The 91,184-nt window shown below is 52.5% G+C and carries 108 protein-coding genes, 5 tRNA genes and 3 rRNA genes; 37 read left to right on the top strand and 79 right to left on the bottom strand.

Going from position 1 to position 91,184, the window contains the following annotated elements; all coding sequences use genetic code 11:
- Positions 1-294 precede the first annotated feature (294 nt).
- The 6 genes from JDW22_RS06560 to JDW22_RS06585 all read right to left on the bottom strand — a co-directional run bounded on the left by JDW22_RS06560 (position 295) and on the right by JDW22_RS06585 (position 5,743).
- Positions 295-1,221 (bottom strand): ABC transporter ATP-binding protein, encoded by a 927-nt coding sequence (locus JDW22_RS06560; protein WP_200522392.1) that lies wholly within the window; start codon positions 1,219-1,221, stop codon positions 295-297.
- A 103-nt stretch (positions 1,222-1,324) separates the two neighbouring features.
- The gene (locus JDW22_RS06565; RefSeq protein ID WP_200522393.1) at positions 1,325-1,768 is read right to left on the bottom strand and encodes a DUF6636 domain-containing protein; all 444 of its coding nucleotides are present in this window, start codon (positions 1,766-1,768) and stop codon (positions 1,325-1,327) included.
- 81 nt (positions 1,769-1,849) lie between these two features.
- On the bottom strand, positions 1,850-2,908 hold the full coding sequence (locus JDW22_RS06570; RefSeq protein WP_200522394.1) for an aldo/keto reductase: 1,059 nt from the start codon (positions 2,906-2,908) through the stop codon (positions 1,850-1,852).
- Positions 2,909-3,042: 134 nt separating this feature from the next.
- Positions 3,043-3,837 (bottom strand): phosphatidate cytidylyltransferase, encoded by a 795-nt coding sequence (locus tag JDW22_RS06575; RefSeq protein WP_200522395.1) that lies wholly within the window; start codon positions 3,835-3,837, stop codon positions 3,043-3,045.
- A 387-nt stretch (positions 3,838-4,224) separates the two neighbouring features.
- The gene (uppS, locus tag JDW22_RS06580; RefSeq protein ID WP_407929581.1) at positions 4,225-4,995 is read right to left on the bottom strand and encodes a polyprenyl diphosphate synthase; all 771 of its coding nucleotides are present in this window, start codon (positions 4,993-4,995) and stop codon (positions 4,225-4,227) included.
- Positions 4,996-5,149: 154 nt separating this feature from the next.
- The gene (locus tag JDW22_RS06585; RefSeq protein ID WP_200522396.1) at positions 5,150-5,743 is read right to left on the bottom strand and encodes a Spy/CpxP family protein refolding chaperone; all 594 of its coding nucleotides are present in this window, start codon (positions 5,741-5,743) and stop codon (positions 5,150-5,152) included.
- On the opposite strand from JDW22_RS06585, the gene JDW22_RS06590 reads away from it, so the two are divergent.
- From JDW22_RS06590 to JDW22_RS06600, 3 genes are all read left to right on the top strand, one after another.
- Entirely contained in the window at positions 5,742-5,939 is a 198-nt protein-coding gene (locus tag JDW22_RS06590; RefSeq protein WP_200522397.1) for a hypothetical protein, read from the top strand. The genes JDW22_RS06585 and JDW22_RS06590 overlap by 2 nt on opposite strands.
- 153 nt (positions 5,940-6,092) lie before the next feature.
- Positions 6,093-6,530, top strand: a complete 438-nt coding sequence (gene aroQ / locus JDW22_RS06595; protein ID WP_200522398.1) for a type II 3-dehydroquinate dehydratase — start codon at positions 6,093-6,095, stop codon at positions 6,528-6,530.
- 52 nt (positions 6,531-6,582) lie between these two features.
- Positions 6,583-7,410 carry a shikimate dehydrogenase family protein gene (locus tag JDW22_RS06600; protein ID WP_200522399.1) on the top strand — a complete coding sequence of 276 codons (828 nt, stop codon included), beginning with the start codon at positions 6,583-6,585 and terminating at the stop codon, positions 7,408-7,410.
- 9 nt (positions 7,411-7,419) lie between these two features.
- On the opposite strand, the gene JDW22_RS06605 is transcribed toward JDW22_RS06600, so the two are convergent.
- Entirely contained in the window at positions 7,420-7,827 is a 408-nt protein-coding gene (locus tag JDW22_RS06605) for a polyketide cyclase (RefSeq protein WP_235964961.1), read from the bottom strand.
- A 75-nt stretch (positions 7,828-7,902) separates the two neighbouring features.
- Between JDW22_RS06605 and JDW22_RS13520 the strand changes: the two genes are divergently transcribed.
- From JDW22_RS13520 to JDW22_RS06640, 7 genes are all read left to right on the top strand, one after another.
- A complete protein-coding gene (locus JDW22_RS13520; RefSeq protein WP_003796019.1) occupies positions 7,903-8,175 on the top strand; it encodes a hypothetical protein in 273 nt (90 codons plus the stop codon).
- Positions 8,176-8,658: 483 nt separating this feature from the next.
- Positions 8,659-10,011, top strand: a complete 1,353-nt coding sequence (locus tag JDW22_RS06615; protein ID WP_200522401.1) for an MFS transporter — start codon at positions 8,659-8,661, stop codon at positions 10,009-10,011.
- Positions 10,012-10,155: 144 nt separating this feature from the next.
- Positions 10,156-10,566, top strand: a complete 411-nt coding sequence (locus JDW22_RS06620) for a CopD family protein (RefSeq protein WP_200522402.1) — start codon at positions 10,156-10,158, stop codon at positions 10,564-10,566.
- Positions 10,567-10,627: 61 nt separating this feature from the next.
- Complete coding sequence (locus tag JDW22_RS06625; RefSeq protein WP_200522403.1) at positions 10,628-11,134, top strand: CYTH domain-containing protein; 507 nt, start codon at positions 10,628-10,630, stop codon at positions 11,132-11,134.
- A gap of 273 nt (positions 11,135-11,407) precedes the next feature.
- On the top strand, positions 11,408-11,644 hold the full coding sequence (gene rpmB / locus JDW22_RS06630; protein ID WP_040558560.1) for a 50S ribosomal protein L28: 237 nt from the start codon (positions 11,408-11,410) through the stop codon (positions 11,642-11,644).
- 14 nt (positions 11,645-11,658) lie between these two features.
- Positions 11,659-11,814 (top strand): 50S ribosomal protein L33, encoded by a 156-nt coding sequence (gene rpmG, locus JDW22_RS06635; RefSeq protein WP_003684373.1) that lies wholly within the window; start codon positions 11,659-11,661, stop codon positions 11,812-11,814.
- A 106-nt stretch (positions 11,815-11,920) separates the two neighbouring features.
- Positions 11,921-12,208, top strand: coding sequence for a GNAT family N-acetyltransferase (locus tag JDW22_RS06640; protein WP_200522404.1), 288 nt, complete (start codon positions 11,921-11,923; stop codon positions 12,206-12,208).
- 97 nt (positions 12,209-12,305) lie between these two features.
- On the opposite strand, the gene JDW22_RS06645 is transcribed toward JDW22_RS06640, so the two are convergent.
- Both JDW22_RS06645 and JDW22_RS06650 read right to left on the bottom strand, forming a co-directional pair.
- A complete protein-coding gene (locus tag JDW22_RS06645; RefSeq protein ID WP_200522405.1) occupies positions 12,306-12,605 on the bottom strand; it encodes a DUF2818 family protein in 300 nt (99 codons plus the stop codon).
- Between the two features lie 88 nt (positions 12,606-12,693).
- The gene (locus JDW22_RS06650) at positions 12,694-14,274 is read right to left on the bottom strand and encodes an ABC transporter permease (RefSeq protein ID WP_407929582.1); all 1,581 of its coding nucleotides are present in this window, start codon (positions 14,272-14,274) and stop codon (positions 12,694-12,696) included.
- A 39-nt stretch (positions 14,275-14,313) separates the two neighbouring features.
- On the opposite strand from JDW22_RS06650, the gene JDW22_RS06655 reads away from it, so the two are divergent.
- Positions 14,314-14,384 (top strand) — tRNA-Gly (locus JDW22_RS06655).
- 72 nt (positions 14,385-14,456) lie between these two features.
- On the opposite strand, the gene JDW22_RS06660 is transcribed toward JDW22_RS06655, so the two are convergent.
- From JDW22_RS06660 to dnaA, 9 genes are all read right to left on the bottom strand, one after another.
- Complete coding sequence (locus JDW22_RS06660; RefSeq protein WP_040558548.1) at positions 14,457-15,125, bottom strand: hypothetical protein; 669 nt, start codon at positions 15,123-15,125, stop codon at positions 14,457-14,459.
- 73 nt (positions 15,126-15,198) lie between these two features.
- On the bottom strand, positions 15,199-17,058 hold the full coding sequence (ilvD, locus tag JDW22_RS06665; RefSeq protein WP_200522406.1) for a dihydroxy-acid dehydratase: 1,860 nt from the start codon (positions 17,056-17,058) through the stop codon (positions 15,199-15,201).
- Between the two features lie 182 nt (positions 17,059-17,240).
- A complete protein-coding gene (locus JDW22_RS06670; RefSeq protein ID WP_200522407.1) occupies positions 17,241-17,468 on the bottom strand; it encodes a hypothetical protein in 228 nt (75 codons plus the stop codon).
- A gap of 154 nt (positions 17,469-17,622) precedes the next feature.
- A complete protein-coding gene (gene argG, locus JDW22_RS06675; RefSeq protein WP_200522408.1) occupies positions 17,623-18,963 on the bottom strand; it encodes an argininosuccinate synthase in 1,341 nt (446 codons plus the stop codon).
- A 127-nt stretch (positions 18,964-19,090) separates the two neighbouring features.
- Positions 19,091-19,678 (bottom strand): Holliday junction branch migration protein RuvA, encoded by a 588-nt coding sequence (gene ruvA / locus JDW22_RS06680; RefSeq protein ID WP_200522409.1) that lies wholly within the window; start codon positions 19,676-19,678, stop codon positions 19,091-19,093.
- Positions 19,679-19,773: 95 nt separating this feature from the next.
- Complete coding sequence (gene dnaN, locus JDW22_RS06685; protein WP_200522410.1) at positions 19,774-20,877, bottom strand: DNA polymerase III subunit beta; 1,104 nt, start codon at positions 20,875-20,877, stop codon at positions 19,774-19,776.
- A gap of 61 nt (positions 20,878-20,938) precedes the next feature.
- Entirely contained in the window at positions 20,939-21,280 is a 342-nt protein-coding gene (locus JDW22_RS06690) for a hypothetical protein (RefSeq protein ID WP_200522411.1), read from the bottom strand.
- A gap of 80 nt (positions 21,281-21,360) precedes the next feature.
- A complete protein-coding gene (locus JDW22_RS06695; RefSeq protein WP_200522412.1) occupies positions 21,361-21,714 on the bottom strand; it encodes a hypothetical protein in 354 nt (117 codons plus the stop codon).
- Between the two features lie 75 nt (positions 21,715-21,789).
- On the bottom strand, positions 21,790-23,355 hold the full coding sequence (gene dnaA, locus JDW22_RS06700; protein WP_200522413.1) for a chromosomal replication initiator protein DnaA: 1,566 nt from the start codon (positions 23,353-23,355) through the stop codon (positions 21,790-21,792).
- Positions 23,356-23,566: 211 nt separating this feature from the next.
- On the opposite strand from dnaA, the gene JDW22_RS06705 reads away from it, so the two are divergent.
- The 7 genes from JDW22_RS06705 (at position 23,567) to yidC (ending at position 28,373) form a co-directional block, all read left to right on the top strand.
- Positions 23,567-24,427, top strand: a complete 861-nt coding sequence (locus tag JDW22_RS06705) for an SPFH domain-containing protein (protein ID WP_200522414.1) — start codon at positions 23,567-23,569, stop codon at positions 24,425-24,427.
- Positions 24,428-24,481: 54 nt separating this feature from the next.
- A complete protein-coding gene (locus tag JDW22_RS06710; RefSeq protein ID WP_200522415.1) occupies positions 24,482-25,045 on the top strand; it encodes a hypothetical protein in 564 nt (187 codons plus the stop codon).
- A 52-nt stretch (positions 25,046-25,097) separates the two neighbouring features.
- Entirely contained in the window at positions 25,098-25,634 is a 537-nt protein-coding gene (locus JDW22_RS06715) for a hypothetical protein (protein ID WP_200522416.1), read from the top strand.
- Positions 25,635-25,778: 144 nt separating this feature from the next.
- Entirely contained in the window at positions 25,779-25,913 is a 135-nt protein-coding gene (gene rpmH, locus JDW22_RS06720) for a 50S ribosomal protein L34 (protein WP_002214728.1), read from the top strand.
- Positions 25,914-26,261 (top strand): ribonuclease P protein component, encoded by a 348-nt coding sequence (gene rnpA / locus JDW22_RS06725; RefSeq protein WP_200522417.1) that lies wholly within the window; start codon positions 25,914-25,916, stop codon positions 26,259-26,261. It abuts the gene before it with no gap.
- 178 nt (positions 26,262-26,439) lie between these two features.
- On the top strand, positions 26,440-26,652 hold the full coding sequence (gene yidD / locus JDW22_RS06730; RefSeq protein WP_200522418.1) for a membrane protein insertion efficiency factor YidD: 213 nt from the start codon (positions 26,440-26,442) through the stop codon (positions 26,650-26,652).
- 17 nt (positions 26,653-26,669) lie between these two features.
- Positions 26,670-28,373 (top strand): membrane protein insertase YidC, encoded by a 1,704-nt coding sequence (gene yidC / locus JDW22_RS06735; RefSeq protein WP_200522419.1) that lies wholly within the window; start codon positions 26,670-26,672, stop codon positions 28,371-28,373.
- Positions 28,374-28,518: 145 nt separating this feature from the next.
- Here the strand turns inward: yidC and JDW22_RS06740 are convergent, their stop codons facing one another.
- Entirely contained in the window at positions 28,519-29,166 is a 648-nt protein-coding gene (locus JDW22_RS06740) for an isochorismatase family protein (protein WP_200522420.1), read from the bottom strand.
- 72 nt (positions 29,167-29,238) lie between these two features.
- Positions 29,239-29,370 (bottom strand): hypothetical protein, encoded by a 132-nt coding sequence (locus JDW22_RS13900; protein ID WP_268884217.1) that lies wholly within the window; start codon positions 29,368-29,370, stop codon positions 29,239-29,241.
- A 157-nt stretch (positions 29,371-29,527) separates the two neighbouring features.
- On the opposite strand from JDW22_RS13900, the gene JDW22_RS06745 reads away from it, so the two are divergent.
- Positions 29,528-30,373, top strand: a complete 846-nt coding sequence (locus JDW22_RS06745; RefSeq protein WP_200522421.1) for a C40 family peptidase — start codon at positions 29,528-29,530, stop codon at positions 30,371-30,373.
- 37 nt (positions 30,374-30,410) lie between these two features.
- Complete coding sequence (locus tag JDW22_RS06750) at positions 30,411-31,052, top strand: YdcF family protein (RefSeq protein ID WP_200522422.1); 642 nt, start codon at positions 30,411-30,413, stop codon at positions 31,050-31,052.
- 505 nt (positions 31,053-31,557) lie between these two features.
- On the opposite strand, the gene JDW22_RS06755 is transcribed toward JDW22_RS06750, so the two are convergent.
- The 3 genes from JDW22_RS06755 to JDW22_RS06765 form a co-directional block, all read right to left on the bottom strand.
- Positions 31,558-31,632: transfer RNA gene (locus JDW22_RS06755), tRNA-Glu, on the bottom strand.
- An 18-nt stretch (positions 31,633-31,650) separates the two neighbouring features.
- Positions 31,651-31,727 (bottom strand) — tRNA-Arg (locus JDW22_RS06760).
- A gap of 126 nt (positions 31,728-31,853) precedes the next feature.
- Positions 31,854-33,182: a deoxyguanosinetriphosphate triphosphohydrolase gene (locus JDW22_RS06765; protein ID WP_200522423.1), complete on the bottom strand. Its 1,329-nt coding sequence runs from the start codon at positions 33,180-33,182 to the stop codon at positions 31,854-31,856.
- Positions 33,183-33,351: 169 nt separating this feature from the next.
- On the opposite strand from JDW22_RS06765, the gene JDW22_RS06770 reads away from it, so the two are divergent.
- The gene (locus JDW22_RS06770; protein ID WP_200522424.1) at positions 33,352-33,678 is read left to right on the top strand and encodes an FKBP-type peptidyl-prolyl cis-trans isomerase; all 327 of its coding nucleotides are present in this window, start codon (positions 33,352-33,354) and stop codon (positions 33,676-33,678) included.
- A gap of 52 nt (positions 33,679-33,730) precedes the next feature.
- On the opposite strand, the gene JDW22_RS06775 is transcribed toward JDW22_RS06770, so the two are convergent.
- The 29 genes from JDW22_RS06775 to rplC all read right to left on the bottom strand — a co-directional run bounded on the left by JDW22_RS06775 (position 33,731) and on the right by rplC (position 48,009).
- Entirely contained in the window at positions 33,731-34,444 is a 714-nt protein-coding gene (locus JDW22_RS06775) for a hypothetical protein (RefSeq protein ID WP_200522425.1), read from the bottom strand.
- Between the two features lie 81 nt (positions 34,445-34,525).
- Positions 34,526-34,891 carry a 50S ribosomal protein L17 gene (gene rplQ, locus JDW22_RS06780; RefSeq protein WP_200522426.1) on the bottom strand — a complete coding sequence of 122 codons (366 nt, stop codon included), beginning with the start codon at positions 34,889-34,891 and terminating at the stop codon, positions 34,526-34,528.
- 26 nt (positions 34,892-34,917) lie between these two features.
- Positions 34,918-35,904 carry a DNA-directed RNA polymerase subunit alpha gene (locus JDW22_RS06785; RefSeq protein ID WP_200522427.1) on the bottom strand — a complete coding sequence of 329 codons (987 nt, stop codon included), beginning with the start codon at positions 35,902-35,904 and terminating at the stop codon, positions 34,918-34,920.
- Positions 35,905-35,929: 25 nt separating this feature from the next.
- On the bottom strand, positions 35,930-36,550 hold the full coding sequence (gene rpsD, locus JDW22_RS06790; RefSeq protein ID WP_200522428.1) for a 30S ribosomal protein S4: 621 nt from the start codon (positions 36,548-36,550) through the stop codon (positions 35,930-35,932).
- A gap of 15 nt (positions 36,551-36,565) precedes the next feature.
- Positions 36,566-36,961: a 30S ribosomal protein S11 gene (gene rpsK / locus JDW22_RS06795; RefSeq protein ID WP_003795931.1), complete on the bottom strand. Its 396-nt coding sequence runs from the start codon at positions 36,959-36,961 to the stop codon at positions 36,566-36,568.
- 12 nt (positions 36,962-36,973) lie between these two features.
- Positions 36,974-37,336: a 30S ribosomal protein S13 gene (gene rpsM / locus JDW22_RS06800; RefSeq protein ID WP_040558536.1), complete on the bottom strand. Its 363-nt coding sequence runs from the start codon at positions 37,334-37,336 to the stop codon at positions 36,974-36,976.
- A 43-nt stretch (positions 37,337-37,379) separates the two neighbouring features.
- The gene (rpmJ, locus tag JDW22_RS06805; RefSeq protein ID WP_002642304.1) at positions 37,380-37,493 is read right to left on the bottom strand and encodes a 50S ribosomal protein L36; all 114 of its coding nucleotides are present in this window, start codon (positions 37,491-37,493) and stop codon (positions 37,380-37,382) included.
- A gap of 21 nt (positions 37,494-37,514) precedes the next feature.
- Positions 37,515-37,733, bottom strand: a complete 219-nt coding sequence (gene infA, locus JDW22_RS06810; protein ID WP_003795927.1) for a translation initiation factor IF-1 — start codon at positions 37,731-37,733, stop codon at positions 37,515-37,517.
- 1 nt (position 37,734) lies between these two features.
- Positions 37,735-39,000 (bottom strand): preprotein translocase subunit SecY, encoded by a 1,266-nt coding sequence (secY, locus tag JDW22_RS06815; RefSeq protein WP_207748821.1) that lies wholly within the window; start codon positions 38,998-39,000, stop codon positions 37,735-37,737.
- 47 nt (positions 39,001-39,047) lie between these two features.
- Positions 39,048-39,476, bottom strand: a complete 429-nt coding sequence (gene rplO, locus JDW22_RS06820) for a 50S ribosomal protein L15 (protein ID WP_040558533.1) — start codon at positions 39,474-39,476, stop codon at positions 39,048-39,050.
- A 1-nt stretch (position 39,477) separates the two neighbouring features.
- The gene (gene rpmD / locus JDW22_RS06825) at positions 39,478-39,663 is read right to left on the bottom strand and encodes a 50S ribosomal protein L30 (RefSeq protein ID WP_081446099.1); all 186 of its coding nucleotides are present in this window, start codon (positions 39,661-39,663) and stop codon (positions 39,478-39,480) included.
- Entirely contained in the window at positions 39,663-40,175 is a 513-nt protein-coding gene (gene rpsE, locus JDW22_RS06830; protein WP_003795921.1) for a 30S ribosomal protein S5, read from the bottom strand. The genes rpmD and rpsE overlap by 1 nt, the downstream gene beginning before the upstream one ends.
- A gap of 22 nt (positions 40,176-40,197) precedes the next feature.
- Positions 40,198-40,551 carry a 50S ribosomal protein L18 gene (gene rplR, locus JDW22_RS06835; RefSeq protein ID WP_200522430.1) on the bottom strand — a complete coding sequence of 118 codons (354 nt, stop codon included), beginning with the start codon at positions 40,549-40,551 and terminating at the stop codon, positions 40,198-40,200.
- Positions 40,552-40,569: 18 nt separating this feature from the next.
- Complete coding sequence (gene rplF, locus JDW22_RS06840; RefSeq protein WP_040558528.1) at positions 40,570-41,103, bottom strand: 50S ribosomal protein L6; 534 nt, start codon at positions 41,101-41,103, stop codon at positions 40,570-40,572.
- Between the two features lie 20 nt (positions 41,104-41,123).
- On the bottom strand, positions 41,124-41,516 hold the full coding sequence (gene rpsH / locus JDW22_RS06845; protein WP_040558526.1) for a 30S ribosomal protein S8: 393 nt from the start codon (positions 41,514-41,516) through the stop codon (positions 41,124-41,126).
- Positions 41,517-41,530: 14 nt separating this feature from the next.
- The gene (gene rpsN / locus JDW22_RS06850) at positions 41,531-41,836 is read right to left on the bottom strand and encodes a 30S ribosomal protein S14 (RefSeq protein WP_200522431.1); all 306 of its coding nucleotides are present in this window, start codon (positions 41,834-41,836) and stop codon (positions 41,531-41,533) included.
- A gap of 2 nt (positions 41,837-41,838) precedes the next feature.
- A complete protein-coding gene (gene rplE, locus JDW22_RS06855) occupies positions 41,839-42,378 on the bottom strand; it encodes a 50S ribosomal protein L5 (protein ID WP_003795912.1) in 540 nt (179 codons plus the stop codon).
- A gap of 5 nt (positions 42,379-42,383) precedes the next feature.
- Entirely contained in the window at positions 42,384-42,722 is a 339-nt protein-coding gene (gene rplX / locus JDW22_RS06860) for a 50S ribosomal protein L24 (RefSeq protein WP_200522432.1), read from the bottom strand.
- Positions 42,723-42,738: 16 nt separating this feature from the next.
- Positions 42,739-43,107 carry a 50S ribosomal protein L14 gene (rplN, locus tag JDW22_RS06865; protein ID WP_200522433.1) on the bottom strand — a complete coding sequence of 123 codons (369 nt, stop codon included), beginning with the start codon at positions 43,105-43,107 and terminating at the stop codon, positions 42,739-42,741.
- A gap of 300 nt (positions 43,108-43,407) precedes the next feature.
- Positions 43,408-43,671, bottom strand: coding sequence for a 30S ribosomal protein S17 (gene rpsQ / locus JDW22_RS06870; RefSeq protein WP_003795905.1), 264 nt, complete (start codon positions 43,669-43,671; stop codon positions 43,408-43,410).
- On the bottom strand, positions 43,671-43,862 hold the full coding sequence (gene rpmC / locus JDW22_RS06875) for a 50S ribosomal protein L29 (RefSeq protein ID WP_003795904.1): 192 nt from the start codon (positions 43,860-43,862) through the stop codon (positions 43,671-43,673). The genes rpsQ and rpmC overlap by 1 nt, the downstream gene beginning before the upstream one ends.
- 2 nt (positions 43,863-43,864) lie before the next feature.
- Positions 43,865-44,281, bottom strand: a complete 417-nt coding sequence (rplP, locus tag JDW22_RS06880; protein ID WP_040558519.1) for a 50S ribosomal protein L16 — start codon at positions 44,279-44,281, stop codon at positions 43,865-43,867.
- On the bottom strand, positions 44,265-44,963 hold the full coding sequence (gene rpsC, locus JDW22_RS06885; protein WP_003795900.1) for a 30S ribosomal protein S3: 699 nt from the start codon (positions 44,961-44,963) through the stop codon (positions 44,265-44,267). The genes rplP and rpsC overlap by 17 nt, the downstream gene beginning before the upstream one ends.
- 9 nt (positions 44,964-44,972) lie before the next feature.
- Positions 44,973-45,302, bottom strand: a complete 330-nt coding sequence (gene rplV / locus JDW22_RS06890) for a 50S ribosomal protein L22 (protein ID WP_003795898.1) — start codon at positions 45,300-45,302, stop codon at positions 44,973-44,975.
- Positions 45,303-45,313: 11 nt separating this feature from the next.
- Positions 45,314-45,589, bottom strand: coding sequence for a 30S ribosomal protein S19 (rpsS, locus tag JDW22_RS06895; protein WP_040558517.1), 276 nt, complete (start codon positions 45,587-45,589; stop codon positions 45,314-45,316).
- Between the two features lie 5 nt (positions 45,590-45,594).
- Positions 45,595-46,428 (bottom strand): 50S ribosomal protein L2, encoded by an 834-nt coding sequence (gene rplB, locus JDW22_RS06900; RefSeq protein ID WP_040558515.1) that lies wholly within the window; start codon positions 46,426-46,428, stop codon positions 45,595-45,597.
- A gap of 2 nt (positions 46,429-46,430) precedes the next feature.
- On the bottom strand, positions 46,431-46,745 hold the full coding sequence (rplW, locus tag JDW22_RS06905) for a 50S ribosomal protein L23 (protein WP_182077689.1): 315 nt from the start codon (positions 46,743-46,745) through the stop codon (positions 46,431-46,433).
- Positions 46,742-47,362, bottom strand: coding sequence for a 50S ribosomal protein L4 (rplD, locus tag JDW22_RS06910; protein WP_003795892.1), 621 nt, complete (start codon positions 47,360-47,362; stop codon positions 46,742-46,744). Before rplD ends, rplW begins: the two co-directional genes overlap by 4 nt.
- On the bottom strand, positions 47,362-48,009 hold the full coding sequence (gene rplC / locus JDW22_RS06915; RefSeq protein WP_003795890.1) for a 50S ribosomal protein L3: 648 nt from the start codon (positions 48,007-48,009) through the stop codon (positions 47,362-47,364). Before rplC ends, rplD begins: the two co-directional genes overlap by 1 nt.
- Positions 48,010-48,415: 406 nt before the next feature.
- Between rplC and ubiM the strand changes: the two genes are divergently transcribed.
- On the top strand, positions 48,416-49,594 hold the full coding sequence (gene ubiM, locus JDW22_RS06920) for a 5-demethoxyubiquinol-8 5-hydroxylase UbiM (RefSeq protein ID WP_200522434.1): 1,179 nt from the start codon (positions 48,416-48,418) through the stop codon (positions 49,592-49,594).
- Positions 49,595-49,912: 318 nt separating this feature from the next.
- On the opposite strand, the gene pgi is transcribed toward ubiM, so the two are convergent.
- The 4 genes from pgi to JDW22_RS06940 form a co-directional block, all read right to left on the bottom strand.
- Positions 49,913-51,583 carry a glucose-6-phosphate isomerase gene (pgi, locus tag JDW22_RS06925; RefSeq protein WP_200522435.1) on the bottom strand — a complete coding sequence of 557 codons (1,671 nt, stop codon included), beginning with the start codon at positions 51,581-51,583 and terminating at the stop codon, positions 49,913-49,915.
- Between the two features lie 198 nt (positions 51,584-51,781).
- Positions 51,782-52,621 carry a MurR/RpiR family transcriptional regulator gene (locus JDW22_RS06930; RefSeq protein ID WP_200522436.1) on the bottom strand — a complete coding sequence of 280 codons (840 nt, stop codon included), beginning with the start codon at positions 52,619-52,621 and terminating at the stop codon, positions 51,782-51,784.
- Between the two features lie 29 nt (positions 52,622-52,650).
- Complete coding sequence (gene nudE, locus JDW22_RS06935) at positions 52,651-53,235, bottom strand: ADP compounds hydrolase NudE (protein WP_200522437.1); 585 nt, start codon at positions 53,233-53,235, stop codon at positions 52,651-52,653.
- 51 nt (positions 53,236-53,286) lie between these two features.
- Positions 53,287-53,529 carry a hypothetical protein gene (locus JDW22_RS06940; RefSeq protein WP_003795876.1) on the bottom strand — a complete coding sequence of 81 codons (243 nt, stop codon included), beginning with the start codon at positions 53,527-53,529 and terminating at the stop codon, positions 53,287-53,289.
- A 337-nt stretch (positions 53,530-53,866) separates the two neighbouring features.
- Between JDW22_RS06940 and rho the strand changes: the two genes are divergently transcribed.
- Together rho and JDW22_RS06950 are read left to right on the top strand one after the other, a co-directional pair.
- Complete coding sequence (gene rho / locus JDW22_RS06945) at positions 53,867-55,303, top strand: transcription termination factor Rho (RefSeq protein WP_200522438.1); 1,437 nt, start codon at positions 53,867-53,869, stop codon at positions 55,301-55,303.
- Between the two features lie 11 nt (positions 55,304-55,314).
- The gene (locus JDW22_RS06950) at positions 55,315-55,959 is read left to right on the top strand and encodes an MBL fold metallo-hydrolase (protein ID WP_200522439.1); all 645 of its coding nucleotides are present in this window, start codon (positions 55,315-55,317) and stop codon (positions 55,957-55,959) included.
- Positions 55,960-56,118: 159 nt separating this feature from the next.
- Here JDW22_RS06950 and JDW22_RS06955 read toward each other — a convergent pair whose 3' ends face one another.
- From JDW22_RS06955 to JDW22_RS06965, 3 genes are all read right to left on the bottom strand, one after another.
- Positions 56,119-57,102 carry a cation diffusion facilitator family transporter gene (locus JDW22_RS06955; RefSeq protein ID WP_200522440.1) on the bottom strand — a complete coding sequence of 328 codons (984 nt, stop codon included), beginning with the start codon at positions 57,100-57,102 and terminating at the stop codon, positions 56,119-56,121.
- Complete coding sequence (locus JDW22_RS06960) at positions 57,099-57,275, bottom strand: hypothetical protein (protein WP_200522441.1); 177 nt, start codon at positions 57,273-57,275, stop codon at positions 57,099-57,101. The genes JDW22_RS06955 and JDW22_RS06960 overlap by 4 nt, the downstream gene beginning before the upstream one ends.
- A 181-nt stretch (positions 57,276-57,456) precedes the next feature.
- Positions 57,457-58,356, bottom strand: a complete 900-nt coding sequence (locus JDW22_RS06965) for a LysR family transcriptional regulator (RefSeq protein ID WP_200522442.1) — start codon at positions 58,354-58,356, stop codon at positions 57,457-57,459.
- Positions 58,357-58,577: 221 nt separating this feature from the next.
- On the opposite strand from JDW22_RS06965, the gene JDW22_RS06970 reads away from it, so the two are divergent.
- The 3 genes from JDW22_RS06970 to JDW22_RS06980 all read left to right on the top strand — a co-directional run bounded on the left by JDW22_RS06970 (position 58,578) and on the right by JDW22_RS06980 (position 62,496).
- Complete coding sequence (locus JDW22_RS06970) at positions 58,578-59,543, top strand: TIGR03571 family LLM class oxidoreductase (RefSeq protein WP_153711847.1); 966 nt, start codon at positions 58,578-58,580, stop codon at positions 59,541-59,543.
- A gap of 130 nt (positions 59,544-59,673) precedes the next feature.
- Positions 59,674-61,437, top strand: coding sequence for a monovalent cation:proton antiporter-2 (CPA2) family protein (locus JDW22_RS06975; protein ID WP_200522443.1), 1,764 nt, complete (start codon positions 59,674-59,676; stop codon positions 61,435-61,437).
- A gap of 6 nt (positions 61,438-61,443) precedes the next feature.
- Positions 61,444-62,496 (top strand): NADH-dependent flavin oxidoreductase, encoded by a 1,053-nt coding sequence (locus JDW22_RS06980; RefSeq protein WP_200522444.1) that lies wholly within the window; start codon positions 61,444-61,446, stop codon positions 62,494-62,496.
- 183 nt (positions 62,497-62,679) lie between these two features.
- On the opposite strand, the gene ftsY is transcribed toward JDW22_RS06980, so the two are convergent.
- The gene (gene ftsY / locus JDW22_RS06985; protein ID WP_200522445.1) at positions 62,680-64,320 is read right to left on the bottom strand and encodes a signal recognition particle-docking protein FtsY; all 1,641 of its coding nucleotides are present in this window, start codon (positions 64,318-64,320) and stop codon (positions 62,680-62,682) included.
- Between the two features lie 223 nt (positions 64,321-64,543).
- On the opposite strand from ftsY, the gene JDW22_RS14095 reads away from it, so the two are divergent.
- The 6 genes from JDW22_RS14095 to JDW22_RS07015 all read left to right on the top strand — a co-directional run bounded on the left by JDW22_RS14095 (position 64,544) and on the right by JDW22_RS07015 (position 69,817).
- Positions 64,544-64,759: a DUF2750 domain-containing protein gene (locus JDW22_RS14095; protein ID WP_200522446.1), complete on the top strand. Its 216-nt coding sequence runs from the start codon at positions 64,544-64,546 to the stop codon at positions 64,757-64,759.
- Between the two features lie 39 nt (positions 64,760-64,798).
- Positions 64,799-65,014, top strand: coding sequence for a hypothetical protein (locus JDW22_RS14100; protein WP_200522447.1), 216 nt, complete (start codon positions 64,799-64,801; stop codon positions 65,012-65,014).
- Between the two features lie 130 nt (positions 65,015-65,144).
- Positions 65,145-66,518: a DUF945 family protein gene (locus JDW22_RS07000; protein WP_200522448.1), complete on the top strand. Its 1,374-nt coding sequence runs from the start codon at positions 65,145-65,147 to the stop codon at positions 66,516-66,518.
- Positions 66,519-67,075: 557 nt separating this feature from the next.
- Positions 67,076-67,660, top strand: a complete 585-nt coding sequence (gene petA / locus JDW22_RS07005; RefSeq protein WP_200522449.1) for a ubiquinol-cytochrome c reductase iron-sulfur subunit — start codon at positions 67,076-67,078, stop codon at positions 67,658-67,660.
- Positions 67,661-67,672: 12 nt separating this feature from the next.
- Positions 67,673-69,022 carry a cytochrome b gene (locus tag JDW22_RS07010; protein WP_003795844.1) on the top strand — a complete coding sequence of 450 codons (1,350 nt, stop codon included), beginning with the start codon at positions 67,673-67,675 and terminating at the stop codon, positions 69,020-69,022.
- A 12-nt stretch (positions 69,023-69,034) separates the two neighbouring features.
- Positions 69,035-69,817 (top strand): cytochrome c1, encoded by a 783-nt coding sequence (locus JDW22_RS07015; protein ID WP_200522450.1) that lies wholly within the window; start codon positions 69,035-69,037, stop codon positions 69,815-69,817.
- A 401-nt stretch (positions 69,818-70,218) separates the two neighbouring features.
- Here the strand turns inward: JDW22_RS07015 and JDW22_RS07020 are convergent, their stop codons facing one another.
- A complete protein-coding gene (locus tag JDW22_RS07020; RefSeq protein ID WP_200522451.1) occupies positions 70,219-71,175 on the bottom strand; it encodes an ATP-binding protein in 957 nt (318 codons plus the stop codon).
- A complete protein-coding gene (locus JDW22_RS07025; protein ID WP_200522452.1) occupies positions 71,172-71,879 on the bottom strand; it encodes a response regulator in 708 nt (235 codons plus the stop codon). The genes JDW22_RS07020 and JDW22_RS07025 overlap by 4 nt, the downstream gene beginning before the upstream one ends.
- A gap of 365 nt (positions 71,880-72,244) precedes the next feature.
- On the opposite strand from JDW22_RS07025, the gene JDW22_RS07030 reads away from it, so the two are divergent.
- A complete protein-coding gene (locus JDW22_RS07030; protein ID WP_200522453.1) occupies positions 72,245-72,865 on the top strand; it encodes an inner membrane CreD family protein in 621 nt (206 codons plus the stop codon).
- A gap of 72 nt (positions 72,866-72,937) precedes the next feature.
- On the opposite strand, the gene JDW22_RS07035 is transcribed toward JDW22_RS07030, so the two are convergent.
- The 4 genes from JDW22_RS07035 to JDW22_RS07050 form a co-directional block, all read right to left on the bottom strand.
- A complete protein-coding gene (locus JDW22_RS07035) occupies positions 72,938-73,144 on the bottom strand; it encodes a hypothetical protein (RefSeq protein WP_200522454.1) in 207 nt (68 codons plus the stop codon).
- A gap of 2 nt (positions 73,145-73,146) precedes the next feature.
- The gene (locus tag JDW22_RS07040) at positions 73,147-73,749 is read right to left on the bottom strand and encodes a hypothetical protein (protein ID WP_200522455.1); all 603 of its coding nucleotides are present in this window, start codon (positions 73,747-73,749) and stop codon (positions 73,147-73,149) included.
- 150 nt (positions 73,750-73,899) lie between these two features.
- Positions 73,900-75,264, bottom strand: a complete 1,365-nt coding sequence (gene ffh / locus JDW22_RS07045) for a signal recognition particle protein (protein WP_200522738.1) — start codon at positions 75,262-75,264, stop codon at positions 73,900-73,902.
- Between the two features lie 130 nt (positions 75,265-75,394).
- Positions 75,395-75,580, bottom strand: coding sequence for a hypothetical protein (locus tag JDW22_RS07050; RefSeq protein ID WP_200522456.1), 186 nt, complete (start codon positions 75,578-75,580; stop codon positions 75,395-75,397).
- An 89-nt stretch (positions 75,581-75,669) separates the two neighbouring features.
- Here JDW22_RS07050 and JDW22_RS07055 point away from each other — a divergent pair, with 89 nt between their 5' ends.
- Positions 75,670-76,323: a cell division ATP-binding protein FtsE gene (locus JDW22_RS07055; RefSeq protein WP_003795824.1), complete on the top strand. Its 654-nt coding sequence runs from the start codon at positions 75,670-75,672 to the stop codon at positions 76,321-76,323.
- A complete protein-coding gene (ftsX, locus tag JDW22_RS07060) occupies positions 76,320-77,237 on the top strand; it encodes a permease-like cell division protein FtsX (protein WP_200522457.1) in 918 nt (305 codons plus the stop codon). The genes JDW22_RS07055 and ftsX overlap by 4 nt, the downstream gene beginning before the upstream one ends.
- Before the next feature lie 353 nt (positions 77,238-77,590).
- Here the strand turns inward: ftsX and JDW22_RS07065 are convergent, their stop codons facing one another.
- The 5 genes from JDW22_RS07065 to JDW22_RS07085 form a co-directional block, all read right to left on the bottom strand.
- Positions 77,591-78,211, bottom strand: a complete 621-nt coding sequence (locus tag JDW22_RS07065) for a hypothetical protein (RefSeq protein ID WP_200522458.1) — start codon at positions 78,209-78,211, stop codon at positions 77,591-77,593.
- Between the two features lie 157 nt (positions 78,212-78,368).
- Entirely contained in the window at positions 78,369-78,914 is a 546-nt protein-coding gene (locus JDW22_RS07070) for a methylated-DNA--[protein]-cysteine S-methyltransferase (RefSeq protein ID WP_200522459.1), read from the bottom strand.
- A 75-nt stretch (positions 78,915-78,989) separates the two neighbouring features.
- Complete coding sequence (gene glmU / locus JDW22_RS07075; protein WP_200522460.1) at positions 78,990-80,357, bottom strand: bifunctional UDP-N-acetylglucosamine diphosphorylase/glucosamine-1-phosphate N-acetyltransferase GlmU; 1,368 nt, start codon at positions 80,355-80,357, stop codon at positions 78,990-78,992.
- Positions 80,358-80,456: 99 nt separating this feature from the next.
- On the bottom strand, positions 80,457-80,675 hold the full coding sequence (locus JDW22_RS07080) for a hypothetical protein (protein ID WP_003795808.1): 219 nt from the start codon (positions 80,673-80,675) through the stop codon (positions 80,457-80,459).
- A gap of 391 nt (positions 80,676-81,066) precedes the next feature.
- Positions 81,067-81,639, bottom strand: coding sequence for a hypothetical protein (locus JDW22_RS07085; protein WP_200522461.1), 573 nt, complete (start codon positions 81,637-81,639; stop codon positions 81,067-81,069).
- A 180-nt stretch (positions 81,640-81,819) separates the two neighbouring features.
- Between JDW22_RS07085 and dprA the strand changes: the two genes are divergently transcribed.
- On the top strand, positions 81,820-82,989 hold the full coding sequence (gene dprA / locus JDW22_RS07090; protein WP_200522462.1) for a DNA-processing protein DprA: 1,170 nt from the start codon (positions 81,820-81,822) through the stop codon (positions 82,987-82,989).
- A 178-nt stretch (positions 82,990-83,167) separates the two neighbouring features.
- Here the strand turns inward: dprA and tsf are convergent, their stop codons facing one another.
- The 8 genes from tsf to JDW22_RS07130 form a co-directional block, all read right to left on the bottom strand.
- On the bottom strand, positions 83,168-84,022 hold the full coding sequence (tsf, locus tag JDW22_RS07095) for a translation elongation factor Ts (RefSeq protein ID WP_003795802.1): 855 nt from the start codon (positions 84,020-84,022) through the stop codon (positions 83,168-83,170).
- Positions 84,023-84,096: 74 nt separating this feature from the next.
- On the bottom strand, positions 84,097-84,825 hold the full coding sequence (rpsB, locus tag JDW22_RS07100) for a 30S ribosomal protein S2 (protein ID WP_040558501.1): 729 nt from the start codon (positions 84,823-84,825) through the stop codon (positions 84,097-84,099).
- A 199-nt stretch (positions 84,826-85,024) separates the two neighbouring features.
- The gene (locus JDW22_RS07105) at positions 85,025-85,363 is read right to left on the bottom strand and encodes a ComEA family DNA-binding protein (protein WP_200522463.1); all 339 of its coding nucleotides are present in this window, start codon (positions 85,361-85,363) and stop codon (positions 85,025-85,027) included.
- 186 nt (positions 85,364-85,549) lie between these two features.
- Positions 85,550-85,662: ribosomal RNA gene (gene rrf / locus JDW22_RS07110) — 5S ribosomal RNA — on the bottom strand.
- A gap of 138 nt (positions 85,663-85,800) precedes the next feature.
- Positions 85,801-88,689 (bottom strand): 23S ribosomal RNA (locus JDW22_RS07115).
- A 369-nt stretch (positions 88,690-89,058) separates the two neighbouring features.
- Positions 89,059-89,134 (bottom strand) — tRNA-Ala (locus JDW22_RS07120).
- Positions 89,135-89,184: 50 nt separating this feature from the next.
- Positions 89,185-89,261: transfer RNA gene (locus JDW22_RS07125), tRNA-Ile, on the bottom strand.
- A 67-nt stretch (positions 89,262-89,328) separates the two neighbouring features.
- Positions 89,329-90,869: ribosomal RNA gene (locus JDW22_RS07130) — 16S ribosomal RNA — on the bottom strand.
- Together the 16S, 23S and 5S rRNA genes with 2 tRNA genes alongside form the textbook arrangement of a ribosomal RNA operon.
- Between the last annotated feature and the right edge of the window lie 315 nt (positions 90,870-91,184).

Below are 91,184 nucleotides of genomic sequence, written 5' to 3' on the forward strand. Positions count from 1 at the left end.
TTTTTGTGGATTACGTTAGTTAAATTTGCGTTATTTTGTTATTTTTGGCATTTTGTTGCTTGTAAGGAGCTTCGGGCTACCTAAATGGGTGGGGCAGCCTGAAATCTGTCTATTCAATAAAAATCGTTTGGCGCAACACCAAACGGTTTGGATTTTGCAAAATTTTCTGAGCCCGCGTGCGTGCCTGCGGCACACACCCTACACGCCGATTGATTGGGCAATTGTTGTGTTTCAGGCTGCCTCAACCATGCCGCATCAGGCAGCCTGAAAACGCGCGTAGCCCTGTAAACCGCTTCAATCAAACGCCACCACGCGGCTGGCATCCACGGCGACGCGGCAATCATCGGTGTGAACAGCTTGGTCGTGAAAAAAGGTAATCGCGCCAAATTGCGGATGCGTGGCTTCTATGCGGTAGCCAATAGGCAGCCTGAAACTGTGTTGCAGCGTGCATGGTGTGCCGCTGTGGGGCGATAGGTGGATGGCTTCGGGCGGGATGTAATGGGCATCGGATACGTTGAGGCAGCCGAGCAGCCGCGCGGCTTGGGCGTTGGCGGGGCAGCGTAAAACGGCTTCGGGCGTGTCGTGTTGCAGCAGTTCGCCGCCCGCCAGCAGGGCGATGTTGTCTGCCATAAAGCAGGCTTCGGCAGGGTCGTGCGTTACCAGCACGGCGGGGATTTGGCGGCGGCGCACCAGCTCGCGCGTTTGGCTTTGCAACTGGCTGCGCAGCGTGGTGTCTAGGCTGGAAAAGGGTTCATCCAGCAGCAGCACTTTGGGCGTGCCTGCCAAGGCGCGGGCGAGGGCAACGCGCTGTTTTTCGCCGCCCGACAGCGCGCTGATGTGGCGCTCCGCCATGTTGCCCATGCCCACTTCGCCCAGCAGCGCTTGCGCTTGCTCGCGGGCATCGGCTTTGCCCACGCCGCGCATCCGCAGCCCAAACGCAGCGTTTTGCCACACGTTGAGATGCGGCAGCAGGGCGAAATCTTGGAACATCATGGCGACGTGGCGGCGTTCGGGCGCGATGGCGTTTTGCGCTTCGCCGTTGATATACACTTCGCCGCTGTCGGGCTGCACCAGCCCCGCGATGATGTTGAGCAGCGTGGATTTGCCGCTGCCGCTTGCGCCGAGGATGGCGGTGATGCTGCCCGCGCCGACGCTGAAACTGATGTTGCGGGCGGTGGTTTTTTGCTGGAAGGATTTGTGGATTTGGCTGAGGGTGAGCATATTCAGGCTGCTTTGAGTGATGTGGGCAAATATTGTTTTCAGGCTGCCTTTGCGCTTTGGCGTTGGGTTGGGGCAGCCTGAAAATCGGTTGACACGTTAATGCTTAAAACAAGGTTTGGCGCGATCGGTTGAGCCAGAAGCCGTGCTTGCTGCGGTTTTGGCAGCGCATGCCGTCGGTTTGGCTGGTGCATTGCCAGCCCTTGCCGCGAATGGTTTTGCCATACGCCAACACAGGCGGATTGCCGATGCGGTTGGTGTCGCCGCGGCAATCAATGATGGCACGCCCCGTTTGCCCTAGCGAAAAACTGTCGCCCCAATCCAGCGGGCATTCATCATCGCTCGGGCGTTTTTGCGGCGGCTGGATGTTGCTGCGGTGCCCGCTTAGCTCGCAGGTAACGCCCCATTCGCCGCTGTTGCCGAATTCAAGGCGCGAATCGCCTAGGCAAAAAATATTGCCGCTAGGGCTGGTGAAATACAGGCTTTTGCCTGCCGATGCGAAGGTGGGCAAGGCGAGCAGCGCGGCGAGTACAAACAGTTTTGGGGTCATATTCATCCCTTTTTGCAGAAATGGGGTTCGTTTATTTGTTTTCAGGCTGCCTTGTAGCGCAATAGGCAGCCTGAAAACGGTTTACGGGCAAGGATTGCTGATTTCAGCGTGCACCGCGTCAATCGCGTCCAACACGTCGGGCGACAGGGTTACGGCTGCGCTGGCGATGTTTTCGGCAAGCTGTTCCAGCGTGGTGGCGCCGATGATGTTGCTGGCAACGAATGGACGGTCGTTCACAAACGCTAGCGACAGCGCGGTCAGGCTTAGCCCTGCTTCATCGGCGATTTGCGCGTAGCGTTCCACCGCCGCGAAGCCTTGCGGTTTGCTGTACCGCTTAAAGCGTTCAAACAACGCCAAGCGGCTGCCTGCGGGCATCGCGCCGTGACGATATTTGCCCGATAGCACGCCAAACGCCAGCGGCGAATACGCCAACAGCGGCAGGTTTTCGCGCAACGAGACTTCGCTTAACCCGACTTCGTAGCTGCGGTTGAGCAGGCTGTATGGGTTTTGGATGGTGGCGGCGCGGGCGTTTTCAGGCTGCCTTTCGTGTTCGGCAAGATAGCGCATCGCGCCCCACGGCGTTTCGTTGGATAAACCATAAGCGCGGATTTTGCCTTGTTTCACCAGCTCGCTGAGCGCATCAATGATTTCTTCAAACGGCGTGAACGATTCGTTTTCGGGCAATTTGTCTATGCCGAGTTTGCCAAAATAATTGGCTTGGCGTTCGGGCCAATGCAGTTGGTACAAATCCAAATAGTCGGTGTTGAGCCGCTTTAAGCTCGCTTCGCAGGCTTCAAAAATTTGCGCGCGCGAAAAATCGTTGCCGTTGCGGATATAGGGTTCCAGCCCGTTGGCGTTGTTGCCCGTTGGGCCGGCGATTTTGCTGGCGAGCACAAAATCATCGCGCTTGCCCCGCGCCGCTATCCACGCGCCGATGATTTGCTCGGTGCGGGTGTAGGTTTCTTTGCACGGCGGCACGGGATACATTTCGGCAGTGTCAATAAAGTTCACGTCGTGGGCAAGGGCGTAATCTAGCTGGGCGTGGGCTTCATCGGCGGTGTTTTGCTCGCCCCAAGTCATCGTGCCAAGGCAGATTTTGCTTACTTGGATGCCACTTGCGCCTAATGTGTTGTGTTGCATGGGAGTGTCCTTTCTTGTGGGGGAAATAGGGTTTCAGGCTGCCTTGGGATGGTAACGATTAGGCAGCCTGAAACGTCTGTTGCTTCGTTTTCAGGCTGCCTTTGGGGGATAACAAGGCAGCCTGAAAATAGGTTTTACAGCATCGCTTGCACCGCTGCATACACACTTAACACGGCAATCATGCTGTCCACGCGGTCAAACACGCCGCCATGCCCAGGCAATAAATTGCTACTGTCTTTGATACCCGCCGCGCGTTTGAGCCAGCTTTCCAGCAAATCGCCGCCGATGCTTACCAAGGTGAGGATAACGGCAACCAGCATGGTGGCAAACCAAGACGCTTCAAAGCCCAGCCAGCCTGCGCTGCGAGCAAACGTCATATAAATGCACACGGCAATCACGCCGCCTGCCGCGCCTTCCCAGCTTTTTTTCGGGCTTAACACGGGGGCGAGTTTGTGTTTGCCAAAGGCGCGCCCAACAAAATAAGCCGCCGAATCCGCCAGCCACACCAGCACCATAATCGCCAGCAATTGCCCTGCGCTTTGCGGGCTGGGGCGCAATTGCAGCAGGGCAAACCAAAAAGGCAGCATCAGCAGCCAACCGATTGCCATGCCGCGCGCATCGGCTTGGATTTTCCATTTGCGGTTGAGCCACGCGGGCATCGCCAGCAGCCAAAAGGCGAACACAATCGCCCACACAAACGGCGGCAGCTGCCAGCCGCCTGCGTGCGCGGTGAGCATGAAAAACGCCGTGCCCGCCAAATAAGGCGTTTGCTGCGCGGGGCCGAACCCCGCCATTCGGCTGTATTCCCACAGCGCGAGCAGCGCAATCAGCGCGGCAAACGCCGCCCAAAGGGTGTTGCCGGCGAAAAACAGCATGGCGAGCATCAGCGGAAGCAGGACAAGAGCGGTGAGAATGCGTTGTTTGAGCATAATGTTCTTTCTTGTTGGTGAGTGGTTTGCGGCAGCCTGAAAACGAGCGAAGCGAGTTTCTGCGAAGCTAAAACGGCTGGGATAAGGTGGCGATTATTTTACCTGTTTCGGGTTAGCATCGCAGCAAGCAAAGGCAGCCTGAAACGGACTAAATGCTTTTCAGGCTGCCTAATGATGCGGTTTTCAACTTTAAAACGCGAGCGCAACAATGGCGAGCGGTAAATCGGACATTTGCGCCCAAACTTTGCGAATAGGATTTGGTGGGCATAAAGATTCCAATCTACAAACTTGATGAACGTTTTTGGCAGACGAATACCCAAGGCAACGCAATCAACACAAAGGCAGCCTGAAAACCGTGTTTTGGCTTTTCAGGCTGCCTTTGCCGCGCTATTCGGGGCGTTGCTGCTCGCTGGGCAGCTGCTCGGAGGTACGCCCGAAGCGGCGTTCGCGTTGGGTGAACGAGGCGAAGGCTTTTTGCATTTCGGCTTGGTTGAAGTCGGGCCACAGTACGGGTGTGAAATAAAATTCGGCGTATGCCATTTGCCAGAGCATAAAGTTGCTGATGCGGGTTTCGCCGCCTGTGCGGATAAAGAGGTCGGGCTCGGGGGCTTCGGCGAGCATCAGGCGGCTGGCTAAATCGGCTTCACTGATGTGGGTTTTGCCTTCGGCAATCAGGGTGTTGGCGGCTTGTAGGATGTCCCAGCGTCCGCCGTAGTCGGCGGCGATGGTGAGCGTTAAGCCTGTGTTGTGGGCGGTTAGGGCTTCGGCGGCGATGATGCTTTGTTGGATTTCGGTGGAGAAGCGGCTGCGGTCGCCGATGACTTTGAGCCGCACGCCTTTTTCGTTCATTTGGATGACTTTCTTTTGCAGGGCAACGAGAAACAGCCCCATCAGAAACGAGACTTCGTCGGCGGGCCGCCGCCAGTTTTCGGTGGAAAAGGCGAAGACAGTGAGATAGCGCACGCCTGCGTCGTTGCAGATGTGGCAGATGTTTTCCAGCACGTCTAGCCCTTTTTTATGCCCCATGGCGCGGGGCAGGAAGCGTTTTTTTGCCCAGCGCCCGTTGCCGTCCATGATGATGGCGATGTGGCGGGGGGTTTGGCTGTGCTCGGGGATGGTTTGGGTGCTGCTAATGTGGCTCATGCTGATGTGGCTCATGGGGCTGCCTTGTGGGTGGGATGGGAATGGGGGAGATTATAGGGGATGGTTGTTAAGATTGTATGAAGATTGTGTGAAGGATTTGTGGGCGGGGGGCTATATAAATGCAGCCTGAAACGCGGTTGGATGCGTTTTCAGGCTGCCTATATATGGTTTACTTGTTAGCGGTTGGGGCTTCTGGCGGCTGGCGGCGCGCCATGCGCTCGGCGAAGCGTTGGTGTTGCTGTTTTTGCAGCTCCGTGTATTTTTGCCGTTGCGCGGGGGTAAGCACTTGGAAGGCGGCGTGGCGGGCTTGGAGCATTTGCAATTCGCGTTCGGCGTGCTGGCGTTCCAGCTCGGCGCGTTCTTGCTGGCGCTCGGCGATGAGCTTGCGCGCGGCTTGTTCGTCAAAATTTTTGCTGTTCAGCAGTTGCTGCTCTTGGCTTTGGCGTTGCGCCATTTTTTGTTGGAACTCGGCGTGGCGTGCGGGGGTGTTTTCAGGCTGCCGCGGGCGGTGCTGCGCCATGATGTCGCGGATTTTGTTTTTTTGCGCTTCGCTCAAACCCAGCTCGTCAAAGCCGCGCGGCAAGCCGTCTCGTTTGAATTTGTTGCGCATTTTGTCTGAATGGTGGGGTTTTTGGCGGTCGCCATGCGGAGGCGGCGGCATATCGTTGGCGGGCTGTTGTTTGGCGGCTTCGTCTGCGGCAACGGCTACGCCTGCGCTTAACAACAAGGCGGCGGTGGAGGCAAGTAGTGTGGAGCGTTTCATGATTTTTCCTTGTAATCAATGTTTGAACGGACACGGCAACTGCGAGCGGCGGATGATACGCGGCTGCGGTGTTAAGTTGGGTGGGCGGCGGGTTAAATTTGGCATAGGCAGCCTGAAAGCGGGTTTGGTGCGTTTCAGGCTGCCTGATGGTTTTTTATTGCTTGCGCTGTTTTGTTTGCCGTATTGCGCCCTATAAAATCGCGCATTTCCCCTACAAACCGTTTTATTCTGCCAATTTTGCCGACATCGTTAGCGTTATCGTTTTGCTTGCGCGTTTTCAGGCTGCCTTGTGGGAAAGCGGGCGTGCAAACGGCTATAATCCACAACCATTTGAACGAAAGGAAAAAGCATGAATGTTTTGGTAATCAACGGCGTGAACCTAAACCTGCTGGGCACGCGCGAGCCGGATATTTACGGCGCGGAAACGCTGGCGGATGTATCGGCTGATTTGGACAAAACCGCTGCCGAGCTGGGCGTGAGCGTGCGCCATTTTCAAAGCAACCACGAGGGCGCGATTGTGGATGCCATCCAAGCGGCGCGCGGCAACACCGACTGGATTATCATCAACGCGGGCGCGTTTACCCACACCAGCGTGGCGATTCGCGATGCGCTCGCAGGCGTGGGCATTCCGTTTGTGGAAGTGCATATTTCCAATGTGCACGCACGCGAGGCGTTCCGCCATCATTCGTATTTGTCGGACAAGGCGGTGGGCGTGATTGTGGGGCTGGGCACGTTTGGCTATCAGGCGGCGTTGCAGTTTGTGGTGCGCAAGGGGAAGGCAGCCTGAAAACGATTTTCAGGCTGCCTCTGATAAATCTCTCATCTCAAAAGGACTTCCCATGATAAACGGCTTAACCCAAATCATCGCCCACATCGGCTACCCCACGCACACCTTCAAATCGCCGATGATTTACAACCCCTATTTCCAATCGCGCAGCATCAACGCCGTGGTGGTGCCGTTTGCTTGCCAAGCGGATAACTACCCCGATTTTCTGCGCGCCGTGTTCCGTAACGAAAACACGCTGGGCGCATTGATTACCATGCCGCATAAAGTAACCACCATCGCCTTGCTAGACGAAATCTCGCCCACCGCGCAGATTGCGGGCGCATGCAATGCCGTGCGCCGCAGCGCCGATGGCAGGCTGCAAGGCGATATGTTTGACGGCGAGGGCTTTGTGCGCGGCATGGTGCGCAAAGGCTTTGCGCCGCAGGGCAAATCGGCTTTGCTGGCAGGCGCGGGCGGCGTGGGCAGCGCGATAGCCGCGAGCTTGGCAGCGGCGGGCGTGGCGCGGTTGGCATTGTTTGACCCGAACACCGCGCAGGCGGAAGCGTTGGCAGCGCGGTTGCGCCATCATTACCCCGATTTGGCGGTGGAAACAGGCAGCAACGACCCGCAAGGCTTTGATTTGGTGGCGAATGCCTCGCCGTTGGGGATGTATGACGGCGATGCGCTGCCGTTGGATGTGGCGCGGATTGCCCCCGATGCGTTTGTGGGCGAGGTGGTGTTGAGCCGCCCGATTACGCCGTTTTTGGCGGCGGCGCAGGCGCGCGGCTGCACCATTCAAGTGGCAACCGATATGCTGTTTGAGCAAATTCCCGCCTATTTGGAATATTTCGGCTTGGAGACGACCACGCCCGACGTATTGCGGCAAGTGGCGCAGTTGTAAGCCACACAGTTATCTTGCTTCTTTACAATTTAATGCTTTCTTTAAATCTTTAAGATACAATCTCTGTTGCTTCCTCAAATATAACCCTACAAAAAGGTTAAATATGAATTTTTTAGATACAATATTTTCGGTAAAATCTAAAGTTGTTTTATCTCCATGCGGATAAAATTTTCCTATCCAAGTTCCTTTGATGTTTTCATTTTCTATTTCGAATGCCCAGCTTTGATATTTAATACATTCTGTAACCTTAAAATAAGTTTCAATTCCATATTTAGAAACTTCTACAAACGTATTATCATTTATAATTCTTATATTTGCTAAGTCACTTCTCCAAACAAAATCATTTAAATTAGTTACCTTATTCCACACTTTTTCTATTGGGCACAAAAGAGTAACCTTTATATTAGCAATTGCCATACTAGTAGCCTCCCTATAAAATTCCATTTTATTTATTATACCAAATATACTCATACCACATAAGGAACGCAGACAATGGAACATTCCACGCCAGACTACATCGCCGCATGGCGCAGTTGCATTCAGGGCGAGAATAAATCGTGGGTGCTGTTTGAACAGGGCACTTGCGTGATACTGATGCAGCCTGAAACCGATTTGGCAGCGCAAGCGGTGGCGTTGCTGCGCGAATTTGGCGCGGTGCAAGTGGGCACACCATCGGCAGATTTTAATGTGGATTACGCTGTCGGACGGCTCGGGCTGGGTGGTTACGGGGCATCATCCCGATATTTTGAATTTTGTGTTTGCTGACGAGGGCGATGATGACAATCATGTGCCGATTGGTTTGCTGGGGCGTTCGCTGCGGGCAATGGATGCAGAATATTTGCGCGTGGCGCATATTAAAGATAAGCGCAGGCGGTAGTTATTGCGGTGATTGTTTTCAGGCTGCCTTTATCGTTGCCACAGAGGCAGCCTGAAAACGGGTTTACAAACATCCACGAAGCGAAAACAAGAGCAAGCGGTTGTTTTCGCTTCGCTCGTTTTTTGCCTTTTCCAAGCAAAGACCTCTGCAAAATCTACAACCGATGGAGCATCAGCGGCTCGCCCGACATCTTTCCAACCAACAAAACCGTGTTGAATATCCATTTGGCGACGAGCCGTCGCCGCTCCATTTTAAATTTCAGGCTGCCAAATAACCTCAAATCCTATCGCATAGACCAAAACAGTCTTACCTGCTTGCCAAAATTTGATACATTTCCACACTTTACAAACACTAACAAAAACAGGTTTCCCATGCCCCAACCGCAAGAAATCAACATCCGCCAGCTGCTAGACCGCAGCCCCATCAGCTTCTACCAAAAACTCATCATCGCCCTCTGCTTTTTTATCGTGGTGGCCGATGGCTTTGACGTTGCCATCATGGGCTTTGTCGCCCCTTATATCAAAGCCGATTGGCAGCTTTCCAACAACGCTCTCGCCCCCGTGCTCAGCGCAGCGTTGGCAGGCTTGGCGGTGGGCGCGATGATTACCGGCCCGCTCGCCGACAAATTCGGGCGGCGCAAAGTGTTGCTGGGCAACGTGTTGTGCTTCGGCTGCGCCACGCTGCTGGTCGCCCACGCCGGCGACATCTGGCAACTGGTGGTGTTCCGCTTTATCGCAGGCTGCGCCATGGGCGGCATCATGCCCAACGCCGCCACGCTGGTAACCGAGTTTTCCCCCGCCCGCAAACGCGCGTTTTTGATTACCATCGTGTTCGCAGGGTTCACCGTGGGCGCGGCAGGCGGCGGCTTTTTAGCGGCATGGCTCATCCCGCATTACGGCTGGCACAGCGTGTTTTATGTAGGCGGCATCACCCCGTTGGTTTTAAGCGTGATTATGTTTTTCAGGCTGCCTGAAAGCATCGGCTTTCTGATTCACAAGCGCGGCGACCAAGCGCAAATCCGCGCCTTGGTGGAACGTTGCGTGCCCCACAGCACCACCGAACACAGCGTGTTTGTGCTGCCCCACCACACTCTCCCCAGCGAAGCCGAAGCCGCCGCGAGCAACGAATCGCCCGTGCAAACCGTGCTCAATGCGCACTACCGCGCCGGCAGCCTTTTGCTGTGGCTCGCCTATTTTTCGCACCTGTTTTTGGTGTACCTGCTCGGCAGCTGGATGCCCACCATGATTAAAGAAAGCGGCATGAGCGCCGAACAGGCCAGCATCGTTTCCGCCATGTTCCAGCTGGGCGGGCCGCTCGGCTCGGTTGCCGTGGGCTGGCTGATGGACCGGTTCAACGCGGGCAAAACCGTGGCGCTGTGGTATGCATCGGGCGCGCTGGTGCTGGTGGGGTTGAGCGGCGTGCTGGGCAGCTACGCGCTGATGTGCCTGCTCGCCTTCCTGCTGGGCGTGTCGCTCAACGGCGGCGGCACCGGCATGAACGCGCTGTCCAGCATGTTCTTCCCGCTCAAAGCCCGCGCCACGGGCAACGGCTGGATGCACGGCATCGGACGCATCGGCGCGTTTGCCTCCGCCTTTGCGGGCGCATGGTTTTTAAACTGGGGCTGGGATTTCAAAACCGTCGCCACCGTGCTTACCATCCCCGCCCTGCTGGTGGGCATCGCGTTGTGGAGCAAAGAATGGATTTATCGCAAGCCCACCAAATAAGCCCCGTTTAGCCACACCAAAGGCAGTCTGAAACGCGCATTACCCGGTTTCAGGCTGCCTGATTGTATTGCCCCGCAAAGCCGATATTCGCCCCCGCCCAATCTGCTATACTCAGCCGTTTTTCCAATCCAAGGCAGCCTGAAAATGTATCTTTGGCTCAAATTCTTCCACATCTTCTTCATCATCGCATGGTTCGCAGGGCTGTTTTACCTGCCCCGCATCTACGTCAATCTCGCCCTCGCCCAAACCCCCGAAGAATACAGCCGCCTGCTGATTATGGCGCAAAAACTGTATAAATTCATGACCCCGTGGGGCATCGGCGCACTCATCTTCGGCACGCTCATGCTCGCCCAACTCTCCGCCGCAGGCTGGACGCACGGCAAGCTCACCATCGGCATCCTACTCGCCGCCTACCACATCGCCTGCCGCCAACTGCTTATCGCCTTTGAACAGCAGCGCAACCGCCACAGCCACAAATGGTACCGCGTCTTCAACGAAATCCCCGTGTTCGCCCTGCTCGCCGCGCTCTACCTCGTCCTGTTCAAACCCTTCTGACCCCAAAGGCAGCCTGAAACCCGTTTTCAGGCTGCCGAACCCTATTCCAAGGCAAACCCAAATGACCACCCCCAACCTAGAAATCGAACGCCGCTTCCTGCTCGCCAACAACACATGGCGACAACACGCCTCCGCCCCCCAACGCCTCCACCAAGGCTATCTCACCGTTGCCAAAGAATGCAGCATCCGCGTGCGCATCATCGGCGATAACGCATGGCTCACCATCAAAGGCTACATCAGCGACACCACCCGCAGCGAATACGAATACCCCATTCCCCTTGCCGAAGCCCAACAAATGTTCGCCACCCTCTGCCCCTTCAAAGTAGAAAAAAACCGCTACATCATTGAACACCAAGGACATCGCTTTGAAATAGACGAATTTCTTGGCGACAACGCCCCACTCATCCTCGCCGAACTGGAACTTCCCAACGAAACCGCCGCCTACCCCCGCCCCGATTGGCTCGGCAAAGAAATCACCAGCGATGGGCGCTACACCAATGCCTACCTCAGCACCCACCCCTATCCCACATGGCAAAACACGCCATATAGTTGTTCCACACAGCCTTAGACAAGGCGGCGAGCCGCAGATAGTACAAGTAGTACAGCAAGGCGAGCCAACGCGGTATAAGGCTGTGTGGGACGACTATAAATCCTTTGCAATACAACAACAAACCCAGTATAATCGCCCGTTTTTCAGGCAAATCTTATTTGCTACGCGCAATAATTAAACGGGCAATCCACACACAAAATGTAGATAACCCACTGTAAAGATTGCCCAAATTAGCGGTTTACCCCATAAACCAATTTCACCATTTTTAAAATCACAGTTTGGAGACCCATCATGGCAAAAGTTTGCAAAGTAACGGGCAAACGTCCAATGTCTGGCAACAACGTATCACACGCCAACAACAAAACCAAACGTCGTTTTTTGCCTAACTTGCAATCACGTCGTTTTTGGGTAGAGAGCGAAAACCGTTGGATTCGCATCCGAGTAACCAACGCAGCATTGCGCACCATCGACAAAAACGGCATCGACGCTGTTTTGGCTGATTTGCGCGCACGCGGCGAAGCCATCTAAAAAAGGAATGAATCATGCGCGATAAAATCAAACTAGAATCTTCTGCTGGTACAGGTCATTTCTACACCACTACCAAAAACAAACGTACCATGCCTGGCAAATTGGAAATCAAAAAATTTGACCCCGTTGCCCGCAAACACGTTATCTACAAAGAAACCAAATTGAAATAAGGGTTTCGCAAAATCTCTACAATATCGGTTGTAGAGATTTTTTTATTGCCATCATCCACATAAGGCAGCCTGAAAACGAACGCAGCGCGTTTTGGAGAACAGAACCATGTCCCGCACCATTATCCACAACCCCACCACCCACCGTTTTGAATACAACGAAAACGGCGAAACATCTTACGTTGCCTATCGCCCGCTGGATAACGGCGTTTGGCTGTTGGAACACACCGAAGCCCAGCCCACGCCGCACGGTCGCGCCATTGCTGCCGATTTGGTACATGCCGCTTTAAGCGAAGCGCAACGGCAAGGCGTGAAAGTGCGCACCGAATGCTCGTTTACCATTCACTATTTGGCGCGGCATCCCGAGTTTGCCGATTTGGAAGAGATTACCTTGTAAACAGCACTAAGGCAGCCTGAAAACATTTTTAGATGCTGTTTTAGCTCCGCTGAAACTCGCTTCGCTCGTTTTCAGGCTGCCTTTGCGTAAAACCGCCCTATTCCCGATTGCGCCCCTGCCAAAAATACCGCCACACAAACGCAGGAAACGCCGCCACCAAATACAAACACACCACGGTGGCGTAAAACTCCCAATCTTGGCGATGCACGCTGCCCGAGCGGCTCTCCAGCACATACGAAATAGCGGCGATGATGATAAACCCCAGCGCAAGCTCGGCGAGGTGATGCAGAATGGTTTTGCGTTTAAGCGGGATAATGCCCAAGCCGCGTTGGGTGAGAAAGGGAAAATTGGCGATGATAAGAGTGAGCAGCAGCAGGGTGTACATGGGAGCGGTCATGGGAGGGCTTTCCTTATAAAATGATTTTCAAGCTGCCGTTATAAACATTCAGCCGTTGTGGGTTGATAAGATGGCGGCAAAACCGCCGCTATGATTTTTCAGGCTGCCTATCGCTCGCGTCCAGCAGCATAAATACCAGCAAGCTCAACCCCAGCAGCACCGCCGTCAGCACCAACGCTTTATCGTGGTTTGCTGCACCCACTTTGCTTAAATAGCGATAAATCAGCGTGGTGAGCGTGGTCCACTCGGGGCGCGACAGGAACAGCGTAGCGGCAAATTCGCCGATGCAAGTAGCGGCGGCAAGCGTGAGCCCACGGCGCAGCGCGGGCAGCAGCAGCGGCAGCGTAACCGCATAGGCAGCCTGAAAACGGCTTGCGCCAGATACCCGCGCGGCAGCGATGTAGTTGGCGGGCAGCGCGTCCCAAGCGGATAAAATATCTTTGGTAACAAAGGGATAAGCCAGCAAGGCATACAGCGCAATCAGCATCGGCAAGCTCGCCGACCAAGCGGGATACAGCAGCAACACGCCAAACGACAAGCACACGGGCGACACCATAAACGGCAAAAATGTCAGCGCACGAATCGCCGCCCATTGCCGCGCCGCCGCCGCGTGCAACGCGCCCAACACCGCCGCGCCCAACACCGCGCCGCCTGAAAACCGCGCCGTGTTCCACAACGCCGCCAGCGTGTCGCCATCCCACAACACGCGCCACGCCGCGCCCGCTTGGGCAGCCTGAAACGCAATCGCCAGCAGGGGCAGCGCGCAGCACGCGGCCAGCGTAAACAAGGCAAGCGCCAGCAGGGCGCGCTCCGCCCGCGTTTTCGGTTTTTCAGGCTGCCGGGCGCGCACCTCGGCGGCATCGGCGCGGCGGCTTATCCATGCATACAACAGCCCCGCCAGCGCGGTTACGCCCAACACCAACCACACCAGCACCGCCGCGTGCGCCATGTCCAATTCATACGCAATCAGTTGATACACTTCCACTTCCACCGTGGCAAACCGCTGCCCGCCCAGCAGCAACGCCAAGCCAAATCCCGAAAAGCAATACAAAAACACCAAACACGCGCCGCCCGCCAGCCATGCTTTAAGCACAGGCAATTCCACGCGCCAAAAGCGTTGCCAAGCGTTCGCGCCCAGCGTTTGCGCCGCCGCCAAACGGTTAGCAGGCACAGTCGCCAAGCCTTGATACGCCGCGCGAATCATCACAGGCAAATTGAAAAATACGTTGCCATACAACAGCAACGCCGCCGTGCCCGCCCAGCCGCGCCACAACGCGCCATGCTCTCCAAACAACGCCAACACGCCCATGCCCGCCACCAGCGTGGGCAAAATAAACGGCAGCATCAGCAGCCGCAACACCAACGCGCGCCCCGCAAACTGCAAGCGCGCCAACGCCCACGCAATCGGCACACCCAGCACGGTCGTCAGCACCACCGTTGCGGCAGCCTGAAACACCGTCCAAACAATGCGCCGTTGGTAGTACGCATCGCCCAGCATCTCGCCCCACAACGGTGCAGCGTCTTGATAGCCCAACATCGCCGCCAACGGCGCAACCACCAGCACGCCGAGAAAGGCAAGAATGGGCAGGGCAAGCAAAAAAGAGAAGGCAAAGCGGCGCATGATGGGGCGGGCGGAAAAAGAAATGACGAATTGTAGCCTAATTCCCATTTTCAGGCTGCCTAAAACACCGTATAATGCGCAGCTTTCGCGGGTGTCGTCTAATGGTAAGACATTAGCTTCCCAAGCTACTGACGTGGGTTCGATTCCCATCACCCGCTTTGTTTGCATATAAAGGCAGCCTGAAAATGGAAAAATCCGTTTTCAGGCTGCCTTTTTTCATCGCACTCAATCTACTGCCAACACAAATCCTCAGCCCATTCATGCACATCGCGCTGGTGCCAATATTGCCCGTTGTCGCGAAACGTGGTGCAAGCGGTGTGCAATTCACCGAAGAAATCGTGCAGATGCAGGCGCTGATGTTTGGCAACGCGTGTATCAATCTGCGCCTGCCGCTCTTTGTTAAACGGCTTGCCCATCAATGCTTGCAGCTCGGCAGGATACGGCTTGCCCAAGCCGCTGTGCCACACCGCGCCCTGCACCATGCCCAGCCAATCGCGTTGATACGGCACATTGACCGCACGCGGCACATCGGGCAGCGCGTCCAGTTTTTCCAGCCAAAATTCATCACGCGCGATGATGTCGGGCAGATTCAGCTTCTGCGCCCATTGCAAATGCGCCAGCGTTGCGCTGCGTGCTTCATGCCGCCATTGCTGATACGCCGCCAAAATGCGCTGCTGCAAACTGCGATAATCGCGCTCCATTTGCTGCCATGCCGACTCGCGGTTGCGCGGTGGCGCGGGACGGCGGTCGCCGATGTTGTCGCAGGGGCGGCGGCATTGCGGGCAGAGCACGGCGGGTTGGTTGATGCCGCCGTATTTGCTGCGCGTGGTTTTGACACGGCAGGCAAAGCAAACAAAGGCAACGTTGACGGGCGGGAAGCGGTAGCGGTGAATGGCCATGGGTTCTCCATTGCAATAGGCAGCCTGAAAACTCGCTTCGCTTGTTTTCAGGCTGCCTTTTTGTTCACGCCAATCAGCGTTCCACTTGGCTCACATCGCGCACCGCGCCTTTATCGGCAGAGGTCGCCATTGCGGCATAGGCGCGCAGCGCGGCGGACACATACCGCTCGCGGCTTTCGGGCTTCCATGCGCGGCTGCCGCGTGCTTCCATTTCGGCGCGGCGGCGGGCGAGTTCCTCGTCTGACACGGCAAGGTGGATGCGGCGGTTGGGGATGTCGATTTCAATGGTGTCGCCCTCGTGCACCAAGCCGATGGCTCCGCCCTCGGCGGCTTCGGGCGAGGCGTGCCCGATACTCAAACCCGATGTGCCGCCCGAGAAACGCCCGTCGGTGAGCAAGGCGCAGGCTTTGCCCAAGCCTTTGGATTTGAGGTAGCTGGTGGGGTACAGCATTTCTTGCATCCCCGGCCCGCCTTTGGGGCCTTCGTAGCGGATGATAACGATGTCGCCTGCCACGATTTGGTTGCCCAAAATGCCTGCCACGGCATCTTCTTGGCTTTCAAACACGCGGGCACGCCCAGTGAACTGCCAGATGCTTTCGTCCACGCCGGCGGTTTTCACCACGCAGCCGCGCTCGGCGATGTTGCCAAACAATACCGCCAAGCCGCCGTCTTGCGAATAGGCGTGCGCAACATCGCGGATGCAGCCGTTTGCGCGGTCTAAATCCAGCGTTTTCCATTGGCGGTTTTGCGAGAAAGCTTGGGTGCTGCGCACGCCGCCCGGCGCGGCTTTGAAGCGTTCAATCGCTTCGGTGTTGGCGGAGTTGGCGATGTCCCATTTGGCGATGGCTTCTTTCAGGCTGCCTGAATGGATGGTGAGCGCGTTGGTGTGCAATTTGCCTGCTTTGTCTAGCTCTTTCAGGATGCCGATGATGCCGCCTGCGCGGTGCACATCTTCCATGTAGTAATCGTGGTTGTTGGGCGCGGTTTTGCACAGGCAGGGCACGATGCGGCTCAGGCGGTCAATATCCGCCATTTTGAAATCTACGCCTGCTTCTTGGGCAACGGCGAGCAGGTGCAAAATGGTGTTGGTGCTGCCGCCCATGGCGATGTCCATGGTCATGGCGTTTTCAAACGCGGCTTTGGTGGCGATGCTGCGTGGCAGCACGGAATAGTCGTTTTGCTCGTAATGGCGTTTGGTGATTTCTACGATGAGCCGCCCCGCTTCTAGGAACAGCTCCTTGCGCCCCGCGTGGGTGGCGACCAGCGAGCCGTTACCCGGTAGCGACAAGCCGAGGGCTTCGGTTAAGCAGTTCATGGAGTTGGCGGTGAACATCCCCGAACACGAGCCGCAAGTGGGGCAGGCGTTTTGTTCAATTTCGGCGATGGCGGCATCGGAAACGTTGTCGTCCGCCGCGTCAATCATCGCGTCCACCAAGTCTAGGCGGCGGCTGTCGGCAATGTTAATCGCGCCGACCACTTTGCCCGCTTCCATCGGCCCGCCCGATACAAAGATGGTGGGGATGTTCAGGCGCATCGCCGCCATCAGCATCCCTGGGGTGATTTTGTCGCAGTTGGAAATGCACACGAGGGCATCAGCGCAATGGGCGTTCACCATGTATTCCACGCTATCGGCGATTAAATCGCGGCTGGGCAGCGAATACAGCATCCCGCTGTGCCCCATGGCGATGCCGTCGTCCACGGCGATGGTGTTGAACTCTTTGGCAATCGCGCCTGCTTTTTCAATTTCGCGGGCAACGAGCTGCCCCATGTTGTGCAAGTGCACATGGCCGGGCACAAATTGGGTGAACGAGTTGGCGATGGCGATGATGGGCTTGCCAAAGTCGCTGTCGGCAACGCCTGTGGCGCGCCAAAGGGCGCGCGCGCCTGCCATGTTGCGTCCGTGGGTGGAGGTTTTGGAGCGGTAGTCGGGCATGGTTGTGTTCCTTTGTTTGTGTGGTTTGGTTGAGGTGTGTTTTTCAGGCTGCCTGAAAAAGGAAAGGGCGGATTTTACGCTGAAATGGGTTTTCAGGCTGCCTTATTGTGGTGAGGCAGCCTGAAAATAAAGGTTTTCCCATTTTCAGGCTGCCTCGGTATCAGCATTCCGTTAACGGCAATCTACGCCATCGCGCGCACGCCGTTGGGGCTGACTTCAAACAGGGTAAACGTGAGCGGTTTTTCGCCGTCGCTTTCGTGTTCCGCAACCATGTCGCGGTAGGCTTGCAGCTTGCCGCCCGCGCATTGGGGAAACACCAGCATGGCATCGCGGTGGGGGATGGAGGCGTAAACGGTATCCGTGCCGAAATGGCGCGGCAACGGCTCGTTGCCCAATGGTGTGTTTAACACGGCTGGATTGGTTGGAAAATGTCGGCGAGCCGCCGACGCCCCATCGGATGCGGGTTCTACACAGGTTTCAGGCTGCCTTGGGGCGGCTGCGGATGTTTTTCAGGCTGCCACAACGATGGGGGAAAGGCAGCCTGAAACCGGAAGCCGAACCGCTTTATTTGCTGTCCAGCTTGGGCACGTTTGTCCCGTCGCCCAGCTGCACCAAGCCTGTTTGCGCGTAAACCCGCAGTTTGGCGCGGGTGTCGGAAATATCCAGATTGCGCATGGTCAGCTGCCCGATGCGGTCGGCGGGGGTGAAGGCGGCGTTTTCCACTTTTTCCATGCTCAGCCGCTCGGGGTGGTAGGTCAGGTTCGGGCTTTCGGTGTTCAAAATGGAATAGTCGTTGCCGCGGCGCAGTTGCAGCGTTACTTCGCCGGTAACGGCTTTGGCCACCCAGTGTTGGGCGGCTTCGCGCAGCATCAGGGCTTGGCTGTCAAACCAGCGCCCTTGATACAGCAATCTGCCCAAGCGCAAGCCGTTGATGCGGTATTGCTCGATGGTGTCTTCGTTGTGGATGCCGGTTACCAAGCGCTCGTAGGCGATGTGGAGCAACGCCATGGCGGGGGCTTCGTAGATGCCGCGCGATTTGGCTTCGATGATGCGGTTTTCAATTTGGTCGCTCATGCCCAAGCCGTGCCGCCCGCCGATGCGGTTGGCTTCCAAAATAAGCTCTACGGGGTTGTCAAAGGTTTTGCCGTTCAGCGCAACGGGCACGCCCTCTTCAAAGCGCACGGACACGGTTTCGGCTTGGATTTCAACGTTTTCGTCCCAAAACGCCACGCCCATAATCGGTTGCACGATGTTGATGCCGCAATTTAAAAATTCCAAATCTTTGGCTTCGTGCGTGGCGCCGAGCATATTGGAATCGGTGGAATAAGCTTTTTCCACCGACATTTTGTAGTCAAACCCGTTGGCAATCAGGTATTTGGACATTTCTTCGCGCCCGCCCAATTCGTTGATGAACTGTTGGTCCAGCCACGGTTTGTAGATTTTGAGCGCGGGGTTGGTCAACAAGCCATAGCGGTAGAAGCGTTCGATGTCGTTGCCTTTGTAGGTGCTGCCATCGCCCCAGATGTTTACGTCGTCTTGTTTCATGGCGGCGACCAGCGCGGTGCCCGTTACGGCGCGCCCGAGCGGGGTGGTGTTGAAATAAGGCATGCCGCCGGTGGAAACATGGAACGCGCCGCATTGGATGGCAGCGATGCCCTCGCAGGCAAGCTGTCTGCGGCAGTCAATCAGGCGGGCGTTTTCCGCGCCGTATTCCATGGCTTTTTGCGGGATGGCGGAATAGTCGTCTTCGTCGGGTTGCCCGAGGTTGGCGGTGTAGGCATAGGGGTTGCCGCCTTTCAGTTTTATCCACAACAGCGCGGCGGAGGTGTCCAGCCCGCCCGAAAAGGCGATGCCGATTTTTTGCCCGATGGGAAGGGATTGGAGAATAGCAGGGGTTTGGCTCATTTTGATTCCTTTGAAGTGATAGGGTGTGGGATTATGCGTTAAAGGGCAGCCTGAAATTAATTGGCCGCTTGGTTTTCAGGCTGCCTATGGGTTTGCCCGCCAGCCAGCCTGAGTTGGAAGCCTAACATCATTTCATCAGGTTTTTCAACGCCAATCGCACGCCTTCGCCCACATCCGTATCGGCGGGGATGCCTTTGGTGGCGGCGCGGGCTTCGCGTTCGTTGTAGCCCAGCGCCAGCAGCGTGCTGATGATGTCTTCGCTGGCATCGGGCGTGGCGGCGGGGGCGAATAAGCCTGTTGCCTCGCCGCTGGTGGGGGCGAGTTTGCCGCGCAGTTCCAAAATCATGCGCTCGGCGGTTTTCTTGCCGATGCCGGGGGCGGCAGACAGGCGTTTGATGTCTTCTTGCGCGATGGCGGCGGCCAGTTCATCGGCACTAAGCGCGGAGAGTATGCCCAGCGCGGTTTTCGCGCCAATGCCGCTCACTTTCACCAGCTGGCGGAAGGTGGCGCGCTCGGCTTTGCCGGCGAAGCCGAACAGCAAATGGGCATCTTCGCGCACGATGAGCTGGGTGTGGATGTGGATGCTGTCGCCGATGTTGGGCAGTTGGTAAAAGGTTTGCATGGAGACTTCCAGCTCGTAGCCGATGCCGTTTACGTCGATGGTGATTTGCGGCGGGTGTTTTTCGGCGAGTTTGCCGGTTAGATGGGTAATCATGGGAATCTTTCGGGAAGGGGTTGGCAGGCGGTGCAATATTTTCAGGCTGCCTTATCTGTGCACGATAAAGGCAGCCTGAAAACGGGTTAACGTAATTAAATCCGCATCGGCATCACGATGTATTTGAACTCGGCGTTGTTGGGCAGCGTAATCAGCGTGGAGCGGTTGGCATCGCCAAATGCGATTTGGATGTCGTCGCTGTTTGCGCTGCGCAGCACATCCATCAGGAATTGGATGTTGAAGCCGACTTCCAGGCTTTCGCCCGCGTAGGCGATTTCCAGCTCTTCGCTGGCTTCTTCCTGCTCGCTGTTGCTGCATGTGATTTTCAGGCTGCCCGGGGCCAGTTGCAGGCGCACGCCGCGGAATTTTTCGTTGGCGAGAATGGCGGAGCGTTCCAGCGCGCCCAGCAGCGTGGCGCGGTTGATGACGAAGATTTTGTCGTTGTCCAGCGGGATGACGCGGTTGTAGTCGGGGAATTTGCCGTCGATGACTTTGCTCACGATGGTGGTGTCGCCGCATTGGAAGCGCACTTGGTTGTCCAGCAGCTCAATGTGGATGGCTTCTTTGGGCTGGTTGAGCAGCTTCACCAGTTCCAACACGGTTTTGCGCGGCAGGATGATGTCTTGCTTGGCCAGCTCGGCTTCGATGGTGGTGCTGGCGTAGGCAAGGCGGTGTCCGTCGGTGGCGACCAGGCGCAGTTGGTTGCCTTCCACTTGCAGCAGCAAGCCGTTGAGATAATAGCGAATATCTTGCACCGCCATGCTGTATTGCACTTGGCTAATCATGTGTTTCAGCGTTTCTTGCGGCAGGGAAAATTGGGTGTGGGTGGTTTCGCCGATGTTCATGGTGGGGAAATCGGCGGGCGGCAGGGTTTGCAGGTTGAAGCGCGATTTGCCGGCTTTAAGCGTGAGCTTGTGTTCGTCCAAATCCAGTTGCACGGTGGCGTTTTCGGGCAAGGCGCGCAGGATGTCTTGCAGTTTTTTGGCGTTGGTGGTGAGCTGGAAATCGCCTTGTTCGCTGTCTGCGCCTTGGGTGTGGATTTGGATTTCCAAGTCGGTGGCGAGGATGTGCACTTTGCCGCCTTTGCTTTCCAGCAGCACGTTCGCCAAAATGGGCAGGGTGTGCTTGCGCTCCACGATGCCGGTGGCGGTTTGCAGGGGTTTGAGCAGCGCGTCGCGCTCGGTTTGTAGGATTAACATGGTGGGGTTTCCTTTGTGTTGGTGGTGTTTAGAGAGATTGGGGATGCGGTTTTCAGGCTGCCTATTCGGGCGGCTGATGCTTATCGGCTAGGCTTTGCAGCCATGTGAACACGGCGCTATACAGCAGCGGACTAATCAATAAGCTGTCTATATTGTGTTCGCGCAGCATATAGTTTGCGCCGAAGATGCCGATGAATGTGCCCAGCGCATAAAGCGGCAGCCTGAATTTGCCTGCGTTGCGGGTGTTGATGTCCCACATGGTCCAAAAGGGGATCACCAGCAGGCAAATCACGCCGAAGCTGTACCATTCTTCGCGGGTGATTTTGCCGTCTAGCGCGGAGAAAATCAGCATGATGATGGCGATAAGGATGAGCGGTTTGAATTTTTGGCGATAGTTTTGCATGGGGGTAATTCGCGTTGGCTTGGCTGAAATTTGCTTTGTTCGTTTCAGGCTGCCTTTTGGTTGTTGCTGGCTTGTTTCACTTACTCTTGTTCGGCTGCTGCGCGCATCAAATGATTAGCATTGAAAATCGCCGCCATGCTCAATGCGATGGCGCACGGCACGAAAACATAGCCTATCCATGCAAACGGTTCGCCGAAATAAAACGATATGGCAAGCATGGAAAGCGACACATAGCCAAAGTTAAAAGCAAAGCGTTGGCGCGCAGACCATTTCAACGGCAAGCTGTTGATGCCGAAAAAGCCAGCCATCCCAGCAGCGGCAATATAGTGGCGCAGGGTAATCGGATCGCCGCGCAGCATATCGCCCAACATAAACGCGCCAAACAGCGCCAGCGTGCCTGCCAGCCATTTGATGCTATTCCAGAGTTTGTTCATATTGCTTCCTTTTGCTGGATGGCGTTTTCAGGCTGCCTTTGCTGAACCATATAGGCAGCCTGAAAACACTGCTCACTAATGCTGTATCACAATCAACAACTTCTCATAATCCTGCTTCAATTCAGGCTCGTCTTGCCGCAGCTTGGCGATGGTTTTCACCGCGTGCATCACGGTGGTGTGGTCGCGCCCGCCAAATGCGTCGCCAATGGCAGGCAGGCTTAGGTTGGTGAGTTCTTTGGTAATCGCCATGGCGATTTGGCGCGGGCGGGCAAGGTTGCGGCTGCGTTTTTTGCCCAAAATATCGCGGATGCTGATGTGGTAATGGTCGGCAACGGCTTTCATAATCAGCTCAACGGTAATCGGCTTGTAGTTGCTGGCAACGATATCTTGCAGCGCGTCGGTGGCGAGGTCTATGTCTATGGTGCTGGCTTTGCTAAATCGGCAGCGCGCAATCACGCGGTTTAACGCGCCTTCCAGCTCGCGCACATTTTGTTTTACGTTTTGCGCGATAAAGGTGGCGGCATCTTCTTCCAGCATAATGCCCGCGGCTTGGGCTTTGCGCTCCAAAATGTCCACGCGCATTTCCAATTCGGGCGGTTCTAGGCGGATGGTCATGCCCCATGAAAAGCGCGACACAAGGCGTTTGTCCATGTCTTCCAAGCTGCTGGGCAGCTGGTCGCAGGTGAGGATAATTTGCTGGTCGCGCGAGTGAAAATGCTCAAACAGGAAGAAAAACTCTTCCATGGTGCGGTCTTTGCCTGAAATAAATTGAATATCGTCGATAATCAGCAGGTTGTAATGCAAATATTGTTGCTTGAAGGTGTCCCATGTTTTGTTGCGCACCGTTGCCATAAAGGTTTTTAAGTATTCATCGGAGTGCATATAGCGCACTTTGGCTTTGGAATTGAGCCGCAGCAATTCGTTGCCGATGGCTTGCACCAAGTGGGTTTTGCCCAAGCCTGTGCTGCCGTACACGAAAAACGGGTTATACATGCTGTCGCCCGGTTTTTCGGCGATGCTTTTGGCAACGTTTGCCGCCAGTTGGTTGCCCTTGCCTTCCACCAGCGTGTCAAAGGTGTAATCGGGGGAAAGATTGGTTTGGTTTAGGCGTTGTTCAGCGGCTTCGCGTGCTTGCTCGGCGGCGATGGCGGAGAGCTTGGCGGCGGCGTTTTCAGGCTGCGTTTCGTCTGTTTTTTTGCTGGGACGCAGGTTGCTCATGCGCTCGGCTAAGATGTCTTGCGCGCTTTTGTTGCGCGCGGGGCTTGGCGTTGGTTCGGATGCGGGCGCGGTTTCAGTTTTAGTTTGCACTTGGCTGCCGTTTGCGGTTTTCAGGCTGCCTCTATCGTTGTTTACAGGGCTAACCACATCCGCAGGCACTTGCGCCATTGCCACGCGCTCGCCCACGCCTGCTTGAAACAGCAATTCGGGCGCATCGGGCGCAATCAGCGCGGCGGCTTCGTGGATTTTGCGGGCGTATTGGGTGCGCAACAGGTTTGCCGCAAATTGGTTTTTGGCAAACAACACCCACGCGCCATCTTGTTCGCCCACCGTAATCGGCGCGATGTCGCGGGAAAATTGCTGTTCGGAAAGCTCGGATTGCAACAGAGCCAGACATTGAGACCAAAATTCAGAAAGACGCATGGGACTACTTTATTACGTTGTGGATATATTTGTTATTATACCGCAAATTTTTGTTAAGCCCGCGCCGTTGTGGATAACATTATCCACAGTTTTTTTGGGGCATGATGGGACTGTTGTCAGCAGCCAACAAATCATAAAAAATCACGAAAAATCAATCGTTTTTACACTATAATCCAACCCATTCCCAATCCTCAACCAATAAGGAGTTCCCATGAGCCAGTCATACAGCAAAAAATACACCATGCCGCATCTTAACGGCTTTGCCGCAGCCGCCGTGTTGGTAGCAATCACGCTATTTGTGGTGTGGCGAATGTTTAGCGCATTGGAAAACGGAGCGGGCGGCTTGGGTTTCCTGCTGCTGCCGCTGGGATATGGCTTTACGCGCTTTCGCGTGGTGCAGCCTAACACCGCTTTAGTGGGCACGCTGTTTGGCAAATACGCAGGCGTGTTGCCCAAATCGGGCTTTTTTTGGCTGTTTCCGTTTTACAGCACGGTGAGCGTGTCGCTCAAAACCAGTAACTACGTTACCGCCACGCTGAAAGTAAACGATGCCTCGGGCACGCCGATTGAAATCGCCGCCGCGATTGTGTACCACATTGACAACCCCGCCGCCGCGGTGCTGGATGTGGAAAACACGCACGATTTCCTGCAAGTGCAAAGCGAGGGCGCGCTGCGCGTATTGGCAACCCACCATCCCTACACCAACGATGGCACGGCAGACAGCCTAACGGGGCATTCGGACAAAATCTTGGAGCAATTTCGCCGCATGGTGCAAGAGCGCGTGGAAATCGCGGGCATCAGCATTGACGAAACGCGCTTCACGCATCTGGCTTACGCGCCAGAAATTGCCCAAGCCATGCTGCGCCGCCAGCAAGCCGAAGCGGTGATTTTGGCGCGGCAAACGCTGGTGCGCGGCGCGATTGGTATGGTGGCGGGCACGGTGGTGGAATTGGAAAAACGCGGTATTGTAGCGATGAGCGAGCCTGAAAAAGCCAAGCTGGTTACCAATATGATGACCGTGCTGCTGTCCGAAGAAAACGCCGCGCCTGTGTTGAATGTGAGCGGAGATTGATTGGTTTCAGGCTGCCTAGCAATGTTTAGGCAGCCTGAAAAATAAGGAAAACCGATGAAAGCAAACAATTATGATGCCCTACTCACCTACGCGCGATTATTGAGCGAATTGCAATCGGGCGAGCTTGAAATCTCGTGGCAGAAAATCACGCCCATCAGCAAACAAGACCACCTGCTAACACGGCAGCACTTGCACCGTCTGATTTTGCTAGGCTTGCTGCTTATGGTAACGGCAGCACTGGCATTACTTTTGAGTTTTGACGAACAGCAAACCGTTGGAATGCTATTGGACATCGTTGGAATACTATTGGGCGCGACAGCGTTTTTCCTTGCAATAGCAATACTGAAAACAGAACTGCCCGATGCCATCCGCATTTTGCGCACCCCAATCGGCACAATGCAGCCTGAAAACTTTACGCTCTATTTCATCGAAACCCGCAGACACAAGCACAGCTATTACCCCAAAAACACGCTACAAACCCGTTGCGACAAATACCTGCCCGATTGGGACAGCTTCACGCAGGCAGACTGGCAAGCCCTGCTCCCCGACGCGCCCAATCCCGAAGCATTGCAACAACTCATCCGCGCCATCCAAAAACGGCTCGCCGAAGACGAATAGTGATGTTCAGGCAGCCTGAAACCGTTTTTATCATCCAACCAAGGAAACAATTATGCAAAACCATTCAACCCCCGACACCCCATTCGCCGAAGTGCTGCACGCCGCGCAAGCAGGCGAAATGGAAATCTCATGGCAAAAAACCGCGCCCGTTACCGAAAGCGAACGCAACGCTGCCCGTCAGTTGAAAAGAACGTTTGGCTACACCCTGCCCGTGCCCGTGCTGCTCACGGCTGTGGTTTGTTATCTCGTCCCGCATCTTTTCTTTGACGGGGGTAAATTATTCTTGCCCACCATCATCGTTTTCGCGCTATACAACATCATCACGCCCCTCTCAACACTATGGCTGATGAAACGCTACAACCGCTTTTTAGATTTGCCCACAGGCGTATCCCAGCCCGCAACCTATTATCTGCGCTTCAAAGAAATCCGTAATGTCCCCAAAGGTTTATCCGTTCACCGTAGCATAACCGTTCGCCTCAATTACTCCAAACTCACCCCACACGACTGGCAAACCGTATTGCCCCAAGCCGAGCAAAACGAAGTACACCGCCTCAGCCAAATAATTATCCAACGCCTAAACAGCCAATAAGCCCATAACGTTTTCAGGCTGCCTTACCCCCGCCATAAAGGCAGCCTGAAACCCCGCAATCCGCTTATTTTGTTTGACAAATCGCATCAAAACAGGTTTAATGCGCCGTTTATTTTTCCCCCAATATTTGATTAGGAAACCAACATGAAACGCACTTATCAACCCTCTGTTACCAAACGCAAACGCACCCACGGCTTCTTGGTTCGCTCAAAAACACGCGGAGGCCGCGCCGTTTTGGCTGCCCGCCGTGCCAAAGGTCGCAAACGTTTGGCTGTGTAATTGGCTTATCGCTTTGGCAAAGCCTATCGGCTGCTCACAACGGAAGAGTTTTCTTCCGTTTTTGCATTAAGAAAACAGCGTTCGCGCTCCTTTCTTGCCGTGCTGCAATCGGAACACAATGCGCTGGGGCACGCGCGATTGGGCTTGGTGGTGGGCAAAAAAGCCGCCAAACGGGCAAACAAGCGCAATTACATGAAGCGCGTCATCCGCGAATGGTTCAGGCTGCATCAACACGAATTGCCCGCCAAAGATTTTGTGGTGCGCGTGCGCGTGCTGTTTGAGCGCGAGCAGTATCACGAAGTTTGCCAACAGCTAGCAGAATTGATGTTGCCCCGCCCATGCAAATAAGTTTCAGGCAGCCTGAAAGTTGATTTTAGCTTCGCAGAAGCTCGTAAACTCGCTTTCAGGCTGCCTAATCGCGCGTTAAGCAGGTGCGCATTTGTAAACATTCCGCTTCATCGCTTGGATTTTCCCAACCCGCCGCCATGTTGCCCCACTCATCCCCATAGGCAGCCTGAAACGTCCCATGCTCCGTAAACTCTTTCTCGCGCTTATCCGCTTTTATCAACTCTGCATCAGCCCGCTTATCCCGCCGCGCTGCCGCTACACGCCCACTTGTTCGCAATACGCGATTGAAGCCGTGCGCAAATACGGCGCGCTCAAAGGCGGCTGGCTCGCCCTCAAACGGCTTGCCCGTTGCCACCCTTGGGGCGGCTGCGGTTACGACCCCGTCCCCTAGTTTTAGGAAACACTCTCATGCAACAGCAAAACCCATCCGATTTCAAACGAATGCTGACCACCGCCGCTGTGGCGATTGTCTTTATGATGGCTTGGCAACACTTCTTCCCCGCCGCCCAGCCGCAACAGCAAGCCGCGCAACAGCAGCAAACCGCCGCGCAGCCGCAAGCCGCCCCATTGGGCGCAACCGTGCCCGTGAGCGTGGAAACTGACACCGTTAAAGCTACGATAGACGAAAAATCAGGCGATTTGCGCGGCTTAACCCTGCAACACTACGATGCCACCCACGACACCGCGCAAAGTTTCACCCTGTTCGCCGACGGCAAGCCGCTCACTTATGTTGCCCAATCCAATTTGGTGGATGCCAACGGCAACAATATTTTGGCGAACGCCAATTTTCAGGCTGCCACCAAATCGCAAACGCTCAACGGCGACAAACTGGAAGTGCGCCTATCCGCTCCCGCGCAAAACGGCGTGCAAGTGGACAAAATTTACACGTTTACCAAAGGCAGCTATTTGGTAAATGTGCGCTTTGAGGTGAAAAACACCAGCAGCCAAGCCGTGAAGCTCGGCACGTCGTACCAAATCGTGCGCGACAACAGCAAGCCCGCAGGCGAAGGCTGGTTCACCAGCAGCTATGTGGGTCCGATTGTTTACACGCCCGATGCCGACGCATTCCAAAAAGTGCAATTTGCCACGCTAGATAAAGACTTTGAAGCAGGCAAAGACACCGCCGAATACCAACGCAAAGCCTCGGGCGGCTATGTGGGCATGATTCAACACTACTTTGCCTCGGCATGGATTATGCAGCCTGAAAACGGCGAAAACCTGTGCACAGGCGGCTCATGCACCATCGGCATCAAACGCCTGCCCAGCAACCTATACAGCGCAGGCGTGAACACCGCCGCGGTGGACATCCCCGCAGGCGGCAGCAAAACCTTCGCCGCTAATTTATACGCCGGCCCGCAAGTAACCAGCATCCTGAAAACCATCGCCCCCAAATTTGAACTCACCAAAGACTACGGGCGCGTGCATATTTTCGCCTCGCCGCTGTTTGCCCTGCTCAACTGGCTGCACGGCATCATCGGCAACTGGGGCTGGGCAATTATCGTGCTCACCTTGATTGTGAAAGCCATCCTGTTCCCGCTCAACCAAAAAGCCTACAAATCCATGGCGAAAATGCGCGCGGTGCAGCCCAAAATGGACGCGTTGAAGAAAAAATACCCCAACCCCGAAGACCGCATGGCGATGCAGCAAGAGCTGATGAAGCTCTACCGCGACGAGAAAATCAACCCGCTGGGCGGTTGCCTGCCGATGCTGATTCAAATGCCGATTTTCATCGGGCTGTATTGGATGATTTTCCTATCGGTGGAATTGCGCCAAGCGCCGTGGCTGGGCTGGATTCACGACCTATCGCGCCCCGACCCGTTCTACATCCTGCCGATTCTGATGGCGGTAACCATGTATCTGCAAACCAAAATGAGCCCGCCGCCCAGCGACCCCACCCAAGCGCAAATGATGAAAATCATGCCGCTGATGTTCTCGGTGATGTTCTTCTTCTTCCCCGCCGCGCTGGTGCTGTATTACGTGGTGAACAACCTGCTGACGATTGCCCAGCAATGGCTGATTAACCGCCAAACCGCCGCCGCTGCGCCCGCCAACGGCGCGCCCAAAGTGGAAGTGTTGGACAAAGAGCCGACCAAAAACAAAAAGAAAAAATAACCGCTGATGCGTTTCAGGCTGCCTAATCGGTGAACGATAGGCAGCCTGAACTGTTTTTAGGGCGCGCAAAGGCAGCCTGAAATCCAAAATGGCGCGGCGGCGCGATGTGCCGTTGCCGTTTTCAGGCTGCCTCAGCCGCCTGCCTTTACCTTATCTCGCCCCGCTCCCACAAATACGCCGCCATCGCCGCCGCATCATCCAACACCACCGCGCCTGCCGCCTGCATTTCATGCCACGCTGCTGCCACCGTGTCTGCCGCGATGCCACGGCACGCCGCCCTGTTCACCAACACTTGCCAATCGCCGCCGCGCAAAAGCTGCAACACCGTGGTTTTCACGCAATAATCCGTTGCCAAGCCGCCCACCAGCAACACCGTCGCGCCCTTGTCGCGCAGCCATTCAATCAGCCCCGTGCTCAATTTTTCCGCCAAATCGTGATAACACGCGCCGTAGGGGTGCATATCGGGCTCAACGCCTTTCCACACGCAAAAATCGTAGGCGGCAACGGGTGGCAATTCGTCCAGCAATTCAAAGCCTTGCGTGCCAACAATGGCGTGCGCCACCCAAGCCTCGCGCGCGTTGGGCAAGCCTGTGGGGCGCAGTTGCTCGGCATGGCTGGCGCAAATCCAGCGGGCGGCGGGGCTGTGCGCGTCTTTGCTCATCACGCGCAGCTGGGCAAGCCGCGCTTGGGCGTTGAGTTCCGCCGCAATCCGATGCCCTTCGTGCACGGGCAATTCGGCAGGGCAAAGCGGGGTAAAGGTTTTTTGCGCATCAATGTCTAGGGAAACAATCATGGTATTCCTTGCTGTTATCGGTTTTCAGGCTGCCTATTATTCACCACAAAGGCAGCCTGAAATCATTTCGCGTTACACAAATTCGGTCAAATGCTCTGCGCTCACGCCTGTGTTGGGGTCAATCCCCAAATCGTCGCTGTCGCCCGATGAAGCGCAACCTGCCAACGCCAAGCCCGCCAGCACAATCCAAAACCATTTTTTCATGGCAATCATCCTTGTTCATAGTGTGGAAAAGCCACGATTGTAGCACAAGCCGTTTTCAGGCTGCCTTTTGCCACCGCCAGCCATTGCGCTGCGCCCCTTGTTTTGCCACAATAAGCCATCTTGTTTAAGCCACTTTGTTAATTAAGGCAGCCTGAAAATGTATCGCGCTCTCCTGTTGATTACGGCACTCCTGCTTTGCGCCTGCGCCACCGAATGGCACATTCGCCGCAGCGACAACGGCAAAACCGCGCTGCGTCTGCAAAGCGTGCGCAACAGCACGCTGCCTGAAAACGGCTTAACCTTTATCCGGCCGAGCGATTTGCGCGCAGGCGATATTTTGTTTTCTTCCGAGGGCAGCATCCGCTCGCTGGGCATCCGCGTGTTCAGCAACGCCGCCGTCAGCCATTCCTTCATCTATTTGGGCGACGGCAAAATCGCCGAAGCCGTGGGCAGCGGCACGCGCATCCGTGCGCTAGACGAAGCCTTGCAAGAAACCAATCTCACCGTTGCCTTTCGCCGCCCCGATTTAACCGCCGAAAACATCCAAGCCATCATCGCCTTTGCCGAAGAAAAAAACGGCAGCGGCTACAACCACCTCGGCATCGCGCTGCAAGCCCCGTTTTCCATCGCGCGAAACGCCTGCGAACTGCCCGTTATCCCCCGCGCCATGCGCCATTTGTGTCTCAACGCGCTCGCCACCATCACCGTCCCCTCGCTCGGCAGCAAGCGGCTGTTTTGTTCGCAATTAGTCATCGAAGCCTTCAACCGCGCAGGCAAACCGCTCACCACCGTCCAACCGCAATGGGTGGACCCATCCGACATCCTGCACATGCGCGAAGACGACATCGTCACCATCGCCCCCGTTGCCAAGCTGCAATACATCGGGCATCTGCAATGCACGCCCTCCATCTGGAACCTCAGTTGCCAAACCCGGCCAGCGCCGCATCCGCCATCATCCGCCAGCCCGCCCAACCCCGATTTTCAGGCTGCCGATGCCAACTAGCGCAGCCTGAAAACCCACCCGGCCCGTTTAACCCGCCATGCCGCAAAAATCCACCCTGCGCTATCTGCGCTACGGCTTCCTGCTCAGCATCCTCAGCATTTTCGCCCTGCAAGCATGGTGCGCATGGCAAGTCTACCAATACGCCCACGCCCCCGCCGCGCTGCCCAAACACGCCGATGCCGCCGTCGTTTTAGGCGCAGCCGCATGGGGCGACAAGCCCTCGCCCGTGTTCCGCGAGCGCATCAACCACGCCATCGCCCTGTATCAATCCGAACGAGTGGAAAAACTCATCTTCACCGGCGGCACGCGCAAAGAAGGCTACCCCAGTGAAGGCGAAGTCGCCCGAAAATTCGCCATCAAACAAGGCATTCCCAGCCACGACATCCTCTACGAAACCCGCTCCAAAGACACCTACCAAAACCTCGTCAACACCCGACTGCTCATCCAAAAACACAAAATCCACAGCGTCATCATCGTCAGCGACCCCTACCACATGGCGCGCGCCGTCGCCATTGCCCGCGATCTCGGCATCCCCGCCACCCCGTCGCCCACGCCCACCAGCCGCTACACCGAAGCATCCGAGCAGGCCCGCTGGAAATTTTTCATTGAAGAAAGCTACTCGCTGTTTATCTACCGCCTGCTGCACGCGGGGCGCACCGTGTTGAATTGGATAGATTAGGCAGCCTGAAAAGCCTTATCCCCATTTTCAGGCTGCCTCAAAGCCCAAACCAAAGAGCAGCCTGAAAACCACCCCCGCATAACAAAACCCCTGCCAAACCGATTACACGTGGTTTGCAGAGGTTTGATTCAAATACAATCAGAGCATCGAGCGCCCAACCAAACAGCACGTTGCCGGCATCATCATTGCCGCCCTTGCTGCTGCGGCTGCCGTTATCGCTTGGGTTTGCCGTCATGCCCTGAGCGCACGGCTTTCCGCTTTCTACACGAATATTTGTACTTCGGCGGGCAGGCGGCTTAAATAAATAGGCATTCTTTTGAATCTTTGAATTTCAGGCTACCCATGCGGATGCAATCGGCAGCCTGAAAACAGAAAACAGTATTAAGGTTTACGGCGGCATTTATCTAACGCCGCGGCAACCGTTAAACCCAAACCCATACAGCGCAGAGCGCGCAAAACAAAACCTGCTTCAACCTAAACAGGTTTGAAGCAGGTTTTGAAAACTTGGCACGCCCAGGGGGAATCGAACCCCCGTTACCGCCGTGAAAGGGCGATGTCCTAACCGCTAGACGATGGGCGCGTCTAAAAATAGATTTCTTGGCGCACCCGGAGCGATTCGAACGCCCGACCCTCTGGTTCGTAGCCAGATACTCTATCCAACTGAGCTACGGGTGCGTATTTGCATATCCAATTTAATCTCAATGCAAGTCAAGAAAGCGCGAATAATACAGAGCAATCCCTGCCTTGTAAAGCACAATTTCGCACCCATTCGACAATATTATGTTTTCATTGCAGATATTATTACACCATGCTGATGCCTGATATTTCTTGCGCGATGCGGGCGGCGTAGTTGTCGGTCATGCCGCCGATAAAATCCAAAATTTTCATATACGCCAGATACAAGCTGTCGCGTTCGGTAATCGGGTCGTTTTCCAGCAGGCTGAGTGCGAGTTTGTGCTGCTTTTTGCAGCTGCCCGAAACAATCAGCGCATGGGCGGCGGGAACAAGCAAATCCAGCATGGAGGCGATGCAGGAAAACGCCGCCAGTTCCACTTTCACGCGGTGGCGGAAAATGCGCTCTCGGGCGAGCGTTTTGGCGTTTTGCAACGCTTCGTGCACGGCAGCGGGGCTTTGTTCAATCAGGTCTTTGCCTTGGAAATCGCCGTGGAGCAGGGCAGCGTGGTGGCTGATGAAGGTTTGCGCGATGCCGTCAATCGCCGCGCCAATGCCGATGCCGCGCATCATGGCGGTGCGTTCGCGCGGGCTGGCGGCGTGTTGGGTGGCTTCGGGGGCAACGAGCGGGGCGAGGATGTCGGCAATTTCGTGATGGTTCAGCAGGTCTAGGCTGACGGCGTCTTCCAAATCCATCAGCGCGTAGCAGATGTCGTCGGCGGCTTCCATCAGGTAAGACAAGGGATGGCGCGCCCAATGGTTGGCGGCGATTTCAGGCAGCCCCAGCTCGGCGGCGATGCGGGTCATCAGCGGCAACTCGGTTTGGTAGATATTGAATTTGCGTTGCCCTTGCGGGCTGCTGCTTGTCCACGGGTATTTGAGCAGCGCACCGTAGCCGGCGGCGGTGAGGCGCATGCCGCCGCGATTGCGATACATTTCAATGCTGGCGGTTTGGCGCAGGCTGTGGGCGTTGCCTTCGTAGGTCTGAATGTCGCTGCGTTGCGCGGGGGTGAGCGTGGCGGTGTACAGGGCGTTTTCAGGCTGCCTAAACCAATCGCGCAAAGCGTCTTCGCCAGTGTGCCCGAATGGAGGGTTGCCGATGTCGTGGGCAAGGCAGGCGGTTTGCACGGTGGTGGCGAGGTCGTTGGGCGAAAGATTGGGCGGCAGTTGCTGTTCGGCGCGCAACAGTTCGCCCACCAGATTGCCCAAACTGCGCCCCACGCTGGCGACTTCTACGCTGTGGGTGAGGCGGTTGTGAGTGTGGTCGTTTTTGGCGAGCGGATGCACTTGGGTTTTGCGCCCCAACCGGCGAAAGGCGTTGGAAAAGACCACGCGGTCGTAGTCGGTGTGAAAAGGGGTGCGGTAGGGCGTGTGCGCTTTGGGCGGCACGGCGGAGATGGTGCCGTGTTCGTCGATTTGAAAACGGGTGGGCGACATGAGTTGCTGCCAGTTCATCATAATGCTTTCCTTTCGGGTTTCAGGCTGCCTTTGCGGGACGGATTGGGCAGCCTGAAAACGTTATCTTGTTGTGAAATAATCGTTTTTTGATTGTAAACAAATGCAGGCAGCCTGAAAAGCGGTTTTGTGATACGCTTGCGGCTTTTCAACGCAATCAGAAAGGCGAAACATGAGTTTGATTATTGAAGACCTGCAAGCGGGCGAGGGCCAATTGGCGCAGAAGGGCAAGAAGATTACCGTGCATTACACCGGCTGGCTCGCCGATGGCACGAAATTTGATTCCAGCTTAGACCGCCACCAACCTTTAACTATTACGCTGGGCGTGGGGCAGGTGATTAAGGGCTGGGATGAAGGCTTTGACGGCATGAAAGAAGGCGGCAAACGCAAGCTGACCATTCCGCCTGAAATGGGTTATGGCGCACACGGCGCGGGCAGTGTGATTCCGCCACACGCGACACTGGTTTTTGAAGTGGAACTGCTGCGCGTGCATGATTGATTTGAGGCAGCCTGAAAACGCAAAACGGTGTGAATCATCACACCGTTTTTTGTTAGGCAGGCAGTTGCATCACGCCCGCAATAATCAGCAAAAAAGAAAACGCGATAAGCGCCGCCACATAGGCAAGCAAACCCAACAGGGTTAGCCCGATTGGTTTGCCCCAGCCTTTTTTATCATAATCATCGTTCACTTCGTTGTGAACAAACTCAATTTGCTTTTTGCCAACAGTAACAAACCATGCTGCCCAGATGGCAATGCCACTCACAGCAGGAGGAAATTCAATATTGGCAACGGCTTCTATTAAAATAACCAAAAAACCCGATGCGGCTGTTCCCCAAACAAAATACATATTCTGCTCGGCTAGTTTTTCTTCACCCAATTCTCGCCAGTTAATGGCATGCAGCCAAGCTCCTAGCATGGGTGATAAGAAGAACGCCCAAATTGCCGCCGCGGTAGGATTCCACAGATTAGGGACGTAATACTCTTCTTCTGATTGAAGAGTTTGTGGCACTTCTTGCGTTTCATTTTTTTGCAAGCTTGCGGTTGAAGACGTTTCTCTTGCAACCGTTGCAGCCTGAAAGAATTCAGGCTGCTCTTGGCGCAATTTTGCGTCATAACGCGTACGCACATTATCCACTAACAGCCATTCAGTAACCGCTTTCACTGTTTTAGCATCAAGAGTAGATTGCTTGCGTTCCAGGGCAGCCTGAATTTCATCGCTTGTTGCCGAATAGGACAAACCCAATACCTGATATAAATTAACCATATTCACCCCAACAGAAATTATTTCGGTTTGAGAAAAAGCCGAACTGGAACCAGCTCGGCTTTAATCTAACTTACTTCTATCTTACTCAGCAGCTTTATCCACCAGCTCAACCAATGCCAAAGGCGCATTGTCGCCATTGCGGAAGCCATATTTCAGAATGCGAATATAACCACCATTGCGAGAAGCAAAACGTGTACCCAGGTCGCCAAATAGCTTAACCACAACATCACGGTCGCGCGTGCGATCAAATGCCAAACGACGGTTGGCTAATGATGGTTTTTTACCCAGAGTAATCAAAGGCTCAACCACTCGGCGCAACTCTTTCGCTTTGGGCAAAGTAGTTACAATCGTTTCATGCGTTAATAGAGAGTTTGCCATATTACGCAGCATAGCTGCACGGTGGCTACTAGTACGATTTAATTTGCGATTACCATGACGATGGCGCATATCAATTATCCTTTAAACTTTAAAGCCTAGGGTTTTTCCAATCCGGCAGGAGGCCAAGACTCCAGTTTAGAACCTAAAGTCAGACCTTTAGATGCCAAAACTTCCTTAATCTCATTTAAGGATTTACGACCCAAATTAGGTGTTTTTAACAACTCAGTTTCAGTACGTTGAATCAAATCACCGATGTAATAAATATCTTCTGCCTTCAAACAGTTTGCTGAACGAACGGTTAATTCCAAATCATCTACAGGGCGCAACAGAACAGGATCAATTGGAGGCGCTTTTTCTTCTTCAACTTCAATTGGCGTACCTTCCAAGTCAGCAAATATTGACATTTGGTCAATCAAAATTCGGGCAGCAGCTCGAACTGCTTCCTCTGGTTCAATTGAGCCATTTGTTTCAATATCTAAGACTAAACTATCTAAATCTGTTCTTTGTTCAACGCGAGCTGCTTCAACTTCAAAGCTAACGCGGCTAATAGGTGAAAAACTTGAGTCCAATTGAATAGAGCCAATTTTAGTTTGCTCTTTTGCAGCTCTTCTACCAGCAACCGACTGATATCCACGACCTTGTTCTACCTTAACCTCCATATCAATATCGCCATTTGCTGCCAAATGACAAATAACTTGTTCTGGATTGATAATTTCAACATCGTGAGGCAACTCAAAATCAGCAGCTGTTACTACACCTGAACCTTCTTTTTTTAATGTAATAACAGCCTCTGTACTACCGCCATGAAGCTTAAATACAACACCCTTAATATTCAATAAAATATCGACAATATCTTCTTGAACACCATCTAAGGTGGAATATTCATGCAAAACACCTGCAATTGTTACTTCAGTTGGTGCAAAACCATTCATTGATGACAGTAAGATACGGCGCAAAGCATTACCCAAAGTATGTCCAAAACCGCGCTCAAATGGTTGCATAGAAACTTTTGCATGTGTTGGTGATAATGCATCAACATCAATTTGGCGAGGTCTCAAAAATTCGGAAGTGCTATTTTGCATTTAACTACCCCTTACTGCGCCAGTTTTATTTAGAGTAGAACTCTACCACCAGCTGTTCATTAATATCACTGTACAACTCAGCACGATCAGGTACATTTTTAAAAGTACCTTCTAGTTTTGTCGCATCAACAGAAACCCAACTTGGCAAACCGATTTGAGTGGCTAAACCCATTGCTTCCTGAATACGAACTTGTTTTTTTGCTTTTTCTCGAATAGCAACAACATCACCAGCTTTTACTTGGAAAGATGGAATATTGACAACCTGCCCATTTACCATTATTGCTTTATGAGAAACAAGTTGACGGGCCTCCGCACGCGTCGAAGCAAACCCCATGCGATAAATAACATTATCTAATCGAGACTCTAGCAGTTGCAGTAACAACTCACCAGTTGAACCTTTTCTTCTGTCTGCTTCTGCAAAATAACGACGAAATTGACGCTCCAATACACCATAGATGCGACGAATTTTTTGTTTTTCGCGTAACTGAAGACCATAGCCAGAAAGACGGGGTTTTTTTGCACCATGTTGACCTGGTGCGGCTTCCATTTTGCATTTAGAATCTAAAGAGCGACGTGCGCTTTTTAAATATAGATCAGTACCTTCGCGACGCGACAGTTTACATTTGGGACCAATATAACGTGCCATGCTTAAATTACTCCATTAAATACGACGTTTTTTTGATGGACGGCATCCGTTATGAGGTAACGGAGTAACATCTGTGATACTGGTAATCTTGAAACCAAGAGCATTGAGTGCACGCACAGAAGATTCCCGACCAGGACCTGGTCCCTTTATACGAACTTCCAAATTTTTAACACCATACTCTTGGGCAACTTTACCAGCAGATTCTGCCGCTACCTGAGCAGCAAATGGTGTACTTTTACGTGAGCCCTTAAAACCCGCACCGCCAGAAGTAGCCCAAGATAACGCATTTCCTTGACGATCTGTAATTGTGATAATTGTATTGTTAAATGATGCATGAACATGCACAATACCTTCACTCACGGTTTTACGCACTTTTTTTCGTACACGTGAAGCTGTGTTTGCTTTAGCCATTATTTACTTTCCTTATTTTTTACCTGCAATTGCTTTACGAGGTCCTTTACGTGTACGAGCATTGGTACGTGTGCGCTGGCCACGGCAAGGAAGTCCACGACGATGACGGAAACCTCGATAACAGCCCATATCAATAAGCCGTTTAATATTCATTGTCACTGCACGACGCAAGTCACCTTCAACTTCATACTTAGCAACCTCTTCACGAAGAGTTTCTAATTGTTTTTCGTCCAAATCTTTGACTTTGTGACTACCTAAAATTCCAGCAGCTTCACATATCATCTTGGCACGGGTCGACCCAATACCATAAATAGCCTGAAGACCAATTACGATATGAGCATTATTCGGGATATTAACCCCTGCTATACGAGCCATAATTTATTCCTTACTCATTAAGAAAATTAGTATAGTTGTAAGATTAACCTTGACGTTGCTTATGCCGCGGATCAGTGCAAATTACACGAACCACTCGATTACGCCGTATTACCTTACAATTTCGACAAATTGGTTTTACAGATGGTTGCACACGCATAACTTATCCTTAATAAAATATCTACCGAGCCCTAAAAACAATCCTAGCTCGTGTCAAATCATATGGAGTCATTTCAACAGTCACTTTATCACCCGGCAATATTCGAATATAGTGCATTCTCATCTTCCCAGATATATGACCAATTACTTCATGACCACTTTCTAGCTTCACTCTAAAAGTTGCATTAGGCAAAGTTTCAATAACCTCACCCTGCATCTGTATTACATCTTCTTTTGCCATGTCATTTTAATCCACTTCTACTCGAAACTAGACCCTCATATCGCTGAGTAACACGATATGACATTATCTGAGTATTAAAATCCATTACAACAACTATCAATATCAATAGTGAAGTACCCCCCAAATAAAATGGCACCCCAACAAAAGATGTTAAAACCTCAGGCAAAAGGCAAACAAAAGCAATATATAACGCCCCAAATAACGTTAATCTTAAAACAACATTCTCTAAATACTGTGCTGTTTTATCTCCTGGTCTAACACCTGGCACAAAAGCCCCACCTTTTTTCAAATTTTCTGCTATCTCCCGAGGACTAAACGCAAGTGCCGTGTAAAAATAACAAAAAAATATAATAGTAGCAGCAAATACTATCATATATGCTATTTGCCCATGTCGTAATATAGACAAGACCTTACCAACGGCAGAACTTCCAGGATTCAACCAATTTAACAACATGGAAGGGAGCATAATGATACTAGATGCAAAAATAGGCGGTATGACCCCAGCCATATTTAATTTAAACGGAATATGAGCAACGCTATTATTGAGAGAATGCCCATTTGCATTTTGTTGCTTAGCATATTGAATCGGAACTTTTCTAAGTGCACTCTCAATAAAAACAATACCTAGAACTAACAACAAAACCACAAACAAAAGCGATACAGCCAATAATGGGCGCTCTTGAGCTAAATTATTCAGTAAAGTTATCGCAGAAGGTATCCCAGAAATAATTCCTGCCGTTATAAGTAATGAAATACCATTCCCAATGCCTCTTTCTGTGATTTGCTCACCCAACCACATTAAAAACATCGTCCCACCAACTAAACAAGTTACCGTAGAAATATAAAACTCAAAAGGACTTATTACAACTATTTTTTGACTCAATACAAACGTAGCAACACCAATACTCTGTATTGCTGCCAAAAGAACTGTACCTAAGCGCGTATATTTAGTAATAAGTTTACGCCCTACATTTCCCTCTTTCTTCATATTCTTAAGAGTAGGAAGTATTTCACTTGCCAACTGCATAATAATTGATGAAGATATATAAGGCATAATACCGATTGCAAAAATACTAAATCGCTCCAACGCTCCCCCAGAAAATATATTAAACATACTTAATATACTTCCATTTGCTCCTTGTTGATACACTTGCGCTAAAGCATTAGCATCAACACCAGGTACGGGAATATGTGAACCAATACGAAACACAATCAACGATCCCAGTAAGAATATTACTCTACTTCTAAATTCCCGATTGGACCACAATTTCGATTGCTTTGAAAGAAATAGTTTTGCCGCCACTTTATAAGATCCTATTCAATCTTCCCGCCAGCCGCTTCAATTTCTCTTTTTGCCCCTTTTGTTACTTGGATACCTCTTAACAAAACCGATCTTTTTATATTTCCAGAAGAGATTACTTTAACTGATTTAATGCCCTCTGGAATCAAACCGGCTTGTTTTAAAATAATTAAATCAATACTGTCAACACATAAAGAATCTAAATCTTTTAATGTAATTTGCGCATTAGATTTAGCAGATAGTGAATTAAAACCCCTTTTAGGCAAGCGACGTTGCAATGGCATTTGCCCTCCCTCAAAACCAACCTTATGATACCCACCTGCACGACTTTTTTGTCCTTTATGCCCTCGACCACAAGTTTTACCCAAACCACTACCAATACCACGGCCTACTCGCCGTGCAATACAAGTACCTAAAGAATTTTGAATTGTATTTAAAAACATATTACAACTCCACATCTAATAAATAGCTAATTTTATTAATCATGCCCCTATTTTCAGGAGTATCTAAAACAGTTACTGTATGCTGCAGACGGCGCAAACCTAAACCACGTGCACATGCTTTATGAGTATCAATAGTTCCAATTAAACTTTTCACCAATGTAACTCTAATAGTTTTTTGCTCTGCCATTATTCAATTCCCAAAATTTCTTCTACTGTTAAACCACGTTTTGCAGCAATCTCAGATGGAGTGTACAACTGCGCCAATCCGTTTAAAGTAGCACGAACAATATTATACGGATTTGTTGACCCATGCACTTTGGCAGAAATATTGTGGACCCCCATGACCTCAAACACTAATCGCATTGGACCACCTGCCTTAATTCCACTACCTTCTTTCGCAGGCTGAATAAAAACTTTCGTTGCTCCATGCTTACCAAGCACTTCATGATATATAGTTCCATTTTTTAATGGAATTTTAACCATGCTGCGCCGCGCTTGATCCATTGCCTTTTGAACAGCAACTGGTACTTCACGAGATTTACCTTTTCCCATACCAATCTGCCCATCCCCATTGCCAACTACAGTCAATGCAGAAAACGCCATGATACGACCACCTTTAACGACCTTTGTCACGCGATTTACAGCAACCATTTTCTCAATCAGACCGTCATTACGCTCTTCAATTTCATGTTTTGCCATTATATTTTAGCCCCTAGAATCTTTAAAATCTCAATCCATTATCACGAGCGGATTCTGCTAATGCTTTTATTCGTCCATGATATTGAAAACCCGAACGATCAAAAGCAACTTGCTCAATACCTGCCGATTTAGCTCTTTCTGCAATATACTTACCTACAATTGAGGCTGATTCCACATTGCTTCCAGATTTTATATGATTCCGGATCTCTTTATCCACAGTAGACGCTGATGCCAACACATTAGCTCCATTCGAATCAATGATTTGAGCATAAATATGATTATTAGTGCGAAATACACATAGCCGTATCATTTTTAAATCTGAAATTTTTGCGCGTGTCTTGCGTGAACGACGCAGCCTTGCAGCTTTCTTATTCATAACAGTAACCTCAAATTATTATTTCTTCTTAGCTTCTTTCATAACTACAGTCTCACCAGCATAACGCACACCTTTGCCCTTATAAGGTTCAGGAGGACGATAGGCGCGTATCTCAGCTGCAACTTGTCCTATAACTTGCTTATCTGCACCAGTTAACACAATTTCAGTTTGAGAAGGAGTTGATACTGTAACACCTTCTGGCATTTCATGTACAACAGGATGAGAAAACCCTAATGACAGGTTTAAAACTCTGCCTTGGGCCTGAGCACGGTAACCCACACCAACCAATTGCAATTTTTTCTCAAAACCCTCCGATACCCCTTTTACACTATTAGCAACTAATGCACGTATGGTACCAGACATCGCATTTGCTTGTTTACTATCATTACTAGGTAAAAAAATTAACTGCCCATCCCTCAACTCAACTTTTACGTCGCCAGTTAAGTTGAGAGATAAAGTTCCATTTTTACCTTTAACAACTAATGCATTTACTTCAAAATTTACTTCAACTCCAGCAGGAATTACTACTGGATTCTTTGCTACACGAGACATTTCAACAATCTCCTCCAACCTCAAGCAACAACACATAACAATTCGCCACCAACACCCAAACTGCGTGCCTTGCGATCTGTCATGATACCTTGCGAAGTGCTAACAATAGCTATTCCCAATCCATTCATCACCAAAGGAATATCATTTACTCCTTTATAAATACGAAGCCCTGGACGCGAAATGCGCTTAATTTGTTCAATAACAGGACTACCCAAATAATATTTTAAGATAATAGATAATTCAGGCTTATTACCATCAGATACGGAGAAATCCTCAATATAACCCTCAGCCTTCAATACATTTGCAATAGCACATTTTAATTTTGAAGAAGGCATAATTACAAAAACCTTACCTGAACGCTGAGCGTTACGAATACGGGTTAACATATCGGAAATAGGATCATGCATACTCATTTTTTATACTCCTATTACCAAGAGGCTTTAATAACACCAGGAATTGCACCACGCATAGCAATCTCACGAATCTTAATGCGCCCCAAACCAAATTTTCTAAACACGCCACGTGGACGCCCAGTGATAGCACAGCGCCGCCGCTGCCGAACTGGAGCAGCATTACGAGGAATTGATTGAAGTTGCAGACGAGCTCCAAAACGCTCTTCCTCTGTTGCACTTGCATTATTAATAATTGCAAAAATAGCTGCGCGCTTTGCAGCATATTTTTTAGAAAGTGCAATGCGCTTCACTTCACGATTAATAAGTGCTTTCTTAGCCATAATTAACCTTTAAATGGAAATTTAAACAATGACAGCAAGGCCTTGGCCTCTTCATCAGTTTTTGCTGTGGTTGTAATAGTTATATTCAACCCACGCAACGTGTCAATTTTATCATATTCGATTTCTGGAAAAATAATTTGCTCACGAACACCCATATTATAGTTACCACTTCCATCGAACGACTTACTACTCACACCACGAAAATCACGTACGCGAGGCAAAGCAATAGTTACCAGACGATCCAAGAATTCAAACATTCTCTCTCGGCGTAAAGTAACTTTGCAACCTATTGGATAATTATCTCGAATCTTAAAGCCCGCAATAGATTTACGTGCAACAGTTACTACTGGCTTCTGACCTGATATTTTTTGCAAATCACCAACTGCATACTCCATAATTTTCTTATCAGCAACTGCTTCACCAACCCCCATATTCAAAGTGATTTTCTCAATACGTGGAACTTCCATGATTGTTTTATAACCAAACTGTTTCACCAATTCTGGTACAACCATATTTTTATAAAAGTCTTGTAAACGTGCCATTTTGATTATGCTCCACGATTAACAGCAGGAATTTCCATGCCATCTGACTTAAATACGCGAACGCGCTTCACTTTACTATCAACAAAAACCATTTTAATCCCAACACGATCAGCTTTTTTTGTATTAGGATTTAAAATGGCGACATTTGAAATCGCAATTGGCATCTCTTTAATAATAATGCCGCCCTCAATATTGCGCATAGAATTAGGCTTTTGATGCCGCTTAACAATATTAATATTTTCCACAACAACTTTATTGCCCAATACGCGAATCACCCTACCTTGCTTGCCACTATCTTTACCAGCAACAACAACAACCTGATCGCCTTTAATAATCTTATTCATTACAAACTCCTAAAGCTCACAACACCTCGGGAGCCAATGAAACAATCTTCATAAAACGCTCCGTGCGCAACTCACGTGTTACCGGTCCAAATATCCGAGTGCCCATAGGCTCAAGTTTATTATTCAACAACACCGCCGCATTATTATCAAACTTAATTAGTGCGCCATCAGGACGACGAATGCCTTTTGCAGTACGAACCACAACAGCATTATAAACATCACCTTTTTTCACACGCCCCCGTGGGCTAGCGTCTCTCACCGCCACCTTAACAACATCACCAACATTTGCATAGCGACGCTTGGACCCACCAATCACCTTGATGCACATTACTCGACGCGCACCAGAATTATCAGCAACATCCAAAATAGTTTGCATTTGAATCATGTTTAAATAACCTTTAAAAATCCAACTTAGTTTATTGCAACATCCCGCAAAACGATCCAGAATAATCACCAAGATCTAAAAGAATAAACCAGTTTTGGCCCTCAAAGAGGAGCACCCCGAAAGGGTCAAAAGAAGTTGGGTATTATACCATGTTTTTTTATGTTTGCAAGCACTGCCACAAAATAGCAAAAATATTCCAATATTCTTTGCTTTTACAGCTTAATGCAGGTAAGAAAGAAAGTGAAATTTACTTTTGCTATCACCTAGTAAATTTCACTCATTAAATCCTTTCAACTCCCATTAGACAGTACGTGCTTTTTCTACTAATTCCTTAACTACCCAAGATTTAGTTTTAGACAAAGGATGCGATTCCTGAATCACTACAACATCACCAATTCCATATTGGTTTTGCTCATCGTGAGCATGAATTTTAGTAGAACGACGGATAATTTTGCCATATAACGGATGCTTTACTTTTCGTTCAATTAACACTGTTACAGTTTTATCCATCTTATCGCTTACTACTTTGCCCTGCAAAGTACGAACAGTTTTTTCAGTACTCATTATTGGACACCTTTTTCAGAGATAATAGTTTTTACACGAGCAATAGCATGGCGCACTCGTTTTATTTCGCTAGTTTGCCCCAATTGACCAGTAGCATGCTGCATGCGCAAACTGAATTGCTGCTTCAGTAAATCGACTAAAATTTCTTTTAGTTGCTCTACTGATTTCTCTTTCAACTCATTGGTTTTCATTATTACTTACCCACCTGTCTTGTTACAAATGTGGTTGGAATTGGCAGTTTAGCTGCAGCCAAAGCAAATGCTTCACGAGCCAAAGCTTCATTTACACCATCCATTTCATACAACACCTTACCAGGCTGAATTTCAGCAATATAATACTCTACATTGCCTTTACCACCACCCATACGAACTTGAATTGGTTTTTCAGTAATTGGCTTATCAGGAAACACGCGAATCCAAATACGACCACCACGTTTAATATGGCGAGTCATAGCACGACGTGCAGCTTCTATTTGACGAGCAGTTAAACGACCACGTCCAACCGCCTTTAAGCCAAAATCACCGAAACTTACTGTGTTACCACGAGTAGCAATACCTGTATTGCGACCTTTGTGCTGTTTGCGATATTTTAGTCTAGTTGGCTGTAGCATTTCTACCACCCTTTCTGTTACTACGGCGATTTTCACGTTCAGGCTGAGCTTGAACTTGACCCATTTCGCCTTTGTAAACCCATACTTTTAAACCGATAATGCCATAAGTTGTCAGAGCTTCGCTGGTCGCATAGTCCACATCGGCACGCAATGTATGCAAGGGTACGCGACCTTCGCGATACCACTCACTACGCGCAATGTCTGCACCATTCAAACGACCAGAAGTCATAATCTTGATGCCTTTTGCACCAGCACGCATTGCATTTTGCATTGCCCGCTTCATTGCACGACGGAATTGAACACGTTTTTCTAACTGCTGCGCAATTCCATCGGCAATAATTTGAGCATCCAATTCTGGTCTGCGAATTTCTTCAATATTAACGTGAACAGCAACACCCAATAATTTTTCCAAATCTTGCTTCAAGATCTCAATATCTGCGCCTTTTTGACCAATTACTACACCTGGACGAGCCGAATGAATAGTAATACGAGCAGATTTAGCAGGGCGTTCAATTACAATACGACCGACCGATGCGTTAGCCAAGCGTTTGCTTAAATATTCGCGTACATCAATATCTTGTTTGAGAACAGTTGCAAAATCAGTGCTTTTAGCAAACCATTTTGAAGACCAGTCTTTGTTTACGGCTAAACGGAAGCCAACTGGATGAATCTTTTGTCCCATTGTTGTTCCTTAATTGCCTACTGTCACATGAATATGACAAGTTTGTTTTTCAATGCGGTTGCCACGACCTTTTGCACGAGCTTGAAAGCGTTTCAGGCTGGGACCTTTGTCTACAAAAATTGTAACCACTTTCAATTCATCAATGTCAGCATCATTATTATGCTCAGCATTGGCAATAGCCGACTCCAAAACTTTCTTAATCAATTCAGCACCTTTTTTAGGGCTGAATGCCAAGATATTTAGAGCTTGGGCAACGTCTTTACCACGAATCATGTCTGCCACCAAGCGGGCTTTTTGAGCAGAAATGCGGGCATTATTGTGTTGTGCAGATACTCTCATATTTCACCTTATTATTTCTTAGCTTTTTTATCAGCCAAATGACCTTTAAAGGTACGAGTCAATGAGAATTCACCCAATTTATGACCAACCATATTATCGCTGATAAATACGGGCACATGAGTGCGACCGTTATGAACAGCAATAGTCAAACCAATAAAATCAGGCAGAATAGTTGAACGACGTGACCATGTTTTGATTGGTCGTTTGTCGTTAGTGGCACGAGCCGTATCCACTTTTTTCAATAAGTGCAGGTCAACGTATGGACCTTTTTTCAATGAACGAGCCATGTCAATTAGCCTTTATTTGAATAACGACGACGAACAATCATGTTGTCTGTGCGTTTGTTGTTACGAGTACGATAACCTTTAGCAGGTGTACCCCATGGACTAACAGGTTCACGAGCCTCACCCGTGCGACCCTCACCGCCACCATGCGGGTGATCTACTGGGTTCATTACCACACCGCGTACGGTTGGCCGTATACCACGCCAGCGGTTCGCACCAGCCTTACCGATTTTTTTCAGACTTTGCTCTTCGTTACCTACTTCACCGATAGTAGCACGGCAATCAACATGAATACGACGAACTTCGCCAGAACGCAAGCGAACTTGAGCGTAAATACCTTCTTTTGCCAACAATACCGCAGAAGCACCAGCAGAACGGGCAATTTGTGCGCCTTTACCTGGCTTCATTTCAATACAGTGAATTGTTGTACCTACAGGAATATTACGGATAGGCAAAGCATTGCCTACTTTGATTGCAGCTTCTGAACCTGATACCAATGTAGCGCCAGCTTGAACACCGCGCGGAGCGATAATGTAACGACGCTCGCCATCGGCATAACACAACAATGCAATATGTGCAGTGCGGTTAGGATCATACTCAATACGCTCTACTTTTGCAGAAATACCGTCTTTATTTCGTTTAAAATCAATAACGCGGTAATGGTGTTTATGACCACCGCCTTTATGGCGCGTAGTAATGTGACCATTGTTATTACGACCCGCGGTAGAGCTTTGCTTTTCCAGCAAAGGAGCATAAGCTGCACCTTTGTATAAACCTTCTGTTACCACGCGAACCATGCCGCGACGGCCAGCAGAAGTTGGTTTCATTTTTATGATAGCCATGCTTATTCCTTATCTGCAGCAGCGGCTGCGGCTTCTAAGTCCAGCTCTTGACCAGCCACCAAGCTGATATAGGCTTTTTTCACATCGCTGCGACGACCCAATGTACGACCAAAGCGTTTCACTTTGCCTTTTGTGGTAGTGGTCGTTACAGAGGCAACTTTTACGTTAAACAGCAATTCAACTGCCGCTTTAATTTCAGTTTTAGTTGCATCTTTCAACACTTTGAACACCATTTGGTTGCGTTTTTCGGCAACCAAGTTGCTTTTTTCAGTTACAACAGGAGCCAAAATCACTTTCATCAAACGTTGTTGATTCATACCCATTGCTCCTCTAACTGTGCAACTGCTTCTTTTGTTATCACTACTTTTTTGTAGCGCAACAAGCTGTATGGGTCAATTTGTGTTGCCTCTAACACCAATACATTAGGCAAATTGCGTGAAGACAAATATACGTTCTCATCTAGCTGTTTAGTAACAAACAACACTTGCTCCATACCCAAATTTTTCACTTGTTCAGCAAATTCTTTGGTTTTAGGTGTTGCAGCAGACAAACTCTCAATTACAAATAAACGCTCATCGCGAACCAGTTGCGACAAAATAGTCGCCATACCAGCGCGATACATTTTGCGGTTTACTTTTTGAGTGAAGTTTTCATCGGGTTTGTTAGGGAATGCACGACCACCTTTGCGCCACAATGGAGATGAAGTCATACCGGAACGGGCACGACCTGTACCTTTTTGACGCCATGGTTTTTTGGTAGAGTGATTAACTTCTGCGCGTGTTTTTTGAGCGCGGTTACCAGAGCGGGCATTCGCCAAGAATGCAACTACCAACTGGTGAACCAATGCTTCATTGTATTCACGGGCAAACAAAGCATCAGACGCAGCAACGCTGCCTGAAACTTGACCCTTTGCATCAATCAATTTTAATTCCATTACGCACCTGCTTTCTTAACGCTATGGCGAACCACAACATTGCTGTTTACCGCGCCAGGAACGGCACCTTTAACCAACAGCAGATTGCGTTCTTCATCAACGCGTACAATTTCCAAATGCTGAACAGTTGATTTGGTGTTGCCATACTGACCAGCCATGCGTTTACCAGGGAACACGCGACCAGGGTCTTGTGCCATACCGATAGAACCCGGAACACGGTGCGAACGTGAGTTACCGTGCGAAGTGCGTTGCGCACCGAAATTGTGGCGTTTAATCGTACCTGAGAAGCCTTTACCTTTGGATGTGCCTGTTACATCAACCAATTGACCTACTTCAAACAGAGATACAGTGATTACATCGCCAGCTTTCAATTCAGCTGCTTTTTCTTCAGAAACAACAAACTCGTGCAAACCGCGACCCGCCTCAACACCTGCTTTTGCAAAGTGTCCAGCTTCTGCTTTGTTTACATGGTTTGCTTTTTTCTCACCAAAGGTAACTTGAACGGCCGCATAGCCATCCGTTTCTTTGGATTTTACTTGGGTAACGCGGTTAGCAGTCATTTCCAACACGGTTACAGGAACAGATGCACCTTGTTCTGTAAACACGCGAGTCATGCCTACTTTGCGTCCAACCAGACCTAAAGCCATGATTATTTCCTTGTTTAACAAAGGGATTGCTTGCGATTGAGCAATCTTAAATGGACAAAAATTTACTTGGCACGAATGCCAAGTCGCGCACTATATCATATTTATTCGCGCTTTCCAACAGAAGTTTATATTTTTCAAGCGTAAATTTTGTTTTCAGGCTGCCTTAACGGAATGGCTGGCTTTTTGGTTACAATATTGCCGTGTGGTGGGGTGGTTTTGAATTGGGCAAAAATTTTTTAGGTTGCGTTAGCGATTGTTTATTTTAAATAGTACAATAGGTTTTTTCTGGGCTGTTGGCAGCGTAGGGCAGCCTGAAAAGGTGGGTAACATGGTTTTCAGGCTGCCTTTGATGGGCGGGCTGCTTGTTCTGTTTTATTCCCTATTCTTTGATATTTAAGGAAACATCATGGATACTGATATTTTGATTGTGGGCGGTGGCCCTGCTGGGTTGGCTTTTGCGCGGCAGTTGAAAGACAGCCGTTTGCGGGTAACGATTATTGAGAAAGCTCCGTTGGAGACGTTGCAAAATCCGCCGTATGACGGGCGCGAGATTGCGCTGACACATTTGTCGCGCGAGATTATGCAGCGTTTGGGCATGTGGCAGCGCATTCCTGAAAACGAGATTTACCGTTTGCGCGATGCGAAGGTGTTTAACGGCACGAGCGATTACACGCTACATTTTCCGCAGCCGAGCAAGGCGCGTGGCGGGGCGACTGACCGCTTGGGCAATTTGATTTCTAATCACCATATTCGTCGCGCGGCGTATGAGGAAGTGGCGGAGTGCGAGAATGTGGAACTGCGTTGCGGCGTGGGCGTGAAAAGCGTGGAGACGAACGAGAACCGTGCGCTGGTTGAGCTGGAAAATGGCGATACGATTACGGCGCGGCTGTTGATTGCGGCGGACAGTCGCTTTTCGCAAACGCGGCGGCAGCTGGGCATTGCGGCGGATATGCACGATTTTGGGCGCACGGTGATTGTGTTCCGCACGAAACACACGATTTCCAACCAGCACACGGCGAGCGAGTGTTTCTTTTACGGGCGCACGCTGGCGTTGCTGCCGCTGGAAGAGCATTTGACCAACTGCGTCATCACGATTACGAACACCAAAGCGCATGAATTGCTGGATTTGTCGCCCGATGCTTTGACGGCGGAGGCGCAAAAAATGCTGAACGGTCGCTTGGGCGAGATGGAAATTGCGGGCACGGTGCATCATTATCCGCTGGTGGGGGCGCACGCGAGCACGTTTATCGGCACGCGCTGCGCTTTGGTGGGCGATGCGGCGGTGGGGATGCACCCTGTTACGGCGCATGGCTGGAATTTGGGCTTGGAAAGCACGGAGATTCTGGCAAAACAAGTGTTGCAGGCGGATGCGAAGGGCAAGGATATTGCGTCTAAAGACGTGTTGGAGATGTATAACGTGAAGCATCAATTGCACACGCGTCCGCTGTATCACGGCACGAACGCGATGGTGTCGTTCTTTACCAACGACAGCGCGCCTGCGAAATTGCTGCGCGGGGCGGTGTTGCGCGTGAGCAATAATTTGCCGCCGTTGAAAAAGCTGATTAGCAAACAGCTTACGGGCTAATAGATTTTCAGGCTGCCTTATATGATGGTTGGGGCAGCCTGAAAACGAGGGTATTTCATTTTCAGGCTGCCTAACGATGCAACGGCAGCCTGAAATCTTAAAATGGAGCGGTGGCTCGTTGCCAAATGATGTATGCAACGAGGCTTTACCGGTTGGCGACATCAGCAAGCCGCCAACGCTCCATTGGTTGCAGGTGGTGCAACGGCAGCCTGAAAACGATGCCGAACGCCCAATCCGCCCGACCATCACACAAAGGCAGCCTGAAACGGTATTTCCCGTTTCAGGCTGCCTTTTTATCCGCAAGCATGCAAGGGCAAGCTATTGGAACAGCGCGCAAGTGCCGTCCGCTTCGCAGTTGGCTTTGCGATACAAGCGCACCAGTTTGCTGGTGGATGCGTCGTGCGGCTGCGGATCTATCGCGCCTGTTAGCTCAGCGAGAATGGTTTTGGCAAGCTGTTTGCCCAGTTCCACGCCCCATTGGTCAAAGCTGTTGATGCCCCAAATCACACCTTGGGTGAAGACTTTGTGTTCATACATGGCAATCAGGCTGCCCATGTTGCGCGGGGTGATTTTATCCAGCAGGATAACGTTGGTAGGACGGTTGCCGCTGAATGTTTTGTGCGGCACAAGCGCTTCGATATGCTCGGCGGGCACGCCTTGCGCTTGCAGTTCGGCGCGGGCTTCGGCGGGCGTTTTGCCGCGCATAAAGGCTTCGGCTTGGGCAAAAACGTTGCTCAACAAAATTTCATGATGCCCGGGCAGATTGCTGCGTTTTTCCAAGCTGGCGATGAGGTCTATGGGCGTGATGTGCGTGCCCTGGTGCAGCAGTTGGAAAAAGGCATGCTGCCCGTTGATGCCCGTTTCGCCCCAGATGATTGGACCTGTTTCGGTGGCAACGGGCGTGCCGTCCATTTGCACTTGTTTGCCGTTGGATTCCATATCTAGCTGTTGGATGTATTTGGGCAGGCGGTGCAGGTGTTGGTCGTAGGGCGCGATAACATGGCTGCCGCCGCCGTAGAAATTGATGTACCAAATGCCGATTAAGCCCATCAGCGCGGGCAGGTTGCGCGACAGCGGCGCGTTGCGGAAGTGTTGATCCATCAGGTGCGCGCCTTCCAGCAGCTCAATAAAATTTTCTTCGCCCAAATACAGCATGATGGGCAAGCCGATGGCCGACCACAGGCTGTATCGTCCGCCCACCCAGTCCCAAAATTCAAACATATGCTCGGTGTCGATGCCGAATTCGGCAACGGCTTTTTGGTTGGTGGAAATGGCGACAAAGTGCTTGGCGATGTCTTTTTCGCTGCCTGCCTGCAAGAACCAGTCGCGCGCGGTGTGGGCGTTGGTGAGCGTTTCTTGGGTGGTGAACGTTTTGGATGCGATGATGAACAGCGTGGTTTCGGGGTGGACTTTTTCCAGCACGTCGCGCATTTGCGTGCCGTCCACATTGGAAACGAAGTGCATATTCAGGCGCGGATGCCCGAAGTTTTTCAGCGCGGTGCACATCATCAAAGGCCCCAAATCGGAGCCGCCGATGCCGATATTGACCACATCGGTGATGACTTGGTTGGTGTAGCCCAGCCATTCGCCGCTGCGCACGGCGCGGGTGAAGTCGCCCATTTTGCGCAAAACGTGGTTCACTTCGGGCATCACGTCTTTGCCGTCCACCTTAATCGGCGTGTTGCTGCGGTTGCGCAGGGCAACGTGCAGCACGGCGCGGTTTTCGGTTTCGTTGATTTTTTCGCCGCGATACATTTGCTCAATGCGCTCGGGCAGCCCCGCCTGCTCGGCTAGGGCAACGAGGTCGGCGATGATTTGGTCGTTGATGCGGTTTTTGGAAAAATCCACCGCCAGGCCGCCCACTTCCAGCCAATAGCGGTTGGCGCGCTCGGGGTCTTGGGCGAATTGGTCGCGCATTTGGACGGATTGGGTTTGTTCGTAGTCTTGTTGCAGGGCTTGCCATGCGGGGAGGTTGGTGGGCGTGGTCATTTGCTTTCCTTTGCGTGGTGAGATTAAGAAGTTGGATTATAGTGATTTTCAGGCTGCCTTTGGATGAAATGAAACGGCAGCCTGAAAGCGGAAAGTCCCGTTTCAGGCTGCCTTATGGCGCGCGGGCGATGCGCCCTGTTTGGTTTTCAGGCTGCCTGCTCTGTTTCATCAGTCGGCAGCCTGAAACCATGCCGCGCATCAGTCGTGCACGCGGTGGCTCAAAATGCTGCGCTTGCCTTTTTCCAACTGCAACGAAGCGGTTTCGCCCAAGCGCAACGCCAAGCCAATCGCCAAGATGTCTATCACCGCCAGCTGCAACGAGCGCGACACCATCGGCGAATAACGGTGCGCGTCTTCCTGCGCCGCCAGCGCCAATTCGCAATCGGCAAACTGCGCCAGCGGGCTGCCCGCGCGGGTAATCACAATCACTTTCGCGCCGTTTTCCTTGGCAATGCTCACCGCATCCAAAAGCTCAATCGACGAGCCCGAATTGGAAATCACCACCAGCACGTCTTGCGCCGTGAGCACCGCCGCCGCCATCAGCTGGATATGCGTGTCCGAATACGCCACGGTGGACACGCCGAAGCGGAAAAACTTATGTTGCGCATCCTGCGCCACAATGCCCGAATTGCCCACGCCGTAAAACTCAATGCGCCGCGCGTGCGACAGCATCGCAATCGCGTTTTCCAGCTCGTTTTCGTCCAAACTGCGGCGGGCGCCGAGCAACGCGGCGGCGGTGTTGCCCAACACTTTTTCCATCACGTCGCCCATGTTGTCGTCGGTGTTCAATTCGGCGTGCACAAACGGCAAACCGTTTTGGCTGATGCTGGCAGAGAGCGCGAGTTTGAATTCAGGCAGCCCCTTGTAGCCCAAGCTACGGCAAAAACGAATCACCGTGGGCTGCGACACCTGCGCCTGCTCCGCGATTTCCGCCACCGCCGCGTGCACAAACCATTTGGGCTCCGACAGCGCGCATTCCGCCACCTTGCGCTCCGCGTTCGACAACGAATCCAAACTCTCACTAATCTTGCTTAACATGATGACCTCTTCCATTTGATTACAATCTGTCAGGCAGCCTGAAAAAGCTCAGGGCGCTTGCGCTGCAACAACATCAATGCCGCCAAGGTTTGCGAATTGCCCAGTGCCTCATCGCCAACCAGCGCGTCCAATTGCGCCAACGGCACGCGCACGGGCACCAGCGGCTCAGGCTCGTCGCCTTCCAATTTGGACGCGCGCAAATCCTCCGCGATAAAAACGTGCATCAGCCCGAACATATGGCTGGGCGACGAATACAGCGCGCGCAGCGGGGTAAGTGTTGCCGCCGCCAGCCCGATTTCCTCCTGCAACTCGCGCCGCGCCGCCTGCTCGGGCGTTTCGCCCGCGTCAATCAAACCCTTCACGCAAGTTAATTCATACCGCTCGGGACCGACCGCATACTCGCGCACCATAATCAACTCGCCGTTTTCAACCGGCAGCACCATCACCGCCGGCTTGCGCGACGGCGTTAAACGCTCATACGTGCGCTCCGCCCCGTTGGCAAAGCGCAAATCCACTTCCTGCACTTCAAAAATGCGCGTTTTCGCCGCCTGTCGCACCGCCAGCACCTCGGGCTTTTGCTGCTCCCTATCCAAAAAATGCTCTAAAAAGCTCATTTTATTTTCCCTTTGTTATCCGATTTCAGGCTGCCTGCTGTGTTTGGCGCGCTACCGCCGCGCCTGAAACTCATCCAGCAATTCTTTCGCATAGCGCAACGACAAACCAAACCGCTGCCGTATCGCCACCAAATCATTGATGCGATTGCCCGACACATTCTGCCGCAGCCATTCGTGCGTTTTCGGATTGCTTTTCACGCTTTCATACAAAAACCGCGCCGACGACATACTGTTATTGCGCAGCCAAGCCAGCCACGCCGCGATAACCAGCACAAGCCACAAAAATTTCCACATAACCCGCTCCCTAATATTTTCAGGCTGCCTTGTAATTTACAACATGACACACATCAAGCAGCCTGAAAGTTTGTTTCAACTACATTCTACTACACTTCACATTTGTTTACATAACCAGTTTGCCCCATCCTGCCCAACAAATTTTCAGGCTGCCCCAGCCCGATTTTTTACATTCGCCCAATTTGACAACACCCCCGCCCAGCCCCTAAAATCCGCGCGTTTCAAAGTTCTACGCCGTCTCAGGCACTTTTCCCATTACCCAATATTTTCAACCACGCGGCAGCGCAACCTCGTTTTTCAGGCTGCCCATCCTTTATTCACAAACAATCCCAACACCATGCACGTTACCGAACTCCAAACCAAACACATAACGGAACTCCTAGAACAAGCCGAAAGAATGGGCATTGACGGCGCAAACCGCTTGCGAAAACAAGACCTTGTTTTCCAAATCGTGCGCGAGCTGATTCAAAACGGGCAAGAATTCATCTGCTCGGGCACGCTGGAAGTGCTGCCCGATGGCTACGGCTTTTTGCGCAGCGCGGCAACCTCCTATCTGGCGAACCCCGATGATATTTACGTTTCGCCGCAGCAAATCCGCCGCTTCAACCTGCACACGGGCGACACCATCGAAGGCACGGTGCGCGTGCCCAAAAACGACGAAAAATATTTCGCGCTGGTGCGGCTAGACAGCGTAAACGGCGACCACCCTGAAAGCAGTCGCCATAAAATTTTGTTTGAAAACCTCACCCCGCTGTTCCCCAACCGCCAGCTCAAATTGGAGCGCGACAACCAATCCACCGAAAACATCACGGGGCGGATTATCGACCTGATTTCTCCCATCGGTTTCGGGCAACGCGCCTTGCTGGTTGCGCCGCCCAAAACAGGCAAAACTGTGATGCTGCAAAATATCGCCCACGCCATCACTGCCAATTATCCCGATGCCGAGCTGATTGTGCTGCTGATTGACGAACGCCCCGAAGAAGTAACCGAAATGCTGCGTTCCGTGCGCGGCGAAGTAGTCGCCTCCACCTTCGACGAGCCCGCGCAACGCCATGTGCAAGTAGCCGAAATGGTGATTGAAAAAGCCAAGCGCATGGTGGAACACAAAAAAGACGTGATTATCCTGCTGGATAGCATCACCCGCCTTGCCCGCGCGTATAACACCGTGGTGCCGATGTCGGGCAAAGTGCTCACAGGCGGCGTGGATGCACACGCGCTGCATCGCCCCAAACGCTTTTTCGGCGCGGCGCGCAATGTAGAAGAAGGTGGCTCGCTCACCATCATCGCCACCGCGCTGGTGGAAACAGGCAGTCGCATGGACGATGTGATTTTTGAAGAATTTAAAGGCACGGGCAACATGGAATTGAGCCTAGACCGCCGCTTGGCGGAAAAGCGCGTGTTCCCCGCCATCAACATCAACAAATCAGGCACGCGCCGCGAAGAACTTATCGTGCCTGCCGACCAATTGCAACGGATGTGGATGCTGCGCCGCGTGATTCACCCGATGGACGACGTGGAAGCCGCCGAGTTCCTGCTAGACAAAATCAAGCAAACCAAAAACAACGCCGACTTTTTTGACCTGATGCGCGGCAGCAATAACGCAGGCAAAAGCCATGTCGCCAATCATGCAAACAATGGCAACAGCGGCAATACGGGCAACGCCGCCCAAGGCAGCCTGAAAACTGCTGCGCCCACCGCCACGCAACAAAACACCAGCGAAACCACCAACCTGCCCCGTCGCCGCGGCCGCCCGCGCAAAAATCCCCTTGCCTAAGGAGCACTCTGATGGCATTGCAAATTCAAATCATGCCCGTAACCGCGTTTCGCCAAAACTGCTCGCTGCTGTGGGACGATGAAACGCGCGATGCCGTGTTGATAGACGTGGGCGGCGATGCCGAACATCTGCTCGCCGAAGTGAACAAACGCAGCCTGAAACTGAACGCCATCTGGCTCACGCACGGGCATCTTGACCACGCAGGCGGCGTGCCCATGCTGTTGGAACGGCAAAATGTGCCCGTTATCGGGCCGCATCCTGATGACCAATTTTTGCTGGATGCGCTGCCTGAAACCACCGCGTCTTACGGCTTTCCCGTTTGCCCTGTGTTTGCGCCCACGCGCTGGCTGCACGATGGCGATACGCTGAGCGTTGGGCAATTCACGTTTCAAGTGTTGCACATTCCTGGGCATACTCCGGGGCAAGTGGTGTTTTACTGCGCCGCCGCCAAGCTGCTGCTGGCGGGCGATGTGTTGTTTTACGAGAGCATCGGGCGCACCGATTTTCCGCGCGGCAATCATCAGGATTTGCTGGACAACATCCGCAACAAACTTTTCAGGCTGCCTGATGACACGCTGGTTATCCCTGGCCACGCCCGCACCACCACGATTGGGCATGAGAAGCAGTTTAATCCGTATGTGGGCGGGGCAGCCTGAAAATACTCTGCACACCGCGCGGCGATAATGTTCACACAACGCTGTCGCCAAAATTAAAAACGACTGGGAAATATGCATCCAGTCGTTTTTTTGTTGTTTACTCGTTTTCAGGCTGCCTTTTGGCTTGGGATTAGGCAGCCTGAAAACAGGGTTTGCGCGTTAATGCTCGTGTTCATGTTCGTGATGATGCGCGTGTTCGTGCGCGTGGTTTTTGCTTGCCGCATCGCTGCAATACAAATCCTCGCCGTGCTGATGGTTTTGCGCGTCCAGCTGCAAGGTAACGTGCGCGATGCCTTTGGCTTGGATTAAGCGCTCCACCGCTTGACGCACGCTTTGCGCTTCGCCAACTGTCATCGTGCCATCCAAAACCAGATGGGCGGAAAACAGATGGCGATCGCTGGTGAGCGTCCACACATGCAAATCGTGCACGCCCAACACCTGTGGCACGGCGCGGATTTCGTCCGCTAGCGCGGCTTGGTCTATATGTTGGGGCGCGCCTTGCATCAAAATATGCAGGGTGTTTTTCAGCACGCCCAGCCCGCTGTGTGCAATCAGCAGCGACACCAGCAGGCTCACAATCGGATCCGCCAGTTTCCAGCCAAACGCCATCAGCAGCAACGCTGCCACAATCGCGCCCAGCGAGCCGAGCAAATCGCCGAGAACGTGTAAATACGCGCTTTTCATGTTGAGATTGCCTTCGGTGTCGCTGTGGCGCAGCATATACCACGCCACCACCATGTTCACCAGCAGCCCCAGCACGCTCACCGCCAGCATCCCTGCGCCTGCGATTTCGGGCGGCTGCTTAAAGCGCTCCACCGCTTCAATAATAATGAACACGGCGATGGCAATCAGCGTGAACCCGTTGAACAGCGCAAACAAAATCTCCGCCCGCTTGTAGCCAAAGGTTTGGCGGGCGTTCACGGCTTTTTCACCAAATTTAAACGCTGCCAGCGCCAAACCCAACGCCAGCGCATCGGAAAACATATGCCCTGCGTCCGACAGCAGGGCAAGCGAACCTGTTAGCAGCCCGCCGATGATTTCCACCAGCATATAGCCTGCGATGATGACAAAAGATACCGCCAGCACTTTTTTGTTGGAAGTGTGAACATGGCTGTGGTCGTTGTGATGATGTGCTGCGCTCATGGGTGGCTCCTGATGGAGGTGATGGATGGGGGGAGTTTAAAGGGTGGCGGGGCGATGGGGAAGTTTTTTGCGTTGGGGTCGGATTGGGTGGGTGGTTTGGGGTGAGATGATGATGCGCGGTGGTTGCGATTGTTGGTATTGGTGCAAGCGAGTATAGCATGGCGGATGCGCAAAAGGCAGCCTGAAAATCAAAAACGCCGTCTGAAAATCCCAAAGCAGATTTTCAGACGGCGTATGTTTGAATTCCCCGTTTTTCAGGCTACCTTTGCTGGCTTTGGCTGACGGTTGGGCAAACTGCTGCGTTCAAATGTTTGCGGCAGCCTGAAACGGGTTTTCAGGCTGCTTTTTCCGTTTTCAGACGGCCTTCCCCCACGCTTCCCCCATCATATCCACCAACGCCCGCACTTTGGGCGAGAGCTGTTTGCGGCTGGGGTACACCGCCATCACGGGCACGGGTTTGGGTTGGAAATCGGATAAAACGCTTTTCAGGCTGCCTGAATCGAGGGCGGTTTGCACCAGATAATGCGGCAGCTGCACGATGCCGAATGCGGACAGCGCGAGTTCCAGCAGGGCTTCGCCGTTGTCGGCGCTGAAGCGTCCGCTGCCTTGGAAGGTGGTTTCTTTGCCTTTTTGCTGGAAACGCCAGCGGCTGACGCGGCCGCCGTGTAGGAAATGCAGGCATTGGTGGTGTGCCAAATCGTCGGGGCTTTGCGGCGTGCCGTGTTGAACGAGATAGCCTGGGGCGGCGCAGGTGAGCATTTGCTGGCTGCCGACGGTGCGGGCGATCAGGCTGTCGAATTGGGGCGGGTTGCCGTTGCGCAGAGCGAGATCGTAGCCGTCTGAAATCAGGTCGGCGTAGTCGTCGGTGAGTGAGAGTTCGACGCTGGTTTGCGGATAGCGGTGGAGAAAATCCGCCAACAGCGGCGGCAAGATGGTTTTGCCCAACACCAGCGGCGCGCTGATTTTCAGACGGCCTTGCGGCTTGATGCTGCGTTGGGCGAGGCATTGCTCGGCGTTGTCCAATTCTTCCAGCACGGCGGTGCAGCGTTCGTAAAACAGCCGCCCTTCGTCGGTAGGTGCAAGGTTGCGCGTATTGCGCTGCAAAAGGCGCACGTTCAACCGCGCTTCAAGGCGGGCGATGCGTTTGCCGATGGTGGAGCGGGTCAGCCCGAGCTGTTTGGCGGCGGCGGTAAACGAGCCGCTTTTTACGCTGGCGACAAAGGCGGTCATATCGTTGAGATTGTTGAGTTCCATAAATTTTTCTTGCGCAGATCGGGCATTTATGCCCGACAAATACAGGTAAATTTAAAAACGTCGGGCATCAATGCCCGACAAATACAGGTAAATTTAAAAACGTCGGGCATCAATGCCCGACCTACATTTGGTATTTTCTTGCCCGAGATTAGGGAAGCACATTCCCGAATAAAACAAATATACTTCATCCCGTGCAAAAACACATCACAAGGAGCAAAAAAATGACTGCGCTGAAATTACCCGAACGCCTGCAAAACCATCGCGGTTTCGCCCGCACTTTCCAACCGGGCAAACTCACATTGGGCCTGATTGCGCCCTTCAAAGGCTATCCCGACAGCCCCGTGCCCGAAATGGACGACTTCGCCACCGTGATAAAAGCCGCCGACCAAAGCGGCATTGCCACGCTGTGGGTGCGCGATGTGCCGTTTTACGACCCGAGTTTTGGCGATGTCGCGCAGATTTACGACCCGTCGGTAACGCTGGGTTATCTCGCCGCGCTCACCCAAAACGTTGCGCTCGGCTCGGCGGGCTATGTGTCGCCGCTGCGCGAACCGGTGCTCACCGCCAAAGAAGCCGCGTCGGTGGAACAAATCAGCGGCGGCCGCTTCCTGCTCGGCTTGGCCAGCGGCGACCGTCCCACCGAATACCCCGCCTTTGCCTCCGATTTCAACAACCGCGCCGAACGCTACCGCGAAGCGTGGCAAATCATCCGCCGCCTGACGCAGGAAAAATTCCCCGCATTCAATAGCGAACACTACGGCAGATTCAGCGGCAATTTGGACTTGGTGCCCAAACCCGCACACGGTTTGCCGATGCTCGCCATTGGCCGCGCCCGCCAAGAGCTGGAATGGATTGCCCGCGAAAGCGACGCATGGATTTGGTACGGCATCGCCCCCGAAAAACTGGGCGACATCGTCAACACGCTCAAAGAATTGGGCGACGGCGAAACCTGGAAACCCTTTGGCGTGGCGAATTTCGTCGAACTCTTGGAAGACCCGAACGCGCCCGCCGAGTTCTACAATAACATCTACCTGCGCGGCGGCGCCAAAGGCATCGTCGAATTCTGGCAAAAACAGCAAGCCGACGGCGTGGCGCACATCACCGTCAACCTGAAACCCACACGGCGCGGCGCGCTGGAAACCATTCAGGATTTCACCGAAAACGTGATGCCGCATTTTGCGGTGTAAACTTTGAGGCTTTCAGGCTGCCTGAAATGCTAAACGCCGTCTGAATCCATTTTTCAGACGGCTTTTTTGTGTTACGGCGATTTTTCTTTATAATACGAAAAATTTTTATGAATTAACAAAGGCAGGAATTATGGCAGTAGAAGCGACTGACGGCGATTTATTGCACGTGGTGGTGTTATTGGGGGCGGCGGTAGTTGCCGTGCCGTTATTTAAACGTTTAGGTCTAGGCTCAATTCTGGGTTATTTGGCTGCGGGGCTGGTTATCGGACCCTTCGGATTAAAGCTCGTTACCGATTCCCACGCTATTTTGCATATTGCGGAATTCGGCGTGGTGATGTTTCTGTTTTTGATCGGGCTGGAAATGAAGCCGTCGCATTTATGGAAATTGCGTAATCAGATTTTCGGCTTGGGTACCCTGCAGGTGACGTTTTCCAGTCTGTTCCTTACCCAAATCGGGCTGGCTTACGGTTTTTCTTTAGTGATGTCGTTTATTTCGGCGGTAGGTTTTACACTCACCTCCACCGCAATGGTCATGCAGATTATGGACGAACGTCATGAAATCAGCACACCGCAAGGTCAGCGCATTGTCTCCATTTTGCTGTTTGAAGATTTGCTGATTGTGCCCATGCTGGCGATTGTAGCATTTCTAGCACCCGATAATCCCAATGCCGTTGCCGATGCCGTACCGCTATGGCAGAAAATCGGTGTTGCCGCGCTTTCTTTGGCAGCGTTGATTGCGACAGGTATTTGGCTGCTCAATCCGCTGTTTAAAATTCTGGCAAAATCCAAAGCACGCGAGGTGATGACTGCCGCCGCGCTGCTGGTGGTACTCGGTGCGGCTTATTTAATGGAGCTGGGCGGTCTGTCTATGGCGATGGGTGCGTTTCTGGCGGGAGTGCTGCTGTCGGAATCCGACTTCCGTCATCAGCTTGAAGCGGATATCGAACCGTTCCGAGGCCTTTTGCTCGGGCTGTTTTTCTTAGCTGTCGGGATGTCGCTGGATGTGGCAACGGTGCTCAATAACTGGAAGGTAATTCTTTCCGCCACTGTACTGATGATTATCTTGAAATGCCTTGCCATTTATGGAGTGGCGCGTTTTGCCAAAGCAAGCCATCGCACCGCGATACACCGCGCCGTACTGATGTCGCAGGGCGGTGAATTCGCCTTCGTATTACTCGCCTCCGCTGCCGTACAACGGGCGATTAATGCGGAAGTGCTAGCGAATATGACGGCAATCGTGGTGCTCTCCATGATTATGACACCCTTCAGCGTTATGCTGTTCGACCGCTATTTCAAAGAACCCCGCGCAGCTGTGGCAGTGGATGATGTGGAAGAACATGCGGGCGAACTCAACGGCAACGTGCTGATTATCGGATTCGGGCGCATGGGGCAGGTGGTCAGCCAAATGCCGCTAGCCTACGGTGCCACCATTTCCATTCTGGACAACGATCCCGACACCATCAACGTCGCACGCGAATACGGTTTCAAAGTCTATTACGGCGAAGCCACCCGCGCCGACGTGCTGCATGCCTGCGGCGTAGAACACACCGACATCGTAGCGGTATGCGTGGACGACGGAGAAAGTGCGGTCAGAATTGTGGAAAATATTCATCATATCAACCCGAACGCCAAGGTGTTCGTGCGCGCCTGGGACAGACGCAATGCGCTGGCCCTAGTGAAAGCGGAAGCGGATTTCGTAGTGCGCGAAACCTTCTATTCTTCCATGAAAATGGGCGATGAAATCGTCAAGGCATTGGGTGCTAGCGTGCAGGAATTACGTGCCATACACGACAAAGTACGCGACGCCGACAAAGAACGCTTCGCTTTGGAAATTGCCGGCAAGGAATTTGAAGGGCGCAGATTACTATTGGGGAATATAAAGAAAAATTCGTAAAACGGCGTGACAATCAAAAACCGCTTTGTCGTCGCGCCGCTGACGATTTACGAATCTGATGCCAACGGCGGGCTGACCGACGCCGCCCGTAATTTCTGGCGCGACCTTTTTCGCGGCTTCGGGCTGTTTGTGATGCCGTTTACCAATGTGCATCCGACCGGCATCGGTTTTCCGTCGCCCAACGCTTTTGACGCAAGCCACCTGCCCACCCTGCGCGAATACGCAGCCATTTCGCACGAACAAGGCGCGAAAATCGTCGCCCAAATCGCCCACGCAGGCGGCCGCGCCAATCCGCTAATGACGCGCGGACTCGGCGCCGTCGCCCCCAGCGGCTACGGGCGCGTGCGCGAAATGAGCGGCGCCGAAGTGGCGCAAATGGTGCAGCACTTCGCCCGCGCTGCCGAACTCGCACTCGACGCAGGCTTGGACGGCGTGGAAATCCACGGCGCAAACGGCTGGCTGATTCAGCAATTCGTCTCCGCCGCCACCAATCTGCGCCAAGACCAATGGGGCGGCAGCCGCGAAAACCGCTTCCGTTTCCCACTCGCCGTCATCGACGCGATTGACGAAATGCGCCGCCGCAAAAACCGCCCCGACTTCATCATCGGCTACCGCTTCTCGCCTGAAGAACCCGGCGAAGACGGCTTAACGATGGCGGACACGCTCGCGCTGGTGGACGCGCTCGCTGCCAAACCGCTGCAATACCTGCACGTTTCGCTGTGGGATTTCTACAAAAAAGCGCGCCGCGACGGCAACGACGAATACCGTATGAAACTCATCCACCAGCGGATTAACGGGCGTTTACCCTTTATCGGCGTGGGCAAACTCTACACCGCCGACGACATCGCCCAAGCCTGGGAAACGGGCTGGGCGGAATTCATCGCGCTGGGCAAAACCGTGATGCTCAACCCCGATTTGATCGAGCTGATAGCAAACGGCCGCGAAGCCGAGATTCACACGCATTTTGACTGGCAGCAAACCGACCGTTACCGCTACACGCCCGCGATGCTCGCCGGCACGCGGCAGGGGATGGGCTTTTATCCGCCGGCGAAGGGGTGAACAACGACAGGTCGGGCATCAATATCCGACCTGCAAACTTAAACAACAAGGCAGCCTGAAACCCAAAATACGGTTTTCAGGCTGCCGCAATCTCAACACACAACATCCATTCCACACACCAACAAAAAAGCAGCCTGAAAACGAATAATCCGTTTTCAGGCTGCCTTTTGGCGTGCGGGCGGTTTAATCCAACAGCGCGTCCACAAAATCTTTGGCGTTAAACGGGCGCAAATCGTCAATGCTCTCGCCCACGCCGATATAGCGCACGGGGATGGCGCGATTGCTTGCCAGCGCCGCCAACACGCCGCCTTTGGCGCTGCCATCCAGCTTGGTAACGATTAAGCCCGTTACACCGAGCGCATCATCAAACGCAATCACTTGGTTAATCGCGTTTTGCCCGATGTTAGCATCCAGCACCACGATGATTTCGTGCGGCGCATTGGGCATGGATTTTTGCAGCACGCGCTTCACTTTTTTGATTTCTTCCATCAGGTGCAACTGCGTGGGCAAGCGCCCAGCGGTGTCCGCCAACACGATGTCAATTTGGCGCGCTTTGGCGGCTTCCACCGCATCAAAACACACCGCCGCGCTGTCGCCCTTGGCTTGCGAAATCACGGTAACACCGTTGCGCTCGCCCCATTCTTGCAGCTGCTCGCGGGCAGCGGCGCGGAAAGTGTCGCCCGCCGCCAAAATCACCGATTTGCCCTGCGCTTGGAAATATTTGGCGAGCTTGCCGATGGAGGTGGTTTTGCCCGCGCCGTTGATGCCCGCCAGCATAATCACAAACGGCGCGCCGTTTTCGGGGATGGCGAGCGGTTGTTCCAGCGGTTTGAGCAGGTCGTACACCGCGTCTTTCAGGGCTTGGCGCAATTCGTTGCCGTCTTTGAGCCCTTTGAGCGACACGCGGTCGCGCACTTCGCGCATCAGCTCTTCGGTGGCTTCAATGCCCATGTCGCTGGTGAGCAGCACGGTTTCCAGCTCTTCGTATAAGTCTTCGTCTATCTGCCCGCCGCCGAACACGCCTGCCAGCGATTTGGCCATGTGGTTGCGCGATTTGGTCAGGCCTTGCTTCAAACGGCCTGCCCAGCCGAGTTTGGTTTCGGGTTCGGTTTCGTGTGTTTCAGGCTGCCGAACGGGTGCGGTTTCGGCGGCGGCTGATTCGCTTGCAGTGGTTTCAGGCTGCGTTTCGCTTGGTGCTGATGCGGTTTCGGGCTGCGTTGGCTCGGCCGCGCCTGCCCAGCTGTTGGGCTTGTCGGCAACGGCGGCCATCGTCCAGTTGCGAACGGGCGGTTCGTTTGGGTTGGGTTGCAACGCGTCGGGTTTGGATTCGGGCTGCGTTGGGGATTGGGTTGGCTCGGTTGGGTGGTTGGCTTCGGTTTCAGGCTGCGTGACAGGGTTTTCAGGCTGCCCTTGTGCCACCGTTTCAGCGGCTGCGCTTGCGGTTGTGCCGTCGGTTTCATTTTCGGGGGCGGCGGGCGACGGCTCTGCGTTTTCAGGCTGCGCTTGCGCTGCGGGTTCTGGTTCTGCCGTTTCAACGCTTGCGCTTTCGTTTGCACTTTCATTTGCCGAGGCTTCGGGTTGCGCACTGTGTTCTGTTGCCTGCTCGGCTGCAGGTTCTGCGGTCTGTTCTGCGGTTTCGGCCGCTGTGTTTTCAGGCTGCGTGTCGCTTGTGTTGGGCTCGGCTGCCGTGGCTGAGGCAGCGGCGCGGTCGGCGGGCACATTTTCCGCAGCCGTCGGTGTGTTGTTTTGTTCGTTTTCAGGCTGCGTTTGGGTTTCGGGTGCCGGGGTTTTTGATTTAAACAGTTTGTTAAAAAAGCCTAGCATGGAAGTGTCTCGTTCGGGTTGGTAAATGGGGGGCGATTGTACCCGATTTCAGGCTGCCCAGCGGTTGATTTGTGCAAATTGGCCGCTTGCGCCGCGGGCGGGAAAACGGGTTTTTAGGCTGCCTGATATTTTGCGCGCACCTCTCTTTACCCACCTGATGCAATCCAGTATATTCCGACCGTTTCAGCCGTTTTCAGGCTGCCAACCATCACAAGGAAACCCCGTGCTGCAAAACACCGCCACTCTGGAAAAACGCTATCAGCAATTCATCCAAACCATTTGCCAAAACGAGCAGGTTTTCGCGCTCAAATTGCCGCAGCAAGACCAATACGCCTTCCTGCCCTCCGCCCACGAAGAATACGAGGATGGCGAACCCGTTGGCGTGGTGTGTTTTTGGTCATCCGCCGCCCGCGCCCGCGATTGCTGCCGCGAGGAATGAGCAGAATACGAAGTCGCCACGTTTGGCTTGGCGGAATTTTTGGAAAACTGGTGTTTGCTGTTGGCGGGCGATGGCTTGCTGATTGGCGCAGAGCTAGACCGCAATTTGTTTGGCTGGGAAGCCGAGCCTGTTGATGTGTTGCTGGATGCGCTGGATGAATTTGAACGCATTGGCAAAGACATTCCGCGGCAATATTTTGACAACATCATCACCCTTTTGGAGCGCGAATCGCGGCAGATTTTAGAAGACGATTAGGCAGGCTTGCCCCTTTGTCCAAATCTTTAAAGGGGTTTGCCGCAGCGCAAGGCTGAAAACGCTGTTTACCCGACTTTCAGGCTGCCTAATCACCCGCCAAACCATTTAACCCACCACAAGGAAACCGCAAATGAACAAAAAAACCTTAATCGCCAGCGCAGTAGGCATCGCGCTCGTTGGCGCAGTCGGCGGCAACATCGTCGCCGGCAAAAAACTGGAAAGCGCGTATCACAACAGCTTTAACGTGCAAGACAAACGCTTTAAAGTGAACGTGTCCGAATTCAACATGGGCATGCTATCGGGCAGCGCAAAATGGACGGGCGAAATCACCGCCGATTTGTGCCACCCCGAATACCGCCCCGTTTTCCGTAGCGAAGACACCATCACCCGCGGCTTAACGGGCTACACCGTCGTTTCCAAAATCTACGCCCAAAACCCCGACAGCCCAAAAGAAACCCATCTGTTTGACATCCGCAGCCAAACCACATGGAGCGGCAATATCGACAGCGAAATCACCATCCCCGCCAACTCGTTCACCGAAAACAGCGGCACGCTTGCATGGGAGCCCATCACCGCCGCGTTCACGCTCAAAAACGGCAAAGACGGCAGGGAAGTGCACAACCTGAAAATCAACATCCCCGGCATCACGCTCAAAGACCCGAAATTTAACGGCGCCATCAAAAACGCCAGCTACCAAGCCGACCAGCTCACCTTCGCCATGCTCGCATCAGGCAAAGCCGGCGGCAAAGTGGAATCCGTTACCTTTTCCATGGCAGGCAGCAACCCCTTTGAAATGAGCCTGAACAATTTGGAAAGCAGCGCCGATGTGGCAATCCACAACGGCAAACTGGTGTACACCAGCAGCAGCAAATTGGGCGATTTCAGCCTGCAAGGCAATCCGCAGCAACACGTTAAGCTGGAACAAATCCGCTACAACCTGAGCATGAAAGACCTGGATGCCAAAGCCTTTGAAATTCTGGCTGACTTGTTTAAAGCGCAAAGCCAACGCTGCGTGCCCGCTGCCGAGAGTGAAAAAGCCTTCCAAGAGTTTCTCAAAGCGCTGTTGCAATCGGGAGGCGCGTTTGAATCCAAAGACAACCAAATCGTGCTCAACGGCAGCAAAGCCACCATGCAATGGGAAAGCAGCTTCCCCGCCAATGTTGTCAACGAAAAAATGACGGACGAGCAAGCCCAAGAGCTGTTGAAACAGACCAAAGCCCAAGGCGAAGTGCGCATTGACAAAAAATTCATCCGCGAAGGCTACAAAGCCTTTATGAACATCAGCGGCACGCCTGTGGACGATGCCCAACTTGAACAAGTCGTGCAGGGTTTTGAAAAAGGCATACTGGAACTCAACAACAGCGAATTCAAAGACGCCGTGCAAGCCAAAGCGGATGGCGGGCAGCTGGTGATTACGCTGACCAAAGAAGCCGGCAAGCTGCCCGCCTCGCTTGAAAAAACCATGCGCGACAAAGCACGCGCGGCATCAGAGATGGCGCAGTAAGCCATGCCGTAGCGCACGAAGCGGGATTTTTGCCCAAATACCAAATAAAAGGCAGCCTGAAAATGAGAATGTTCATTTTCAGGCTGCTTGTTCTGTTTCCAGCCGGTTTGGGCAGCCTGAAACGCAGTTTGAGATTGTGGTTGATTTGAAGTTTGTGAATGGGTGGTTGCTTATATCCCCGCGTGGTGGGGCTGATTTGTTAATGTAACCAAACTCCAACGGTGGGAAACGGCTCCATCCCAAAACACTTTGGCAGGCTTCTTATACCCTAGGCAAACAAACCCGGCAGCACAACACGGATGCAGCCGCAAAACCATTTTGCAACAACTCAAAAAAAGCCGTGCCTGCCGCACAATTTGCTACGCCGCCCCAAACCCAAGGCAGCCTGAAACCCGCATGCTTAAACAATCTTAACCTATCTTAAAAAACAGCTTCAATCTCCCCCATAAAATCGGTTAAAATCCCCACGTTTAAAAGCACTTTTTTAACACTCCAAGCGCGAAAAGCAACATTGCATTACACGTTGCCCACCGCGCCGAAATCTTGGAATAAAAAAAATGGATAATAAAGAAATAAATCAAGGACGCCGCCGCTTTCTATCGCTTGCCACCGCCGGGGCAGGCGCAGTTGCCGCCGCAGGGGTGGCAACACCACTTGTGGCAAGCTGGTTTCCGTCTGAAAAGGCAAAAGCCGCAGGTGCTGCTGTTGAAGTGGACATCAGCAAAATCGAATCCGGGCAAATGATTACCGCCGAATGGCGCGGCAAACCGATTTTCGTGTTAAACCGCACCGAGCAGCAGGTTAAAGACTTGCCCTCGTTGGATGGTCAATTAGCCGACCCCAAATCCAATGCCGACCAGCAGCCTGAAAACTGCAAAAACGCCACGCGCTCGCTCAAACCCAACCTTTGGGTGGCCGTGGGCATTTGCACGCATTTAGGCTGCTCGCCCACATTCCGCCCCGATGTGGGCGCGGCAGACTTGGGCGGAGGAAGCTGGAAAGGCGGCTTTTTCTGCCCTTGCCACGGCTCCAAATTTGACCTCGCAGGACGCGTGTATGCAGGCGTTCCCGCGCCCACCAATTTGGTTATCCCGCCATATAAATACATCAACGACAACGTCGTTTTGATTGGCGAAAGTTAATAGGGGTACATCATGTCAAACCAACAAACAAGCAAAACCAAAGCCTTATTAAACTGGGTGGACGCGCGTTTTCCATTGACTAAACTTTGGAACGACCACGTTGGGCAATACTACGCACCCAAAAACTTCAACTTCTGGTATTACTTCGGTTCGCTCGCCCTGCTCGTTTTGGTGATTCAAATCGTCAGCGGCATTTTCCTGACCATGAACTTCAAACCGGACGGCACCACCAACGCCTACAATCTCCCCGTAGCGTTCACCGCCGTTGAATACATTATGCGCGACGTATCGGGCGGCTGGATTATCCGTTATATGCACTCCACCGGCGCATCGTTCTTCTTTATCGTGGTGTATCTGCATATGTTCCGCGGGCTGATTTACGGCTCATACAAAAAACCGCGCGAATTGGTGTGGATATTCGGCTCGCTCATTTTCCTTGCCTTGATGGCGGAAGCCTTTATGGGCTACTTGCTGCCTTGGGGGCAAATGTCGTTCTGGGGCGCGCAAGTGATTATTAACTTGTTCAGCGCGATTCCCGTGATTGGTCCGGATTTGTCCACCTGGATTCGCGGCGACTTCAACGTATCCGATGCCACGCTCAACCGCTTCTTTGCGCTGCACGTCATCGCCGTGCCCTTGGTGTTGCTCGGCTTGGTGGTGGCGCACTTAATCGCCCTGCACGAAGTGGGTTCCAACAACCCCGATGGTGTGGAAATCAAAAAACTGAAAGATGAAAACGGCATCCCGCTCGACGGCATCCCGTTCCATCCTTACTACACCGTGAAAGACATCTTGGGCGTTGCCGTGTTCCTTATCGTGTTCTGCTCCGTGTTGTTCTTTGCGCCCGAAGGCGGCGGCTACTTCTTAGAAGCGCCCAACTTTGACCCGGCCAACCCCATGGTAACGCCCGCGCACATCGCGCCCGTGTGGTATTTCACGCCGTTCTACGCCATTTTGCGCGCCATTCCTTCGTTTGCCGGCACGCAAGTTTGGGGCGTAATCGGCATGGGTGGCGCGGTGATTTTGATTGCGCTGCTGCCTTGGCTTGACCGTGGCGAAGTGAAATCCGTTCGCTATCGCGGTCCGATTTTCAAAACCGCACTGGTGTTGTTTATCATCGCCTTTATCGGCTTGGGCATTTTGGGGGCGCAAGTGGCAACCGACACGCGCACCCTGCTCGCCCGCATTTTCTCTATCGTTTACTTCGCATTCTTCTTGGGCATGCCGTTCTACACCAAGCTGGACAAAAACAAACCTGTTCCGGAGCGTGTAACCATGAGCACGACGAAGCAAAAAATCATGTTCTTCGTTTACGTCGGCATCACATTGGTGTGCGCGTATCTGTTTGCAACTAACGTTTAAAGGGCAGAGAAAATGAAATCTACATTCAAAAAAACTTTGGCTGCCCTTCTGCTGGCAGCCCCCATCATGGCCGGCGCATCGGGCGGCGGGCATTATCCCCACGTTGAGCTTGACCCTCGCGACCAAGTGAGCTTGCAGCGCGGCGCACAAATTTTTGTGAACAACTGCCTCTCTTGCCACTCTGCCGCCGCCATGCGTTTCAACCGCTTGAAAGACATCGGCTTAACGGAAGACCAAATCAAAAACAATTTGATGTTCACCACCGATAAGGTGGGCGATGTGATGCAGGCGCACATGAATCCTGCGGACGCGAAAAAATGGTTTGGCACCGTGCCGCCCGATTTGACGCTGATTGCGCGCTCGCGCGGCAACGACTACATCTACGCCTATCTGCGCGGCTTCTATAAAGACCCGACGCGCCCAACGGGCTGGAACAACACAGTGTTGCCCAACGCCGCGATGCCGCACGTTTTGGCTGCCGAGCAAGGCATCCAAGCGGTGAAATTGGATGCCAAGGGGCAGCCGGTGATGAAAAAAGACGCGCACGGCAAGCTGGTGCCCGATTTGCAGTGGGAAAGCGCAGGCAAGCTCACGCGGTTCAGCAAAGACGGTAAGTTTATTGAAACCGACTACAACAACTATGCCCGCGATTTGACCAACTTTATGGCGTATATGGCGGAGCCTGCCCAAGTGCAGCGCAAACAAATCGGCTATATCGTGCTGATGTTCTTGCTGGCGGTGCTGTTGCCGTTGTCGTATTTCTTGAAGAAAGAATATTGGAAAGACGTGCATTAACATTGCGCCGATAGACCATAGATAGGCAGCCTGAAAACGGGGTTTCTCGTTTTCAGGCTGCCTTTTTGGTTTTTGGGCGTGGCGCGTGGGTGTGGTTTCAGGCTGCTATGGTTGGGTTGCGGCAGCCTGAAACACAGTTTAATGCAGCTAAAAATACGTTGGCGCTGTGCTTCGATAAACCTTCGTGATGCGTTTACCTTTGCGCCTTATCGCGGCGCGGGCGTATAAGGTTGGGCAGCCTGAAAACGGTTGCTCGCGCTGGCTACGGCTTGCTTGCAAGCCGTGTACGGGCGAAAGGGGTTTTCAGGCTGCCTGAATGTGGGCGGGCATGGGGATGGATGGAAATAGGCAGCCTGAAAAAGGAGTTTCTCCGTTTTCAGGCTGCCTTTTGTTGTATGGGCTTAGGGGCATTCGTGGGCAAAGATAAGGCTGGCGCGCACGCCGTGGCTTTGGTTTTGCAACGCCAGCCTGCCGCCGTGCAGACGCATGATTTCGGCAACGAAGCTCAGCCCCAAACCGCTGCTGCGCCTGCCGTTGGCGCGGGGGAGCGAGTAGAAGCGTTGCGGGATTTTGGCGAGGGCGTAGTCGGGGATGGGGTCGCCTTGGTTGTCGATGTGCAGTGCGGTGGCGGTAAGGCTGATGCGGATGGTGGTGTGCGGGGCGGCGAAGTCTAGGGCGTTGGCGAGCAGGTTGTGGATGGCTTGGCGCAGGAGGATGGGGTCGCCTTGCAGAATGGGTTGGGCGATGGCGTTGAATTGTAGCGCGAGGTGTTTGGCTTGGGCGGCGGGCTGGTGCTCTTGGATGGCTTGTTGGCACAGAGAGGCGAGCGGCACGGGTTGGATGGCGGCAAGCTGGTCGCTGTTTTCCAGTCGAGCGAGTTCTAATAACTTGGCGATGAGCTGTTGCTGGTTTTGGGTGTTGCGGATGATGCGGGCAACCAGTTGGTGTTGCTCGAGGGTAAGCGGGCTGTCTTGCAGCAGTTCCAGCGCGGCGGCTTGGGCGGTGAGCGGGGTTTTGAGTTCGTGGGTGAGCCCGAGGATGTAGTTTTCTATGTGCTGGCGATGGTTGAGTTCGCGGCGCAGGTGGGCGATGGCGTGGACTAGGCGGTAGAGATAGCTGTCGCCGAATTGGGGCTGGATGGCGGTGCGGTTGGCTGCCATGGCTTCGGCGTAGCGGCGGATGCGGTTGATGCTGCGGGCGAGCCAGTAGGCAAGGCTGACCAGCAGAACGAGGGTGGCGGCGATGTGGGCTTGGATATGGGGGCTTTGGTTGAGCCATGCGTGGGCGGTGAGCAGGGTGCTGATACCCAGCAGGATGAAAAATAGGCGCAGGCTGATGTTTTTGAAATATTTGCTCATTGGAAGCTGTATCCGATGCCGTGGTGGGTGTGTATGCAGGCGGGGTCTATTTGGGCGTTGCGCAGTTTTTGGCGCAGGGCGCGGATGTGGGTGTTGATGGTGTGGGGGTCGGAGGGGTGGTTGCTGCCAAACATGGCGGTGAGCAGTTCTTCGCGGCTGTACACGCGCTGAGGGTGGGCGATGAGGGTGCGCAGTAGGCGGTATTCGCCGAGGGTGAGGGGGAGGGCTTGCCCTTGGTGGCGGATGCAGTGGGCTTGGGTGTCGTCTTGCCATTGCGGGATGGATTGGGCGGGTTCGTTTTGGCTTCGCCGAAACTCGTTCCACTCGTTTTCAGGCTGCCTTTGGGTGCGGCGCAGCAGGGCTTTGATGCGGGCGTTGAGTTCGCGCGGGCTGAACGGTTTGCCGATGTAGTCGTCTGCGCCGAGTTCCAGCCCGAGGATGCGGTCGGTTTCTTCGTCTTGGGCGGTGAGCATGATAACGGGCAGGCTGGGATGTTGGTGGCGCAGGGTTTTGAGGTAGTCAAAGCCGTTGATGTCGGGCAAGCCTACGTCTAGCAGCAGTAGGTCGTAGGCTTCGCGGGCGAGATGCTGGCCGGCGGCTTGGGCGGTGGGGGCGATTTGGCTGGTGTGGCAGTCGCGCTTGAGGGCGATGGCGATGATTTCGGCGATTTCGGCTTCGTCTTCTAGGATAAGGATGTGGGGCATGGCGGTTGGGGGATGGAGTGGAACGGGGGGATTCAGGCTAAAACCTTTGCGGGGTTTCTGAGGCAGCCTGAAATCTAGAATGGCGGGGTGAGGGCTTGTCGTTAAATGGCGGATTTAATCAAACTTTATTGGTTGCCAAGATGTCGGCAAGCCGCCGACGCTGCATTGGTTGCGGATTTGGCTTTGCAATGGTTTTCAGGCTGCCTATTATGATGCGTGCAACGCGGGAATTTTATCTCACAACGCAATCTTCATAAATTCTTGATAACTTGTTCACAAGATTTTGATGTTGGTTTTGCATAATGGCCGGGTGTTCAATTAAGGCAGCCTGAAATGACGATTACGGGCTGCGGTATCGGAGTTTGATGATGGCAAATAAGCTATGGAGCATTTTGGGCTTGTGCGTGGTGTTTTCTATTGTGCTGATGTTTATTCACAGCTTGGCGGTGCAGCGGGATTATTATCATTCGAGCGCGCTGCTGGGTTCGCTGGATTATCAGATGATTATCCGCAGCATGAAATATGGGATGGTGTTGGTGATTATGGTGTTTAGCGCGTTCTTTTTGAGCGAGGTGTTGCAGGATTGGCGCATTCATCCGATGCAGTATTTGCTAGTGGGCTCGGCGTTGTCGATGTTTTATTTGCTGCTGTTGTCGTTTGCGGAGCATATCGGCTTTGTGGCGGCTTATGTGTTGGGCGCGGCGGCGTGCATCGGCTTGCTGTGGTGGTATTTGCAGTTTGTGCTGGCGAATTGGCAGGGGGTTAATTTGATGGTGGGTTTGCTGTGTTTGGCGTATGGCACGATGTTTGTGCTGCTGCGGATGCAGGAATATAACTTGCTGGTGGGCTCTTGCCTGCTGTTTGCCACGCTGTTTGCGGTGATGTATTGCACGCGCCATGTGGATTGGTATGCGGTGGGGGAAAAGAAAGAGCGCGATGTGAAAACCACGAAGCCGTTTCGGGCGGGGCGCGGGATGGATGATTGATTGATGGGATTAAGGCAGCCTGAAACTGGGTAAACGGTTTTCAGGCTGCCTTTGGTTTATTGGCTAACAGCATCACAACTGAATACTGGCTTTGCGGGCGTTGATGCAGTTGGCGATTTTGCCTTCGGTTGCCATGTCTTGCCCTGAATAATAACGGACGCAATCTTGGCGGATTTTTTCCAGCCGCGCGCGGTAGGCAGGGCTGGCGCTGATGTCGGCTGTGCCGGCGCAGGCGGCAAGCAGCAGGCTGCCGGTTGCCATCAATAAAATGTTTTTCATGCTTATTCCTTATTTTGGGCGGGTGGGTTGGTTAAATCGTCTTGGGTTTGCGCGATGATTTGGGCAAGGTTGGCATCGTTTTGGGCGAGCGCGTTAAGCTCTTTGCCGTAGCCATCGGCAACCAAGCAGCGGATATTGGCTTCATACACCAATTCGCGGGCCGCCAAATCGATGTTCGGGTTTTGCGCGGTTTGGTCGCGGCAGGCGGAATAGGCGTTATCCAGAGCGGTTAAACGCGCTTGCTGTTTTTCCCAGCCTAGCTGGGCTTTTAATTCTGCCGTGTTGCGTTGCAAACAAGCCTCTTCGCCTTCCAGCGGGCGACATTGCAATTGAATATTGCTGGCGGGCGGCAGATTGGCTTGCGCCAAATCGTTGGCGGCGGCGGCAATGCTGTCGGGGTTGTTTTGAATCATGCTGCCCACCATGCTCATGCCGTTTTGCAGGCTGTGCTCATATTGCCCCGCCAGAAATTTGGTCAGCACCTGCTGCCCGGGGCGTATCACCAGCTGGTCCACGGCCACTTGGTAAACGGTGGTGCCGGCAATGGCGGTGCATAGCCCGCCGATGGTGGCGATGATGCCTTTTTTTCTGCTGCTTTCGCTCATGGGGTTTCCTTTGGGTGTTTTCAGGCTGCCTAACGGGAAAGGGCGAGCAACCTGCATTCCAATTCAATCAATAGGCAGCCTGCGTAGCGAAGCGGAGTTGCGAAGCTAAAAACAGAATCCATCCGTTTTCAGGCTGCCTCAATGCCTTGCTTACATCTTGGGAAACATCCCCTTCATCCCGCCCGCCAGCTTCATCAATTTGCCCAAGCCCTTACCGCTAAACATCTTCATCATCTGCTGCGATTGCTCAAACTGCTTCAACATCTTGTTCACTTCTTGCACCGTGGTGCCTGCCCCTGCGGCAATGCGTTTTTTGCGGCTGGCTTTGATGATGGCGGGGTTGGCGCGTTCTTTCGGGGTCATGGAATTGATGATGGCTTCCACGTGTCCCATCGCTTTTTCTGCCGTACCCTCGGGGATTTGCTTGGCAGCTTGCCCCAATTCGCCTGGCATTTTAGACAACAGGCTCTCCAAGCCGCCCATATTACGCATTTGCTGGATTTGCGCTTTGAAGTCGTTTAAATCAAAGCCCTTGCCGCGATGCAGTTTTTTCGCCATTTCGGCGGCAACTTCTTCGTCAATGCCTTTTTGCACATCTTCAATCAGCGTAACCACGTCGCCCATGCCCAAAATGCGCCCTGCCACGCGGTCGGGGTAAAACGGCTCTAACCCGTTGATTTTTTCGCCAATCCCCAAAAACTTAATCGGCTTGCCTGTTACTTGGCGCACGGATAACGCCGCACCGCCGCGCGAATCGCCATCCATTTTGGTCAAAATCACGCCTGTGAGCGGCAAGGCTTCGTTAAACGCCTGCGCGGTGTTCACCGCATCTTGCCCCAGCATCGCGTCCACCACAAACAGCGTTTCCACAGGGTTCACTGCCGCATGAATCGCCTTGATTTCGTTCATCATTTCTTCATCAATCGCCAAACGCCCTGCGGTATCCACCATCAGCACATCATAAAAATGCTTTTTGGCGTAATCCTGCGCGGCAAGGGCGATATCCACAGGCTTTTGCGACACATCGGATGGGAAAAAATCCACGCCCACTTGCTCTGCCAACAGCTTCAACTGCTCAATCGCAGCGGGGCGATACACGTCTGCCGACACCAGCAAAATTTTCTTTTTCTTATCCTGCTCTTTGAGCAAGCGCGACAATTTGCCCACGGTGGTGGTTTTGCCCGCGCCTTGCAAGCCCGCCATCAACACGGTGGCAGGCGGCGTGGCGGCTAGGTTTAGCGCGCTGTTTTCCTTGCCCATCAGCTCGGTTAAGGCTTCGTTCACCATGCCAAAGAAGGCTTGGTCGGGCGTTAAATCTTTGGCAAATTCGTGCCCCAAAGCGCGCTCTTTCACTTGGTTCACAAAGTCTTTCACAATCGGCAGCGCCACATCGGCTTCCAACAGCGCAAGGCGCACTTCGCGCAAGGCTTCTTTGATGTTGTCTTCGGTGAGCGTGGCTTTGCCGCGTATATTTTTGAATACTTTGGAGAATCGGTTGGTTAGGTTGTCTAGCATGGTTATTCCTTGATGATGGGCAGCCTGAAAACGGGGCGCAATGGTTTTCAGGCTGCCTCTGATAATGCGTTGTCTGATAAACGGTTTCGCGTTTTGGCTACGCTGAAACTCGTTTTCAGGCTGCCCTACCCTATTGCACTGCCGTGCCACAATAGGCAGCCTGAAACGCGATAAATGCAAAGGCGCGCATTTTAACATAGCCCCGCCCCGCCAACACGCGCAGCGCAGTTGCCCACATCTTTATCCACACCTCGCTCACCCCCGTGCAAAGCCTGATGCAGCCTGAAAATCCACCATCCATGCACAGTATAATCACGCCCTGTCCACACACTTATCCACACGTTTTTCAGGCTGCCTTTGTTCGCGTATAATCACACAGTTATTTAAAAAGAGTAAAAACACGCAATGATCCGTTTTGAATCCGTTTCCAAAACCTATCCCGGCGGCTACCAAGCCTTAAAGAATGTGAGCTTCACCATCGCCAAAGGCGAGATGATTTTTATTGCAGGGCATTCGGGCGCGGGCAAATCCACCGTGTTGCGTTTGATTGCGGGCATCACCAAGCCCACCACCGGCAAAGTGCTGGTGAACAAACACGATTTGGGCGAGCTAAGCGACAACCAGCTGTGCTATATGCGCCAGCACATCGGCATCGTGTTCCAAGACCACAAAATCCTGTTTGACCGCAATGTGTTGCAAAACGTGATGCTGCCCTTGCGCATCATCGGCTACGACAACGAATCCGCCGAAAAGCGCGCGCGTGTGGCGATTGAAAAAGTGGGCTTGGCAGGGCGCGAGCTGTCCGACCCCAACGGCCTATCGGGCGGCGAGCAGCAACGCCTGTGCATCGCCCGCGCCGTGGTGCACCAGCCCAGCCTGCTGATTGCCGACGAGCCCTCCGCCAACCTAGACCGCGCCTATGCGCTGGACATCATGGAATTGTTTAAATCGTTTCACCAAGTGGGCACCACCGTAATCGTGTCGGCGCACGACGAAACCCTGATGCAGGATTACGGGCATCGCATTTTGCGTTTACAAGGCGGGAGGTTTGCAGGATGAGCAGCAATTATTTTTCATTACACGCCGAAAGCGCGAAACGTGCAGCGGGCTATTTTTTCAAACAACCGATTACCTCGCTGCTGATTTTGGCGATGCTGTCTATCGCCATGACGCTGCCGCTCACGCTGTATTTAGGTGTGCAAAGCAGCAAAGACGTGTTAGACAAGCTCAACGATGTACCCAACATCACGCTGTATATGGATGCGGCCGCCAGCCCCGTTAACAATGAAACCGTGCAAAAACTGCTCGCCGAAGACAAGCGCGTGCAAGCCGTGAAATTTGTGGGCAAGGAGCAAGGCTTGGCGGAAATGCAACAAGCAATGGGCGGGCAAGACATTGGCGCGATGCTGGATGAAAACCCGCTGCCCGATGCGTTTATCGTTACGCCAAAAGAAAACAACCCACAAGCGATTGCGGCATTGCAAGAAGATTTGTCGCATTATCCGATGGTGGAATCAGCGCAAATGGACAAGGAATGGATGCAAACCTTGTATCAATTCAACCAGTTGGTAAACAAAGTGTTTTGGTTTTTGGCGGTTACGCTGGGGCTGGCGTTTGTGCTGGTGGCGAACAACACCATTCGACTGCAAATTTTGACGCACAAGGAAGAAATTGAAATCACCAAGCTGCTGGGCGCGCCCTCGTCGTTTGTGCGCCGTCCGTTTTTGTATCAAGCGGCATGGGAAAGCCTGCTGGCATCGGGCATGAGCTTGGGGCTGTGCACGCTGGTGATGCAAGCCACGCAGCCGTTGGTTAATCAAATTTTTCAGCCCTACGGCATCAATTTGCAATGGCGCACGTTTACGCCATCGGAGATGACGGTGGTGCTGCTGGTGGTGTGTTTGCTCGGCATTATGGGCGCATGGCTGGCGGTTACGCAGCATTTGTTTCACTTTCGGGCGAAACGGGATTGATGAGATTAGGCAGCCTGAAAACGATACGAGCAGGGTGTGCGGCTTCGCCATGCACCGTTTAGCCAATGTTTCATGGTGCGTGGCAAAGCCACACGCCCTACAAGATTTATTCCGCAATCAAATACCGTTTCAGGCTGCCTAATGGGTTATTAGGCAGCCTGAAAATCTATTGGGGCTTAGGAAGCAATCATTGTGTTAAAACATCAGGGTGCGGCGTTTTTTGCTGCATTTTGCGCCGATTGTTCCATCCGTTGCGTTGCGGGGAAAATGGGCAGGCTGGTTTTTGCCTAAGCGGTGTAAGCGGCAATTTGTTGGGTGGTATGTTTGCTTATTGTTCGTCTACTAGTTATAGGTTAATTAAGATAAAAAAATTTTTCATATGTTTTGCTTATATTACCTGGTTCACACATCTTATACCCATGTCGGATACCAAGCAGATTAGGGGCGGTAAACCCTAAGCTATAGTTTCCAAGAAACCAAGTATACTTATATAGTACAGTTTTAGTTTCCCAATCATAGTAAAGACGACTCTCCAAATATGCATAACTGTTAAATGCGTAATAGCCTGAATCATAAACCAAAACACGCTTATGAGTTAGATAATCAAAATGATATTCAACGCCTTCAAAGTTTAAAGTCTGGGGATACTTTCGCTTTTCCTCTTCGGAAAGTTCACGTTTTGATTTCTCTTCGTAGTCGGCAAGTTTTAACCAAGCCTCATGCCCGCCCACCATTTCGCGCCATTTTTCGGGTTGTACATAAATGGTTAAGTTGGCTTGCTTGCAGGCTTCCGCACCTGCTAAATAAGCACGATAACCGTCAATAGTCAGATATAACCACCAACAACCAAATGTGAGCATAAAAGCAACGATGCACGCAACCAGCTTGTTTTTAATCAGTTTGAACGGCAAGAAGGGGGCAAGACAAACAATAATGAACCACAAGGCGAAAAACAAAACGACAACACCTAGCATAATTTTTCCTTTGGATTGAATGGTTGGAACTGCGCTGGCGAAGGGTTTTTTTCAATCCGCCCTTCTGCCATCCGCAACAGTCGTCTTAATCGGCGCAAGCAAAAATGGGGCAAATGGGCTTGTTTGAATGGGCATAGCGGTTTCAGGCTGCCTACACCTAAAACAAGCTCTGGTTAAACAAATCCTTATCGCTGGGCTGCTCGCCGCGCTCATGCGCCAGCAGCCATTGTTTGCGCTGCAAGCCGCCTGCGTAGCCCGTTAGGCTGCCGTCCGAGCCGATGACGCGGTGGCAGGGGATGATGATGGAGACGCGGTTTGCGCCGTTGGCGTTGGCTACTGCGCGCACGGCGGTGGGCTTGCCGATGCGGTTGGCTTGCTCTTGGTAGCTGACGGTTTTGCCGTAGGGGATGGTTTGCAGGGCTTGCCACACGGCAGCCTGAAACGGGGTGGATGGGGTGTGCAGGGCGACGCTAAATTGCTGGCGGCAGCCTGAAAAGTATTCGCCTAGCTCGGCTTCGGTTTGTTGCAGGTGTTCGTTGTCGCCGATAACCAGCGGGCGTTGCAGCAGGCGTTGTAGGTCTTGTTGCTCGCGCTCCACGCTTTTGCTGCCAACAAATTCTAGCAGGCATAGACCTTGCTCGGTGGCACAGGCGATGATTTTGCCCAGCGGGCTGGGGAGGATGCGGCTTTGGATGGCGGGCATAGTGGGGCTTTCGTGGTTTGAGTGGATAAAGGCAGCCTGAAAACGTTTAAAACCCGTTTTCAGGCTGCCTTTGGTTTAGGATTTGGCTGGCTTTTCGGGGCGCACCCAGCCTTCAACCGTTTGCTGTCGTGCGCGGGCAATCACCAGCTTGCCTGCGGCGCAGTTTTTGGTAATCACGCTGCCCGCGCCTGTGGTTGCCTTGTCGCCCACGCTTACAGGCGCAACCAGCACGCTGTTGGAGCCGATGCGTACTTCGTTGCCAATGGTGGTTTTATGTTTGTTTACGCCGTCGTAGTTCGCGGTAATCGTGCCCGCGCCGATGTTGCTTTTTTCGCCGATAGTGGCATCGCCGATGTAGCTCAAATGGTTGGCTTTGCTGCCGCGCCCGATTTGGCTGTTTTTCACTTCCACAAAATTGCCGATGTGCACTTCGTCCGCCAGCACGGCTTGGGGGCGCAGGCGGGCGAACGGGCCGATTTGCGCGTTTTCGCCGACGGTGCAGTCTTCCAAATGGCTAAACGGCGCGATGCGCGTGCCTGCGGCGATTTTGGCGTTGTGAATCACGCAGTTTGCGCCGATGGTTACGTTATCGCCCAGCTCGCAATCGCCTGTGAACACGCAGTTCACGTCGATTTGCACGTCTTGCCCGTGTTTCAGGCTGCCGCGCAGGTCAAAGCGGCTGGGGTCTAACAGGGTTACGCCGTTTTGCAGCAGTTGCCGCGCTTGGGTTTGCTGGAAAATGCGCTCCAATTCCGCCAGTTGCATTTTGTTGTTCACGCCTGCGGCAAGATGGTGGTCAGATACGGGATGCGGTGTTACGGCAACGCCGTCGCGCACGGCAAGTGCAACGACATCGGTCAGATAATATTCGCCCTGTGCGTTGTTGCTTTGCAGCGTGTTCAGCCAGCCGCCCAAATATTGGTTGGGCAACACGAAAATGCCGGTGTTCACTTCGCGGATGGCTTTTTGCGCGGCATCGGCGTCCTTCTCTTCCACAATCTGCACCACTTGGTTATCCGCATTGCGGATGATGCGCCCGTAGCCCGTGGGGTTGTCCATGATGTCGGTCAGGATACCCACGCCGTCGCCTGCTGTGGCGAGCAAGGCTTGCAGATTGTCGCGGTTAATCAGCGGCACATCGCCATACAGCACCAGCGTGCGCCCGTCTTGCGGCAGATGCGGCAGCGCGGTTTTGACGGCGTGTCCCGTGCCCAGCTGCTCGGTTTGTTCCACCCAGCCCACTTGGGCATCGGCAAGCTGTTGTTTCACCTGCTCTTTGCCATGCCCAATCACCACATGGATGGCTTGCGGGGCGAGCGTTTGCGCGGTTTGGATAACGTGCGCGAGCATGGGTTTGCCGCCGATGGGGTGCAACACTTTGGGCTGGCGGGAATACATGCGCGTGCCTTTGCCTGCGGCGAGGATGATGATGTTTAGGGTCATGGGGTTTCCTTTGGGGTGGGGTTTTACTATAAGCAATATGGTTTCAGGCTGCCTTATCTTGCTGAGGCAGCCTGAAAATGATGATTTGCCTGTAAACAACTATTCGCCTGTATTGGGCAAGATGGCGTGCGGTTCGGGGCGCGCGCTGTGGTACAGGGTGTTTTGCGATGCCGCGCCGTTGGTGTAGTAAACGCCTGTGCCGGTGGGGTATTTTTGGCGAACGTGGGTTCTGCCGTCGTCGCCCGCATAGGTTTCCCATGTGCAGGCGGATAGGGCGGCGGTTGCGATGAGGGCGAGGATAAGGGGGGTGGTTTTCATGGGGTTGTCCTTTGTTTGGAAAGTGTATAGTGAATTGAATTTGAATGATTACTGCGTTGGCTCGCCTTGCTGTACCACTTGTGCTATCTGCGGCTCGCCGCCTTGTACTCATTCAAATTGAATTCACTATAAATTATAGCAGATATGGTTGAGGCAGCCTGAAATGAGGGTTTCAGGCTGCCTTGATGGGGCGTGCTGCGTTTAGCTGCAATCCCGAGTGAACAACGCGGCAGGCTGCAAAGTGCGGTTGAGATAGTCTTGGCAGAAATCGGACAGGGTGTTCATGGCGACTCTCCGTGGCAAACAAAAAGAATGCGGATTGAAGCGGTTGCAAAATCTCCGCCTGCGCGGGCAGGGCGGCGGTTAGATTTTCAGCCAGTCTCTGCGGTTTTCAGGCTGCCTGCGTCTGCGCATCCACCCATTCTCTGGGCAGCGCGCTGTCGTGCATTTCCAGCACAAAACCTTGGATTTCGCTTGGATAGCGATGGGCGGCTTCGGCGAGGATGTAGCGGTAAACGTGTTGGCTGAACACGTTGTCCTCTTCGTTTTCCGCCGTGAAGCCGATGGTTTGCCACTCTTTGCCACCGGAAACAATCTGCCAATCGCCAAATTGCAGGGCAATTTGACCGCTTTCTTCGCCCGCTGCCAGCCGCCAGTCGGCTTCGCTCCATTCGTACACGCCTTCCAGCTCGCGCTCGCCGGGGACTTCATCGTCATCCTCGTTTTCATAAGCGTCGGCATAGTCCCAAATTTCGCCGCCTATTTCATATTCCAGCAGCAACTGCGGGTCGCTTACCGCTGCGCCTGCACCAAATTCAAACGACGCGCCTTCTTCAAAGCCGTGCACAAACAGCCAGCCGAAGGAGCAGGCGGCGTTGTGCGCACGATTGCTGGCACGGATGCGGAAAATCAGGTGTTCAATAATGGCTTCAATGTTGGCGGGTTTCAGGCGGGTAATCTGCATGCGTTTTCCTGATTGGAGAGATTGACGAGGCTGGCTGTGATTTTCAGGCAGCCTGAAAAAACCGGCATTCTACCCGAAATCTGCCTGTAAAATAGCCAGCCTTGCCAACCAGATTAGCCCAAATTTCAGGCTGCCCTGAATATGAAACCTGCCCGCCCGCTTTCCACAAAAGGACACCCCATGACCGAAACCGAACGCCAAGCATGGCTGCAACTGGCTTTCACGCCCCACATCGGCGCGGAAAGTTTCGCCGTTTTGTTGCAAATGTATGGCACCGCCAGCGCCGCCTTGCAAGCGCCCGCCGAAGTCATCGCGCAACTGGGCAAACACGCCAAACACGCCGCCCGCGAATGGCACAACACAAGCCTCGCCCGCGCCGCCGCCGAAGCCGCGCTGCAATGGGAGCAACAACCCGGCTGCCGCCTGATGCTCGCGTGCGACAGCGATTACCCCGCCATGCTCGCCGAAGGCATCACCGCCCCGCCCGTGCTGTTTTTGCGCGGCAACACCGAATGGCTGCATCAACCCAGCATCGCCATTGTTGGCAGCCGCCACGCCACCCCGCAAGCCATGCGCATCGCCCACGATTTCGGGCAAGCCCTCAGCGAATACGGCATCACCGTTATATCAGGCATGGCAGCAGGCATTGACACCGCCGCCCACCAAGGCGCGCTCAAAGGCAAAGCCAGCACCATCGCCGTGTGGGGCACAGGCATTGACCGCATCTATCCCGCCAGCAACCGCACCCTCGCCCACCAAATCGCCGAACGCGGGCTAATCATCTCCGAATTTCCGCTGGACACCCGCCCGCTGGCAGGCAACTTCCCCCGCCGCAACCGCATCATCGCCGCGCAAAGCCAAGCCGTGCTGGTAGTGGAAGCCGCGCTAGAAAGCGGCTCGCTCATCACCGCCCGACTCGCCGGCGAAATGGGGCGCGACGTGATGGCGATACCGGGCTCAATCGACAACCCGCACGCCAAAGGCTGCCACAAGCTCATCAAAGAAGGCGCAAAACTCGTTGAAAACCTTATGGACATTGTGGACGAACTCTCCTACCCCGCCCGCATCGCCTCCAGCAGCCTGAAACCCAAAACCCACGCCGCTAAACCCAAGCCCACCTTATCCCAGCCCTTATCCACAGAGTTACCCACAACGACACCCTCGCCCGAACCCGAATCCACCAATGAACACCCTTTGCTTACCAAAATGGGCTACGACCCCATCCACCCCGACACCCTAGCCGAACAAACAGGACAACCCGCCGCCGACATCTACGCCCAGCTCACCGAATGGGAACTAGACGGCATCGTAGCCAGCATGACAGGCGGGCGTTACCAGCGCATCAAATGATTATCCACATCAGGCAGCCTGAAATCTTTTGGCGACAAGCTGTCGCCGCTCCATTTTAGATTTCAGGCTGCCTCAGGGTTTTTGCAAAGGTTTCAACCTGTGTAGCGAAGCAAGGCTGCGAAACCAAAAACAAAAAGCACCCATCGCGAGATGAGTGCTTTTCACATCAGAAGCAAACTTACACTTTTGCAGCCGCAGCCACTTCCGCCGCGTAATCCACTTCTTTTTTCTCAATACCGTCGCCCACTTTATAGCGAACGAAAGAAACCACTTCCGAACCATTCTCTTTCAAGAATTGCGCCACGGTTTGGTCAGGATTCATCACAAACGCCTGTCCGTTCAAAGTAACCTCGGCCAAGTATTTTTTGATGCGCCCTTCAACCATTTTCGCCGCGATTTCAGCAGGTTTGCCGGAAGCAATCGCTTGCTCGGTGTAAATATGGCGTTCTTTTTCCACCAAAGCCGCATCCACTTGGTCTTCGCTCACGCATTGCGGTTTTGCCGCCACGATGTGCATGCCCACTTTGCGCGCCACGTCTTCCACGCCTTTGTATTCAACCAAAACGCCTTCGGTTGCCAAAGCGCCGTGAATGTAAGCCACCAGATTATTAGCCGTTTCAATCACTTGGAAGCGGCGAACCGACATATTTTCGCCCAGCTTGGCAATCACCGCTTTGCGCTCTTCTTCAACCAACGCGCTCAACTCTTCAACCGTAGCCGGTTTTTTCTCGGCAGCCATTTTGGCTACAAAGTTAGCAAACGCCACAAAACCCGCGTCTTTGGCAACAAAGTCTGTTTCGCAGTTCACTTCAACCAAAGCGCCCACGTTGCCTTCAATCGCAAAGGCCAACACGCCTTCCGCTGCAGTGCGGCCGGCCAATTTACCCGCTTTCGCACCCGATTTAATACGCAAGATTTCTTCCGCTTTTTCCATGTTGCCTTCCGCTTCAACCAAGGCTTTTTTGCATTCCATCATGCCCAAGCCGGTAGCCGCGCGCAAATCCGCAACCATTTTTGCAGTAATTTCTGCCATGAGTTTCTCCAATCTCTATAACTAATTTTCAGGCTGCCTAAATATTCAGGCAGCCTGAAATCAACAATCAATAATTAAGCAGCCGCAGCAGCTTGAGCCGCAGCAACCGTTTCCGCAACGGCTTGGTTTTTGCCTTCCAATACCGCATCGGCGATACCACGGCAATACAAGCGAATCGCTTTTGCAGAGTCATCGTTACCAGGGATAACATATTGCACCAAATCAGGGCTGTTATTGCTATCCACAACCGCAATTACGGGAATGCCCAATTTAGCTGCCTCAACCAAAGTACCATGTTGGTAGCCCGTATCAATCACAAAAATCGCGTCAGGCAAACCTTTCATCTCTTTAATGCCGCCCAAAGAACGTTCCAGTTTTTCTACTTCGCGTGTCATATCCAGCAATTCTTTTTTGTTGTAGCCGCTGCTCTCAGCATTAGCCAAAATTGCTGTTTTTTCTTCCAAACGTTTGATAGATTGTTTTACTGTTTTATAGTTAGTCAGCATACCGCCCAACCAACGATAGTCCACATAAGGCATGCCTGCGCGCTGCGCTTCTTCTTTAATGATTTCACGGGCTTGGCGTTTCGTACCCACAAACAAAACCGTACCTTTGTTCGCAACCAAACGGCGCACAACTTCTTGCGCTTCTTGGAACAACGGAACCGTTTTTTCCAAATTGATGATGTGAATCTTATTGCGCGCACCAAAAATGTACTGCGCCATTTTGGGATTCCAATAACGGGTTTGGTGGCCAAAGTGAACGCCAGCTTCAATCATCTGGCGCATAGTAACTTGAGACATAATATTCCTTTAAAGGGTTAAAGCAAACATCACACACTAGAACCTGAAAACAAGCACCCTTTTTTGTGCGATGCGAGCGTTGAAAAATAAAAACGCTTCCAAAGTGAAAGCTTTTGGATTATAACAGTTATATTTTTTCATTTCCAGTAACAAAACCGCCGCGACATTAAGTCATGGCGGTTTTTATCGTTATTCCAGATTACTTAGCGGCATCAGCCTTATTGGCCTTATCAGCCTTAGACGCAGCAGGTTTGGGCGCCGCTTTGGGTTGGGCGGCAGGCGCAGCAGCGCCCACCGTCAATTCGCTTCTCAACTTATCCACTGTTTTTTGCCCGATACCGGGCACATTTTTCAAATCGTCCACTGATTTGAACGCACCATTTTTTTGACGGTATTCCACAATTGCCGTAGCTTTTTTCGCCTTAATGCCTTTCAGCGTACTCAGTTGCTCCACCGTTGCCGTGTTCAAATCAACCGCAGCCAGCGCAAAAGAAAAGCTCAACGAAGCCAGCACAGCCAAGAATAATTTTTTCAACATGATAAAATCTCCATAAAGTGATTTAAAACAAAAGCCGCATTCTATTTTCAAAGTATGCATTATGCAAGCCAATCATTCATCAAATAATCACCAAAAATAAAACGTAAATTATAGCTTTAAACCATATAAAGCCCAAGACTAAACCCCTTTGGCTGTGATGGCAACCAAAGGGGTTTTGCATAAGGAGTTTGGCGATGACCTACTTTCGCATGGGAATCCATACTATCATCGGCGCTGGTTCGTTTCACTGTCCTGTTCGGGATGGGAAGGAGTGGGACCAAACCGCTATGGTCGCCAAACATAAACTGTCAAATTGGCAAGCCGTTTATCAACTTTTTATTTATTACTTTATTTTGTCTTATTTCGGTGATGAATGTATTCATCAGTAAGCTTTATCTTTGCTTCACTTTGTTTTATTGCAAAGTTCTTCAAATGATAGAGTCAAGCCTCACGAGCAATTAGTACAGGTTAGCTTCACACGTTACCGTGCTTCCACACCCTGCCTATCAACGTCCTGGTCTCGAACGACTCTTTAGGAGGATTAAATCCTCAGGGAAGTCTCATCTTCAGGCGAGTTTCGCGCTTAGATGCTTTCAGCGCTTATCTCTTCCGAACTTAGCTACCCGGCGATGCGACTGGCGTCACAACCGGTACACCAGAGGTTCGTCCACTCCGGTCCTCTCGTACTAGGAGCAGCCCCCGTCAAACTTCCAACGCCCACTGCAGATAGGGACCAAACTGTCTCACGACGTTTTAAACCCAGCTCACGTACCACTTTAAATGGCGAACAGCCATACCCTTGGGACCGACTACAGCCCCAGGATGTGATGAGCCGACATCGAGGTGCCAAACTCCGCCGTCGATATGGACTCTTGGGCGGAATCAGCCTGTTATCCCCGGAGTACCTTTTATCCGTTGAGCGATGGCCCTTCCATTCAGAACCACCGGATCACTATGTCCTGCTTTCGCACCTGCTCGACTTGTCGGTCTCGCAGTTAAGCTACCTTTTGCCATTGCACTATCAGTCCGATTTCCGACCGGACCTAGGTAACCTTCGAACTCCTCCGTTACTCTTTGGGAGGAGACCGCCCCAGTCAAACTGCCTACCATGCACGGTCCCCGACCCGGATTACGGGTCTGGGTTAGAACCTCAAAGCCACCAGGGTGGTATTTCAAGGACGGCTCCACAGAAACTGGCGTTTCTGCTTCTAAGCCTCCCACCTATCCTACACAAGTGACTTCAAAGTCCAATGCAAAGCTACAGTAAAGGTTCACGGGGTCTTTCCGTCTAGCAGCGGGGAGATTGCATCTTCACAACCATTTCAACTTCGCTGAGTCTCGGGAGGAGACAGTGTGGCCATCGTTACGCCATTCGTGCGGGTCGGAACTTACCCGACAAGGAATTTCGCTACCTTAGGACCGTTATAGTTACGGCCGCCGTTTACTGGGGCTTCGATCTGATGCTCTCACATCTTCAATTAACCTTCCAGCACCGGGCAGGCGTCACACTCTATACGTCCACTTTCGTGTTAGCAGAGTGCTGTGTTTTTAATAAACAGTCGCAGCCACCGATTCTCTGCGACCCTCAGATGCTTCCGGAGCAAGTCCTTTACATTAGAGGGCATACCTTCTCCCGAAGTTACGGTATCAATTTGCCGAGTTCCTTCTCCCGAGTTCTCTCAAGCGCCTTAGAATTCTCATCCTGCCCACCTGTGTCGGTTTGCGGTACGGTTTAATTCAAACTGAAGCTTAGTGGCTTTTCCTGGAAGCGTGGTATTTGCTGCTTCATGTCCGTAGACACTCGTCATCACGTCTCGGTATTAAAGAAGCGGATTTGCCTACTCCTTCTACCTACCGGCTTAAACAATCTATTCCAACAGATTGCCAGCATAACCTTCTCCGTCCCCACATCGCATTTGAATCAAGTACGGGAATATTAACCCGTTTCCCATCGACTACGCATCTCTGCCTCGCCTTAGGGGCCGACTCACCCTACGCCGATGAACGTTGCGTAGGAAACCTTGGGCTTTCGGCGAGCGGGCTTTTCACCCGCTTTATCGCTACTCATGTCAACATTCGCACTTCTGATACCTCCAGCATACCTTACGATACACCTTCTCAGGCCTACAGAACGCTCCCCTACCATGCACTAAAAGTGCATCCGCAGCTTCGGTTACAGATTTGAGCCCCGTTACATCTTCCGCGCAGGAAGACTCGACCAGTGAGCTATTACGCTTTCTTTAAATGATGGCTGCTTCTAAGCCAACATCCTGGCTGTCTGTGCCTTCCCACTTCGTTTACCACTTAATCTGTCATTTGGGACCTTAGCTGGCGGTCTGGGTTGTTTCCCTCTTGACACCGGACGTTAGCACCCGATGTCTGTCTCCCGAGGAGCAACTTGATGGTATTCTTAGTTTGCCATGGGTTGGTAAGTTGCAATAACCCCCTAGCCATAACAGTGCTTTACCCCCATCAGTCTCATACTCGAGGCACTACCTAAATAGTTTTCGGGGAGAACCAGCTATCTCCGAGTTTGTTTAGCCTTTCACCCCTATCCACAGCTCATCCCCGCATTTTGCAACATGCGTGGGTTCGGACCTCCAGTACCTGTTACGGCACCTTCATCCTGGCCATGGATAGATCACTCGGTTTCGGGTCTACACCCAGCAACTATGTCGCCCTATTAAGACTCGGTTTCCCTACGCCTCCCCTATCCGGTTAAGCTCGCTACTGAATGTAAGTCGTTGACCCATTATACAAAAGGTACGCAGTCACGGAATTATTCCGCTCCCACTGTATGTATGCATCAGGTTTCAGGTTCTATTTCACTCCCCTCCCGGGGTTCTTTTCGCCTTTCCCTCACGGTACTGGTTCACTATCGGTCGATGATGAGTATTTAGCCTTGGAGGATGGTCCCCCCATCTTCAGACAGGATTTCTCGTGTCCCGCCCTACTTGTCGTATACCTAGTACCACCAATCTGTTTTCGAATACGGGGCTATCACCCACTATGGCAGAAGTTTCCAATTCCTTCTTCTAACAGTTTGGCTATCTTATACAGGCTCCTCCGCGTTCGCTCGCCACTACTTGCGGAATCTCGGTTGATTTCTTTTCCTCCGGGTACTTAGATGGTTCAGTTCTCCGGGTTCGCTTCTCTTGTCCTATGTATTCAGACAAGGATACTTAGTAAACTAAGTGGGTTTCCCCATTCGGACATCACCGGGTCATTGCTTTATTGCCAGCTCTCCGATGCTTTTCGCAGGCTTACACGTCCTTCGTCGCCTATCATCGCCAAGGCATCCACCTGATGCACTTATTCACTTGACTCTATCATTTGAAGAACCTTTTGACTTCGTTATAACCAGCGTTGACTACCGCTATAACTTAGATTCCCTACTTTGATAAAGCTTACTGCTTTGTTGTGTCTTAATCCTGCCTTTTGTGTTTCAGGATTAAGTCGATACAATCATCACCCAAATTCTTTTGTTTGTTTCTTTTTTGCCTGTTTGCTTTTTAACTTGCGTTAAATGGCATTTCAGGCTGCCTGAAATGCTGTTGCACCAGCATTTCAAACCAATCCAAACTTTTGTCTTTGTTTGTTGATTTCGGCTTTCCAATTTGTTAAAGATCGATGCGTTGTTTTCGCAAATTAAAATAGCCTAACATGCTTTCAGGCTGCTTTGATTTGGGAAATCTTGGTGGAGGCAAACGGGATCGAACCGATGACCCCCTGCTTGCAAAGCAGGTGCTCTACCAACTGAGCTATGCCCCCAGTATTCTCTTTTCCTCTCATGAGGTTTTTTACTTGCGGCTTGCTTCTCTTGGTGGGTCTGGTAGGACTTGAACCTACGACCCCACGCTTATCAAGCGTGTGCTCTAACCACCTGAGCTACAAACCCTATGTGTCGCATCTTTATGTACAGTTTACCGATAAGTGTGAGTGCCTAATCGTCTCTTTTTCTCTAGAAAGGAGGTGATCCAGCCGCAGGTTCCCCTACGGCTACCTTGTTACGACTTCACCCCAGTCATGAAACATACCGTGGTAAGCGGCCTCCTTGCGGTTAGCCTACCTACTTCTGGTATCCCCCACTCCCATGGTGTGACGGGCGGTGTGTACAAGACCCGGGAACGTATTCACCGCAGTATGCTGACCTGCGATTACTAGCGATTCCGACTTCATGCACTCGAGTTGCAGAGTGCAATCCGGACTACGATCGGTTTTCTGAGATTGGCTCCACCTCGCGGCTTGGCTACCCTCTGTACCGACCATTGTATGACGTGTGAAGCCCTGGTCATAAGGGCCATGAGGACTTGACGTCATCCCCACCTTCCTCCGGTTTGTCACCGGCAGTCTCATTAGAGTGCCCAACTGAATGGTGGCAACTAATGACAAGGGTTGCGCTCGTTGCGGGACTTAACCCAACATCTCACGACACGAGCTGACGACAGCCATGCAGCACCTGTGTTACGGCTCCCGAAGGCACTCTTCCGTCTCTGGAAGATTCCGTACATGTCAAGACCAGGTAAGGTTCTTCGCGTTGCATCGAATTAATCCACATCATCCACCGCTTGTGCGGGTCCCCGTCAATTCCTTTGAGTTTTAATCTTGCGACCGTACTCCCCAGGCGGTCAATTTCACGCGTTAGCTTCGCTACTAAGGCATCAAGTGCCCCAACAGCTAATTGACATCGTTTAGGGCGTGGACTACCAGGGTATCTAATCCTGTTTGCTACCCACGCTTTCGAGCATGAACGTCAGTATTATCCCAGGGGGCTGCCTTCGCCATCGGTATTCCTCCACATCTCTACGCATTTCACTGCTACACGTGGAATTCTACCCCCCTCTGACATACTCTAGCTTACCAGTTCAAAACGCAGTTCCCAAGTTAAGCTCGGGGATTTCACATCTTGCTTAATAAACCGTCTGCGCTCGCTTTACGCCCAGTAATTCCGATTAACGCTCGCACCCTACGTATTACCGCGGCTGCTGGCACGTAGTTAGCCGGTGCTTATTCTTTAGGTACCGTCAGCAGATAATGGTATTAACACTATCCTTTTCTTCCCTAACAAAAGTCCTTTACAACCCGAAGGCCTTCTTCAGACACGCGGCATGGCTGGATCAGGCTTGCGCCCATTGTCCAAAATTCCCCACTGCTGCCTCCCGTAGGAGTCTGGGCCGTGTCTCAGTCCCAGTGTGGCGGATCATCCTCTCAGACCCGCTACTGATCGTCGCCTTGGTAGGCCTTTACCCCACCAACTAGCTAATCAGACATCGGCCGCTCGAATAACGTGAGGTCCGAAGAGCCCCCACTTTCCTTCTCAAAGCGTATGCGGTATTAGCTATCCTTTCGGATAGTTATCCCCCATTACTCGGTACGTTCCGATGCATTACTCACCCGTTCGCCACTCGCCACCAAAAGAGCAAGCTCTTTCGTGCTGCCGTTCGACTTGCATGTGTAAAGCATGCCGCCAGCGTTCAATCTGAGCCAGGATCAAACTCTTATGTTTAATCTCTAACTTACTTTATTCTGGTCTGCTTCAAAGAAACTGACAAGGCAATCAATAATAATTCAAACTAAAAGCCTAAATCATCATCAATCCTTCTTGTCTGTTTTTGTCGCAGTGTGAGACCATCAGGCACTCACACTTATCGGTAATCTGCTTTTTAAAGAACAAAAAAAATTAGACCTCTTTGTGAGGCGGCTGCCGTAGCAGCGAAAGATGCGAACTATACGCACACAAACCAATATTGTCAATCCCCACAACAGAAAATGTTTCTGTAAAACGGTCAAATGATTGCGCAATAATGGTTTTTTTGTTCGG

It is taken from the genome of Kingella bonacorsii (genome assembly GCF_016623605.1).
Classification (GTDB): Bacteria; Pseudomonadota; Gammaproteobacteria; order Burkholderiales; family Neisseriaceae; genus Kingella_B; species Kingella_B oralis.

Bases quoted from the DNA above. Each gene is read 5' to 3' on its own strand.
- argG (WP_200522408.1), bottom strand. From the start codon at position 18,963: ATGAGCCAAACCCCTGCTATTCTCCAATCCCTTCCCATCGGGCAAAAA.
- JDW22_RS06695 (WP_200522412.1), bottom strand. From the start codon at position 21,714: ATGAACAAACTCTGGAATAGCATCAAATGGCTGGCAGGCACGCTGGCG.
- rpmG (WP_003684373.1), top strand. From the start codon at position 11,659: ATGCGCGATAAAATCAAACTAGAATCTTCTGCTGGTACAGGTCATTTC.
- JDW22_RS06715 (WP_200522416.1), top strand. From the start codon at position 25,098: ATGCAAAACCATTCAACCCCCGACACCCCATTCGCCGAAGTGCTGCAC.
- JDW22_RS06650 (WP_407929582.1), bottom strand. From the start codon at position 14,274: ATGGGAATTAGGCTACAATTCGTCATTTCTTTTTCCGCCCGCCCCATC.
- rpsN (WP_200522431.1), bottom strand. From the start codon at position 41,836: ATGGCTAAGAAAGCACTTATTAATCGTGAAGTGAAGCGCATTGCACTT.
- JDW22_RS06690 (WP_200522411.1), bottom strand. From the start codon at position 21,280: ATGCAAAACTATCGCCAAAAATTCAAACCGCTCATCCTTATCGCCATC.
- ilvD (WP_200522406.1), bottom strand. From the start codon at position 17,058: ATGCCCGACTACCGCTCCAAAACCTCCACCCACGGACGCAACATGGCA.
- yidC (WP_200522419.1), top strand. From the start codon at position 26,670: ATGCAACAGCAAAACCCATCCGATTTCAAACGAATGCTGACCACCGCC.
- JDW22_RS06785 (WP_200522427.1), bottom strand. From the start codon at position 35,904: ATGCAAAATAGCACTTCCGAATTTTTGAGACCTCGCCAAATTGATGTT.
- JDW22_RS06710 (WP_200522415.1), top strand. From the start codon at position 24,482: ATGAAAGCAAACAATTATGATGCCCTACTCACCTACGCGCGATTATTG.
- JDW22_RS06955 (WP_200522440.1), bottom strand. From the start codon at position 57,102: ATGAGCGCAGCACATCATCACAACGACCACAGCCATGTTCACACTTCC.
- JDW22_RS06660 (WP_040558548.1), bottom strand. From the start codon at position 15,125: ATGGCCATTCACCGCTACCGCTTCCCGCCCGTCAACGTTGCCTTTGTT.
- JDW22_RS06970 (WP_153711847.1), top strand. From the start codon at position 58,578: ATGACTGCGCTGAAATTACCCGAACGCCTGCAAAACCATCGCGGTTTC.
- JDW22_RS06560 (WP_200522392.1), bottom strand. From the start codon at position 1,221: ATGCTCACCCTCAGCCAAATCCACAAATCCTTCCAGCAAAAAACCACC.
- nudE (WP_200522437.1), bottom strand. From the start codon at position 53,235: ATGAGCTTTTTAGAGCATTTTTTGGATAGGGAGCAGCAAAAGCCCGAG.
- ftsY (WP_200522445.1), bottom strand. From the start codon at position 64,320: ATGCTAGGCTTTTTTAACAAACTGTTTAAATCAAAAACCCCGGCACCC.
- JDW22_RS06950 (WP_200522439.1), top strand. From the start codon at position 55,315: ATGGCATTGCAAATTCAAATCATGCCCGTAACCGCGTTTCGCCAAAAC.
- JDW22_RS06765 (WP_200522423.1), bottom strand. From the start codon at position 33,182: ATGATGAACTGGCAGCAACTCATGTCGCCCACCCGTTTTCAAATCGAC.
- rpmJ (WP_002642304.1), bottom strand. From the start codon at position 37,493: ATGCGTGTGCAACCATCTGTAAAACCAATTTGTCGAAATTGTAAGGTA.
- JDW22_RS06605 (WP_235964961.1), bottom strand. From the start codon at position 7,827: ATGGCAATTGCTAATATAAAGGTTACTCTTTTGTGCCCAATAGAAAAA.
- rpsS (WP_040558517.1), bottom strand. From the start codon at position 45,589: ATGGCTCGTTCATTGAAAAAAGGTCCATACGTTGACCTGCACTTATTG.
- JDW22_RS07070 (WP_200522459.1), bottom strand. From the start codon at position 78,914: ATGCCCGCCATCCAAAGCCGCATCCTCCCCAGCCCGCTGGGCAAAATC.
- ruvA (WP_200522409.1), bottom strand. From the start codon at position 19,678: ATGATTACCCATCTAACCGGCAAACTCGCCGAAAAACACCCGCCGCAA.
- JDW22_RS06975 (WP_200522443.1), top strand. From the start codon at position 59,674: ATGGCAGTAGAAGCGACTGACGGCGATTTATTGCACGTGGTGGTGTTA.
- JDW22_RS06705 (WP_200522414.1), top strand. From the start codon at position 23,567: ATGAGCCAGTCATACAGCAAAAAATACACCATGCCGCATCTTAACGGC.
- tsf (WP_003795802.1), bottom strand. From the start codon at position 84,022: ATGGCAGAAATTACTGCAAAAATGGTTGCGGATTTGCGCGCGGCTACC.
- rpmH (WP_002214728.1), top strand. From the start codon at position 25,779: ATGAAACGCACTTATCAACCCTCTGTTACCAAACGCAAACGCACCCAC.
- rpsC (WP_003795900.1), bottom strand. From the start codon at position 44,963: ATGGGACAAAAGATTCATCCAGTTGGCTTCCGTTTAGCCGTAAACAAA.
- JDW22_RS07085 (WP_200522461.1), bottom strand. From the start codon at position 81,639: ATGCAGATTACCCGCCTGAAACCCGCCAACATTGAAGCCATTATTGAA.
- rplD (WP_003795892.1), bottom strand. From the start codon at position 47,362: ATGGAATTAAAATTGATTGATGCAAAGGGTCAAGTTTCAGGCAGCGTT.
- rpsH (WP_040558526.1), bottom strand. From the start codon at position 41,516: ATGAGTATGCATGATCCTATTTCCGATATGTTAACCCGTATTCGTAAC.
- JDW22_RS07065 (WP_200522458.1), bottom strand. From the start codon at position 78,211: ATGCTAGGTGTTGTCGTTTTGTTTTTCGCCTTGTGGTTCATTATTGTT.
- JDW22_RS06750 (WP_200522422.1), top strand. From the start codon at position 30,411: ATGCCGCAAAAATCCACCCTGCGCTATCTGCGCTACGGCTTCCTGCTC.
- JDW22_RS06585 (WP_200522396.1), bottom strand. From the start codon at position 5,743: ATGAAACGCTCCACACTACTTGCCTCCACCGCCGCCTTGTTGTTAAGC.
- rplN (WP_200522433.1), bottom strand. From the start codon at position 43,107: ATGATTCAAATGCAAACTATTTTGGATGTTGCTGATAATTCTGGTGCG.
- JDW22_RS06770 (WP_200522424.1), top strand. From the start codon at position 33,352: ATGAGTTTGATTATTGAAGACCTGCAAGCGGGCGAGGGCCAATTGGCG.
- rplB (WP_040558515.1), bottom strand. From the start codon at position 46,428: ATGGCTATCATAAAAATGAAACCAACTTCTGCTGGCCGTCGCGGCATG.
- rplF (WP_040558528.1), bottom strand. From the start codon at position 41,103: ATGTCTCGTGTAGCAAAGAATCCAGTAGTAATTCCTGCTGGAGTTGAA.
- aroQ (WP_200522398.1), top strand. From the start codon at position 6,093: ATGAATGTTTTGGTAATCAACGGCGTGAACCTAAACCTGCTGGGCACG.
- JDW22_RS06590 (WP_200522397.1), top strand. From the start codon at position 5,742: ATGATTTTTCCTTGTAATCAATGTTTGAACGGACACGGCAACTGCGAG.
- rpsQ (WP_003795905.1), bottom strand. From the start codon at position 43,671: ATGAGTACTGAAAAAACTGTTCGTACTTTGCAGGGCAAAGTAGTAAGC.
- rplC (WP_003795890.1), bottom strand. From the start codon at position 48,009: ATGGCTTTAGGTCTGGTTGGACGCAAAGTAGGCATGACTCGCGTGTTT.
- rpsD (WP_200522428.1), bottom strand. From the start codon at position 36,550: ATGGCACGTTATATTGGTCCCAAATGTAAACTGTCGCGTCGCGAAGGT.
- rplP (WP_040558519.1), bottom strand. From the start codon at position 44,281: ATGCTACAGCCAACTAGACTAAAATATCGCAAACAGCACAAAGGTCGC.
- JDW22_RS06740 (WP_200522420.1), bottom strand. From the start codon at position 29,166: ATGATTGTTTCCCTAGACATTGATGCGCAAAAAACCTTTACCCCGCTT.
- JDW22_RS06600 (WP_200522399.1), top strand. From the start codon at position 6,583: ATGATAAACGGCTTAACCCAAATCATCGCCCACATCGGCTACCCCACG.
- JDW22_RS07020 (WP_200522451.1), bottom strand. From the start codon at position 71,175: ATGAGCAAATATTTCAAAAACATCAGCCTGCGCCTATTTTTCATCCTG.
- JDW22_RS13520 (WP_003796019.1), top strand. From the start codon at position 7,903: ATGGAACATTCCACGCCAGACTACATCGCCGCATGGCGCAGTTGCATT.
- JDW22_RS06640 (WP_200522404.1), top strand. From the start codon at position 11,921: ATGTCCCGCACCATTATCCACAACCCCACCACCCACCGTTTTGAATAC.
- dprA (WP_200522462.1), top strand. From the start codon at position 81,820: ATGACCGAAACCGAACGCCAAGCATGGCTGCAACTGGCTTTCACGCCC.
- rplR (WP_200522430.1), bottom strand. From the start codon at position 40,551: ATGAATAAGAAAGCTGCAAGGCTGCGTCGTTCACGCAAGACACGCGCA.
- dnaN (WP_200522410.1), bottom strand. From the start codon at position 20,877: ATGTTAATCCTACAAACCGAGCGCGACGCGCTGCTCAAACCCCTGCAA.
- rpsE (WP_003795921.1), bottom strand. From the start codon at position 40,175: ATGGCAAAACATGAAATTGAAGAGCGTAATGACGGTCTGATTGAGAAA.
- JDW22_RS07080 (WP_003795808.1), bottom strand. From the start codon at position 80,675: ATGAAAACCACCCCCCTTATCCTCGCCCTCATCGCAACCGCCGCCCTA.
- ffh (WP_200522738.1), bottom strand. From the start codon at position 75,264: ATGCTAGACAACCTAACCAACCGATTCTCCAAAGTATTCAAAAATATA.
- rplO (WP_040558533.1), bottom strand. From the start codon at position 39,476: ATGTTTTTAAATACAATTCAAAATTCTTTAGGTACTTGTATTGCACGG.
- glmU (WP_200522460.1), bottom strand. From the start codon at position 80,357: ATGACCCTAAACATCATCATCCTCGCCGCAGGCAAAGGCACGCGCATG.
- JDW22_RS06625 (WP_200522403.1), top strand. From the start codon at position 10,628: ATGACCACCCCCAACCTAGAAATCGAACGCCGCTTCCTGCTCGCCAAC.
- pgi (WP_200522435.1), bottom strand. From the start codon at position 51,583: ATGACCACGCCCACCAACCTCCCCGCATGGCAAGCCCTGCAACAAGAC.
- uppS (WP_407929581.1), bottom strand. From the start codon at position 4,995: ATGAGCCACATCAGCATGAGCCACATTAGCAGCACCCAAACCATCCCC.
- rho (WP_200522438.1), top strand. From the start codon at position 53,867: ATGCACGTTACCGAACTCCAAACCAAACACATAACGGAACTCCTAGAA.
- JDW22_RS06615 (WP_200522401.1), top strand. From the start codon at position 8,659: ATGCCCCAACCGCAAGAAATCAACATCCGCCAGCTGCTAGACCGCAGC.
- rplX (WP_200522432.1), bottom strand. From the start codon at position 42,722: ATGAATAAGATTATTAAAGGCGATCAGGTTGTTGTTGTTGCTGGTAAA.
- ftsX (WP_200522457.1), top strand. From the start codon at position 76,320: ATGAGCAGCAATTATTTTTCATTACACGCCGAAAGCGCGAAACGTGCA.
- JDW22_RS07055 (WP_003795824.1), top strand. From the start codon at position 75,670: ATGATCCGTTTTGAATCCGTTTCCAAAACCTATCCCGGCGGCTACCAA.
- JDW22_RS06965 (WP_200522442.1), bottom strand. From the start codon at position 58,356: ATGGAACTCAACAATCTCAACGATATGACCGCCTTTGTCGCCAGCGTA.
- rpmB (WP_040558560.1), top strand. From the start codon at position 11,408: ATGGCAAAAGTTTGCAAAGTAACGGGCAAACGTCCAATGTCTGGCAAC.
- ubiM (WP_200522434.1), top strand. From the start codon at position 48,416: ATGGATACTGATATTTTGATTGTGGGCGGTGGCCCTGCTGGGTTGGCT.
- yidD (WP_200522418.1), top strand. From the start codon at position 26,440: ATGCTCCGTAAACTCTTTCTCGCGCTTATCCGCTTTTATCAACTCTGC.
- JDW22_RS07010 (WP_003795844.1), top strand. From the start codon at position 67,673: ATGTCAAACCAACAAACAAGCAAAACCAAAGCCTTATTAAACTGGGTG.
- JDW22_RS06930 (WP_200522436.1), bottom strand. From the start codon at position 52,621: ATGTTAAGCAAGATTAGTGAGAGTTTGGATTCGTTGTCGAACGCGGAG.
- rplQ (WP_200522426.1), bottom strand. From the start codon at position 34,891: ATGCGCCATCGTCATGGTAATCGCAAATTAAATCGTACTAGTAGCCAC.
- JDW22_RS06565 (WP_200522393.1), bottom strand. From the start codon at position 1,768: ATGACCCCAAAACTGTTTGTACTCGCCGCGCTGCTCGCCTTGCCCACC.
- rpmC (WP_003795904.1), bottom strand. From the start codon at position 43,862: ATGAAAACCAATGAGTTGAAAGAGAAATCAGTAGAGCAACTAAAAGAA.
- JDW22_RS06620 (WP_200522402.1), top strand. From the start codon at position 10,156: ATGTATCTTTGGCTCAAATTCTTCCACATCTTCTTCATCATCGCATGG.
- JDW22_RS06940 (WP_003795876.1), bottom strand. From the start codon at position 53,529: ATGTGGAAATTTTTGTGGCTTGTGCTGGTTATCGCGGCGTGGCTGGCT.
- infA (WP_003795927.1), bottom strand. From the start codon at position 37,733: ATGGCAAAAGAAGATGTAATACAGATGCAGGGTGAGGTTATTGAAACT.
- JDW22_RS06745 (WP_200522421.1), top strand. From the start codon at position 29,528: ATGTATCGCGCTCTCCTGTTGATTACGGCACTCCTGCTTTGCGCCTGC.
- dnaA (WP_200522413.1), bottom strand. From the start codon at position 23,355: ATGCGTCTTTCTGAATTTTGGTCTCAATGTCTGGCTCTGTTGCAATCC.
- JDW22_RS06645 (WP_200522405.1), bottom strand. From the start codon at position 12,605: ATGACCGCTCCCATGTACACCCTGCTGCTGCTCACTCTTATCATCGCC.
- rplE (WP_003795912.1), bottom strand. From the start codon at position 42,378: ATGGCACGTTTACAAGACTTTTATAAAAATATGGTTGTACCAGAATTG.
- rplW (WP_182077689.1), bottom strand. From the start codon at position 46,745: ATGAATCAACAACGTTTGATGAAAGTGATTTTGGCTCCTGTTGTAACT.
- rpsK (WP_003795931.1), bottom strand. From the start codon at position 36,961: ATGGCTAAAGCAAACACAGCTTCACGTGTACGAAAAAAAGTGCGTAAA.
- JDW22_RS07015 (WP_200522450.1), top strand. From the start codon at position 69,035: ATGAAATCTACATTCAAAAAAACTTTGGCTGCCCTTCTGCTGGCAGCC.
- JDW22_RS07035 (WP_200522454.1), bottom strand. From the start codon at position 73,144: ATGAAAAACATTTTATTGATGGCAACCGGCAGCCTGCTGCTTGCCGCC.
- JDW22_RS06570 (WP_200522394.1), bottom strand. From the start codon at position 2,908: ATGCAACACAACACATTAGGCGCAAGTGGCATCCAAGTAAGCAAAATC.
- JDW22_RS07025 (WP_200522452.1), bottom strand. From the start codon at position 71,879: ATGCCCCACATCCTTATCCTAGAAGACGAAGCCGAAATCGCCGAAATC.
- JDW22_RS06575 (WP_200522395.1), bottom strand. From the start codon at position 3,837: ATGCTCAAACAACGCATTCTCACCGCTCTTGTCCTGCTTCCGCTGATG.
- JDW22_RS07040 (WP_200522455.1), bottom strand. From the start codon at position 73,749: ATGAGCGAAAGCAGCAGAAAAAAAGGCATCATCGCCACCATCGGCGGG.
- JDW22_RS07030 (WP_200522453.1), top strand. From the start codon at position 72,245: ATGATGGCAAATAAGCTATGGAGCATTTTGGGCTTGTGCGTGGTGTTT.
- rpmD (WP_081446099.1), bottom strand. From the start codon at position 39,663: ATGGCAGAGCAAAAAACTATTAGAGTTACATTGGTGAAAAGTTTAATT.
- JDW22_RS13900 (WP_268884217.1), bottom strand. From the start codon at position 29,370: ATGAAAAAATGGTTTTGGATTGTGCTGGCGGGCTTGGCGTTGGCAGGT.
- rpsM (WP_040558536.1), bottom strand. From the start codon at position 37,336: ATGGCTCGTATAGCAGGGGTTAATATCCCGAATAATGCTCATATCGTA.
- petA (WP_200522449.1), top strand. From the start codon at position 67,076: ATGGATAATAAAGAAATAAATCAAGGACGCCGCCGCTTTCTATCGCTT.
- rplV (WP_003795898.1), bottom strand. From the start codon at position 45,302: ATGAGAGTATCTGCACAACACAATAATGCCCGCATTTCTGCTCAAAAA.
- rpsB (WP_040558501.1), bottom strand. From the start codon at position 84,825: ATGTCTCAAGTTACTATGCGCCAGATGATTGAAGCTGGCGTTCACTTT.
- JDW22_RS07105 (WP_200522463.1), bottom strand. From the start codon at position 85,363: ATGTTGAAAAAATTATTCTTGGCTGTGCTGGCTTCGTTGAGCTTTTCT.
- JDW22_RS06775 (WP_200522425.1), bottom strand. From the start codon at position 34,444: ATGGTTAATTTATATCAGGTATTGGGTTTGTCCTATTCGGCAACAAGC.
- JDW22_RS07000 (WP_200522448.1), top strand. From the start codon at position 65,145: ATGAACAAAAAAACCTTAATCGCCAGCGCAGTAGGCATCGCGCTCGTT.